Below are 115343 nucleotides of genomic sequence, written 5' to 3'. Positions count from 1 at the left end.
ATCTTTTAAAAAGATTAAAAATGGACATTGGTTATTAAATAGCTTAGGGGTTGGTTTGCGGCGAATTTAAAGAATTAAGTAGGAAAAGTTACTTTAATCTATACTTTTTTTAAGAAAAGAATTAACAAAATTGCAAATTTGTATATTTTGAGAGAGGATTAGAGGCAGGGAAAAAATAGTTTTGGTAACAATATTAGGCGATGACAAAAACGATAGAAATCATTTTTTGTTTTCAATTAAAATAAGAGGATATGGTTATTAAACAAAAACAACATTAAAAATATAGAAAAAATCTCACTTTATTTCTTGTAAATTTGATAGAAAGTTCATTTAAAAAAATAATAATTAGATATGGAACATATAAAAACTTCAAAGCTTCAAAATTTTATTCGAATATTTTTGGGATTGTTTATGATAACAGCTGCTATCGGACATTTTACTTTTCAGAGAACAGATTTTCAGGCACAGGTTCCCAACTGGGTTCCTATGGACAAAGATTTGATAGTTATACTTTCTGGAATTGTCGAAATTGCTTTAGGTTTGGCAATGGTTTTTTTAACCCAATACAAAGTGAAAGTCGGAATAGCGCTGGCCCTATTTTACGTTTTAGTTTTTCCAGGAAATATAGCGCAATACCTAAACGGAACTTCTGCCTTTGGACTCGACACAGATCAGGCGCGATTAATACGATTGTTTTTTCAACCCGTTTTAATTTTTCTGGCTTTATGGTCAACTGGGGCACTTGCTACGTTGTTTAGAAATAATAAATAAGGAGAGCAAAATATTTAGGTTTTTTTAAAGTAAGAGATTTCTTGAAATTAAAAAACTTTGCGTTCACACAATACGCTTGCTCGACAGGTGCTATAGAAGCTATTGCTTATTTCAAAAGGAAAGATTAAAAGTAGCCTCTATGAATTAAATTTTTCTAATTCGATTGCTTCATTAAAGTAATTTGTAAAAATCTTAGAAAGATTTTCATCTTTAAATTTAATTATAGTGTAAGAGCTGTCAATTGCCGAAATTTCGATTGTAGAATTAGGAATTTGAAAATTTCCATTTTTCCATATTAGATCATTTCCTTCTGCGTAAGGTAAATTGTTTTCATCAATTACTATTTCGTTATCTTTTGGAAAACCAGATATTACGCCCCAAATAAATTGCGTTTGAGAATTTAGAATTTCATTAAATTCCTGACTTGTTAAAATAACAAATTCTTTCTCATAATTTATAGGAAGTTCCTTATCAGATATAAAATCTAAATCACTAATTACCCAATTATATTCTTGTATTTCGAATAAAATTGGTTTTAATATTTCTTTTAGGTTAGTATGGAATTCTAATTTATCTGATTTTTGAATTATCCAATTCATGTTTTTTATTTTGATGTTTATACGCAAAGATAGCGCGGATTTGCAATCCGTGTCCGCAACTATTAGACACAACTACTTGTAAACACAATTTTCCAAACTATACGGGCACGGATTGCAAATCCGCGCTATCGGGTTTTCGAGAAACGATTATAAACAAAAAAAGTCTATTTTTTGTTTCTTTAATATTTCGATTATTTTGAATTTCGAAGTTTAGAAATATTAACTTTTAATTCTTTAAGATTTTGATTGTCAGAATCAATTTTAAGTGATTTATCGGCATACATCAGCGATTCTTCATAATCACCCAGATCAAAATTTTCAATAGATAATCTACAGTAGAGACTTGCTTTTAAATTTAAATTGTCATCTCCAACAAGAGCTAATGCTTTTTTTGAAATTTCTATTGCCTCTTTATATCTTTTTGAAATTCCAAGTATATTTCCCAAAGTTAAATAAGGTTGAATATCATTACTCATGTAGCCTGTGAATATTTGTTGACTTTCTGTAAGTTCTATAATTTTGTATCTTAATATAATCTCTTCTTCAAAGTTTTTCTCCTCAAAGCTTTTTAGTTCAAGATTTCTCAACTCTTCAATATAAAGTAAAGAATCAAGAGTGTCAATATTATCTGGAAAAAGTTGGTGAGCTTTCAAAAGATATTTTCTAGCTTCTGTGTAATTTTTTTTATCTATATGTTCATGTGCTGTTAGAACATATTCTTCTGAAGTTGCATATTCTTCTTCTCTCATTTCTTTTAAATTTTTATTTTGTAAATATAAGTTTTTTACTACATACATATTTGAAAAATAAAATAAGAAATCAAAAAGTTAAACTTTCAAATTATTTCATTGACAAATTATTTAACAAAATCTGATACTTCCTTCCCACAGGAATAATATCACCATTAGACATTGTAAGATTTTTGGTTGTAACAGCAGAAATTTTGGTTGTATTTACAATATAAGATCTGTGAACTTGTACAAAATGCGCACAATCAATTTCAGCACTTATACTCGCAAGCGAACCGTAAATGACAATCGGAGATTTTAATTTACAGTTGTACAATTTCATGTAATTGCCTAGACTTTCTATGTATAAAATGTCAGAAAGAGGCGTTTCAATTACTTGTCCGTTCTGGCGGTAAGAAAGTACTTTTTCGTTGGTGCTGTTTTCTTTTTTAAGATTATTTCCAGAATGATACGTTTTGGCTTTTTCTATTGCCTTTGAGAATTTATCAAACGAAATGGGTTTCATTAAATAATCTATCGCATCGTTTTGGTAAGCCGAAAGCGCAAAGTCAGAATAAGCCGTTGTTACAATCGTAATTGGGCGCTTAGGCTGTAGTTCCATTAATTCGACACCCGAAATTACAGGCATATTAATGTCGAGAAAAATAATCTCGTATTGGTTTTCGTTGAGCAGTTTTATGGCTTCCATACCGTTAAAAGCGCTTCCAGAATGTTCCAGTTCGTCAAACTTCGAGATGTGCGAAATCAAGGCCTTATGTGCCGGCGATTCGTCATCAATTATCAGACAGCGGTAGGTAAGTGCCATATGGTCAATTTTACGGTAAATATATTTTTATCTTTTTTACAGCTTAAATTGTGTTTTAAGCCATAAACTTCCAAACGTCTTTTTAGATTTTCAATTCCGATTCCTGTGCTCGAAAGTCGCGAACCCGAATCGAGATAATTGTTTTTTAAGGTAAAAATAACGCCTCGGCATTGTACTTTCAAATCCAGATTAATAAACGGTTCTACTGTTTCGGCAGAAAACTTGACAGCGTTTTCAACCAAAGGCAGAAAAAACAAAGGCGGAATCTCAATTTGACCGTGCAGACCTTCAATGTTCTGTTTTACGGCCAGTCTTTCGTTTCTAAACGTATAATATTCGATGTATTTTTTAATAAAGGCGATTTCTTCTTCCATAGAAACAAAATCCTTTTTAGAAGCTTCAATTTGGTAGCGTAGCATGTCTGAAAGATTTAGAATTCGATCTGGAACTTTGTCGGGTTCTGCAAGGGCTTCTCCATAAAGATTATTCATTGCATTCAATAAAAAATGCGGATTGAGCTGCTGTTTTAAAAACGAAAGTTCAGACTTAAAATTCATGATATCTTTGTCGGCCTGACTCATTTTTTTGCTAATAACAATATGCAGGAAGTAAAAGAAAGAACCGTTTATAATAAGCGATAAAATCTGTAGCGTCTTGAAGTTTCCTAATCCGACAAGTGGGAAAAACCAATTCATAAAAAAGTAGAAGCAAGTCCAATAAACGGCAAGAAGCGTAAAGAAGATTTTAAACTTTTTATGAAACAGAAAAGGTTTGATAATGCAGATGTTGAAAATGGTGATCCAGACAATACACGGAAAATAGCCCACTGCAATTTTGCTGAGTATATAAGACCAGCTGTGCCCGTCGAGTTTTATTTCGTCGTAAACACAAGCGAGAATGACTAAGTAAACAAGTGTGTTTACGAGAAGATTTCGTAGAAAGAAGTTTTGATAGATTTTTGCGATTGTCATAACGGCAAAAATACTATAATCGTATAGTTTATAATCATTTGAAAGCGATAATTTATACCAACGCCATTCGTATAAATCATACGCCACTGGTATAAAATTGCTATAAAAAGAGAGACATGTCAATTACTTTTGGATCCAAGTTTTATTTATACCCCAAAATAATTTATCCTAATTGTATGAAATCTAAAATCATGTCGCTTGTGTTTGTTTTTTCCACTTTTCCAATCATGGCTCAGGAAAAAGAGCCAGGTGTCAAAACCTTTGCAAAAGCCGTGGTTGATAAATTTCCGAACACACGAACTTTTGATGTGCAATATGAAGTTTTAGGGCCATCAAATTACGATTCAAAATTATTGGGAAATAAATTTGAAAGAGGGAGAATCGAGGAGCACAATCGTTTCAAAGCCGCTTTCAATCTTCCGTTTTACGCTTCAAAATCTAAAAAGTTAGTTTTAACAACTTCGCTTCGCTATAAATATGAAAATTTTGGATTTGGAGATGTTTATAATTATCAAACCAATCAAACGTATACGAAGGAGAATCAGGAATTTCATTTTTGGGCAGGAGCACTGACAGCAACTTATATGTCGACACTTTTTAAGAAACCAGTTATTTACAATGCAACGGCGACTATTGACGGCGACGAAGAAAAACTGCAGCGTTTAAAAGGTTTTGCATCGGCAGTTTTAGTGCTTAAAAGAACACCTTCGACCACCATTACCGCTGGGGCTTTAGTATTGCTCGATCCATCATCGATTGTACCTGTTACGCCGCTTTTTTCTATAAACCATAAATTCAAACAATCAAAATGGGATATGGACTTTATTTTGCCTCAGCGTATTTTGTTTAGAAGAGAATTGTTGGAAAATGGAAGAATTTCGTTAGGAACAGAATTGAATACAGAAAGTTTTTATTTGAACTTAGATACTCCAACTTTAAAAGGGGTTTACGAATTGAACCAGCTAGAGTTAAGATCTGGAATTACTTATGAATATAGTTTTACTCCCAAACTGATTGCATTTGTAAAAGGCGGTTTTAATAATGTGGTAAGCGCGCGACTTACAGAAAGAGGAGAGCGAACGAACCGATATGTTTACGATCAGAAAGAAGATACACAAGGCTATTTAAGATTTGGAGCTTCCTACAACCTTTTTAATAGAAAGTAAAATGTACAAGTTAGAAGAATTAAAACAAGAAGAAATGATAGTGGAAATTTTTAAAACCAATGTTGAGAAAAAATCTGACGGAGATTACATACTTGCAGTGATGAAAAATCGGTTTCCAAATTATAAAATCAATTTTGATTTGGAAGATTGTGATAAAATATTGAGAGTTGAAGGCTTTGATTTGCAGTGTAATACTGTAATGAATCAAGTAAGCGGTTTAGGTTATACTTGCGTGCGATTGGAATAATTTTAGATTTTAAATCAGGGGTAAATACGCTATCGTATTTGCTTTTTTTGTAAGTATTTTGTGTAATATTTTAATTCCAAAAATAATACTGAAATGATAGGTTTTATACTTTCTCTTTTTCTTTTTCTTCTCGAACAGCTATCCTGATTTAGCTGTTTATTCCTTATAAGGGTTTTTGAGCCACTTTTTATGCTATAAAAGGTTTGTTCTTTTTTGCGTATTATTTTTTTAATTTTGCGCCATGAAAAAAACATTCCAACTCTTTGATTTTAGCCAGAAAGTCAATTATAAAAACGAAATTTTAGCGGGCTTAACTGTAGCCATGACTATGATTCCAGAATCGCTGTCGTTTGCTATTTTAGCTGGATTTCCGCCATTAGTTGGGTTGTATGCTGCTTTTATTGCGGGATTGGTTACGGCTATTTTTGGAGGAAGACCCGGAATGATTTCAGGCGGAGCTGGGGCAACGGTAATTGTTTTGATTGCCTTAATGAAATCGCACGGAATTGAATATGTTTTTGCCGCGGTAGCATTGGGCGGTGTGGTTCAAATTTGTATCGGACTTTTTAAACTTGGAAAATTTATTCGATTAGTGCCGCAGCCCGTTATGTTTGGTTTTGTAAACGGTTTGGCGGTTGTGATTTTCATGTCGCAGCTAGAACAGTTTAAAACCATGGTGAACGGTCAGGTTTCTTGGCTTCAGGGAACTCCGCTTTACATTATGTTAGGTTTGGTCGCTTTGACCATTGCAATTGTTTTGATTTTTCCGAAGATTACAAAAGCGGTTCCGGCATCTTTAGTAGCTATTATGGTCGTTTTTGCTTTGGTCATTGTTTTTAATATTGAAACCAAAACGGTAGAAGATATTGCTTCGGTTCAGGGCGGATTTCCTCCGTTTCATATTCCGAATATTCCATTTTCTTTTGAGACTTTTAAAGTGATATTTCCGTATTCGGTAATAGTTGCGGCTGTAGGTTTAACAGAAGGTTTGCTTACGCTGAATTTAGTTGACGAAATTACAGGAACAAGAGGAAACAGCAATAGAGAATGTATTGCGCAAGGAAGCTCGAACATCTTAAACGGCTTTTTTTACGGAATGGGGGGATGCCCAATGATTGCACAAACATTGGTAAATCTTGGAGCTGGTTCTAGAGCTCGACTTTCGGGAATTATTGCTTCTCTGACCATTTTGATTATCATACTTTTTGGAGCACCCGTAATTGGAAAACTGCCCATGGCGGCCTTAGTTGGAGTCATGATGATGGTTGCGATTACGACTTTTGAATGGGCAAGTTTTAAGATTATCAATAAAATGCCTAGACATGATATTTTTGTTGGAATTCTAGTAGCTTTAATCACGATTGTATTGCATAATCTGGCTTTGGCGGTTTTAATTGGCGTAATTATTTCGGCTTTGGTTTTTGCTTGGGAAAGTGCCAAAAGAATTCGTGCAAGAAATTATATAGATGAAAAGGGAGTAAAACATTACGAAATTTACGGCCCATTATTCTTTGGCTCAACTGCTGCTTTTTTAGAAAAATTTGATATTCAGAACGATCCTGATCATATTATAATAGATTTTAAAGAAAGTCGTGTTTCTGATATGTCGGCAATAGAAGCTTTAAATAATCTGACAAAAAAATACAATCAGCTCAATAAAACAGTAGAGTTGCAGCATTTAAGCCCAGACTGCAGACAATTACTCAAAAATGCAGATGCTGTTATAAATGTTAATGTTATTGAAGATCCGACATATAAGGTATTGTCGAGATAATTAAAAATTTGAGATATATAAGTTATGGAGAAAAAATTAGTACTCAAAGCAGTAGAATATATTAAAGCAGATTATAATGATTTTGAAATAAGAAATTCTTTATTGGAAGAAGGTGCTGTTGAAGATGAAGTGGATGATATTCTTCAGGAGGCAAACGCTATTCTAGAAGAAGAACAAGTACAAACAAATAGTAAGAAATACAAAATTTTCTTTATATTATTTATTCTACTTTTTGTATCTAGCTTTTATTATTTTTTGTTTTTTTTACCTGTTAAAATTGAGTCACCTTCAATATTTTATTCTTTATTAGGTTCAATTCTTATATGTCTTTTCGGCATTCTTTCTTTTGCTTATTTTGGTAGTTGGAGCAAAGATAAACTTCGAAAAAGTGGTGGTATTAATTTAAAATTTGATATTCTCCTTTTTTTGATGGCATTTCCAGTTCTTATTATGTATTTTATTGTTAATTCGGTATTTGAGAATGTTGCCGAAGATATGTTAAAAAAGAATAAGGTAGAAGTTGTAGGGACTGTAATGGCATATGCCGTAACAAAAAAAACAATAAGTGGACGCATTACAGATATTAGAATTGGAGTTGAGTTTAATACCCTTGAAGGCGAAAGAATAATTGCAGACAAAAAAATTTTGTCTTATGAGCTTAATCAAATTTATGAGGGACAGGAAGTTAATGTAATATACTCTAAGACTAACCCACATAATAATGATGTTTTATTTTGATGATGGAAAGCAAAGAGTCTCTGTTGGAACAAATTTTTAATTAGATAATGTGTCAATTTGATAATTAGATAATGATTTTGGAAACGTGTATCTGTAGAGACGCACTGCAGTGCGTCTACACAATATATATAAACAGCAAACCCGACAGGTTTTAAAACCTGTCGGGTTTGCTGTTTTTGTCAGGCTGAGCGAAGTCGAAGCCCGCGCGCTAGTTGGAACGCCCTTCGACTTCGCTCAGGGTGACAATCAGTTGATCATGAAATTTTCTAATTATCAAATTGACACATTCTCAAATTATCTAATTAGAACAATTTGATTTTCGTAACTTTGCCAAATGAAACTGACAGAAACACTAGAAGACTTTTATACAGTAAAAATAAAAGGAATGCCCGAGAATCTTAAAAAGGAAATCGGTCATTTTAATGTTTTTAAATTGGATGATTATGTTGGAAGTACTTGTAATCCATTGCCTTATACCAGAAAAGACTTTTATAAGATAAGTTTAATCATTGGTAAAAACAAAGTGCATTATGCAGATAAGGTTGTAGCGATTGAAGATCAGGCATTATTCTTTGCAAATCCGCAAATTCCGTATAGTTGGGAGCATATTGATGAAAATCAAACGGGCTTTTTCTGTATTTTTACAGATGCATTTTTTAGTCAGTTTGGAAATTTAAAAGAATATCCATTATTTCAGCCAGGCGGGAATCCTGTTGTTCCTGTTTCTGCAGCATTAGCAGAATCTCTAAAAACAGTTTATTTAAAAATGTTCGAAGAAATCAATTCTGATTATGCTTTTAAATATGATGTGCTTCGAAATCTGGTTTTTGAAATTATTCATTTAGCATTAAAAACACAAACCGTAACTGCTTCATTATATAGTAAATCGAATGCTACAATTCGCGTTTCTTCTTTGTTTTTAGAATTATTAGAAAGGCAATTTCCTGTCGAATCCATTTCACAGCAAATTAATTTTCGTTCGCCTTCGGAATATGCCAATCAGTTAAATGTACATGTGAATCATTTAAATAAAGCGTTAAAAGAAACAACAGGAAAAACAACTTCTCAAATCATTTCGGAAAGAATTGTTCAGGAAGCCATGATTCTTTTAAAACAAACCAATTGGAATATTAATGAAATTGCTTGGTGTTTAGGTTTTGAAGAATTGTCTCATTTTATTAATTTCTTCAAAAAAAATGTCCAGGTTTCTCCTAAAAATTATCGATTAGCAGAAATTGATTGATTTTTGCAACTTCTCACTTGATTGCTTTAATTTTTAAGAAGCACTTTGCCAATACTTTTGTCCTGTAATTATAAACGTAAAAATTTTAAAGTCATGGGAAATAACAAAGTTTGGTTTATTACAGGTGCTTCAAAAGGACTTGGATTAGAGTTAGCTAAAAAATTATTAGCAGAGGGTTTTAAAGTGGCTGCAACGTCAAGAAATGAAGCTTCTTTAAGTGCAGCATTAGGAAAAGCATCAGAGAATTTTCTTCCTCTTGAGATGGATTTAGTGGACGAAAAAAGTGTAAAAACAGCAATTGATAGAGCCGTAAACCATTTTAAAACAATCGATGTTTTAGTCAACAATGCTGGTTACGGATTGTTAGGAGCTTTAGAAGAATTAACAGATGCAGAAGCTAGAAAAAACTACGAAGTAAATGTTTTCGGATTATTAAATGTAATTAGAAATGCAATGCCTATTCTTCGTGCCAATCAATCGGGGCATATTTTTAATATTTCTTCTGTTGGAGGATATTATGGAGAATTTCCGGGTTGGGGAATTTACTGCTCGACTAAGTTTGCGGTTGCAGGTCTAACTGAATCTTTAGCGGCAGAAATTAAGCCTTTTGGAGTTCATGCTACAATTGTCTATCCAGGTTATTTTAGAACCGATTTCTTAAAAGACAGCTCGCTTTTAGTGCCAGAAAATCCAATTGCCGAGTATAAAGAAGTGAGAAAATCTGAAAGTGCTCATAAAGATGATATCAATGAAAATCAGCCGGGTGATCCAGTTAAATTGGCGGAAGCTTTAATTAAAGTAAGTCAGGACCAAAATCCGCCTTTGCATTTATTTTTAGGTGAAGATGCTTTTAATATGGCAAATCAAAAAATAGCAAGTGTTCAGAAAGAATTAGAAGGATGGAAATCGGTTTCGGTTTCGACTGGTTTTTAATGGGCCAATTTGATAATGTGTCAATTTGATAATTTGTCAATTAGAAAATGATTTAGCATCATGTATGTCTGTAGAGACGCACTGCAGTGCGTCTCACGCAACGTAACCACAATGATGGATATACGAAACCTAGACGCACTGCGGTGCATCTCTACAGATATATACTGTGCGAATTTGTTTTTTTGAATTGCCTCCAGCTTTTGCTGGAGGCAAGTATTTAGAATAGAAGAAAGGCTTTAGGCAAACTTTGTCGTTTGGCTAAAGCCTTTCTCTTATAAAGTTTAATTTTTTTACAGCGATTGTGTTTTTGTCAGGCTGAGCGAAGTCGAAGCCCACGTGCTAATTGGAGCGCCCTTCGACTTCGCTCAGGGTGACAATCAGTTCATTATCAAATTTTCTAATTGCCTCATTCTCTTATTAGCGAAGCATCGATTTTACATCACTTAACTTCCCGTCAATTTCGCCAATTTGCAGACCTAAAATATGAGCAATTAAAGGATAAACCGAAACATTCTGAAATGTTTTTACTGTTTTGTCAACTTTAAAAGCAGGGCCTTTTGCATAAAAAATAGCATGCATGTCTTTTTCTTCATTGTCATAACCATGCGTTCCGCCATTTATATGTGTGCTTTCTTTGCTTACTAAACTCCAACCTTTATCGGCTTCTATAACGAAATCATGCACACGTGGATTTGTTCCGTAATGTAGTCTCTTCGGAACTTCTGTCGATTTCCAAAATTTAATATGTGGCACTTTTTTCAAAGCATTGGCAATAGAATCCTGATAGCCTGGTTTTGCCTGCAAACTCATAATTGGATTGACAACATCCTTATATCCTAGCCATTCTGGTTTTAAATAATCTAAAACCGCTACTTTTTTATCGTTACTGATAGTGGCCATTCCGTGGTCTGAAACGATAATTAAATTGATTTGTTTCCCAATAGGCAATTGATCTAATCTTCTCGATATTTCGCCCATAATCGAATCCATTTTGATTACTGTTTTTTCGGTTTTTGGCGAAAGCGGACCAAAATTATGGCCCGTATGATCGGGTTCGTCAAAATATAAAGTAACCAAATGCGGACGTTGCTTTTCTGGAAGCTGTAACCATTTCATAACCGTATCGATTCTAGCGCCGTATGGAACTTTACCATCGTAGTTCTTGAAATAACTCGGATTTCTTTTGTCAATATCAGAACCTGGCCAAAAGAAAGAAGCGGTTTTTACACCTTGCTGTTCGGCTAAATTCCAAATCGGATTTCCGCCATAAAATCTCGAATCGTTTTTAGCATTACTAGATAATGAGAAAGATTGATTCAAAGAAACATCATAAAAAACATTATTGATGATTCCGTGATGATCTGGGTAAAGTCCCGTTACAATCGAATAATGATTTGGAAAAGTTTTACTTGGGTAAGAAGGTTTCATTGATTTGGCATGAACGCCTTCTTTTTCAATTTGTTTCAGATTCGGAAGATTATACATTTTGCCATAATCCCAACGAAAGCCATCCATCGAAATTAAAACAACATAATTGTCTTTGCTATTTTGGGCTTGTAAAAAAGTAGTAAGAAGTAAAAATGTAAAAGATAAAAAGTGAGTTGTGGATTTTCTCATTGTGCAATTTTATATAGAACCGCAAAGGTAGAGATAACAGATTTTTTAAAGAAAAAGAGAATGTTAAATAAAAAAGATAGCCACGACTCGACCGAAGAATAGCCACGAATTCACGAATTATTTTTTTATAATTGTATCTATTTTGTTAGCCACAGATTACACAGATTAAAAGGATTAAAATAAAATCTGCGAAATCTGTAGGAGTAAATTTTCACGCAGATTTAAAAAAGATTTAAGCAGATTTTTTAAATTTTAATCTGCATAGATCTGGCAAAATCAGTAAAATCTGCGTGAAAAAAATTATAGACAAAGCTTGGAAAATCCATTAAATCAATGAAATCTGTGGCAAAAAATAAACACACAGATTTGAAAATATAATTCGTGAATTCGTGGCGAACAAAAAAAGCGCTAGAAGTAAATCTAGCGCTTTTAATTTTTAAGAAGAGAATGAAATTACATCATTCCTGGCATTCCGCCTCCCATTGGCATTCCGCCTCCAGCATTTTCTTCTTTAATATCAATTAATGCACATTCTGTAGTTAAGATCATTCCAGAAACAGATGCAGCGTTTTCAAGAGCTACACGAGTTACTTTTTTAGGATCGATAATTCCAGCAGTAAGCATGTCTACATATTCGTCAGTTTTTGCGTTGTATCCAAAATCACCTGAACCTTCAGAAACTTTAGCCACAACAACAGAACCTTCAAGACCAGCGTTTTCAACGATAGTTCTTAATGGAGCTTCAACAGCGCGAGAAACGATTTGGATTCCAGTAGCTTCGTCAGCGTTGTCAGCTTTTAAGTCTGCTAAAGCAAGTTTAGCTCTTAATAGCGCCACACCACCTCCGGCAACGATTCCTTCTTCTACAGCAGCACGAGTTGCATGTAAAGCGTCATCAACTCTGTCTTTTTTCTCTTTCATTTCAACTTCAGAAGCAGCACCAACATAAAGAACTGCAACACCTCCAGCTAATTTAGCCAGACGCTCTTGTAATTTTTCTTTATCATAATCAGATGTAGTAGTTTCCATCTGACCTTTAATTTGGTTTACTCTGTTTTTGATGATATCAGCTTCGCCAGCACCGCTTACGATAGTTGTATTATCTTTATCGATAGAAACTCTTTTTGCGTTTCCTAACATTTCGATAGTTGTGTTTTCTAAAGTATAACCTCTTTCTTCAGAAATTACAGTTCCGCCAGTTAAGATTGCGATATCTTCTAACATTGCTTTTCTTCTGTCTCCGAAACCTGGAGCTTTTACAGCAGCAATTTTAAGAGCACCTCTTAATTTGTTTACTACTAAAGTAGAAAGAGCTTCTCCGTCAACATCTTCAGCAATAATCAATAATGGTTTTCCTGATTGAGCAACTGGCTCTAAAACTGGAAGTAATTCTTTTAAAGAAGATACTTTTTTGTCGTATAATAAAATGTAAGGAGAATCTAATTCAACTTCCATTTTCTCTGGATTTGTTACGAAATAAGGAGAAAGGTATCCTCTGTCAAACTGCATTCCTTCAACAACGTCAACGAAAGTATCAGTTCCTTTAGCTTCTTCTACAGTGATAACACCTTCTTTTCCAACTTTAGCGAAAGCTGTAGCGATTAATTCACCAATAACTTCGTCATTGTTAGCAGAAATAGAAGCAATTTGTTTGATTTTATCTGAGTCACTTCCAACAACTTTAGCTTGTTTTGCTAAGTCAGCCACGATAGTTTCAACAGCTTTGTCGATACCACGTTTTAAATCCATTGGATTTGCACCTGCAGCAACGTTTTTAAGACCTTCTTTTACGATAGCTTGAGCTAAAACTGTAGCAGTTGTAGTTCCGTCTCCAGCTAAATCATTAGTTTTAGAAGCAACTTCTTTTACCATTTGCGCACCCATATTTTCTAGTGCGTCTTTTAATTCGATTTCTTTTGCAACAGAAACACCATCTTTAGTAACAGTTGGTCCACCAAATGATTTTCCGATAATTACGTTACGACCTTTTGGTCCAAGAGTTACTTTTACAGCATTTGCTAATGCATCAACACCACGTTTTAATCCGTCACGTGCTTCAATATCAAATTTTATATCTTTTGCCATTTTAATTTTTGTTTAAAGTTTGATTTGTTTCAAGTTAAATGAAGTTATTAATTCTTAATACTTCGTACTTAATACAATATTTTTTAGATAATCGCTAAAATATCATCCTCGCGCATGATTAGATAATCAGTGCCTTCCAGTTTTAACTCGGTTCCTGCATATTTACCATAAAGAACAGTATCTCCAACTTTTACAGTCATAGTGTGATCTTTAGTTCCGTTTCCTACTGCAACTACAGTTCCTTTTTGTGGTTTCTCTTTGGCAGTATCTGGAATAAAAATACCTGAGGCAGTTTTAGTTTCAGCTGCAACAGGCTCAATAAGTACGCGGTCTGAAAGCGGTTTAATGTTTAAAGCCATGATTTTATATTATTATAAGTTATACGTTTTTTTCTGTTCTATAAACTTTCAGAAACTGTGCCATGCTGGAAAAACTGACATTATTTCTTAAAAAAAATGCCAGCTTTGACAGGCTGGCATTAGATTGTATATCGAGCTACTTTTTATTTTGCTGGTGCAGGTGTTGCAGGAGCAGGAGTAGTTCCTTGTGCTGGAGCTGCAGGTGCATTTACAGGAGCTTCAGTTTTATCAATGATTTTAGAATCTGTGTCGCTTAAAGATCCAGAGAAGCTTAAGCTAGAAAGTAAAATTAGCACAATTAAAACAGTAGCTAAAGTCCAAGTACTTTTATCTAAAAAGTCAGTTGTTTTTTGTACTCCACCTAACATCTGCGTTCCGCTGATAGTAGAAGACAATCCGCCTCCTTTAGGGTTTTGTACCATGATAACGATGATCAATAGAAAACAAACTATTGTAATTAAAACTAAAAAAATTGAAAATGTGCTCATTACTTAATTATTGTTATTGTTATTTTGTTGTAAAATCTTTATATCCGATATGCGGTCTGCAAAGAAAGTAATTTTTTCTGGATATTTCAAAATTAATATTTCATAAGCTTGAATTGCTTTTGTATATTTCTTTTGTTCCAGATATACTCTGGCCAGAGTCTCGGTCATTAAATATGAATTGTCTTCTATAACAGGCTCAATTTGAACTACTGGAGCACTTGTTCCAGGTTTAATTGGAGAGATTTTCGGATTGGTTTCGATAAATTTATCGATAATTTCAGCCTTCTTTTGTCTCTCTTCTTCTTTAGCCGCTTCAATTTTTGCTTGTTCTTCTGGAGAAATTTCATTTGAGCGGTCAATTGGTTCTGTTCGAGATAATTGAAGCCATTCTTGAAATGAATGTTTTTCGCTAAGAGAAAAATCCAAAGGTTTTCCAATTTCTAAATGTTCTGCAGCTGTTCTTGCAGGCTCATTAGGCTCTTCCTCTTCGATTATTTCTTCAATCGGCTCTTCATTTTCTTCTATAATTTGCTCTTCTTCTTTATCCTCAGATTGAAGAACTTCTAGGATTTCTGCTTTTGGTTCCTCAGGTGTTTTTGTTTCAGCTTCTTTAATCGAAGAAAGAATAGATCGTTCAACAGAATTCATTTTAAATTCTGGAATAATCATTTCTTCAATTACGCTGTCGTCTTCATCTTCTTCAACAACATTTAGAGCAGGTTCTTCTATAATAGGATCTGCTTTTGCTTCTTCAGCTTTTACAGGTTGTTCAATAGTTTTAGCTTCTGCTTCTTTAATCGAACTTAAAATAGAGTTTTCGACACGCTCATTTTTAGGTTCTTCAGCTTTTACAGGTTCTGGTAGAGAAGGTGTTTCAGAGCCCTTTATCGAACTTAAAATGGAACTCTCTATACGATCAATTTTAGGTTCTTCAGCTTGTCTAGATTCTGAAAACGGATCTGTTTCAACTTCTTCTTCAATATTATCTGAAATGGTAAGTTCAACAGAATCAATTTTCTGTTCTTCTTCTATTGTAGGTTTTTCAAAAGCTACAGTTTGCGCTTCTTTTATTGCAGCAAAAGTAGATAAATCTATTTCCGGAAGTGGTTTTGGTTTTTCCTCTTCTATAGGTTTTTCAAAAGTTATATTTTGTGCTTCTTTTATCGCAAAAATAGAAAAATCTATTTCTGGAATTGGTTTTGGCTCTTCTTCCTTAATTGATGGCTTTTCAAAAGTTATGGTTTGAGCCTCTTTTATGGCAAGAAAAATAGAAGGATCTATTTCTGGAAATTTTTTAGGTTCTTCAACAATTATTGGTTCTTGAGCTTTTATTTCCTCAACTTGTACAGGTTCTTCTTTTAAAGGTTCCTCAATTTTTGCAGATTCTTCAATTTTTGCAGGCTGTACAACCGAAGGTGTTTCAATAACCGAAGTTTGAGTTTCTTTAATTGTATCTGAAACAGGTAGTTCTTCAATATCGGTTTTTACTTCAATTGCTTTTTGAATCTGCTCTGGGGAAATTATTTCACTGTCAAAAACAGTAATTTCGAGAAGATCTCTCAATTTCTGTTCGTAAAAATCATTTTGAATAGAAGTGAAAGCTTCAGATGTAATAAAATCAAATAAAACAGAACGATCAGCCGTGTATGCTGCTGTAACTTTCAAAGCATAATTATACTTAAAACTATTTTGATTGTAAAGTCCTTTTAATCGTAATGCGCGTGCACTTTGAAAATACGGAAATTCGTTCAAAACACTTCCTAATGCGTCCGCCTGCTTTTCTGTAATAGCATCGGGTTTATTCATTAAGTAGGTATAATCGCTAACGTTCATTATTTGTTTTTTTGTTTGATCGGTTAATTGTTTATTTGTTTTTGCTTGTTTTATCGATTAAACGGTTTTATAGTTTAACGATTAAACAAACAGGTGAAACTACCATTTTGCCAATGATTGATTAAAGATATCTTGCGTGATTCTTTCAAAAATTACTCTGATTGCCTCGTTTAAAACAGATCCTGTTGGAAGATCACGTCCAGGGAAATCATAATAGAATTCAAAAGATTTTTCAAAATCGTCTGTTTCTTTCTTTTTGTTTGTAAAACGTACATTTACACGAATAGATAAACGGTTTTGTGCTGCCTGCTGATCTGCCGTTGCAGTCATTGGTGTAATTCGGTAATCTGTAATTTCACCTTCGTAAACCAAATCGCCACTATTGCTAACCAAGTTTAAGTTGGTCTGATTCATAATCAAATCCTGCAAAGCCAAAGTAAAAGTTCTATCGATTCCTGGTTCAATCAAATCGGCATTATTCTGAAAGAAGTTAACCTGAAATGTTTTGGCATCGATTTTTCCAGTTCCTGTAAAGTTGTAGACAGAACAGCCACTCAACATAAAAAGGCTTAATAGTGCGAAAAGAGAATATATTTTTTTCATAATGTGTATTAGTCGAATTCCAAATTTCAAATTTCGCCAAATATAGTAATTTGGGATTTGGGATTTAAAAATTGAGATTTATTATAGATCGAATTGCTTGATTTTACGGTACAAAGTTCTTTCAGAGATACCTAATTCATCAGCAGCGGCTTTACGTTTTCCTTTATTTTTTTCTAATGATTTTTTGATCATTTCGATTTCTTTCTGCTCCAAACGTAAAATTTCTTCCTCCTCGATAGTTTCAGCAAATAAATAATTATCGTCTTGCATCTGATAATTATCTTCACGAACAACAGGAGAGGTCACAACAGCGGTTCTTGGTTCTTCTTCAAAATCAATCTCGCTATCATTTTGCTGATTTCCGTAAATTTTCTGGATTAAATTCGGGTTAATGTCTTGAACTTTAGAAGTCCCATTTTTCATCAACTCTAGAGTCAGTTTTTTCAAGTCGTTCAAATCGCTTCTCATATCAAAAAGCACTTTGTACAAAATATCTCTTTCGGTACTGAAATCACTTTCTTTTTTGCTGTCGTTAATAACTGAAGGTAAATTGCTTCCTTCGGCAGGCAAATAAGATTGTAAAGTAGCTAAGGTAATATCGCGATTAGTTTCTAAAACTGAAATTTGTTCTGCCACATTTCGAAGCTGACGAATGTTTCCGCTCCATCTGAATTTCTGTAAAAGCTGAACAGCATCATCATCCAGTCTTAAAGGAGGCATTTTATATTTATGAGCAAAATCGGCTACAAACTTTCTAAACAACAAATGAATATCGTCGTTTCTTTCGCGTAAAGGCGGTAATGTAATTTCGACTGTGCTTAAACGATAGTACAAATCCTCACGGAATTTACCTTTTTCAATTGCATTGAATAAATTGACGTTTGTTGCAGCAACAATACGGACGTTTGTTTTTTGAACCTGAGAAGATCCTACTTTTATAAATTCACCATTTTCCAAAACACGAAGTAATCTTACTTGAGTTGTTAATGGTAATTCTCCAACTTCATCAAGAAATATTGTTCCGCCATCAGCCACTTCAAAATAACCTTCACGCGTGCTTGTTGCACCTGTAAAAGCTCCTTTTTCGTGACCAAAAAGTTCACTGTCAATTGTTCCTTCCGGAATTGCACCGCAGTTTACGGCAATATATTTACCATGCTTTCTGTGCGAAAGCGAATGTATAATTCTAGGAATATTTTCTTTTCCAACACCACTTTCCCCAGTTACCATAACCGAAATATCAGTTGGAGCAACCTGAATGGCTTTTTCGATAGCGCGATTTAATTTCGGATCATTTCCAATAATCTCAAATCGCTGTTTTATTGCTTGAACTGTTTCCATATTGATTTTGTTTCAAGTTTTTTTGTTTCAGGTTTCAAGTTTTAAGCTTTGACCTTAAACGCTAGGCTTATATTTTTTTTCTTTTTGCCACAGATTAAAGTGATTAACACAGATTACCTAAATTATAAAATATATCTTTTGTATTGTAGAGATTTTGTTTGAAAATTTACAAGCAATCCTACTTCTGAATTAGATAACTTAATATAATTTAAAATCTGAGCAATATGTTCACTTGAAAATTCTTTTATAGCTTTTACCTCTAAAACTATATCTTCATTAATAATGAAATCAGCATAAAATTTATGAGGTAAAATAGTTCCTTTATATTCAATTGAATATTCCTTTTCTCTTTCAAAAGAAATATTATTTTCTTTAAATTCTAATTCTAAAGCGTCTTTATAAACTACTTCGAATAAGCCTGGGCCAAGATTTCTGTGCACTTCCATGCAAATACCAATAATCTTGTAAGTTTCTTTTTCTCTATAACGTTGCATAAATTTTTAATTTTCATCAAAATTTAAAAGTAAGAAAAATATTAAAAAATCTTTCTAATCCTTTTAATCTGTGGCAAAAAAAAAATTAATTCATGTTACTCAAACCGACTGCTTCACCTTTTAAAGTTCCGCTAGTACAGCTTGTGATTTTTACGTTTACGAAATCCCCGATTTTGTAATTTTCTTTTGGGAAAACTACCGTAATACTTTGAGAGTTTCTTCCAGAAAATTCGTCTTTTGATTTTTTAGAAACTTTTTCGACTAAAACTTCAACTGTTTTTCCAACAAATTCTTCGCTTCTAAACCAAGCATGTTTTTGTTGTAAATCAACGATTTCTTGTAATCTTCTTGCTTTGGTTTCTTCTTCCACATCATCTTTCATTTTTCTTCCAGCCAAAGTTCCAGGGCGTTCAGAATACGAATACATATAACCGAAATTATATTTTACATATTCCATCAAGCTCATTGTATCTTGGTGATCTTGTTCGGTTTCTGTTGGGAAACCAGCAATCATATCTTGCGAAATCGAAGCATCGGGAACAATTGCCTTAATTTTATCAATCAAAGCCATATATTCTTCACGAGAATGCAGACGATTCATTTCTTTTAAAATTCTGTTACTTCCAGACTGAACCGGTAAGTGAATATGTTTACAGATGTTTGGATATTTCGCAATAACATGCAAAATGCTTTCATGCATATCCTGCGGATTAGAAGTCGAAAATCGAATACGCATTTTTGGAAAACCAACTGCAACCATTTCTAACAATTGATCAAAATCAACCGCAGTTGCTTTCTGCATTTCAGAAGCGTTTACAAAATCCTTTTTCAAACCGCCGCCATACCAAAGGTAGCTGTCAACGTTTTGACCTAAAAGAGTAACTTCTTTATAGCCTTTGTTCCATAAATCTTGAATTTCAGCCATAATACTCTGTGGTTCACGACTGCGCTCGCGTCCTCTTGTAAAAGGCACAACGCAGAACGTACACATATTATCGCATCCGCGAGTAATCGAAACCAAAGCTGTAATTCCGTTGCTCATTAAACGAACAGGCGAAATATCTCCATACGTTTCTTCTTTTGATAGAATTACATTAATAGCATCACGTCCTTCTTCAACTTCGGCCAATAAATTCGGAAGATCTTTATAAGCATCTGGACCAACAACTAAGTCAACGATTTTTTCTTCTTCTAGAAATTGGCTTTTCAAACGCTCTGCCATACAGCCCAAAACGCCCACTTTCATTTTCGGATTCGTGCGTTTTACTGCATTGTATTTCTCTAAACGCTTGCGAATAGTCTGTTCTGCTTTATCTCTAATAGAACAAGTGTTTACCAAAACCAAATCGGCTTCTTCTAGAACAGAAGTAGTGTTATAACCTCCGTCAGACAAAATGGAAGCTACGACCTCACTGTCCGAAAAATTCATCGCACAGCCGTAACTTTCTATAAATAGTTTTTTAGTATTCTCAGGTTTATTTTCCAAAACAAGACTTTCACCCTGTTTGCTTTCTTCAATAATCTTTTCCATTGTAAAAATTCAAAGTGCAAAGATAGGGTAATTGAATCTAATATGACAAGATGTCAGATAAAGAATTAACAATGTTTTGAGAAATGTTGATACCTAATATTTTGAACTCAATTTAAGAGTAATTAGGAGCTATTTCCAGCTTTCCACTTCAAGTCCTCATAAAAAAAGCAAAGTTTCTAATGTTTCAAAAAGAGCTTCCGTTGGTCGCTTTTTTTAAACAAGAAACTTTTGCTCTTTTTACTCCGGGCTTTTCGCTGCAATCTGGGCTAGGAGCCAATATGTTTAAAAGTAAATATTGCAGTAAAAGGGTAAATTGAATTTTAAATTATAGGACATTTTTTTTGCAATCTAAAATCTAAACTCTGAAATCTAAAATTAAAAGGGATTTCTTGGTTAAAAATCACTAAAAGTTATACCTATATATATTATCGAGATTATTACAGATAAATCTGCAATTTTAAGTTTCATAATATCAAAATACCTCAAAAATGCATTCGTAAGGTTAATATTTAAAAAAAATAAATACTTTTGTTGCAGAAAAATAGAGCAATGGCAAAGAATTTAGTAATAGTGGAGTCACCTGCAAAGGCGAAAACGATCGAGAAATTTCTTGGGAGTGATTTTCAGGTGGAGTCAAGTTATGGACACATAGCAGACTTACCATCAAAGGAAATAGGAGTAGATGTAGAAAATGGTTTTAAACCTAAATATGAAGTTTCTCCGGATAAAAAAGCCTTGGTAACGAAGCTGAAGTCACTTTCTAAAAATGCCGAAACGGTTTGGTTAGCATCCGATGAGGACCGCGAGGGAGAGGCTATTTCATGGCACTTGGCGGAAGAATTAAAGCTAGATAGAAAAAAAACCAAACGAATTGTTTTTCATGAGATCACAAAATCTGCGATTCTTAAGGCAATCGACAATCCAAGAGAAATTGATTATAATTTAGTAAACGCACAACAAGCACGTCGTGTTTTAGATCGTTTAGTAGGTTATGAATTATCTCCGGTTTTATGGAGAAAAATTAAAGGCGGACTTTCAGCTGGTCGTGTACAGTCAGTTTCTGTACGTTTAATTGTAGAAAGAGAACGCGAAATACAAAGCTTCAATGCAGTTGCAACATATTCTATTGTTGCAGAATTTGTAAACGAAGCAGGAAAAGCTTTCAAAGCGAAACTTCCAAAAAACTTCAACACTAAAAAAGAAGCCGAAGATTTCTTAAATCAAAACATCGGTTCTAAATATAAGGTAGCTGATTTAGAAACTAAACCTACCAAAAAATCTCCAACAGCACCTTTTACAACTTCTACATTGCAGCAAGAAGCAGCAAGAAAATTGTACTTGCCAGTTGGAATTACCATGCAATTAGCACAGCGTCTATACGAAGCCGGACTTATTACTTATATGAGAACCGACTCGGTAAACCTTTCTAAAGAAGCAATGGATGCTGCACAAGCAGAAATTATCAAATCTTACGGAAAAGAATTCTCTAAGCCGAGAGTTTTTGCTAATAAAAGTAAAGGGGCACAAGAAGCGCACGAAGCAATTCGTCCGACTGATATGTCTCGTCACACCGTAAATATCGACCGTGACCAAGCTCGCTTATACGATTTGATCTGGAAAAGAACTTTGGCTTCGCAAATGAGCGACGCACAATTGGAAAGAACAAACGTAAAAATCGAAGCAGATAATCACAGCGAAATTTTTACAGCTTCTGGAGAAGTATTGCTTTTTGAAGGTTTCTTAAAGGTGTACTTAGAAGGTCATGATGACGATGAAGAAGAGCAAGAAGGAATGCTTCCTGCTTTAAAAGTAAACGAAAAACTGGCAAATAACTATATTACAGCCACAGAACGATATTCAAGACCGCCTGCACGTTATACTGAGGCATCTTTGGTTAAAAAATTAGAGGAACTTGGAATTGGTCGTCCATCTACATACGCACCAACTATTTCGACAATTATCAATAGAAATTATGTTGAAAAAGGGACTCTTGAAGGTGTAGAACGTAATTATACACAGCTTACTTTGCAAAACAGTAAAGTAGGAGAGAAGCTTCTAAAAGAAAATACAGGTTCTGATAAAGGAAAATTGGTTCCAACAGATATCGGAACTATTGTTACAGATTTCTTGGTAAAGAATTTCGGAAACATTCTAGATTATAATTTCACTGCAAAAGTTGAGCAAGATTTTGACGAAATTGCTGAAGGTAATATTGACTGGGCAAAAATGATGCAGGACTTCTACAATCAATTTCATCCAAATGTAAAAGAAGTTGAAGCAAATGCTGAACGTGAAAGTGGTGAAAGAATTTTAGGAAAAGATGCAGACGGAAGACAAGTTTCTGTTCGTTTAGGAAAATTTGGGCCAATGGCGCAGATTGGAGAAGCAGATGATGAAGATAAAAAGTTTGCTAGCTTAATGGCAGACCAAAATATAGGGAACATTACACTTGAAGAAGCTTTAAATTTATTCTTGCTTCCAAAAAGTTTAGGTGAATATAAAGGAGAAGAAGTGGAAGTGAGCAATGGCCGTTACGGTCCTTACGTTCGTCACGGAAGCGTTTTTATTTCACTGCCTAGAGGAGAAGATCCTTTAAGTGTTTCTAAAGAAAGAGCTCAGGAATTAATTGACGAAAAAGCACTTGCTGATGCGCCAATTGCAGTTTATAAAGGAGAAGCTGTTCAAAAAGGGGTGGGACGTTTTGGGCCATTCATTAAATGGAACGGACTTTTTGTAAACGTAAGCAAGAAATACAATTTTGATAATCTTTCTCAAGCTGATGTTGAAGAATTGATCGAAGATAAACTTCAGAAAAACATTGATAAGGTTATCCATAATTGGGAAGAAGAAGGAATTGTAGTAGAAAAAGCCCGTTGGGGACGATCTGTGATTCTGAAAGGAAAAATCAAAATTGAATTAAGTAAAGATGTTGATGCAACAAAATTAACATTGGCTCAAGTTCAAGAAATGATCGCGGCAAAGACACCAGCAAAGAAAACTGCTGCTAAAAAAACAACAACGGCTAAAAAAGCTCCAGCTAAAAAAACGGCTGCTAAAAAGAAATAAGTATAAATGGAATTTGATTTTCTAGAACCAGTTAATGACGCAATTGTAAAATTCGTCGGCGCACTGTCTTCACAAGAGCTTGGAAGCAAAGTTGTCTTCCATACCCAAGATCAGTTTCCTGATATTGCACAGATTAATATTGCTATAATTGGGGTTTTAGAAGACCGTACAAATATCAATATGATTAATGAAGTTAATCTAACTGCTTTGCGCAAAAAGCTTTACGGAATGTTTCCTGGTAACTGGGATGCTTCAATTGCAGACCTTGGAGATATACTTGCAGGCGATTCTGTAGAGGATACTTATTATGCATTAAATAAGGTTACGGCTACATTAATTAAGAATAAAGTCATTCCTATAGTTCTAGGAGGTTCTCAGGATTTGACTTATGCTTTGTATCGTGCTTACGATGATTTAGAGCAAATGGTAAATTTGGTTGCAGTTGATAATAGATTTGATTTTGGTAAGGAAAATGAATCAGTTTCGGCTAATTCGTACTTGACAAAAATCATTATTGATGAACCAAATAACCTTTTCAATTACTGTAATATAGGGTATCAAACCTATTATAATTCGCAAGAAGAAATTGATCTAATCGAAAAGTTATTCTTTGATGCATATCGATTGGGCGAAATTTCAAACAAAATCACTTTGGCTGAGCCAGTTTTTAGAGATGCAGACTTGGTTAGTATTGATTTGAATTCTGTAAAATCTTCTGCTTCAGCAAATATGGTTACTTTTGAGCCAAACGGATTTAATGGAAAAGAAATTTGTGCTTTAGCAAGATATGCTGGTATTAGTGATAAAGTATCTTCATTTGGAATATTTAATCATAACAGTACAACGGCAGAGTCGGCTATTATTGCTCAGATTGTTTGGTATTTTATTGAAGGTTATCACTATCGTTCAAAAGAATATCCATTTGGAAGCCGAGCAAACTATTTAAAGTATATAGTTCCATTAGATGATGAAGAATTGATATTCTATAAAAGTGACAAAACAGATCGTTGGTGGATCGAAATTCCATTCGAATCAAACGGCAACAATAAATTGAAAAGAAATACGTTATTACCCTGTTCTTACGACGAATATTTGTCAGCTTGCAATCAAGAATTGCCAGAAAGATGGTGGAAAGCGCAACGAAAAAACGCTTTGTAGTTCGAAAATTTAAGCGAAATCTTAAATTTTTAAAACTTGTTTAAAATAGTTAAAATTAATTAGTAAGAAAATACGTGTAATATATAAAAATTAACGTTTTACATCGATTTTTTAGAACAGTTTATCGATAAAATATTTTTTTTTTATTTTATTTAACATTATTTTTGAACGGTAAAATAAATTCGCAAGTAGTATTGTTTTTTAGATAAATAATAAATACGTTTACGGACTTTTAATAATGAATAGATAATCCCAAATTTATATGAAGAAGTTTATTGCATTTGCAGCAATGTTAACACTAGTAATCGGCTGTGGTAAGTCAGGTGACAAAGGTGAATTAGTTGGTGTTACAGGAGGGAAATGGCATCCCGAGAAGCCTTATGGAATGACATTAGTTCCGGGCGGATCTTTTATAATGGGTAAATCAGATGCTGATTTAGCTAACGTAGAAGATGCTCCAACTAAAACTGTAACCGTGCGTTCATTCTATATGGATGAAACAGAAATTACAAATAGTGAATATCGTCAATTCGTAGAATGGGTGAAAGATTCTACAATGAGAGTTCGTTTAGCAATCCTTGCAGATGAAACTGGACAAAAAGCTACTGATGGAAAAGGTAAAAAAGGCGGAAGCATTGCTGATTACGCTTTTAATGATTCTGATCCAGAAAAAATGACAGCTTATGATAAATACATGTATGACAACTACTATAGTGTTGGTACTAAGGATGATCCATATGCTGGAAGAAAATTAAACAGAAAAGTTAAGTTAATTAAAGATACTAAAGCATATCCAGATGAGTATTATGCTGAAGTAATGGATTCTATGTATTTACCAATTGAAGAATCATACAATGGTTTAAGAACAATTGACGTAAATAAATTGAAATTCCGTTATTCTTGGATGGATATTCAAGCTGCTGCAAAAGCTAAAGTTGGAAAAAGAAGTGACTTCGTAAAAACAGAGCAGGTAAATGTTTATCCTGACACTGCAGTTTGGATTAAAGACTTCGCTTATTCATATAATGAGCCAATGCACAACGATTATTTCTGGCATAAAGCTTATGGAGATTATCCTGTAGTTGGTGTTACTTGGAAACAAGCTAAAGCATTCTGTGCTTGGAGAACTTTAAACAAAAACAGTTATATTAAATCTAAGAAAAAAGGACGTGATCTTGTAAACTCTTTCAGATTACCAACTGAGGCAGAGTGGGAGTACGCTGCTAGAGGAGGTCTGGAGTCTGCTACTTACCCATGGGGAGGTCCTTATACTAAAAGTGATAGAGGTTGTTTCTTAGCAAACTTTAAACCAAGTAGAGGAGATTATGCTGCTGATGAAGCTTTATATACAGTAGAAGCAAAATCATATGACGTAAATGGTTACGGATTATACAATATGGCAGGAAACGTTTCAGAGTGGACAGATTCAGCTTACAATCCAAACGCATACGAATATGTTTCTACAATGAATCCAAACGTAATTGATGGTAAAAATCAAAGAAAAGTTGTTCGTGGAGGTTCTTGGAAAGACGTTGCTTATTTCCTACAGGTAAGTACTCGTGACCACGAATATGCTGATTCTGCTAGAAGTTATATCGGATTCAGAACTGTACAAGATTACATGGGTACTCAAGTTACAGGAAACAGAAAAAAGTAATTTTATAATTTTATCAATATCCAACAAATCTATTTTAAACCTAAAAAAAAAGTATTATGGCATTATTAAGTAAAAAAGCAATGAATTTCGCTTATGGTATGGGAGCGGCAGTGGTAATCGTTGGAGCGTTATTCAAAATTACTCACTTTGAGATTGGACCATTAACAGGTACAGTTATGCTTTCGGTAGGATTAGTTACTGAGGCGTTAATTTTTGCGCTTTCTGCTTTCGAACCAGTTGAAGAAGAACTAGATTGGACTCTAGTTTACCCAGAATTAGCTAATGGACAAGCAAGAGAGAAAAAAGCTAAACCTGAATCTACAACTGATGCTCAAGGATTATTATCTCAAAAATTAGACACATTATTAAAAGAAGCTAAAATTGACGGTGAATTAATGTCAAGTTTAGGAAACAGCATCAAAAATTTCGAATCTGCTGCTAAAGGAATTGCTCCAACTGTAGATTCAATCGCTGGGCAAAAGAAATATTCTGATGAATTAACTTTGGCTGCTACTCAAATGGAATCATTAAACAGTTTGTACAAAGTACAATTGGAAAGTGCTTCTAGAAATGCTGAGGCTAACAAAGAAATCGCTGATAACGCTACTAAATTAAAAGAGCAAATGGCTTCTATGACAGCGAACATTGCTTCTTTAAACAGCGTTTACGGTGGTATGCTTTCTGCAATGAGTAACAAAGGATAATTAGTTTTTAACTAAATATTAAATTTATTAATAAGAACTAATTAAAGAAAAATGGCAGGAGGAAAATTAACCCCTAGACAGAAGATGATTAACCTGATGTACCTGGTTTTCATCGCAATGTTAGCAATGAACGTATCAAAAGAAGTAATTTCTGCTTTTGGTTTGATGAATGAAAAATTCGAAGGTGCAAACACTAGTTCTATAGAGTCAAACGCTGGTTTATTAAGCTCTTTAGATCAAAAAGCTGCTGAAGCAAAAGGAGAATTTGCTATTGCTGCAGTAACAGCTCACAAAGTTGAAACAATTACAAAAGATTTTTATGATTATATAGCTACTCTAAAAGCTCAGGCAGTTAAAGGTTTCGAAGTTGATAAAGCAACAGGAAAAATGCCTTATGAGGCTATGGATAGAGGAGATAATATCGACGACTGGTTTACAGGAGACGGTTACACTAAAAAAGGTAACGAAATTATATCTAAAATCGAAAAATATAAAGCTGATATTAAAGCAGCTTTAGGAACAGACAAAAAGTACGCATCAATTATTGCTGAGGTTGAAAAGAAATTTGATGTTTCTGATGTTAAAAACAAAGAGGGAATTAAAGAAAAATACTTAGCGTACCACTTTAAAGGATTTCCTGCAATCGCTACAGCTGCAAAACTTTCAGCTTGGCAGAATGACGTTAAAAAAGTTGAAACAGACGTTTACAACAGTGCTTTAGGTAAAGCTGCAGTTGCTGCTGCTTCTTATAGCAACTACCAAGCAATCGTTGTTTTAGATAAAAATGCTTATTTCCAAGGAGAAAAAGTTACTGGTAAAGTTGTTTTAGGTCGTTACGATGAAAACACAACACCAACTTCTTTCCAAGGTCCAGGACAAATCGTAAACGGACAAGCTGTTATCTCTTTAACTGCTGGTGGAGTTGGAGAACAAGACATCAACGGACAATTTACGTTCTTAGAGGATGGAAAAAATATTCCTTTAAAATTCTCTGGAAAATATGTTGTAGTTCCAAGACCAAACGCTGCTACAATTTCTGCAGACAAAATGAACGTAGTATATAGAGGAGTTGTTAACCCAATCTCTGTATCTTTTGCTGGTGTTGATGCAAACAAAATTGTTGCAAGTGCTCCAGGTTTAGCTTCTGCTGGAAAACCAGGAAAATATAACATGAGCCCAGGGCAAGGTACTGAAACTACAATTTCTGTAACAGGTACTTTACCAAACGGTGATAAAGTAACTGATAAGAAAACATTCAGAATTAAAGGTATTCCTGGTCCAACAGGAACAATTAGAGGTGAGATGGGAGTTGTTAAAGGTCCTAAATCTAACTTAGAGATTGCTACTATTGGTGCAAAACTTCTTGATTTTGATTTTGAAGTTGGTTTAGATGTTGTTGGATTCAATATGAAAATTGCTGGACAACCTACAGTTGTTGTTACAGGAAACAAAATGAATGCACAATGTAAACAAGTACTTTCAAGAGCAGGTAAAGGAGACCAAGTTACTATTTCTGAAATTAAAACTAAACTTGTTGGAGCTGGTAGTTATTTATTGCCAAGAACTGCTCCTGTAATTTACGAAATACAATAATAAAGTAGTGTAAGCTACATTCAATATCTTATAACGATACCACGATGAAAGTAAGAAATTTTTTAATAGCTATTGTTTCTATCGCTGGAGGTTTTGCTTCTAATGCGCAATCTAATTTGCTAAACGCTAAAACTCCTGCTCAGATTGGACTTAAAACTCCTGCTCAATTAATATCTGATAATGATAAGCCATTGGCTTATGGTTACGTAGATGATAGAGATATCTTGATGGGAAAAACAACATGGGAGATCATTGATTTAAATGAAAAAATCAACTTTCCTTTATATTTTCCAGTAGATACAGCTAATATTGGTCCTAACAGACGTTCTCTTTATGACGTTTTAACTAAAGCTATTAAAGGTGGAAAAGTTACTGAAGTTTATACTGACAGTTATTTCAATACTAAAAAATCTATGAAAGACATCGAGGGCTCATTATCTCGTATTGATACAACAGATGCAGGTAGAGAGTTAATTAACCAATATCCAGATGACTACAAATCACGTGTTGTGAAGAAAAAAGTTGTTTCAGGTAAAGGTAAAAACAAATCAGTTTCTTATGTTGAAGAGACAGTTGGACCAACAAGAACGGTTCCTGCTGAATATATCTTAAAACAAGATCTTACTGCTGCAGATGTTACTCAGTATAAAATTAAAGGATACTGGTATTTTGATAAACGTCAAAGTGAATTAAAATATCGTTTACTAGGAATTTGTCCTGTAACTCCGGACGTTTATACAATGAATAGTGATGAAAAGGATTATATTGAATTGTTTTGGGTATTCTTCCCAAATGCCAGAGAAGCATTGCATGAAGCAAAAGCGTTCAATGATAACAACTCAGCTCTTCCGATTTCATTTGATCAGATTTTAAATTCAAGACGTTTTAATGCGGTTGTTTACAAAGAGGAAAACCTTTATGGAGACAGAGCAATTAGCGATTATATGAAAGACAACGCACAAAATCAGTTGTTGGAATCTGAGAGAGTGAAAGAAAAAATTCGCAATTTTGAACAAGATATGTGGAACTACTAAGTTGATACATAGCATGATAATTAAAAAACTCTTACTACCTTTGTAGTAAGAGTTTTTTTTATGTCAATATATTATTATAAGCTGTCTGCTATAGGTTGAATATATTATTTTATATTTATGTAAGAAAAATAACAATATTTGTAATAAAATTTCGTTTAATGTCTTGTAAAAATTATCATGATGAAAGTAAGAAATTTATTAATTGCTATTGTTACTGTTCTAGGAGGCATATCTTCTAATGCTCAGTCTAATTTACTTAATGCCAAAACTGCCGATCAGATAGGGTATAAGACACCCGCTCAAATGATATCTGATAATGATAAGCCTCTAGCGTATGGTTATGTTGATGATCGAGATGTTTTGATGGGAAAGATGGTTTGGGAAATTATTGATTTAAATGAAAAAATTAATTTTCCATTATATTTTCCTGTGGATACGGCCAATATTGGCCCAGATAGACGTTCGCTTTATGATATATTAACCAAAGCAATGAGAAACGGTAAAATAACAGAAGTTTATACAGATAGTTATTTTAATACAAAAAAGACTTTAAAAGACATTCAAGGATCTTTATCTCGTGTTGATACAACAGATGCGGGTAGAGAGCTTATTAATCAATATCCTGATGACTATAGAACGCGTGTGGTTAAGAAGAAAGTAGTTACAGGCACAGGAAAAAATAAGAAAGTAACTTATGTTGACCAGACAGTAGGACCAACTAGAACAGTTCCTGCTGAATATATTTTGAAGCAAGATCTTACGGCTGCTGATGTAAGTCAATATAAAATTAAAGGGTTTTGGTATTTTGATAAAAGACAGAGCGATTTGAAATATCGTCTGCTTGGCATTTGCCCTGTAACGCCCGATGTTTATACCATGAATAGTGATGAAAAAGATTATATTGAACTATTCTGGGTTTTCTTTCCCAACGCTAGAGAAGTACTACATGAAGGAAAAGCTTTTAATGATCAGAATTCTGCCTTACCAATTTCCTTTGATCAGATTTTAAACTCAAGACGTTTCAATGCTGTTATATATAAGGAAGAAAATGTCTATGGTGATCGTGAGATTAAAGATTATATTAGAGATAATGCACAAAGCCAATTGCTAGAGTCTGAAAGGGTAAAAGAGAAGATTCGTAATTTTGAACAAGATATGTGGAATTACTAAGTTCATAAACTCATAATAAGAAAAACTCTTGCTACCTTTGTAGTTAGAGTTTTTTTTATTTTATCTATACACTTCACAATGCTTGATTATTTAATCGTCGGATCTGGTTTGGCTGGAATTTCTTTTGCCGAAATCGCCTTAAAAAACAATAAATCTATTTTAGTTGTTGATGACAAATCTCAGAATTCTTCGAGAATTGCTGGAGGTTTGTACAATCCCGTTATTCTGAAGCGATTTAGTGAAGTCTGGAATGCTAAAGAACATTTGGTTTTAATGAATGAATTTTACGAACAGGTTGAAGGTAAACTGAACGAGAAATTCAATTTTAAAATGCCAATTCTTAGAAAGTTTTTTTCAATTGAAGAACAGAATAATTGGTTTGCAGCTTCAGATAAAATAAACTTGGCTCCTTTTTTATCAACGAAACTAATTACTAAGAAGTATCAAGGTATTGATTCTCCTTATGATTATGGAGAAGTTCTACATACGGGTTATGTCAAAACTGGACAGCTATTGGAAAGTTATAAAACCTATTTAAAGGAAAACGATTTACTTCTTGAAGAATCTTTCCATAGTTCCTTCCTGGAGATTCTTGATTTAGGAATTCAGTATAAAAATATTAAAGCGCGCCATATCATTTTTGCAGAGGGTTTTGGGTTGCATAAAAACCCTTATTTTAATTATCTTCCTTTAGATGGAACAAAAGGGGAACTGTTTTTAATAAAAGCGCCAGATTTGAAATTAGATTTAATTGTTAATACCAGTGTTTTTATTTTACCAGTAGGAGGCAATTTGTTTAAAGTTGGAGCCACTTACAATTGGCATGATAAAACAGATCTTCCTACCGAAGAGGGAAAACAAGAGCTTCTAGATCGCATTAAAGAAATTATTACCTGCGATTTTGAAATTGTAAAGCATTTTGCTGGAGTTAGACCAACAGTTGCCGACAGAAGACCTTTGGTAGGTACTCATGAAGCATACGAATCGATTCATCTTCTTAACGGATTAGGGACACGTGGTGTAATGCTCGGACCGGCTTTAGCGAAAATGTTGTATGATAATATTGAAAGCGGAACTCCAATAGATAAAGAAGCAGATATAAAACGCTTCCATAAAAGATATTTAAAATCTCTTACTCCTGACCGGCATTAGGATCGTACGAAACAAACATATTAATGTATAAGTTTCTTGAAAGACGAAGTACGAAAGGAAACAATGCAACTAATGTCAAGATAATTGCAATAAAGGCTTGTTCGATTGTGGCTCCAAAAAAGACAAACGAAACAATAAAAGCAGCAATTCCTACCGCAACATTTAATCCGTAACTAACATACATTGCGCCATAAAAGAAAGAAGGTTCAATTTGGTATTTGAATCCGCAATGGCTGCAATGTTCGTTCATTTTGAGAACTTTACTCAAATGAAGCGGATTTTTGTCTTCATACATGCTTTCTTTTTGGCATTTTGGACAACTTCCTGTTATAATGCTATTTAATTTGGAACCTCTTTTAAACATTTTAATGCTGATGTAATTTTAGAAATATTGTAAACTAAGAATTGATCTTTAATAAAAGCACTTATAATTTCAATTTTGAGTTTTTAGAATAAAATGTAAATATAGCAATAATGTTTGTTTTTTGCTCGGTCTTGTATTCTCATTAGTTTAAGATAAATCTTTGCCGTAATTTTTTGTTGGTAAATAATTTATTATGTAAAAATTAAATCAACGCAATTTTAATAGAATTGTACTTTAATTTGTTGATAATTTTTTTGCTTTTACGGTTTTCCTCATTATTAATGGTCTTCTTTTTCGTATTATTGTGCAAGTTAATTTTTTTAATATAAAATAGAATAATGGCAATAAATTTACAAAAAGGACAAAAAATTGATATAGGCCTGTCTAATATTACTGTTGGTTTAGGATGGGATCCAAATGAAGGAACTGGCCATGATTTTGATTTGGATGCTTCAGCCATTATGATTAATGCTGATAGAAAACTTTTAGGTGAAAGCTATTTTGTTTTTTATAATAATTTATCATCTCCAGATGGAGCTTTATTGCATACAGGTGACGATCCAACAGGAGGAAATAGTGATGGAGACGATGATGAAGCGATAAAGGTTGATTTAGCTAAAATTAACGATGCAATAGAAGAAATTCTTTTTGTAGTTACAATTGAAGATTTTGAGCGCAGAAAGCAAAACTTTGGTCAGGTCCGAAATTCTTATATTAGAATTGTTGACGATGCAAATGGTCAGGAGATTGCTAAATATGAATTAGGAGAAGATTTTTCTATTGAAACAGGTGTCGAATTCGGAAGATTATATAAGAGAAACGGTAACTGGAGATTTGAGGCTTCAGGAATTGGCTACAGAGCCGATTTAGGTTTCTTCTTGGAGAAATATTATTCGGGAGAAATAATTAAATAAACGAGATTCTTGAAAATAAATCATGAAAATTACAGCCATCTTTCTTTTGATTTGTGGCTGACATTAATAAAATCAAATCCAGAATTTAAACAAAAAAGAAATCTATTATTTAAGGATTTTTTTGAAATAGAGCATGGAATTGAAAGAGTAAATGAAGTCGTAAGATACTACGATGTTTTATGCAATAACATTAACGAAAAAACAGGATTAAATATTGATACGTACGAAATTTATTATTTAATTTTAGGAGCTTTAAATGTTGATTTTGATAAAAATGGTACAGATCGCTTAAAGGAGTTTTACAGCCATACAGAAGAACTATTTTTAAAATATAAGCCAGTTTTAATTTATTCTGATATCGAAAAGATGTTTAAAGAAGTGACCAATCAAGGTAAATCGATAAATATTTTGAGCAATACAGCATTTATTAAGGGGAAGGTTTTAAGAAAAATATTAGAACATTATGATCTGGCCGAATATTTAAAATTTCAGATATATTCTGATGAAGTCGGATTTTCAAAACCAAACACTGAAATTTTTAAATTGGTATTTGATGAAGTTAATAAATATAAAAAAATAGAAAAAAAGGATGTTTTGCATATTGGCGATAATAGTATTGCTGATTATAATGGAGCATTAAAATTTGGTTTTGATGCACATCTAATAAAGATATAAAAGTGAATATAAGCTATAGTTTACACAAAATTGCTGAAGAAGAAATCTGTCCTTTTAAAGAGGCAGAATACAGCCGATTTAAATTTGGAGATAAGTATTTTGCAGAGAAATTTGCAGAAGATCTTTTCGACGGATTTGTTGCTCAACATAAAGATTTAATTTTATCAAATAAAGACATTGTTATTTTACCAAGTCCTTATTTGTCTATTCCAACTGCATCCAACTTTTTGTGCTATTATTTTAAAAAAGAGCTAAACAGCTATTTGTTTAAAAATGGGAAAAAAGCTTGTATTGAATCTAAAATTTATAGAAATCAAACTTACGTAACAGATTACGGAAATTTAGATTTTGAACAAAGAGTAAAATTAATATCGAATGATACGTATTACATCGATCGTAATTTTATTGAGGGCAAACTATGCATTTTTGTAGACGATATTAAAATAACAGGCAGCCACGAGCATACAGTAAATAAAATTTTGAATCAGTATAATGTAAAAGGAGATTTTCTATTTGTTTACTACGCAGAATTGACTAATAAAGAGATTCATCCGAAAATAGAAAATCATTACAATTATTTTGCGGTTAAAAACGTACAAGACATTGTCTCTATTGTAAATAGTGAAGATTTTCAATACAATACGAGAATCGTAAAATATATATTAAGCCTTGATGACAAACAATTTGCTTATTTAATTTCTAATATTTCTAGAAAGAAAAGTAACGAATTATTTCATCTTGCAATTAGTAATAATTATCATCAGATTTTAGAATATCAAAACAATATTAACGTAATAAAAATAGATTAGATTATGGCTATTAATTTACAGAAAGGACAAAGAGAAAATATTAATGCACCAAAATTTACAATTGGTCTAGGATGGGATACAAACAACAGTAGTACAGGTTCTAGTTTCGATCTTGATGCTTCGGCTTTTATTGTTGGTGCTAACGGAAAAATATTATCCGATTCTCATTTTATCTTTTACAATAATCTAAAAGCTCCAGACGAATCTGTTATTCACACAGGAGATAATTTAACAGGGGATGGAGACGGTGATGATGAGCAAATTAAAATAGATTTAACTAAAATAAATCCCGCTGTAAAAGAAGTTTGTATCGTGGTTACAATTCATGATGCTCAAGAAAGAAGACAGAATTTTGGACAAGTGCGTAATTCATTCATTCGTATTGTAGATGATTCTAATAATACAGAAATGGTTAAATACGAATTGGAAGAAGATTTCTCTATCGAAACTGCAGTTGAATTTGGAAGAATTTACAATAAAGATGGACAGTGGAAATTTGAGGCAATGGGTGTTGGAATGAAAGGCGGATTGGAAGATTATTTAAATAAATATAACTAAGATATGGCAATTAATTTAGAAAAAGGACAACGTATTAATCTTGAAAAAAGCAATGGCTCAAAACTAGTAAACATTTGTGTAGGTGTGAATTGGGGAGCAATCGAGAAAAAAGGATTTTTTGGCACAAAAAAAGAAGCAGTAGATCTAGATGCTAGTTGTGCTGTTTATGACGACAAGAAAAATCATATTGATTCGGTAAACTTTAGAAAATTAATTTCTAATGATCGTGCAATTAAACACAGTGGAGATGATTTAACAGGAGATTTAAATGGTGACGACGGATTGGATAATGAAGTTATCACTTTAGATTTTTCTCAGTTAACGCCTTCTGCAAGTCATGTTGCGTTTTTTATAAACAGTTTTAGAGGTCAGGATTTTAAAGATATTCCTTTCGCATCTATCAGAATATACGAAGGTACTCCAACTAGAGTAACTCAAGAATTTGCGCGTTACGATGTTGCAAATGATGCTTCCTTTGCTGGAAACGTATCCATGATTTTAGGTGTTTTTTATAAAAGAAATGACGAATGGAAATTTAATGCAGTTGGAGTACCAACAAGCGATAAAAAATTAGAACAAACTATTGTTACAATTCAACAGAATCACTTATAAAAATCATGGAAAATCAATTAGTTACTCAGGAGAATACTGCTTTGATTGATAAAGATGGAAATGTGAACTTAGCTTCAATTACAGAAGCAGAAGTAAATAGTTATAAAAGCATTTCGAATCAATTGAATGAAAATGATGCCAATTCTATTCTGAATTATGGCGCTGAAATTCAAAATTCTATTGCTAAACAAAGTGATAATTTCTTAACGAATGTAAGAACTTATAATTCTGGCGAAGTAGGAGGTTTGATTAATGATTTATTAACCGAACTGAATTATATAGACGTTGAACAGTTAAATCAAAGTCCGTTTAAAAGATTCATTTCAAAAATTCCATTGCTTAATAAGTTTATTATTGACGTAAAAAAATTATTCCAGGAATACGACAGAATTACTGTAAATATTGATAAAATCAGTAATAAGGTAAAAGCAGGAATGATTAATTCTGTGAAAGATAACAGCGCACTTCAAACTATGTTTGATGGCAATGTGAATCTTATCAAAGAAATGGAAAAACACATTATTGCAGGACAAATTCGTTTTAAAGAATTAAATGAAGAGCTTGCTGTAATGGAAGCAAATAGCGCGCAATATCAGGATTATCAAATATCAGATAAAAGAACTTTCATCAATCGTTTAGACAAACGTCTTGCTGATATGAAGATTGTGCGTTTTATCATGCTTCAGTCCTTGGCACAAATTAGAGTGGTGCAAAACAATAACACTTCTATTGCAGAAAAAGCACAGTCTATATTGACTACAACAATGCCAGTTTGGAAAAACCAGCTTACACTTGCGGTAGCACTTCAAAGACAAAAACAAAATATAGAAGTACAAAGAAAAGTATCAGAAACAACAAATACTATTTTACAGAAAAATGCTGAAATGCTGAAACAAAATAGTATTGAAGTGGCTAAAGAAAACGAAAATACAGTCGTTTCTCTTGAAACACTTAAGATGACAACGAAATCTTTGATTGATACTTTGACAGAAGTGAAGCAAATTCATGAGCAAGGTGCAGAAACCAGAAGACAACTTGATGCCGGTTTACAAAGTCTAGAACAAGAATTGAAAAAAGGTGTTGTAAGCTAAGATTAATAAAAATTGAATGTTTGGAAATTAAATAAATGCAGGAGGAAGAGGAAAGATATCTTGAAATAATAAAAGAGAGTAATAGAAAATTAGTGGTTTTAGAATTGTTAGCCAATTTCTTTAATCACAAGGATCTTGTTGGAGTTTTGGTACGAACAAAAATCATTCACAAACTCTTCGAAAAAAATAGAATTTTAGATATTAATAAACTGGAACTTTTTCATATTCAATATACTAACAGTTTAATTGATTTGTTTCAAAAACTAAAAAAATCAAAAGAACAGCAGTATGTTTTAATTTCAGATGAGATTTATATTAACGAAGATATTTTAGCAAAATTAAAATCGGAAATCGGGGAGACAAAGCTTGCAAAACAGCTACAGCTTCATGCTCAAAATATGTCAAGAAAGATAGAAGAGCTCTATCAATTGTTTGTCACCGAAAAAGATGTTTTTTTCAATTGGAATGATTTGTTGACTTTCTCACAAAGCATTCAAGCAGAATATTATAGAGAAATTACTATTGATCAATACGAGAAGCTTTCGCAGTTTAATAAAAGTGTATATGAAAATGCACACGCAAGATTTGAAAGAAAGCTTTTAGGACGACTAAATATTTTAGGTTTTAAGATCAAATTTTGTTGCGGATTAGTTTGTAATAATGAGATTATAGAGGTTTATGAATTCAGGGATTCTAATGACAAATTTGTTTTTGTTGCTAACGAAAAATCATTCTATTTCTTAAATGAAGAAGCGGTAAAAGGAATTGATCTTTCTAAAAATGATTCTTCTAAACAAGTTATTATAAAAGGGCTGAAAAATAAAAATGCGGATCTAAAAAAGGAACTTAGTACAATAAAAACAACACTGCCTGAAAGTGTTTTAGAAGTGCTAAATGAATATCTAGAAAAAATTTCGTCTGTCGATTTTCTGGATGAATTACAAAATGTTGATGAACAGACTAATATTTTAAAAACAATGTTGAATATTAATATTAATTAAAAATAAAATGGCAATTAACTTAGAAAAGGGACAAAGACAAAGTATCGATGCTCCAAAATTTACTGTTGGATTAGGATGGGATAGTAATTCAAGCAACACAGGATCAAGTTTTGATTTGGATGCTTCAGTTTTTTTAGTTGGTGCAAATGGAAAAATTCCGAATGACAATCATTTTATTTATTACAATAACTTAAAATCACCTGACCAAGCAGTTACTCACGCAGGTGATAACTTAACAGGAGATGGTGACGGCGATGATGAAAAAGTATACATCGACTTATCTAAAATTTCTCCAGAAGTTCACGAAATCTGTTTTGTGGTTACCATTCACCATGCTGATACAAAAAGACAAAATTTTGGACAAATTAGAAATTCATTTATTAGAATTTTAGATCAAGCTAATGTTGAGTTAGTTAAGTATGAACTTGACGAAGATTTTTCTATAGAAACGGCTGTCGAATTTGGTAGAATTTACAAAAGAAACGAAGAGTGGAAATTTGAAGCTGTTGGTATTGGAATGAAAGGCGGTTTACAAGATTACTTAAATAAATATAATTAATTTTAAAACATTAACTCAAATGGCAATTAACTTAACCAAAGGTCAAAAAATTGATTTAAGAAAAACTAGTGGTGAAACATTAACCAACTTCTGTGTTGGAGTAAACTGGGGAGCTATTGAAACAAAAGGCTTTTTAGGATTATCAAAAAATGTAGTCGATATTGATTTAGATTTAAGCTGTGTATTAATCGATGATCAAAACAAACTATGCGATCATTTGTATTCCCCACTTTACAGAGTAGAGGTTTTACAACAATTTGGTTTGCCAAAAGGTAAATTGATAAGTGTAGATGGTGCATTGAAACATACTGGTGATGACCTTGCAGGTGATACGGGTGGTGACGATGGTTTAGATAATGAGATTATTACAGTTGACCTTTCTAAAGTTGATGCCAAAGTAAATCAGATATTTTTCTTTTTAAATAATGCAGGAAAAGAAGACTTTTCTCAAATTCCTTATGCAAAAATTAGAATGTATGAAGGAACTCCAACAAAAGTAGTTTCTGAATTTGCTTCGTATAATGTAGCCGCAGACCGTCAATACGTAAACAAGCGTTCTATCATTATGGGTAAATTGTACAAACGTAATGGAGAATGGAAATTCAGCGCAATTGGAGATCCAACAGACGATACTTTTTTAGGACAGACTATTCATAAAATAGTTCAATCTTACCTATAAATTGAAAACATTAATGGATTAGAGTTTCTCAGGTGATAGATCTGTTTATCAAGCTGAGAAACTTGTAATATTTTCATGCATTATTTCATTTTTAGTAGCGACTTTAAAAAGAAGCTCTAATATTTATAGCGCTTTTGAAACTCTAACCTATAATATTCCTGTATAAATCGTTATATCATGAGAAGACTGCCTGTATATTTACTTTTAGACACATCTGGTTCAATGACTGGCGAACCTATTGAAGCCGTTAAAAACGGTGTGCAAATGATGATCAGTTCGTTGCGACAAAATCCGCAAGCCATAGAAACTGCTTTTTTGAGTGTCATTACTTTTGACAGTACGGCACAGCAGATTATTCCATTAACCGATTTAGCATCTTTTCAAATGGTTGATTTAAAAGCGACTGGAGTTACAGCTTTAGGCGATGCTTTAAGATTGACCGCGCAGAAAATAGAAACTGAAGTTGCCAAAACAACAACAGAACAAAAAGGCGATTGGAAACCATTGGTTTTTATTATGACTGACGGAATTCCGACAGATAATTGGGAAAACGGTCTGGCAGAATTTAAAAAAGTAAAAACAGCTTTTACGGTTGCTTGTGCAGCGGGAGGCGGTGCAGATACCAGCGTTCTAAAACAAATTACCGATACTGTAGTAAGTTTAGAAAACGCAGATAGCGCCAGTATTGGCAAGTTTTTTCAATGGGTAACAGCTTCAATTGGTGTAACTTCTACAAAAATTGAAGATTTAGGCAGAGAATTTACCAATGTAAAAGAATTACCTCCGCCACCATCTGAATTAAACATTGTGGTTTAAATTCAGTAAAAAGACGGAGTTACAATACCGTTTTAATTGATAGTTCAGAATTCATTGTTTTACTAGTTTTTAAAAATTATTATGAGAAGACTACCAGTATATTTTTTGCTAGACACTTCGGGTTCAATGTACGGAGAGCCAATTCAAGCTTTGAATAATGCTTTGAGTGGTATGATTAATACATTGCGTTCAGATGCACAAGCATTAGATTCTCTTTGGATTAGTATTATAACCTACGACAGAGAAGTAAAAGAAATTGTACCCTTAACCGAATTGGTTCATTTTCAGCTTCCTGAAATAACTTGTCCGCAAAGTGGCCCGACCAATACGGGAGCAGGTTTAGATTTTGTAATTCAGAAAGTAAAAACAGAAGTTATAAAAGGATCTGCAACTTTAAAAGGCGACTGGAAACCATTATTATTTGTTTTTACAGACGGAAAACCATCAGATATTCAATTCTACAGAGAAAAAATTCAAGAAATTAAGGCCTTAAATTTTGGTGCAGTTGTAGGTTGTGCGGCCGGACATATGGCCAACGACAGTATTTTAAAGGAACTTACAGACAATGTTGTCCATTTAGATTCTGCTGATAGTTCTACTTTAAAACAATTTTTTAAATGGGTTTCTGAAACTATCGAACAAGGAAATAAAAGCCAGGGAACAGGAGAAAGTGTAACGCTTCCGCCACCGCCAAGCGAAATAACAGTTGTGATTTAATTAAAAAAAATGCTTGATATGCTATTTACATTTTCAAAAGTGCTTATACATGTTGCCACAGCAGTGGATGAAGCTTATTATGAAGGAAAAGAAAATGAGCTTGAAAATTTAGAGCAAACTTCAGATGAGATATTAGATACCATGAATATAGATAATATCAATATGTGTTACGGGACAACAGGTATTGAAGATTTCAATATTAAAAATGTAGAGCAGATCTTAAAGCAGAATTATATTAAAAAGGATTTTATTATCCACGATGTTATTGTTAGAAAAAGTTGTGCTTATTTAAAAGTGAAACATGATATACCTTTAAATGGAGGGAATAAATGTTATGGCGCTTGTTTCTCTATAAATTATATGCAACCAAATAACGGAATAGCAGTTTACGGCTATCCAACCAAAAATACCGCAGAAAGAGAGGCTTTTAAGGAAATAGCGAGCGAGATAATCAAGGCACTTTCATAATGTATACAATTAAAATTCTTATTGAAATTCTGATTATTGCATTATTTTTTTATTCCAAATTATTGCCATATAAAGATAAGCTTCATCCTCAGTTTAAATCGTATTTTGATTTTTTCAATAGTATATTTTCCCCCATATTAAATTTCCTGAAAACATTTGTAAAACCTGCCCAAGTCGGCGTTGGATTGGCAGTTGATATGACACAAATTATCCTTTTATTTATTTTTTTAATGCTATTAAAATTCCTTTAAAATGAGAAGATTACCAATATATTTTTTAATTGATATTTCAGAATCAATGGTTGGAGAACCTATTCAGCAAGTTGAAGAAGGTTTATCAACTATTATTCAGGCATTAAAAACAGATCCGCATGCTTTAGAAACGGTTTACGTTTCTATTATCGTTTTTGCAGGACAGCCAAAAACTTTAGTGCCGTTGCAGGAAATAGTGAGTTTTTATCCGCCTAAATTTCCAATCGGAAGTGGGACATCGCTTAGTAAAGGTTTAGGGCATTTAATGTATGAATTAAGAAATAATATTGTTAAAACGACTTATGAAGTAAAAGGAGATTGGAAACCAATTGTTTTCTTATTTACAGACGGAGTTCCGACAGACGATACGCAGGCAGCAATAAACGAATGGAAAAATAATTGGCAGCGAACTGCAAATTTAATTGCGGTTTCATTTGGAAACGAAACGGATACAAAATTATTAGGGCAGTTGACAGAAAACGTACTTCACTTTAAAAACACAAATGTACAATCGTACAAAGAATTTTTTAAATGGGTTACAGATTCTATTAAAACCAGCAGTATTAGCGTAGAAAATAATTCATCTGGTTTTGAATTGGCAAAATTAGATGGAGAAACGCTTTCTAAAATTGATTTGACAAAAGAAGAACCAAAAAAGCAATATGTAGATGATAATTATGTGGTTTTAAGCGGAAAATGTCAAAATACTAAGAGACCATATTTGATGAAATACCGCAAAAATATTGCGCCATCTATTTATGCTGGAATCGAATTGGCGTCAAAAAATTACAAATTAGTTGGCGCTTATCAAGTTGACAATAATTATTTTGAATTGGCTGATACTAGTAATTTCAATACAAAAGTAAATACAGAAGAATTGTTTGGTGCACCAACTTGTCCATGTTGCGGCAATCAAATTGCATTTGCAGTTTGTGTTTGCGAAAAAATACATTGTATTGGCGACGAGCAAATTAGTACATGCCCGTGGTGTAACAATCAAGGATCTTACGGTTATGGCGAAGGTGGTTTTGATGTAAACAGAACGCAAGGATAATACGTATGGAAGAGACCAAAAGATATCTTCAGTCTTTTTTATTCCAGAATAAAATCGATATTCCAAAAGGCAAACAATCGCTTTTTGAAGATTTTATCTCTAGTGAAAACAATATTGCAGCAGTAAAAATAATAAAAGAAAAACAGCAGATCATTATGCAAAATTGGAACTTAATAAATCGAATAGATGATATTACGAATCAATCTGTTTTTCTGCCAAACGGTACCGTAAATAAAGCATACCAAGCAAAAATTGATTTTATGCAATTGGCTTGGGATGATATTATTGCGTACGAAATGGAAAATTTAGAAGAAACTGGACTTTCATTTAATCGTGAAAATGAAGTGCTTTCGGGAAATCCGAAAATAAGCGGAGATTTAAAAATAAAAATGCTTTTTAAAATTGATGGCGAATCGGAAGAAACGCCTTTAAACGAAAAAGTTTTTACCATAATTATAAATCCTGACCCGAAATCACTTTGGAAAAATATCGAAAGTGATAAAAATGCTCCTTTTGCTAAAGAAGATAATGTAGCAGTCGTGAGTACTTTTTTAGATAAAAAAATTGTTGTTGCTTCCAAAAGAGGAAGAAGTCATGCTAATGTCGGTTCTTTTAGAGAAGACGATTTTGCATTCAAAAATTTTGGAACAAATGGCTGGAGTGTTTTGGCGGTTTCAGATGGAGCAGGCTCGGCAGCTTTGTCGAGAAAAGGTTCAAAATTAGCTTGCGATACTTTAATTGAGTATTTTGAAGAAAATCTAGATAAAGAAAATTTAAAAGAATTTGACGAGATTTTACTTCATCATTACCATAAAACAGATTTAGATTCATCCAAAAAAATAAGTCATTTTGGTTACAATACATTATCAAAAGCGGCTCATTTTGTTAATCAAAAGATTGAAGAATTTGCGGTGGCGAATAACGAAGAACTGAAAAAATTTCATGCAACTTTAATTTTTGCTTTAGTTAAAAAATATGATTTCGGATATGCCGTCTTAACTTTTGGAGTTGGCGATTGTCCGATTGGTTTGCTAAATAAAGATTTAACCGAAATTACATTGATGAATGTTATCGATGTCGGCGAATTTGGAGGTGGAACTCGATTTATTACCATGCCAGAAATTTTTCAAAGCGATAAACTTTCTTCACGTTTCGGCTTTAAATTAGTAGATGATTTCTCTTATTTAATGCTGATGACAGACGGAATTTACGATCCTAAATTTGTGGTCGAAGCCAATTTAGAAAAAATAGAAAAATGGAATGAATTTCTGTCTGATTTAAAAGGCAATAATGAAGACGGATCTAAAGTTGATTTTGAATATGAAAATGCAGATATTGCGACACAGCTTTCCACTTGGATGGACTTTTGGAGTCCAGGAAATCATGATGACAGAACGCTTGCTATAATTTACTAAATATGAGTACAGTTACAGTAAAATCAATAAACGACTCTACCAAAACATATCAATTTGTTGATAACGGAGAGCCGATGCGCGGTGGTGTAAAAGACGTTTATTTTAGTCCCGACAGAAAATATGTAGTCGCCATTTTTAGAGATAAATTAGACTTCAATCAGAAAGAAAGACTTCAAAAAATTACCAATAAATACTATTCTCAAATTCAAAATGGAGAAGCTGGAGATTATTATTTAAATGAAGTTTTCAGATGGCCAACGGACGTTATTGAATACAATGGTTTAACGGGAATTATTGTCCCTGTTTATAAGCCAAAATTCTTCTTTAAAAAAGGATATCAAACCAGTGAATTAATTCAAGGAAAAGAAAAGAACGGAAAATGGTTTGCAGGGCCAAAATTTAGAAATCCGCATTTTCCGTTACGTGTGGCAAGTTCTGAATTGGGCGATTGGTTAAGCTATTTTCAGGTTTGTGTAAATCTTTCTAGAGGCGTTAAAAAAATGCATGCCATGGGATTGGCTCATTCTGATTTATCATACAATAATGTGTTGATAGATCCGATAGAAAGATCGGCTTGTATGATAGATTTGGACGGATTGGTTGTGCCAGGATTATTTCCTGCAGAAGTAATTGGTACAGCCGAATTTATTGCGCCAGAAGTACTTTCGAGCAAACATTTAGATAAAAATGATCCGAACAGGAAATTGCCAAACAGATTAACTGATTTGCATGCGCTTCCAGTTTTGATTTATATGTTTCTATTGCATAGGCATCCGTTAAAAGGAGGGAAAGTCCACGACTTAGATACAGAAAAAGACGATTTATTGTCAATGGGCGAGAAAGCGATGTTTATCGAACATCCAACCGATGCTACAAATAGGCCAAAATTAAACCAAGTTTCTAAATGGGATTTGCCTTGGGCAGATATAACAAAATTGCCATACACCATAACGGGACCTTATTTGAAGACTCTGTTTGATAAAGTTTTTATAGACGGATTGCATAATCCGATGCAGCGACCAAACGCAGAAGAATGGGAAATAGCATTGTTAAAAACAACCGATTTAATGCAGAAATGTCATAATCCGACCTGCGACCAAAAATGGTATGTTTTTGATAATACAAATACTCCAAAATGCCCTTTTTGCGGTACTCCGCATCAAGGAACACTGCCTGTTTTAGATCTGTATTATCAGTTTCAAGAAACGACCTGGAAGCCCGAGAATCATCGATTAATGGTTTATAATGATCAATATTTGTTTCAATGGCATGTTAATCGTAATATTGCCAGAAATGAGAAATTAACACCGCAGCAAAAAGTGCCTGTTGGTTACTTTACTTTTTTTAATGGGAAGTGGGTTTTGGTCAATCAAAAACTGACTTCGCTAAAAGATTTAACCGAAGACAAAGAAGTTCCAATTGGTACAATGGTAGAACTTACACACGAAAAAAAAATACTGCTTTCTAACGAAGAGGGCGGAAGAGTCATTGTGGTAACAATGGCCAATACATAATTTAAAAATTAACCTAATTAATATCTAAAAATGAATCAACACCCAATCTTTTCGGAACATCCCGGTTTAATTATTGTTTTTGCGGTTGCAGTAGTGATTATGCTGTTGCTAGATTTAGGAATCTTCAACAAAAAAAGTCACGTCGTAACAAATAAAGAAGCTATAACTTGGTCATTAGTTTGGATCAGTTTAGCCATGATCTTTAGTGGTCTAGTGTATTATTTTGCAGGTGCAGCTAAATTCTATGAATTTCAATCGGCATATTGGATCGAGAAAGCGCTTTCTGTTGATAACCTTTTTGTATTCATATTAGTATTTAAATTTTTTGATGTTGCCAATAACAACAAACATAAAGTGTTGTTTTGGGGAATCATCGGAGCATTAGTTTTAAGAGCAATATTTATTTTCTCTGGTGCTTTCTTAATCGAATTGACGTATCTAAACAAACTTTTAGGACTTGCAGGATTAGAAGGATTCAAATATGACATTAACTTAATCATGACAGCTTTCGGATTGTTCTTGGTATATGCTGGGGTTAAATCTTGGTCTTCTGGAGACGATGACGATGATGAAGATTACAACAATACTAGAGGAGCTAGATTGATTAGAAAGTTCTTTAAAGTTAGCGATAAGTATGACGGAGATAAATTCTTTACATACGAAAATGGTAAAAAATTAGCAACTCCGCTTTTAGTAGTTGTAGCCGTAATTGAATTTACAGATTTACTGTTTGCAGTAGACTCTATTCCTGCGATTTTCGCCATTTCAAACGACCCGTTTATTCTTTATACCTCTAACATTTTTGCAATTTTAGGGCTTAGAGCATTGTTTTTCTTGTTAGACAACTTTATTCACTTGTTTAGTAAATTGCAATATGGTCTAGCTATTATCTTGTCATTTATCGGAATAAAAATGATTATTTCTCCATTCTACCATATTGAATCTATTTATTCTTTATTAGTAATTGGAGGTGTACTTTTAATTTCTGTTTTAGCTTCGATCTTAATGCCAGAGCCTAAAGAAGCTTAAAAAAGCATTCAATAATTTAAATTTTAAAAAACGGATTGAAAATCACATTAAATTTTCAATCCGTTTTTTGTTTTAGAATATGGTAAAAGCGATTGTTTTTCAGTATAAAAACTTCAATTAAAAGTTATACTTTTGCACTTTCAAAATTGTAAATGCCAAAGGTTTATTTACAGTTTGTTTTTTTATTAATAAAATAAAGGTTTTTCACAGCCTTTAGTTTTTACTCAAATTATGCTTAATATACACAATCTTTCCGTTTCTTTTGGAGGAACCTATTTATTTGAAGAAGTTACTTTTCGTTTAGGCGCCGGCGACCGCGTAGGTCTTGTTGGTAAAAACGGAGCGGGTAAATCTACAATGCTAAAAATGCTGGCAGGAGATTTTAAACCAGACTCAGGAGTTATTTCGCAAGAGAAAGATATCAGAATGGGTTTTCTACGTCAGGATATTGATTTTGAACAAGGAAGAACCGTTTTGGAAGAAGCGTATGAAGCTTTTACAGAGATTAAAGTTGTAGAGAAAAAACTGGAAGAAATCAATCATCAATTGGTTACTAGAACCGATTATGAAAGTGAAGAATACGGACAAATCATTGAAGATTTATCTGATTATACACATCGTTTTGAACTTCTTGGAGGTTACAATTATGTGGGAGACACAGAGAAAATTCTTTTAGGTCTTGGTTTTAAAAGAGAAGTTTTTAATAACCAAACAGAAACGTTCTCTGGAGGATGGAGAATGCGTATCGAATTGGCTAAATTATTATTACAATCCAACGATGTATTGCTTCTCGATGAGCCAACTAACCACTTAGATATCGAAAGTATCATTTGGTTAGAGAATTTCCTTCGTAATTATCCTGGAGTTGTCGTAATTGTATCGCACGATAAAATGTTCTTGGATAATGTAACGAATAGAACAATCGAAATTTCGTTAGGAAAAGCATACGATTTTAATAAGCCATATTCTCAATATTTAGAGTTACGTCATGAAATTCGCGAAAAGCAATTGGCTACTCAAAAGAATCAGCAGAAAAAGATTGAGGAAACAGAAAAATTAATCGAGAAATTCCGTGCAAAGGCTTCAAAAGCTTCGATGGCGCAATCGCTGATTAAAAAATTAGATAAAGTTGAAAGAATCGAAGTTGATGAAGATGATAATTCGGTAATGAACATCTCGTTTCCAGTTTCTAAAGAGCCGGGAAAAGTTGTTATTGAAGCTGAACACGTAACAAAATCTTACGGCGACAAAACGATTCTTAAAGATATAAGTTTACTGGTTGAAAGAGGAAGTAAGATTGCTTTTGTTGGACAAAACGGGCAAGGAAAATCGACTTTCATCAAGGCTCTTGTAAACGAATTTGAATATGAAGGAAATATCAAATTAGGACACAATGTTCAGTTAGGGTATTTTGCTCAAAATCAGGCGGAATATTTAGACGGAGAAATTACTTTGCTTCAAACAATGGAAGATGCTGCAACTGACACAAATCGTATGAAAGTACGTGATATGTTAGGTTCGTTTTTATTTCGTGGAGATGATGTTGAGAAAAAAGTGAAAGTACTTTCTGGAGGTGAACGTAACCGTTTGGCACTTTGTAAATTGTTGTTACAGCCAATTAACGTCTTGCTGATGGATGAGCCTACGAATCACTTAGATATTAAATCTAAAAACGTTTTAAAAGCAGCACTTCAAAAATTTGGCGGAACTTTATTATTGGTTTCTCACGACAGGGATTTTCTTCAAGGAATGTCAAATATCGTTTACGAATTTAAAGACCAAAAAATCAAAGAATATTTAGGTGATATCAACTTTTTCTTAGAACAGCGTAATTTGGAAAACATGCGTGAGGTTGAGAAAAAAGATGTGGTGAAAAATGCTCCAGCCGCAAAAGAAAAAGAAGCGAGTAAATTATCTTACGAAGATCAGAAGAAAGGAAAAACCCTTCAGAACAAATTAAGCAAAATCGAAAGCCAGATTCAGCAATTGGAAAAACAAATTCAGCACGACGATAAAATGTTGGAAACCAATTATGACAAGCATATCGAAGATGCCTCATTCTTTACTGCTTACAATAAAAAGAAAGAAGATTTGGAGCAATTATTAATTGACTGGGAAGTTGTTTCAGAAGAGATTGATGGGTTGAATGCTTAATTTTTTTGTTTCAGGTTTCAAGTTTCATCTTGACGAGTAAATTTAACCGCAAGGCACGCTAAGTTTTTTGTAGTTTGCATTTACAATTTACAAAGTTCGCAAAGCTTTATCAATAGATAGCTTTGCGAACTTTGCGTTTTACAAAACTTGAAACTTGAAACTTGAAACTTGAAACTTGAAACTTGAAACAAACTACTTAATAATCCCTATCGATCTAGAATGTTCAATCGCTTTACTGCTATCTTTAAAATAACAAACCGAGACATTCAGGCTTTCTAAATTCTTCAAAATTTTATTTACTTCTTTTTTTGGAGCTTTACCAGTTTGTCTAATGTAAACTGCAATTACAGTAACAGGGAAAATTTTGCATATTCTTTCATATAGAATAGGATCGTGCTGCGAGTCATCGCCCATTAAAACATATTTTAAAGTTGGGTAGAACTCCACAACATGCTTTATTTTTTCGTATTTATGATCGTGATTTCCTCTTCCGCTCATGAAGAAATCTGTGACTCCTCTTTTGATGTCTTTTAAGAGAAAAACGGCTTTAGGGAGTTTGTGAATTCGGGTGAATTTAGCAATAAATCGGTATAAATTCCATTCGCTGCTAGAGATGTAGAAAAAAGCATTTCCTTCTTCAGGGTTTTCTCTTCCGGACTGGCTCAATGCTTGATAATGTGAAACTACATCTTTAAAAACTTTTCGGTCGTTTACATTTTTAAAAAGTAAGATGTAAATTTTAAGGAATAAATTTTTAGTATGAGAGATTAGAAAAGTGTCATCAATATCAGAGATGATTCCGAGTTTTCCTTTATGAGGTCTAATAAAACTGCCTTTGCAAGTTGTGGTTTCGTCTTTATATTTTAAGCTCACTTCGTAAGGCATCCATCCAAAATGGGTTTCTTTTTCTAATGGAATGCAAAAATTGAAAAAGCCATCATCTAATGTTTTAGTGTGGATGACTTCGCCATTGTAGTGAAGATAAACATCAAAATTTTTAATGGTTTTTATTCTGAACAGTCGGAGTATCGAGGTGGCATTTTTTAATTTTCTTTTCTCAAAATCGTATTTGTTTTCTCTTTTTAAAACATGCCCCATTACAATTAACTCTTGCTCATTTGCATAACCGCGATATAATTGTAGAATTGGTTTCATTAATTACGTATATTTATGTAACTGTAAATTACTTAATTTAATTGGTTTTAAAAATAAAATTTTGAAAAAGAATATTCTATTTGTTGTAAATCCTATCTCGGGAGATTTGGATAAATCAGATCTGATTGATGCTGTTGAAGAGTTTGCAGCAACCAATCATTTCGATTTGGAAGTCTACGAAACTACGGGAAAAAATGATCTAAGAGCGATACAATCTTTATATAATGAATCTAAGCCAGAGCGCATTATTGTTGCAGGAGGCGACGGAACGATAAAAATGGTGGCCGAAGCGGTAGAAAAGCAAGATGTTGTAATCGGGATTTTGCCTGCAGGTTCTGCAAACGGACTTTCGGTAGACTTGAATCTTCCTGATGGAATAGAGGAGAACCTTAAAATAGCGTTTCTACACCATTATATTGAAATGGATATGATTTGTATTAACGGAAAAAAAAGCATCCATTTAAGCGATATCGGATTAAATGCCAATTTGGTTAAAAATTATGAAGAAAGTGATGTGCGTGGTTTTTGGGGGTATGCATTGCAAGCTTTCACAACGCTCAAAGAATCTGAAGAACCTTTTGTTGCTACCATTTCGGCAAATAACAAAACGGTAGAGCATGTAGCAAGAATGATTGTCATTGCCAATTCGCAGAAATATGGAACTGGAGTTGTAATTAATCCAAATGGTGCTATGAATGACGGTAAGTTTGAGCTCGTAATTTTAAAGAGTCTCGACCTGCTTTTGATCGGAAAAATAATTACCGGAAATATGCCAATTGATTCTGATGATATTGTGATTATTTCAACCGATAAGGCTGAAATAAAAACGGATTATCCTGTTAATTTTCAAATTGATGGAGAATATTGTGGTGCCCAGACTTCTTTAGAAATTCATATCCTGCATAAGCAAATGAAAATTGCGGTACCGTAGGTTTTGATTGATTTTTATTAGGGAAATACTGGTGTCGCTCCGCTGGAGCTTTTAGCACTTTAGGGCAAACATTTCTATAAATATTTCGCTCTTCCAGAGCTCAAAAAAAAAGCTTCTTGAGGAGCAAAGTATATATAGAAAAATTAGTCTATAATATTTTGCTCTTCCAAAGCAAGCTCTGGAGGAGCGAAATATTTATAGTTTAAATTGAACATGCAAATGAAAAGCTCCAGCGGAGCGACACATTTTTTATTTAAACGGATTACGTTCCTGCCATTCTGTTTTTGGTTCTAAATAATTGAAAAACCTTGAAATGTTATGGTTAATCAATGCATTGCTATGTGTGATTAAACCATACATTTTAACTGGTTTTGCCCCGACAGAACTTTTAATTTCAAGAGCTGTTCTGGCAAAAACAATTTCTTTGAAACCTTTCTTAATAGAATAAGCGATCATGTCGTAGAGCATATTTAAGTACAGCATTTTTTCGCGTTGAACACTTTCGTCATAGCCTAAAAAATACGTATCCATTACATCGCCATTTTTGATTAAAGTGTTGAAACCGATTAGTTTTTCGTCTAAAAAATAGCCATAGAGAAGAAAGTTGTCTCCCATGATTTCTTTGAAAAAGCTGAAATGATTTCTCGCCAGAAAAAAGGTATTGAAAGGTGCATTTTTTGCAACATGAAAATACAAATCGTAAATCACATCTTCATATTGTTTAATGTCGGAAAGAGTCATTTGCTGTTTTACAATTCCTTCCGATTTTTTCCGCGCACGTTTATATTGGTCGCGATATTTTTTTAATAAAGCATCAATGTAATCTTGTTCGGTTTTCCAATTTTCATTGATTTCAAAAATCATATTCGGTTGTGTCGAAAATGTGTAGTTGTTTTTGAATTCTGCCTGAAGCGGTTCGATTTCTTTTGCTGTAAAATCTTTTATGCTCGTTATATGAACTTTTCTTCCGCTTTCTTTCAAATCTTTTTTAAGCTGATTGATAGCCTTATGAAGTGTTTTAATCGCTTTGGATTCTTTGATGGTCTTGTCAAAAACAAAAGCATTTTGTCCTGTAAGCATGTTGTTGCCAACAAATAAAACGTGCGAAGCAAAATTCTTTAATGCAAAATTACGCACCGAAGTTTTTAAGCATTTATCACGCTCTCCAAAAGATTCGAGTTTTTCTGCAAATAAGAATTGCGTTAGCACAATTCCGATTAGTTTTTTTTCTTCAAAAAGCCCGATAAAATGGCAAGTCATATTTACTGGACAAGAATTTTCCAGTACTTCGAGATATTCTCGTGTCAAAAAAATGTTATTTGCTGCAAGCGAGTTCCATTCTAAAGGCAGTAATGATGCGCTTTTGTAAATCTGGAAAGAATATGTTGTATTCAAAAGAGTGAGCTAATTTCTTCAAAATTAGATAATATTTATAATAACTAATGGGGTTTAAGTTATTATTAAGAAAAACCCATTTGAAATAAATTTTTCAAACGGGTTTTTTATAAATGATATTAAGCAAATCCGCAGATGATTCCGCCCATAAGAGTCAGAGTAAGAATCCAGTATCCGCTATGGATGAAAATATATTTCCAAGATTTTCTCTCAAACAAACCGTTGATTCCAATTAATGGAAAAGCAAAAAATAGTCCCGACATAAATCCGTGAAGTGCCCCATGTTTAAAAGTCCTGTAAGCCATTCCGTAATCTGCCATAAAAGCAGCAAATGAAGGTTTTGCACTGTCAATTAATGGTGGTCCGCCAACCATTCCGATTGCGCCAGACTGATGAATGGTCAGAGACATTAAAGTCATTGTAATCATGAGAGAAAAAATATACGTTAGTCCGAAGATTTTAAGCATATTTCCCTTTTTTAACTCTTCTTGAGTAAGATTATTTTCTTTCATCCAGATTGTTCCGAATACTTTTGGGCTATACCAGATAAAACCAGTTACGAGTGTGACAATTGCTGCAAGGAATAAAGCAACGAAGTTAATTTGCATAATGTGAGGTTTTTAGAATTAGTTGATCAAATGTAATCAAAAAAAATGCAGATTCTGAAAAATAATAAAAGCAGCTTAAATCTTACGGTTAAAATTTTTTTCAACAGTTTGCCGATATTTGGTGTATTATAACTGTGAATTGCATAATTTTACGCGAGTAACAAATCCCAAATCTGTTATGAAAATTTTAATTACTCTTTCTTTATTATTTGCTTTTTCGCTAAACGTTTTGGCAGATACCATTTCGGATAAAGAAAAAGAAGCGCTTATAAAATTGTATCATGCAACAAATGGTTTGCAATGGAAAAACAAATGGGACTTAAGTCTGTCTGTTTCTACTTGGTACGGTGTTAAAGCCGAAAACGGAAAAGTGGTCGCGCTCAATTTGGCAGATAATAATCTGCAGGGAGAATTGCCTGAAGCTTTTTACGATCTTGTGAATTTAGAATCGCTGAATCTGGAAAAAAATAAAATTGAAGGAAGTTTGTCTTCTGCCATTTTTAATCTGAAAGAATTGGAAGTGCTTAATATTGCCGATAATAAATTGTCAGGTACAATTCCATCTTCGATTTGCCAGTTGACTAAATTGAAAGATTTGGAGCTTTTTATGAATAAGATCTCTGGAGAGCTTCCGTTGGAGATTGGAAAACTAAATCAGTTAGAAATTTTAGCGGTTTGCAATAATGAATTAAACGGAAAACTGCCTGTTTCGATTTATAAAATTTCTGGTCTAAAAGTATTGCTGCTGAATAATAATAAGCTGTCGGGAAATTTGACAAATGAAATTATTAATTGGAATGTATTAGAAAATTTTAGTTTATTTGACAATGAATTTTCAGGCGCAATTCCGCAAGAAATTGAAAAGCTTAACAAGCTAGAAGAATTGAATCTTTCGTATAATAAATTTACAGGCGAAGTTTCAAAAAAGACAGCACTATTAGATGCTTTGAATATGACCATGATGGACGAAAATGGAAATCCGTTTTTATTAGAAATAAACCAAGAAAATAAATTACAATAATTACCCAAAATTAATCGATGCTTATGAATGAATTTTACACTCGTTAAACAAGTTGATTAAATATATTTAGTTAATTGCCAAAACCGTAATTCGTTACGGTTTTGTGGTTTCTAGAGGTTTCGTCTTTTTGAAAAAATAACATTTAATTTAGAATTGAATTCTTTATGTTTGCCTAAATTTTTATAACTTTAATATAAGTATCCGGAGAACCAAAAACCGATTAACCAACGGCATTACTAATCACTTAATAAGAAGAAATTATGACGCTACAATATCAAGGAGAACAGTACGGAAAACCAACCACTTTTACAATTAGAATTATTGGTAATAACTTATCAAAAAGCAGTTCAAACTATCAGATTGATCTTTTGGTAGGAGATAAAAAACTGCCGACTTTTACAAGTGAAATTCACCAAAGTCTTTCTAATTGTTTAAAAGAAATTTACTTGTTTAGAAAATATAACGGAATCACATTCAATGAATCATCAGAGAAAATAGTTTCGCTTTATGTTGCTTATGATAAAGTTTTGTACAACTATAATAAATATGCTTTGTTTAGAGCATAGATTTTTCTCAAGAGAATAAAAAAAGACCATTTGAAAAAATGGTCTTTTTTTTATTTTAAAAGCAGTAAGCTATTATCGAATTATCTTTAAATAAGCGCTGTAAGGATCGTCTTTAAGAGAAGTACGCATATAGTATACGTTTTCGTCTTTTTCTTTTAAATCAAACTGAATTAAGCCTGCGTCGCAATAATAATAAAGTAGGTTATCATCAGCAGGAAATTCTATATTGGAAATTGGCAGTGTAGTTAATTTTTCTTCAAAAGCGATTTCTCCGTTTGATAAGTCTAGTTCAAAAAGTTTCTTTTTACGGGTATATCCCCAAAGATTGTCCACTTCTTTAACAATGTATTCTACATTGTCTCCTTTAAAATCTGTTTTCCAAAGCTGAGTTCCTGTTTTAGAATCAACAGCGTATATCGAAGAAGTTTCAGAGCCTTGCGCTGCAAAATATAGTTTTTTGTCATGGCATACTATGCGCTCCTTTACGTTGTTTTGGTTTTCGTCTATTTTAAACTGCCACAAAACATCAAGACTGTTTGGTTTTAGAGCATACAGCCAATTTTTATCGCCTGCTATAAAAACACTTTCGCCATCTGTAACTGGTTTTCCGGTCATGGTTTCATCAAAGCTTTTTTGGTAAAGCAATTTTCCTGTATTAGCTTCAAAACAGTACACATTGTTTGCGCTTTGGGTAAAGATCTTATTGTCGAAAAAAAGTGGCTCAATATCGTTGTTTGGAGTGTCTAATTTGTAGTTCCAAGCCAAGCTTCCATCTTTTAAATCTAAAGCGTATAAATTACTGCTCTGATTTTGATTTTGAGCCGTAATAAATAATTTTCCGTTAGCTATTATCGGAGTTTGGTCTTTTAGAACAATCTGGTCTGTAATGTTTCCTATTCTAGATTTCCAGAAAATGGTTCCCGTTCCATTATCTACAGCATAAATTTCCCCATTAATAAACGGAATATACACAACTCCGTCATGAATGGTTATTTTGTTGGCGCACATCTCTGTGTGGGCGTCTGAAGCTTTTACTGTCCAAACAATGCTTTCGACTTCTAAATCCCATGAAAAAAGCGAACCATCGTAATCGTAAATTAAAATTGAGGTATCGTCGAGAGAAATCTTTTTAATCGGTTTTAGAGATTTATTAGTAACAGCTTCTTCGGCAGGTAATTTGCTGTTGGTGTAGTTGGTTTTGCTGGCTGGCGCTTGTCCAGACATATTTGCAAAGGCGAATACAAATAAAAGGGCTATTAATTTGTGTTTCATTTTAAGATTTGGGTTGATTTTTTGATTGTGTTTGTAATCTGAAATTACTTCATTCATAACTTCTTGTTTGCTTTGTTATTGTGTTTGCTGTATTTGTGTCTTTATTAATTGCCAATTTGTAGGTTTTGTCCGCTTTTAATACTGTTCTCAAATCCTCAAACATTTAAAGAAGTAAATATAAACAAAAAAAGCTCCAGATTTCTCTGAAGCTTTTGTCTTAGTAAGTAGTCCGTGGGGGAATCGAACCCCCCTTACCAGGATGAAAACCTGGCGTCCTAACCGATAGACGAACGGACCTGCTTTGCTATTGCGGGTGCAAAAGTGCAACTATTTTTGAGATGTACAAAGCTTTTTGAGAAAAAATTTTAATTTTTTTTTGATGGAAAACCATTTTGGACGATCAGTATTGGCATGTTAATCGAGTTAGTGGTTTTGTATTTATTTGATTAATAAATTGTTGTTATGAGTTTATGTGGGCGAAATGTTTGTTTCTTAAGTAAAAAATAATTTTTAGAAATATTGAATGATTTTATTTTTGAAGGAATATTTTTACGTGTTTTTTAATAGAAGAGTTAAGTGAAAAAACTCCAGATTTCTCTGAAGCTTCGTCTTAATAATAGTTTTTTGAAGAACTTTTAGTTTGCAAAAGCTTAAAACTTTATAAAACGGAACTCATTTTTTTACTATTTCTATATTCCTTGGGTGTCTGGCCGGTAACTTTTTTAAAAGCGTTGTAAAAAGTCGTTTTTGAAGTAAATCCAGATTCCAATCCCATGGTTAGCAAATTGTAATTTTCAAATTCAGCATTTAAAATCATCTCTTTTACGGCTTCGACACGATATTGATTAATGTAATTGGCAAAGTTGTCTTCTGTGATCGCATTTACAATTTGTGAAAGATACCCCGTGCTTATACCTAATTTTTCGGCAACTTTCTCTCTGTTTAATGTACTGTCAGTATAGATATGATGTTCTTTGCAAAGAAGTTCCAGTTTTTGAAAATGAAGATTGTCACCGTTTATTGATTCTTTGTTTTCTTCTTTAGGATTATTTTCTGCAATTGAAAACGAGGTGTCATCTGCAATTGCTAAATCTTTATTTAGAAAATTGTAAATGCTGTCTTTGTCTTTGGCAAGTTTGTATTTGTAAATGCCGTAATAAGAGGTCCAGTGGATTAAAAATGTTCCAAATAAAGCTAGAATTCTCATCGTTGCCGAAATGTCAAATTCGAAAAACAAAGCTATAAGGATGGTAATAACCCACGAAAATAATAAGGTAGAAACTAGGCTTAATAATATAAGTACCCATTTTTTTTCCTGTTTATCTTTTAAGTGCTTTATCATAAAATAAGAATAAAGCAACACGAAGGGGATAAATGTAAGAGCCAAAATAAGTGCAATCTGATTTAATACATCTATTATATCGAGGCCTAATTGAGGAATTTTATATAAACCTGCTACAGCATCGAGATCGTATGTAATATTAAGAACAGCCGAAAACGCAAATGGAATGAAAAATAAAATTATCTTTTGTCTGCTTTTCACAGCATCATCAACTCGATTTATAATAAATAAAAAGATGAAAACAGGCAAAAGAAAAGCAGTTTCAACATCGTCAAAAAAGCGCAAAAATGGAAAACTTGTATAAGTGTTTGCAATTTCGAAAACCAGATTCAGTAAAAGCAACGAAAGTGTGAATATCGAATAGGCCAGATATTTATTTGATTGACTATTGAATAAGGAAGACTTTAAAATGATTAAGCCTAATACTATTCCTTGAAAAATTGCAATATTTAGAAGTGTTGTATAAATCAAGTTTTTAGTATAAAATTGTTTTTTGGATTCGGCTTTTTGGTTATTCTTGGCAATCGCAATAATTAGTTATTTGTAAAAATATAGCTTATTTCATACGAATTGACAAGGCGAATTTATAGTAATGAAAATGATTTTCTAAATGGATTAAGAAATGATTAACTAAAATGATTTCTGTACAAATCAAACCGAAAAAATTTTCTATAATTAGCTGATTTAGAAAGAATTTTTGAGAGATATTTTGAATTTCCGTCTTCTAAAACTGAAGGTTCATGAGTTCGGATTTCTCCAGTGTTAAGGTTTTGAAACCTCGTCATTTTGCAATTCGTATAGTTTTGGACAATGATAATCAACTTAATCATCTCAAATTATATGAAATTAAATCGTCTCTTGTTTAGTGCCGCGATTTTGTCTGCGGTATCTGTTCAATCTCAAACCACGCAAAAAAGGAATCAGCTCGAGTTTTCTGTTGGAAATAATTGGGGGTATTTGAAAAATCTCGAATTTGCTCCTGTAGCAACGTATGATTATGAGGGTTTGGTGTATAAATTAAACTATACGCGTACCAGTAAAAATGATAATTTGTTTGAAGTAAATCTAGACTATCTATCATCAAACCTAAAAACAGATAGGCTGTCCAATCTCAACACAGATTATTACAAAGGCGGAATCAACTTTTCGTATCTAAAAAAAGTGTACGACAAAAATAGATTTACAATACATGCAGGATTGCAATCGCGAACTTTTTTGGCTGCTTATCATGATGGAGATTACATTACGTTTCATCAGGAATTTGGAATTGCAGGCAGATTCAGTTATCAGATAAATGAAAAACACTATTTATCTTCAAAATTAACCCTTCCTGTTGTGCTTTTTCGTGTTACCAATGCCGAAGGTAAATTTTACACTTTAGATAATTATCAGAGTGTATTTTGGGATTTAGAATATGGTTACAAACTTTCCAATCATTTTGACGTAAAGGCAACTTATAACTTTAATTATTCTCGACTTCAAATTCCAAGTGCTTATAGAGAATTACAGCATCAATTAAATCTTGGCATTAACTATAAATTCTAAATCATGAAATATATTAAAACTGCAGTTTACGTTTTTATGTTCACATCTTCTTTTTCACTGCTATCTTGTGCAGATATGCTAATGGGAGACGAAGGAAAAAACGATGAAGAAATCTATTTAAATTACAAAACCAAAACCGTATTAGAACTGCCTTTTGAAGACGACTGGTATATTGCTGCAGGCGGAAAATCGCTAGAAGAAAATCATCATTTTACGCCTAATCGCCACCAGAGATATGCTCTTGATATAGTTCAAGTAATAAACAATAGCGGTAGAACAGGAGACGGAACCAAAAATGAAGATTATTATTGTTTTGGCAAACGCTTGAATGCTCCTGGTGACGGAAAAATTATTGCGATGGAGAATGCCATAGAAGACAATGTTCCTGGAGTTAAAAACACAAAACAAACATTGGGCAATTACATTGTAATTGATCATTTGAATGGAGAATATTCCTTTATGCTTCATTTTAAAAAGAACTCCATAATAGTTGCAGTAGGAGATACTGTAGTGAGAGGACAGCAAGTAGGCTTGGCGGGAAACAGCGGTTATTCTACTGGGCCACATTTGCATTATCATTTGCAGACAACTCCATCGCTGGCAACAGGTGTTGGTATTCCGATGCAATTTGTGAACTACTATACTAACGATGTTTTTACAGAAAGAGGCGAACCTCGTACAGGTCAGACAGTAAGGAAAAATTGAGAACTACCATTCAATAAATTAAAGTATTCTTGGAATTTAAAGTTAATAATTAAATAAAAGTTGAAAAAATGAGGTAAACCGTAAAAAATCAATCTTAAAATAAAGTATATTCGTACATTGTTTTTCGATTTTACATTTATTTATTATTAAATATAGAAAACATTCTGCGCGAGGATAGACAAAAATCTCAAGTGTCTTTAAATGATTGGGGTATTAACTGAATCTTAAAAACTTTATCATTATGTTTAAGAAAATTTTAAAATTGGAAGGAGCTCAAGAATTAACTAAAAATGAGCTAAAAGCAGTAAAAGGGGGAGTGACAGAAGTTTGCGCTAAAGCACTTATAAGTGGAGAAGCAATCTTGAAAAATGGAGCGGCGTGCCCTCCAGAATATCCTCTAGCAGGTGGAGGTTGTTGCTTCTCATTGTAGTAGTTCATTTTATAAAAAAAATAACTAATGCTCTTACTCTGTTGATTGTGTAAATGATATGCAATCTTAGATAATAGATTTATATTCTTAAGAAGAGAGAAACTTGTGTTCTCTCTTTTTTTTATAATCGAAAGAATAAAGTATTAACTAACTTCTTGCTAAAATTAAATCTATGTTAAAAGAGCAACTTCATGTCAATATTAATTTGAAATTTGTGAAATGTCTAATTAACAACGAGATAATATGGAAGGTCAAATTATAGAATTGGAAAAAAAATACTGGGAAGGTGTTCAAAATCATGATTATGAGACGGTAAACAATCTGACGATGTTTCCTTGCATAGTGGCAGGAAAAAATGGTGTTCAGAGTATTAGCGAGACCGAGTTTAAAAAAATGTTCGATTCTGGGCAAACCAATAAAATAAAAGTGCTGAACATCTATGATGTAAAAGAAAAACTAATTGCCGAAAATACTGCGGTAATAGGATATCGTCTCGATTTTGAGATAGTAGATCAAAGTCAAAAAGAACCTATAAAGTGTGTTTGCACTTCTACCTGGATTAAAGAAAACAGCAAGTGGTTATGCCTGATGCATACTGAAACAGAATTGGAAAAGAATTAGTTGTCTGAAGCATCACAATTGTTGATGTAAAAAATATAGAAACCAAAAAAAGCTTCAGAGAAATCTGGGGCTTTTTTTTATTTAGTAACTCTTTCAGGACAATCTAGAATTATTATATTTGATAATAATGCGTAAGATAAACTTAAAAAAAATGCAGACAATAAGACAACGCAGATTGTTTAAAAAAATAGAATACAATATCCTTGAAAATAAATTACATTATAAAACATCTTACCTAGGAGGTGAAAGTGAAGGTTTGGTTGCTTTTGAGAATTTGTCAAAAGAAAAAACTACTCATAAAGCAACAAATAATATCATTTTACTAATGTCTTTGTTTTTTTTCATGCTTGGAGGAATGTCTTTTTCTTTTCGAAATGATAAAGGTGTAGATCCTGAAATGTGGATTGCATTTGTATTACTTGGAATAGTTTTATTTGCTATTTATGTTTTTATGAATGAGAATTCGTGGAGAATAAGAACTTATAGCAATGGTTTTCTCTTTTTATTAAAGAAAAGTCCTAATGAGAATACTGTAAACGAATTTATATCAAAATTATTTACTGAACGAGATAAGTATTTAAGAGAACAATATCTAAGTTTAGATTCTAATTTGAGTTACGAAACTCAATTGAATGATTTGAAGTGGTTAAGAAATATTGAAGCAATTTCAAATCAAGAATTTAATAAATATCATTCCGATCTTAAATTGCTTTATGCGCCTAAAATTGGAAAGATTGGTTTTGATAGATAAAATTTTTAAAATAGATTTTATAAAAGTGGCAATACAACAAATTAAAGTCTCGTTGACAGGTGGTGAATCCAATTTTTATAAACTATGAAAATAAAAGTTTATTCCCCTTTAAATCCTTTACTTAAAAAATACATAGAGTGTATTTATATACTCACGCATACATCTGAAGAAAAACCTGCCCAATACATAACCTTTCCATCTATTTTTACCATTGTGTCAATAAGTGAAAAATCAAAAACTATTAATAAAGGAAATAAGTTAATAATTGGGCAATGCGATGACAATAAGATTGAAACAAATTTGGTGTCTAATTTCAATAAGCCGGTTTATGTCCAATACGAAGGAGAAATAAAAGAAATTACTATCTATTTTAAGCCGTTAGCTATTAATTCATTTTTGGAGCATGAATTGAGCCACTATAATAGCTCAAATTTTTCTGAATTTTCACCTTTTGAAGATTATAGAAAAGCTATGATGGAAGTTCTTTCCTTGCAAAATGATACCGAAAAAATTCAAGCTGTTGAAAGTTATTGGTTATCCAAATTAATAGGGTTTCAGCATGATTTTCTTGAAACTATTTTGTCTGAAATTATGTGTGAAGAAAACGATGCTTTAACAATTACAGAACTATGCAAAAAAAATGCTATTTCACGTACCACGCTAAACAAACACTTTGGCAGGCATATCTGCAAAACTCCATCTCAATTCAAAAAGATACTAAGATTTCGAAATGCGGTTAATAAATACTCATCAAACAATACAAGAAACAGCTTAACGGATATTGCATATAGTGTTGATTATTTTGACCAATCCCATATGATAAGAGAATTCAAATCATTGACAGGGTTCTCTCCTAAAGTTTTTTTTGAAAAAACGACTGCGCTAGAAAGAAAACAATTACACTGGCTGTTTTTATAGGTTTACATTTATACAATTTTTCGTTTTATGGTTAAAGTAGTTTTGTTCCTTTAATTATAAAAATGATACCATATGACAACCCGTCAAATATATTTTATTACATCGATCTTCTTTATAGCGCTTTTGCAACCTATTGCGGTCAAATCACAAAATTTGGAAAGTGTAGTTTATCCGATAAGATCTCACTTAAAAAATCTTGAAAAAGAAAATAACTTAAGTGGGGTTGTTCTTATTGCAAAAAATGGCAAACCAATATATAGGGAAGCATTTGGTTTTGCCAATTTGCCAGACAGTATAAAAAATAAGCCAGACACAAAGTTTAACTTAGCTTCTATAAACAAGATTTTTACAGCAATAGCAATCATGCAATTGGTAGAATCTGGCAAAATTTCGCTTCAAGACAAAGTAGGTAAATATCTTGCAGATTATCCCAATAAAACTGTTGCCGACTCTGTAACAATCCACCAATTGTTAACGCACACTTCAGGAATGAACAGTTTTTGGGAGGAATACGACAGGCTTGCAAAAGAAAAATTCAAAACGGTTTCTGATTACCTTCCGTTGTTTGTTAATAAAAAACTAGCCTTTGCTCCAGGTACCAGCTTCTCATATAGCAATTCTGGATACATGGTTTTAGGATTAATCATAGAAAAAGTGTCGGGTCAAAATTATTTTGATTACGTAAAAGAATATATATACAAACCTTCAAAAATGATTAATACTGATGCTTATGAATTGGATAATGTTATTCCAAATTTAGCTACTGGCTATACAATGTCATTGGAAGAACCAGGGCAATGGAAAAATAATATTTTCGTAAATTTAGCAAAAGGAACTCCTGCTGGTGGCGGCTATTCAACAGTTGACGATTTGCTGAGTTTTGCCAATGCTTTACAAAACGGTCGTTTGCTTAGTAAAGAAAATATTGCTCTTTGTACATCGGGTAAAGTGAAGTATAGAGAAGGAATGTACGGGTATGGGTTTGAAGAAAACAAAATAAACGGGCACCGAATTTTTGGACATACCGGTGGGCATGATGGTATTGCTTGTGAACTAATGATTTATCCGGATTTGGGCTATACTGTTGTTATTCTAACAAATGGAGAAGTCGAAAATTATTGGGAAGTAAGTAATCTAATTAAAAAACAATTAATGGGTTCAGCACCATCAATTGATAATTTTTTTTATACTAAAGATATAATTAAGATAGTATGCAATAAAGGTTATGAAGCTGGAATTAGAGAAGTAGAACGCAATTCGAAGAAGTATTCATTAAGAGAAAATCTTATTGAAAGATATGGTTGTAAGCTATTGTTCGAAAAAAAGACGAATCAGGCAATAGATTTATTTAAGCTAAATAATCACCTTTTTCCAGACTCCACCTATGGCTATTATTATATAAGTGAGGCATATAGGTTTTCAGGTCAAAAAAAGCAAGCGATTGAATATCTAAAGTTATACATTGAAAAAGAGCCAGAAGATAATGATGCTAAATTAAAATATAAATTGCTAATGAAATAGCTAGTCCAATCTCCGAAGAGTTCCTCATAAAAAGCTGCGCAAATGTCTCTGACTTTGCGCATTTTTTTCCTCATATTGAATACAAAAACGTCTCAAAAGTCTGCTGACTTTTTTTGTTTGTCTCTTGTTAGGAGTTTTGTTCTAAAGTCGGAGACTTTGAGACGCTTATGTTTTTTAGATATATTTGTTTTGAGTAGCGCAAAGTCAGAGACATTTGCGCAGCACTAATGAAGAAGACTTTGCGGAGCAGGGGCAAAGTCAGAGACATTTGTGCAGTACTAATGAAGAAGATTATGCGGAGCAGGGGATATTCTGTTGTAATGGCTCAATTAGAAAAGGATTATTCGAAAATTAGTGATTAAAAAAAATGAGAAAGTTAACTTTGGGTGATAGGTTTTTACCACATCAATATATTAGAATTGAAAATGAAGTTGGTATCAAAATACCTGATAACATTAAAGATTTTATTTCAGAATATGCTGATTTGTCGGTAAAGGAAAATAAGTTTATAAGTAATGATGGAAAGTTGTTTGAGATTTCACAATTCATAACTTATAGGATGATGTACGATTTTATTAAAGAATTCAAAGAAGAAGGTTTGGGAAAAAAGTTGCCCTTTGCTATTGATAATGGAGGCTGGGTATTTTGTGTGTCATTTGATGAAGAATCGATGGATAAAATTTTACTATATCAAATGGAAATGGAGTGGAAAACAAAAAATGATGTTTTTGAATTAGTAGCCAATAGCTTTGAAGAGTTTATAAATGACTTGCAAGAAGAAATTCCTGTTCGTCCCTAAAACATTACTCCAATTCCTGCTAGCGCGAGCGTTCCGCTCGTGAAGACAACGAAGATAAAGTTTCAATTAAAGTTTAGAATAAAAAGCTCCAGATTTCTCTGAAGCTTTATCTTAGTAGCGGGAACAGGACTCGAACCTGTGTCCGCCGCGGCGGATATGAGTCCGACGAGCTGTTAAAATTTTGAATAAAAAAAACACCAACTTTTTCAAGTGGTGTTTTGCTTAGTAGCGGGAACAGGACTCGAACCTGTGACCTTCGGGTTATGAGCCCGACGAGCTGCCTACTGCTCTATCCCGCGATGTTTCGGGTGCAAAGATACACACTAAATGCGGTTATGCAAACAATTTTAGTACTTTATTTTTTATAATTTTTAGAAAAGACGGTTTTTCTTATAATTTAAAATCCAGTAATTCTTGGTAAACGTTTCCGTTTAAGCCTAATAGCAAGCCAAATGCTGGTTCGGTTTTTATGCCACTTTCTTTCAGTTTTATGATCTCCAATCTAAAGTTTTCGTCTTTTGAGCTCAGAATTTGGTGCTCAATGAGCATATGTTTGTAACCATTTTGAAGTTCGGTCGGGATATTTTGTCCAAAGATTTCTATTTCAAAAGTCTCAATAAAAAAATTTGCCACAACAGATTCCTGGTTATCAATCACGATTTCTTGAATGGTAAAATTGCTTTCTTTTTCAAATAAAGATTTAATTCTTTCAGCGAAATCAGCTTTTCTTTTCCAGTAACAGGCAATATCCAAATCGCTATTTTCAATATCAATATTTATCGGAATCGTTCCAACCAAAATAGGATCAAACTCAGCAAGGTTTTCCAAAACTTGATGTTTAGTCAAAACATGAAATGCGGCTTGCTGTTTAAGATTTCCAGTTTCTAAATATGATAGGTTTTTGAAATTAATCATTTATGATATCGTTTTTTTCTTCGTTGATTTCTTGTTCTAATCTTTTATTGATATCGATTTTAGCATTCGTGAAAACAAAAATCGTAGCTCCGTATTCTCTCGCATATTGATTGGTTATTTGACCGCCAATTGTCGCCGTTTCAAAATACGGACTGGTTTCTTTAAGTTCTTCATTGTTTTCGTCATACTCTTTAACGCGAATAAGGTTTTTGTATGGAATGCTAAGATCAAACCAGTTCAGATAATCGGCATTGAAAGAAACGGCTTTGATTCCTTTTTTAGAATAATAATTAATAGCTCCGGCTTGTCCGTAATTATCGCAGAGTACAATAGTTTCTTTCTGATTAGGCAGTAAAGCGTAAAGCGAATCTGTTTTTCTGGCCAATTCTTTCCAGCCTAACATATCGGCAAAATCTTGAGGCAGATGATGATCTTTTCCGTCTTCCCAGCGCAGCATTCCCATTTTTTTGTATTTCTCCGAATGCGCCACCATATATTCTGGACTTTTATTTGGAAAAGCCATTTCGTACATCGGAATAAAAAATAATAAGGGCAGCGCTATAAATAAAGATTTTAAATATCGTTTCCATCCTTGATTTAAAATTTGAGATAGAAAAACAGAGCCAAAAGCAATATAAATAGGATATAAGCCAATTACATAATACGATTTTGCTTTAAAGTAAATAAAGATGAGCATCGTAAAAACGAAAGAGGTAAAAAAGAGCCTGTATTTTTGAAAAGGTTTATAGAATAAAACGGCAAAAAGTCCAGTCAAAATAACCAATAATCCGCCAATAAAAAATAGAATTTGATCTTTTACAAAATCACCTAAATCAACATTAACCAATTGCGTTTCTGCCAATTCCTTCATGTGATGCACAATTGGAAAATGATTGCTGTATTGCCAATAAAGGTTAGGAAGAATTAGAATTAATCCTAAAATCAGAGCAAAGTAGAATTCTTTTTTTGCGAGTATTTTTCGCTGTTTAGAAATTAAAATAGCAGGAATTAATCCGAGTAATAAAAACACGATATTGTATTTGTTCAAGAAACCTAAAGCGAAAATTACGCCTGCCCAATAAAACCATTTTTTATTTTCTGAAGTAAGATATTGTATGAGAAAATAATAAAATGCAGTCCAGCATAAAACATCAAATGAGTTTGGCTGATAAAGCATATTTAAACGCAATAAACATGAAAACAAAACACATAAAGCACCGAGAATTAACGCGTAAAGATTGCCTTTTAAAAGTTCGATAGCTTTCCAGACAATCAAAAGGGTCAAAGCGCCAAATAGAGCAGGAAAGAACTTAATCCAGAAAACCGAATTTCCAAGCAGCAGAATAAGATACGAAAACCAAGAGGTAAGCGGCGGAACAGACAAATATCCCCAAGCCAAATGATTTGCTTGATCCAAATGCAGATATTCGTCGCGCTGCAAATCGTATTCGGAACTGACTAAAACATATTGCAGGATAAATTTTAAAACTATAAATCCGAATAAAATTAGGTTTCTTTTGGTCATATAGATTCTGGTTTCTTAGGTTTTTTTGACTTTGGTGCTGTAAGTGGTTTTAAATCAACGCGCAATTCTGTAGCTAAGATAGGACTTATTTTGATTTATGAAGATTTGCAATGTTTCTTGCTGAAATAGTATAAAGCACAGACTTTTAGATGTTTATGGTTTTAAAATATCAAATGAATTCACATTTTTATTACCTTTAGTATCAAGCAAATAACTTTAAAAGAAAATACCATGAAAAAGAAATTATTGATTTTAGCTGTCTTTTTAGGGACAATTTCATTTGCAAATGCACAAAGCATAGGAGACGTGACAAAAGCAGCCAGTAAGGCATCGACAACAGCAGTACCTGCTTTTGATGTTGCTAGTGTCGCAAATCAGGTTATGGGCGTACTGTCTCCAAAATTGAAATTAACCGATGCTCAAAAACCGATTGTAAATTCGTTGGTAAATGAAACGCTAAATAAAAAGAAAAACATTTTGCCTACAATGGCTACTGACAAAGCAGGTTATACTTCTAAAATGACTAACACTAGAGAGTCTTTTATAGCCAAAATGAAAAAGAATATAAGTCCAACACAATTTGATGCGCTTACGTCTTTACTGCCAAAATCGGCTTCGGCAGTAACGCCATTGGCAAAAATGCTTTATTGAAATAGTCTAAAATAAAAAAAGCTTCAGACCATTCTGAAGCTTTTCGTTTTTTTTATGCATTTTAGGATATTACTCCTCAACAGCCGTTTCAAATTCCATGTGATCGATCATTTCGGTCTCAGGTTTTTCTGGCTTAGACGCTTTCAAAGCATTGAATCTTTCCAACATTTCTGATTCGCCTTCTTCACCGCTGAAATAAGGAAAAACATCCATAATTGCCGTTTCTGAAATGGCCGGAATAGAATACTCGCCCATTGTATTTTTCATGATGTGAAGGGTATTGTCAAAGGCTTCGCGAACATCATTTGCCTGAACTAGCATATACATGCTTGTTTTTCTTTCCTTACCACTTTCTTCATCATAGGCAATTAAAGTGATTTTAGATTTAAACCATCTGTCTGCATTCTCAAAAGGATGAATTTCGGCATAATTTGCCACTTTGATAGCCGTGATTTTAAATTCTTCACTCGTATACGCGGCCATTTCTTCAGTCATTCTCTTTTCAGCTTCTGTATAAGACAAAGCATCAACCAAATAAGGCTCTGTTAAAACTTTTTGTCCTCCAGTTTCATCTGTCTTTCTATATTTTACTTTGCATTCGTACCAAGTTGCGCTCATCTCTTTTTTAATTTTAAGGATGCCAAAGATAAATCTTACTGCAAAATAAATAGTTAAATCTTCAAATAGATATTCACAATTTTAGATGTTTTTTACTAATGTTTTGAGATTCTGAAAGTTGTGTTTTTTAATGGTAAAAATGATTTGTAATCACATTCATTCTTTTCTGTTTTGATTAAAATTAAAAATAATTCATTCATATTTTTAATTTAAATATTTGTAATTCAATTGTTTATTTTCTTGATTTAAAAATTAGTAAAAAAATAAGAAAATTTCTAAATCCAAAAAATCAATTTGTTCGTAAGTACCAATAACAATGGCTGGGAACGGAGTTGAATTCAAATGGTATTGGTTTTTGGAGCATATTGAATTTTGTCGCATTTCCAGCTATTGTTTTTATAATTATTAAAAGAATAGGTTGGTGAAATTAAACGTTCAGAAGTTAAAAGAGACTTTAAAATACTTGGAAAGCAAACAGCGCGAATTAAAAAAACAAAATCAAAGCGATACGCGAAGTCTAGAATCAATGATTAAATATTTAAAAAAAGATATGATGGAACAGCACGATTTATCTGATCATCATCAATTGATAAAACAAGAAATCAAAGACACGGAAACTTTTATCGAAAATGTCAAAAATATCATCAAAATCAATTCTTTAAACCATTTTTTATTGTAGATTTTTACTTTTTATTTCAATTTAAATTTTTCGTTTCTGCAATCCAGAATCAATTTGTGGTTCAGGAATAGTTTGTTGCCAATCATTCCTTGCATTCCCGAACGCTTCATTAAGAATTTTTGAAGGTCTGAAGTGCCTTCTATATGCGTAACTTCAGAGAGGTCTAAAATCACTTTGTCAAATTGTATTTTCTTTTTCGCAGAAGCAGAGTAAATGCTCAAAGTATTTCCCCACGAATTTCCTTTTTCGGTTTTTACAGCACTGTTTTTATTACGGTATTGCTGCCAAATTTCTTTTGTCGTTATCAGTTCGTAACCACTAGTTCCTGAATCGTACAGCAGTTTTAGTTTTTCATTTTCGATATTTGATGGAATTAAAATTTTACGCTTTTTAAATTCGAAATTGGAAAAATCATCTTCTTTAATTTTTTCGATGAAGGAAAATTGATTGTTTTTGAAATCTAAAATCGTAATTCGTTTTTCTAATAAATCGGTTCCAATTGTTCCAATTATATTTTCAGCCTTTGAATCATCAAAATTGATTTTTTCGCCATAATTTAAAACTTCAAAAGTATTGGATGCAACTTTCATATTTCCGATTGTAAAAGCAGTCGAAATGAAATTGTTTGCAGCATCAATTGTAATCTGATTGTGAAATTTTTGAGCAATAGATTCCAATGATTTTTTATAGAACACAGTAACAGCAGAACCTGAATCAAATTGCATGTAAAAAGTGTGGTTTATTCCGTTTACTTTTATGGGCAAAAGCAAAGCAGAATGAGAATTTCCGTCGCTCGAAATCCATTTTGTCGGAATATTTTCTACAATTCCCGAAACCTTCAAATAGTTCTCTGGCGGAGTGAATTTCTTTTGAAAATAAAAATATCCTCCCAACAAGAATAAAACAATAACAATTAAAAATACGGTTGCAATTTTCTTAAATACTTTCATGGTTTATTTTTTCTGCAAGATTCGGGTTTCGATTCCGATTTTCTTGCAAAAACAATACGACAGTTTTACGCCATTTTTATGACTTGTATTATAAGAATTTGTTTTTCAGTTTTATAGCTAATTCTTGTTTTTGGTTTAAACTGATTCCGTTCAAAATAACGATCAGAAATTTTATGCTAAGAAAGGCAATTAAAGGAATGATGAAAAGCGGAAATTTGAAAGTAAATAAACGTTGAATAAACGGACTCACAATCATTAAAACCGAAAGAATAAGACTTAAAACAATTTGAAGGCTTACAATTTGTTTTCCTATTTCTTTATTTGTTGCATCTTGTGTTTTATAGGTTAAAACTAAAGGAAAAATAACGCTTCCAAACGGAATAATAAGTCCAGATAAAACAGAAAGGTTAATGAGTTTGGCTCTTTCGATTTGGATATTTTCCTTTTTGATGATGAGATTTTCTGGATTGGTTTCTAGAGCTTCGGCAATTGTTTTTAAGGTAAAGCCTTTCAGAATATTTCCAGCTTCAATTCGCTGAATGGTTCGCAATGAAAGACCCGATTTTTCGGCAAGTTCATTTTGAGTCATGTTTTTCTCTTCTCTCAAAAATTTAACTTTATTCTTCATTGTTTTAAGTTGGATGTCCAGAGACGAATTTATGAAAAAACTTTTGATGAAATCGGTATAAAAGAACCTAGTATTATAGGCTAATTCTAAGTTTTAATAAAAAATTAAGTTTTTTACTTTAACAAAAATCACTAACTTGTTGGAAATAAATAATTCTTTATCATAAAATTTCCAATTATGCGAGTATCCGTAGTCCGAAAAAATATAAAACTATTACCAGATTCCAAAAGAGTTGTTGCCCGATATTTTATGAATGGGCAGGAAAGAACCCAACAAATGGTACTTCGGATTATGATGCTAGACGAAAAGGAGGTGTTGCAGACTTTGGAACAGACGCTTAGGGAATTTGCCCGAAGACATCGAAATATTTCGGCAGTATTCTTTAGACACTGCGAAAGAATCAGACCTATAATAGAAGGAATGCAAATCGATTATGAAGCGATGTCGCTAGATCGAAAAATGCTCATTGGTTCGTATTGCACAATGGAATATGCCATAGAATCGGCGGCGATTTTTAATCCTTCAATTGTAGAAGATTTTGATCAAACGGGATTAGAGGCAGGAGAGAAACGCGTTATTATTTCTTTTCGTGCAACTGGAGAAGGACATATTTCGTCGATTGTTTTTAGAAGAGCAATTTTAGATCGCGATAATAATCTGCATATCATGAAAATAGGAAATCATATTGATAAGGCAGAAATTGAGCATAAAACGCTGTTTAATAAAGAGCGATTTTTGAGCAAATTGTATGAAATGCATACTACTGATAAATATATCGCTCAGATTATGCAAGATCTTCCAGAAGAATTTGAATTTGCTATTCTTAAAAATATGCTGGTTGAAGCTTTAAAAGATCCTTTAATTCGCGAAGAAAGAAAAGTGGCACTGGAAGAAATTTTGTGGCTGGCCAATTCTTTTTACGATTTGCAGTTTAAGCATGACTCTGATATTACAGAACGTGTCATATTCCCAATTTCTGATTCTGAGAGCCGCGGAATAGAAGATGCCCGTTTTGTACGTTTTGTTGACGACAATGGTTCGGCTAGAGTTATGGCAACCTATACGGCTTATAACGGACACACCATTCTTCCTAAATTAATTTCTACCGAAGATTTTTATAGTTTTAGAGTTATGCCATTGCATGGAGAAGGCGCACAGAACAAAAATCTGGCATTATTTCCTCGAAAAATAAAAGGAAAGTATGCTATGCTGGCAAGAATTGATGGCGTTAATAATTACATTATGTATTCTGAGCGTGTCACACAATGGAATACACCAATCTTATTGCAAAAACCTAAATTTACTTGGGAATTGACTCAAATAGGAAATTGCGGTTCTCCATTATGGACAGAAGAAGGCTGGCTTGTTATCACGCATGGAGTGGGTACAATGCGACGCTATTGTATTGGCGCTTCGTTGTTTGATCTGGATGATCCGTCTAAAGAAATAGGAAGATTGACAGAACCGTTGCTTTCTCCTTTGGAAGACGAGAGGGAAGGTTATGTTCCTAATGTAGTATATTCTTGTGGAGCGATTATTCATAACAACAGCTTAATTTTGCCTTATGCCGTATCAGATTATTGCTCAACTTATGCTGTGGTAGATATGGTAGAGTTGTTGGACGCGCTTAAGAAAAGCAAATAATAACACTCTATTTGAAGTATTTAATACATAGAAACATAGTTTTTGGAGACTTAAAAAAAAGGCGCTTCACTAATTTAAATGCACAGTTTATCTATGTTTCTATGTGTTAAAGAGTAATTTTTTGATTTTGACTAATAGCTTAGGCGACATTATCTTTTGTTGAGGTTTGGTATTTTCTCCGTCAGGTTTTTCCAATATCGTTTTGGCATGTGTTTGATATGAAGTTTGGTGTTTTTTCTAGATTCGATATTGACACTTTTGAAATAATTACGCCATAAATTCTCGAAAAATTCTTCGTTTTCATCGTTGATTTCCGCTAGAAAACTAGAGGACGGATTTGACTCAAATTGCATTTCGACCGTAGAAACATTTTCAAGGTCGTAATAAATTCCGTATTTGCGTTTAGAATCGTAAATCAGCCAGCGCTGGTCGGCGTAACGGTTTTTAAAATGCTGTTCGATAAGTGGTAAAACGTCGCAATCTGGTTCTATTATGGCATAATATAATCCGTCTTTTGTTAGTTTAAAACGAACAAAGGCTTTCATTCTATGACTTTCTTTTCCTGTTAAGTGTGCTGCTTTTTTTACATTCAAAACTTCACTTCGGCTTAAATCTCCTTCAATATTAATTTTACTTGCAAAAACATAGGCTGCAAATCGGAACAAAATTTCTTCAATTTGATCCAATTCAGATAAAAAAGCAAAATAAAGATTGTTGAAGCCATGATGAGAAAGACGTTCCTGCAAACCATTCAAAACCCGATTAGCTTTTACCTCATCAGTTGTTACAGAATGTGTATTGGAGAAAAGCAAAGTGTTTGAAATCTCTTCTTTGGCAAAAACAACATCTTTAAGTTTGTACTCGTAGATTTCAAAAATAGCTGTAAGCCAGCCTTCATAACTTCCATCATAAAGAATTTGTGTCATTTGAATTAAAATAAAGCAAGCTGGTTCGAAAAATTATTCTTGTATTTACTGTTTTGCAAATTCAAAATCTGATTTTTTATTTGAATCGGGGTCAAGTCTTTTTGTAAATAAAAAGGCGAAGAGAAAGCTAAAAAATACTTGGATCTGCTGTACGAAATGCCAAGTTTCTTTAAATCATCAGGTTGTAATTTTTTGAAAGTTCTAGCTGCAACAATCTTTTTCGCGCCCAAAAAACCTATTCCCGGAATACGTTGAATCATTTCTAAATCGGCCGTATTAATATCAACAGGAAACTGATGAAGATTTCGCAAAGCCCATCCTAATTTTGGATCAATATCCAAGTCAAGATTCGGTTGGTCAAAACCAACAATTTCATTTACATTAAATCCATAATAGCGAATGAGCCAATCGGCTTGGTATAAACGATTTTCGCGAATCATAGGTACAGGAGTTCCAATTGCAGGAAGCCTGTTGTCGTAGCTTATTGGTACATAGCCAGAATAATAGACCCGACGCATTTTCATTTGTTCGTAAAAGTAATTGGCCATTCCAAGAATTTCCAGATCATTTTCTTTTGTTGCGCCAATTACCATTTGAGTGCTTTGTCCAGCAGGAGCAAAAAGCGGTGTTTTATAATTCGTTTTTTTCTCTTCCTGATAACCAATAATCTCATTTTTTAGATATTGCATTGGTTTAATCACATCTTTATGATTTTTGTCTGGAGCAAGTAATTTGAGGCTTTGTTCTGTAGGCATTTCGACATTGACACTCAAACGGTCGGCGTATAATCCAGCTTCTTTTAGTAATTCTTCGCTGGCACCTGGAATTGCTTTTAGATGAATATAGCCATTAAAATTTTCTTCCAATCTAAGTTTTTTGACAATTCTAACCAGACGTTCCATCGTATAATCTGCATTGTCAAAAATTCCAGAACTAAGAAATAGGCCTTCAATATAATTTCTTCTGTAAAAACCAATTGTTAAGTCTACAACTTCTTGTAAGGTAAAAGCAGCCCGTTTGATGTCGTTGCTTTTTCGGCTTACACAATATGCACAATCAAAAATGCAATGATTGGTAAGAAGAATTTTTAGAAGAGAAACACAGCGCCCGTCTTCTGTAAAAGCATGACAGATTCCGCCTCCAGTATCTCCTAATCCCTTATTTTTATTTTTTCGCGTGCTTTGTCCCGATGAGCAAGAAACATCATATTTTGCGGCATCTGCTAAAATTGCCAACTTCTCCATCACTCTTTCCTGTACCATTTTGCCCTTTTTTTAGTTGTTTTTGAAACAAAAATTCATTCTTTCAAAACTAGGAATTCATGCTAAAAAAGAAGTAAAAGAAGCTGTTCTAAATTGTATCAATTTTTTTTTAGAAGATAATTTTTACATTAAAAAATTAATTATATTTAATATTCAAAAAACAGGTATAAATACGGGGTTGTAAATTGTCAAAACTTTATACATTCGCCGAAATAGAAAAACTGATTTCCCCCCTTAACATTGGTTTTTCAAATTTAGAAGTGTTAGCAAATATTAGGAACAAAAGGCTAAAACAATGAAATTTGTAAAAGGACAAGATGTTTCCTACACAGCATTGAGTGGGAGATCTTACAAGGGAACCATTATCGAAAGAAAAATGGATTTTAAAAAGGGGCTTATAATAAAATCAACTTCAAAAGAAAGAGATTTTCATTATCTTATCGAAATACAAAAGAACGGCACGACCGAGAAAATTTTGTGCGCCGAAAATCATCTTAAATTATTAGAGAAGAAAAAACGCGTAGTAAAGAAAGTGGCTTAGTGAGCGCGCGCAATATATGCGACGGTTTTTCTATTACAATTTATAGGACTTTATTACTATAAAGTGGCTTTGTTTTATAAAAAAATCAAACCTCATCTTTTAAACCAATTCTTTTCAAGCTGTTTACAATCCTGAATACGATTTCATCAGAGAACATAAAGTTGGAAAGGATTTCCTTTATTTCAGTCGCAATTAGAGGTTGTAGTTCTACAAGGTTGTTTAAATGTATTTTTGCGGCAGCTTCTTCATTGAGCAGCGATAGAGAAACTGCTTTTAGCAAAGGATCCCAAATGGTTTCGTTAAAATCCATTTTCTCTGCCCAGTACAGCATTTTTTGATACTCTTTTTTATGCATGTAGTAATACCAATAGCCAATATTAATCCACCATGGATGTGAAAGATTTAGCCGACTGGCATTCTCTAATAAATTAAAGCCTTTCTCAAAGTAACCGGCAAAAATTAGCATACAGCCTATTCCTGAAGCAATACCCGATGAATTTGGATTCATCTTGATACATTGCTCTGCTGCATAAAGACAATTGTCCTGATCTTTTCTAAAACAATGTATTAGTGCCTGCGCATACCAAGCCTGCTGACAGTGCGGATCTATATTTAAAGCCTTCGAGACACAATGGCTGCTTTTTTCAATATTTTTTTTCGAATTGTCTATTCCTAGACCTAAAGAAGCCAGATGAATTTCGCCCAGCATGGCCCAGGTAAGAGCATGGTTTGGAGCTAATTCTACTGCATCAGTTAAACTGGATAATGCATTAGCATAATTTTCTATAGAAAAAGAACATTGATACTCATGATAGCTGCAAATCGCTTTTAAAATAGCAGCGTTGTTTGATATTTTGGAAGGTGCAGTCTTCGCAATTTCTTTAAAAATACTGCCATAATAACCACCTATAGCAGATACAATATCTTTTACAATTTCATTTTGAATTTTAATGCCATCATCGACAGTGGCTGGTGTAAACAATTGAGTTAATAAGTATTTTCCAGAAGATGAATCTACTAGATTTACACGTAGTTGCAGTTTGCTGCCAATAACCTGAACGTGACCGGTAATAATAAAATCGGCTCCAAGTACACTGGCCGCTTCAAGAACATTTTCATTAATTTTCGAAATGACATCGGAAGAAAAATGACCAATTACTGATATATCCTGAAATCTTGAGAGTTCTGCGCTTATTTCGTCAGATAGAATTTTGGCAAAAGTTTGTAAATCGGGTCTCTCAACAGATGATTTAAAAGGGAAAACCGTAATAACTGGATTTGTTTTATTAATGCTGATAGGAACCTCAACGTGTTTCTTTTTGTCGTTATGAATAAATTCAGGAATATAGCCGCCTTTTGGAACGTGTATAATAACCGAATTATCTTTTCCTTCAGAAGAATAATATTCATTAAGTAGTTTTCGTAATCGGCCTGCATGAATGCGAACCATTGCATCATCATGAGGATTAAAATGGGAAGGTCTGCTTAATGCATTTACAGCTATAGAATATTCTTTAATATGCTTCTGCCTTTCATCTACAGTTTCTGTGACAATATAGCGTAGAAAATTGCTTAAAAGTGTAGAGTTCTTAAAAGAATAAAATTTTAAAACATTTTCCAGCTCATTATAGATTTTATCCGTGGGGATTTTTTTTATAGACTCCATAATAAATTATTAAAAATTATTAATGTCAAAAAAAAGTCACTGAGGCGTATAAAAATGTTAAAGACCTAATAGTTATGAAGTTATAAATTTATGAAAATATTTAACATGTTAGTATTATTTATCTGATAATTTAACCGTTAAATGTAACCGTTAATAACTCTAATGGTGCATTTGTATTAATTACATTTGTTTGACAATCAGGTAGTAAATGCGTTTGTTCTCTTTTTTTAACAAAAAAAGACTGTATTATTAAGGTTGGAGTTTTTGCATTCTACGTTAAAACTTTTAGGATCAGATAAAAGATTTTGAGGCGAAAAAAAATTGTACTGACAATATCGATTTTTTAAAATAATGTGATTTTTATTTTAAGCCAGGACTGCAAAAATCAGATTAAGGTTGTATCCATACTAAACAAACTATAATCATTATGAAAAAAAAGTTTTTGCAAATGGCGAAGATGAAGCATCTGGCCATTATAATTTGTTTTCTCATAACAACTTTTGCCCAAGCTCAAGATGAGGGGAATAAAAGCATGGAAATTTACGGTTTTATTATGACCGATATTGGTTATAATTTCAATCAGATACAGCCAGATTGGTACGATGTGGTGAGGCCTACCAAACTGCCAGCCTTCGAAAATCAATACGGACCAGATGGCAGTTACTACGCCTCTGTACGCCAGACCAGATTAGGTTTTAAAAATTACTTTGATACAGGAATTGGCGAATTAAAAACACAGTTTGAGTTTGAATTGTTCGGTACGGGTGTCGATGCTGGACAAACTACTTTTCGTTTGCGTCATGCCTATGCGGAGTTAGGAAAATTTGGAGCAGGACAAACCTGGAGCCCTTTTATGGATATTGGCGTATTCCCAAATTCGCTAGAATATTGGGGACCAACTGGAATGGTGTTTTTTAGAAATATACAAATACGCTATATGCCAATTCAAGGCGATACCCGTTTAACCATTGCATTAGAAAGACCCGGAGCAAGTGCCGATCAGGGAGATTATGCCAATCGTGTGGAACTGCAAGATGTAAAAGCGAGATTTCCATTGCCAGATCTTTCAGCAGAATATCATGTTGGAACAAAATGGGGTTATGTGGAATTAGCAGGTATCGTAAGAAAAATTGAATGGAAAGATCTGAATAATGATCAGTATGATTTGTCTGGAGATGCTGTAGGCTGGGGGCTTAATTTAAGCACAAACATCAATTTTAGTAAAAATGATGTTTTTAGAGGACAGGTTGTGTACGGAGAAGGAATACAAAACTACATGAACGACGCTCCAGTCGATATTGGTATTCAAAACAATTTTGGTAATCCGGTAACGCCTGTAAAAGGTGTTACGCTCCCTTTAATTGGTGTTGTAGCTTTTTTAGATCATACTTGGAGCGAAAAATTTAGTACCGCAATAGGATATTCTATGATTGATATCGATAATTCAGACGGACAGACAGACGATGCTTTTAAAAAGGGACAATATATATTAGGAAATCTTTTATATACGCCCGTTAAAAACTGTATGGTAGGAGTGGAGTTTCAGTGGGGTAATCGTGAAAATTTTAACGATGGATGGAGCACTTCTATAAACAAGTTGCAGTTTTCTTTCAAATATAACTTCTCACAATCATTTTATAAAAAGAATTAATAAAAGCCTCCTGCTTTTAAACCATTAAAAAAAGAAATTATGTATAAAACTGTACAATACCTGATACTGTTCGGATTGTCTGTAAGTACTTTGAATGCTCAGACTCGAACTGAAAAAGATCTTCTAGGAGAAAAACAAATCCCAGCAAATGCTTATTACGGTGTGCAAACTGCCCGCGCTTTAGAAAATTTTCAGATAAGTAGCTTGACTACGCAATCTTATCCTGACTATGTAAAAGCTTTTGCAATGGTTAAATTGGCTGCGGCACGTGCTAATGCTGATGTGGGCCGACTTAAAAAAGACAGGTTGGCTGCTATCGAAAAAGCTTGTCAAGCGGTAATCGACGGCAAATATCATGATCAGTTTTTAGTTGATTTGTATCAAGGTGGAGCCGGTACTTCTGCCAATATGAATGTGAACGAAGTTTTGGCCAATATCGCGCTTGAACTAAGCGGTCATAAAAAAGGAGAATATCAATACATTGAACCTCATGATGATCTTAATATGGGGCAATCTACAAACGATGTGTACCCAACAGCTATAAAAGTAGCCTTACTGCTTCATAATGATAAACTGCTTAAAGAGGCCGATCTTTTGGCGAAAGCTTTCCATAAAAAAGGAGATGAATTTAAAGACATCCTAAAAATGGGAAGAACCGAAGGGCAAGATGCTGTACCAATGACGGTAGGTCAGGAATTTCATGCTTTCGGAAATCAGCTTGATGCAGAAATTAGCGCTTTAAAAAAATCGGAAGTTTATCTGTGCGAACAAAATATGGGGGCTACTGCTATTGGGACAGGAATTACTGCTTCTCCAGGTTATGCTGAGAAAGTTGCTGCGCATCTGGCAAAAATTACAGGAAAACCAATCGTAATGAGCAAAGATCTTATTGCCGCAACAACTAGCCAACAAGGTTTTGTAATGTATTCTTCTACACTTAAGAGCATGGCAGTTGCTTTGGCAAAAATAAGCAGCGATTTGATCATTTTGGCTTCTGGTCCTCGTACTGGTTTTTTCGAAATCAATTTACCTGCACTTCAGCCAGGATCTTCAATTATGCCAGGAAAAGTAAATCCGGTTATGCCAGAGTTGATGAACCAATTGTGTTTTAAAGTAATGGGAAATGACCTGACCGTAACAGTTGCTGCGCAATCTGGTTTATTGCAGTTAAATGCTTTTGAGCCTGTTCAGGCTATTGCCATGATGGAATCGCAAGGATTGTTTTTTAAAGCAATGCCTCTGTTTAGAAAAAACTGTATCGATGGTATTACTGTAAATAAAGATGTTTTAGCGCATTATATGGATAGAAGTGTAGGTGTTGTAACGGCTCTGAATCCTGTGTTGGGTTATGAAAAAACAACCGAACTGGCCAAAGAAGCACTGGCAACCAATAAGGGAATCTTGGAGCTGATACGCGAAAAGAAATTGCTGACAGAAGATCAGATTAAGAAACTTCTTGATCCAGCAACCTTAACAGGTCAAAAATAACTATCAAACTTAAACTAAAATACCCATGAAATTAAATATAAACTTTTGCAGTAAAATATTTTTAGTGATAATGTTGTCACTTAGTATTAGCATGTTCGGGCAGACTAAACCTAAAGTTCTAATCTTGGCAACAGGAGGAACAATTGCGGGTTCTGCTAAAACTGGAGTACAGTCAGGATATACTTCGGGTCAAGTTACCATTGATGCAATGGTAAATGCAATTCCAGATGCTTTAAAAGTGGCAGATATAAAAGGTGAACAAATTGCAAATGTCGGATCTCAAGACATGTCGTTTGAAATTATGATGAAAGTAGCCAATAGAATTAACGAATTGGCCAATAGCAATGATGTAAACGGTTTTGTAATTACACACGGAACCGATACAATGGAAGAAACGGCCTATTTTTTAAATCTAACTACAAAAACAGATAAACCAATAGTACTTGTAGGGTCGATGCGCCCATCAACAGCCATTAGTGCAGACGGACCTTTGAATCTTTACAATGCTATCGCGGTGGCTGGCGATCCTAAAGCAAAAGGACGCGGAGTGCTTTTGGTAATGAACGATTGGATTCATTCAGCACAATCTTTAACAAAGGTGAGCACAACAGCCGTTCAGACTTTCATGTCACCGCTTCGCGGACTTATCGGTATTACTTCTTACGGAACCAATGATTTCTTTAATTATCCTAGTCAAAAATTTGGGAAATCTTCAGAGTTTGATGTGAAAGGCGTTAGCACTTTTCCACGCGTCGATATTATTTATGCCGATGCAGATATGAAACCAGATTTAATTGATGCTTCGATAGAACGAGGGGCTAAAGGAATTGTTATAGCGGGTGTAGGAAATGGAAATATGAACAAAGCTTCTCTAGATGCTTGCGCAAGAGCCAGCAAAAAAGGAATTATTGTAGTTCGAAGCACGCGCGTTGCGACTGGACTTGTAAGTCGTAATGTGGAATGCAATGATGATGAACTTGGATTAATTGCTTCATACGCTTTGAATCCGCAGAAATCTAGAATCTTATTGTCAATAGCATTGCTGAAACAGAGAAGTCTTGCTGAACTTCAAAAGATATTTGAAGAATATTAAGCATTGTTTTTAATTCTGAAAGGATTAAAAAAACAAACCAATTAAAAAAAACAAAATGAAAACAAATCTAAAATTAGTAATCCTAATACTCTTGATGCTGATAAACCCATCGTTTAAAGCAACTGCTCAGAAAGAATTATCCTATCAGGCCGTTATTGATCGCGCTTATGATAAATTCAAAGATCTGAAAGAAGGTAAAAATGCAGATTATATAAAAGAACTGGCCAATGTAGATCCGAACATTTTTGGAATTGCTATTGTTACAGCTGAAGGTAAAGTGTATAGTAAAGGCGATCTAAACCAGCGTGTTTCTATCCAATCTATTTCAAAAGTATTTACGCTCGCGCGTCTTATAGAAGAACAAGGGGCAAGAGTTGTGGCAGACAAAATTGGAGTTGATGCAACTGGTCTTCGTTTTAATTCGATTGTAGCCGTTGAACTTCAGAAAGGAAAAGAAATTAATCCTTTGGTAAATCCGGGAGCAATTGCAGCGGTGAGTCTTATAAAAGGAAATGATTCTCTTGCCAAATGGAAAAATATCTTAGATACACATAATGCCTTTGCAGGAACCAAACTGAAATTGAATATGCCTGTTTATATTAGTGAAGCAGGAGACAATTTGCGAAATCAAGCTATTGCGCACTTATTATTGGCGTATGGTCGAATGTATTTTGATCCCGTTCAATCTACCGATATCTACACCAAACAATGCGCTATTAATGTTAATGCAAAAGAACTTGCAGTTATGGCAGCAACTTTGGCCAACGGAGGTGTAAACCCAATTACGAAAGAGAAAGTGGTTTCGCCAGAAACTTGTGCATTTACAATGGGAATTATGTCTACAGCCGGACTTTATGACGATTCTGGACAATGGCTCTACGCTGTAGGTCTGCCCGCAAAAAGTGGTGTTGGTGGTGGCCTTATTGCCGTCTGTCCGGGTAAATTCGGAATTGCAGTTATTTCGCCTCCGCTTAATGCAGCAGGAAATAGTGTAAAAGCTCAAAAAGCCATTTTTGATATAGCAAAAGATCTGGGTGTAAACCCGTATATCGTTACTCCCAAAAAATAAGCCTTTTGAGATTTGAAATCACAACTTAAGTTAAATCAAAACCCGAATAAGTATGCAGACGAAAATAAAACTGATTTTGACGCTGTTTCTTTTATGCATACAGTCTATTGTTTTGTTTGGACAAAAAAAAGAGGACTATTTATTTAATGACAGTCATTTTCATTTGACCAATTATATACAAGAAGGAATTTTTATTGATAAGTTCTTGGAAATTATGGGAAATAAAGTTGGGCGTTCTACTTTATTCGGTATTCCGCTGCAGCAGCAATGGTCTTACCAAAATTCGGGTAATTATAGTCCGACATATTATTTGCAGACCGATGCTCCTTTATACTATTATTCTTTTACTGATGCCTTTATTGCCATGCAGTATAAATCGTTAAGCAAAGAGAAACAGGCTCGATTTGATCCGATGATTACAGGATTTAATCCGTCAGATATGTATGCTTACAAACATATAGAACGAGTGCTGAAAACTTTTCCAGGGGTCTTTACAGGAATTGGAGAATTTTCGATACATAAAGAATTTGTATCTGCAAAAGTATCGGGCGAAGTAGCCAGCTTAACAAATCCTGCTTTAGACAGCATTATGGATTTTGCTGGAAAAGTTGGTCTAGTAGTTATTCTGCATAACGATATGGATATGCCAATGGCCAAACAAAAAACAGAACCGGTTTATTTGAATGATATGAGAGATTTGCTCAAACGTCATTCTAAAACCACCATAATCTGGGCGCACATCGGGCTCGGAAGAATTGTTTATCCTGCAGGTTACGGATCTGATTCCTCAACCGACAGACCGCCAAATCATACGGATATTGTGAAAAGCATACTGGACGATCCAGCGTATTCAAACGTTTATTTTGATATTTCTTGGGATGAGGTTGCCAAATACATCGTATCATCGCCAGAAATCATTAAAAAATGCGCCGAGTTAATGGATCAATATCCCGACCGATTTTTATTTGGAACAGATGTCGTTGCGCCTTCAGATCAAAAATTTTACATGGCGGTTTACGAGAAGTACCAGCCACTTTGGAAAGCTCTCAAACCTGAAACAAGCGAAAAAATTAGAAAACAGAATTATATAAAACTTTTTGATGCCGCGCGTAAAAAAGTACGTGCCTGGGAAGCGGCCAATGTTAAGCAGTAATTTTTATTTGTAAAGTTAAGTGTTCTTAAAAATAATTAAAAGCCATTAATATGAAATCAAGATATATTCTAATAGTATTATTTGTATACCATTTTTCGTGGGGACAAATTATGAATACCACCATGCCAGATAGTACTATTGTAAAAGAATCCGATGAAGGACATCGCGGAGGCACTGGTTTTAAGATCGCAGACGGCAAATATGGTTCAATGACCCTTTCTTTTTATGTTTTAGGCCGATATCTAAATCAGATGGGTATAGATGACAGTTATACCAATCATAACGGAGACGTTATTGCTATTGATAGACGTCAAGACATGCAGTTTCAAAAGGCCAACCTTTATTTTCGAGGCTGGGTTGCCGATCCAAAAATAAGATATACGGTTTTCGTCTGGACCTCAAACGCAACTTTAGGACAAGGTGCACAGGTTGTTGTAGCAGGAAATTTACAATATAAGTTTAATAAATATTTTGAATTAGGAATTGGCATTAATGGTCTGCCGTCTGTTCGTTCTATTTTAGGTCAATGGCCAGAATGGCTTCGATCTGACGCCAGACCAATTGCTGATGAATATTTCAGAGGTTCTTTTACAACTGGTATTTATGCGCAGGGAGAAATTGCAAAAAGTGTTTACTATAAAGTAATGTTAGGCAACAACCTTAGCCAGTTAGGTGTAGATGCTGGTCAGTTAGACAATAAATTAGATACTTGGAGTGGAGCCATCTGGTGGACAACCCATAATTTCGGGAAAATACCAACCTATGGAGATTATGAAAAACACGATAAAGTGGCCACTATTCTTGGAGGAGCTTTTACGCGAAGCACCGAAAATCGCCAGTCTCAGCCTGATACAGACGCACCCGAAAACTCCCAAATAAGATTATCTGATGGTACAGGTATTTTTTCTTTAAATGCTTTCGCTCCAAATACGCAGGTAATCAATGCAAAGTATCAGATGGCATCTTTTAATACTGGAGTTAAATACAACGGTTTTTCTTTTGATATAGAATTGTTTATGCGCTGGCTGTCAGATTTTGAAACATCTGGACAAATTCCGGTAACCAAACTCTATGATTCTGGTTTTTCGCTTCAAGGTTCTGCAATGCTTGTGGATAAAAAACTGCAATTGTACAGCACTTATTCTTATATAAATGGAGATTACGGTAAACCGTGGGAAGTAACCTGCGGACTGAACTGGTTTCCTTTTAAAACCAAATTTTTCCGCATAAACCCAGAAGTAATGTACGAAAGTCATTCGCCAGTAGGGTATTTAAGTTATCCTACTCAAGTGGGATCAAAAGGAGTAATTGGGATGCTGAATGTCGAATTGAATTATTAAAAAGACTGTATTTACAAACCTATTTTTTGAGTGGCTTGTAGTGGAAAATAAAATTTATATCAACTTGAAAATTTACATGCATATGAAAAATAAAATAATAACAAGAGCGGTTTTCGCAGGGTTCTGTTTTTTATTGGTTTCCTGCAATACAAAAAAAGAAGAGAATGTTGTGATCGACTTAAAACAGGTCAAGAAAGAAATTCAGGCAAAAGAAAATGAATATGCGGCAACATACAATGCTGGCCAGCTAAAAGAGATTGGTTACTATGCAGATGATGCTATTACATTTTATCAAAACAGACCTCCACTAATTGGTAAAGAAGCGAGATACGAATTTTTAAAATCAGATTTGGCCAATAATACCAATATAATATCATTTGAAACCAAAGAAGTTTTTGTCTCTCGCGATGGTAATATGGTTTTAGAAGTAGGCTATTATAAAGTGACAGATTCTACCAAAACACCAATTAATACGGGAAATTATATGAGTTATTTTGAAAAAAGAGATGGCAAATATGTGTGCGTAAGAGACATGAGTGCTTCTGATGGATTAGTAGAATAATTAAGGATTTCCTTTAAAACAACATTCGGCATAATAAATTATAAAATAAAAATTATGAAAAAGATACTATTTATACTCTTGTTGGCTTTTGGATTAAATGCCAATGCGCAAGGTTCTGTTGATGAGATTAAATTAATACAAGACCTTTACGGAAAATCTAAGGCAGAAGTGGTTAAAGAATATTTGGGTTTGACCGATGTACAGGCAGCTGCATTTCAGCCTATTTACGACAAATACGAAACAGAACGCAAAGCTTTAAGTCAGAAGAAGATTCAAATTCTAGAAGATTATGCGAAAAATTATGCCACTTTGAGCGATGCTAAAGCCACAGAATTAACCTCATCCAATTTAAAGTACAATCAAGATTCTGAAAAACTGCTTGCTAAAACACATTCTAAATTGGTTAAAGCTATTGGCGGAATCAATGCTGCAAAATTTGTACAGCTCGAACAGTATCTACAAGTAACCATACGATCCGAAATTCAGAATGCCATTCCTTTTATTGGCGAATTGGATAAAACCAAAGTACATTAGAAAATTTCTGGGTACAGAATAGAAAGTTTAAAAGAATGATTTTCTACTCTTCTTATTAATATTTTATACTCTTACTATGATAAAGATATTTACAAAATATTTGACAGTTGCATTAATCATGTCTGCCCAGTTGATTTTTTGTCAAGCCGATAATGATGGACCAGAACTTGGGCTTCCTGGAGACAATCTTGATCTTTATGCTGTGATGAGCTTGTTTCAGAAATCAAAAACCATTGAAGAATTTGAAAAAAATCTGAATCTGGAGAAAACAGGAATCAATAATCTGGATTTGAATCTGGATAAAAAAGTGGACTTTATAAAAGTAGTCACAAAGAAAAATGGTAATTCGTTTACTTTCGTTCTTCAAGTTGCTGTAAACAAAAAAGAAAATCAAGATGTTGCCGTTATTTTGGTTGATAAAGACAAAAATGGAAAGGTAAAAATGCAGATTGTAGGCGATGAGCTGCTGTACGGAAAAGATTATGTCATTGAGCCAGTTGCTAAATCTTCACCAGCAAAAACAGCAAATCCTGCCTATACAGGAGATGAACCCGTACAAAGCGCGCCAGCCGTAACAGCGGTTGTAGTAGAAACGGTACCCATTGTACAATATGTATATTCACCAGCTTATGTGCCGTACTATCCACCATATTATTACGGATTTTATCCGCCTTACTTCGCCGCTTTTACCGTAATGGCGGTTGGTATTTATCGTCACAACCATTATTACCATCATCATGGTTATCATGGCGGTCATTATCATGGCGGTAATAATGTGATTATTAATAACAGAAACAACTTCAATAATTACAACAATAATAAAATGAGATCTAATACAGTGCGAGACAATTCTGTTAATAACCGATATAATACCAATCGTGGAGGTTCGCGTAATTCTGCAAGCACACGACCATCGACAGGAAACACCAATCGGGCAGGAAATACTAGTGCATCTGGAAGAACGAGACAAAGTGCATCGCCAAGTGCCGGGACTTCAAATCTTAATAGAGGAAGTTCTTCAGGATCCAATTTTAATAGAGGCGGAGGTGCTTCGTCACGACCAAGCGCTGGCCAAATGGGAGGCGGTTCTCGTAGTATGGGAGGCGGTGGCTTCGGAGGCGGAGGCGGCGGAAGAAGAAGATAAACGGCGTTTTTTATAATGTTTCATCAGAAAAAATGCGTAAGTCCTTTTGGGTTTGCGCATTTTTGGTTTTTATATATAATGAAGTCATGTTTAAAAATACACACAAGATTTTCGAAGCAACTCATTCCGTAGGAATGTTTCATCGGTAGAAACGAGATTTGAATCAAAAATATACGTTCCGTAGGAACGTCTCATCGGTAGAAACGAAATTTAAATCACGAGTACACGTTCCGTAGGAACGTTTGATTGGTAAAATTTTCGCAAATCAGGTGTCCCTACAGGACACAATGTAAAACGATATTATTTTTTTTTCTACCGACGAGATATTCCTAACGGAATATTAAGCATTGTTATCATATAAGATAACCGATTAGTGAAAATATATTATGACATTTGAATTATTGAAAATAATATAAAATTCAAAGAATGGAAGCGGTAGAAATAGAGTATCTAAAAAAACAATCAGCTCAATATTTAAATATTTTAAAATCGACTGATAAAGGTTACAACGCAGAAATCAAGGTTTTAAATTACTCCGAATTAGGTTGTGTAATAACAAATATGCTAAAACTGTGTATTTTGGGATTAGAACAAGATAATGGAAAAAAGTTATCTATAGATGTTGGATTGGTTTTAGAACAAGCGCTTCAATTATTTCCAACCGATGAAATGGAATTGTTGGATATAATTAATGAAATGCAGATTAAAGAATCTTATGCTGAGGTTAAATAAAAAAGCTCCAAAGAAACCTGGAGCTATTCATTCCGTAGGAATGTTTCGTCGGTAGAAACGAAATTTAAATCACGATTACACGTTCCGTAGGAACGTCTCGTTGGTAAAATTTTCGCAAATCAGGTGTCCCTACAGGACACAATGTAAAACGATATTATTTTTTTTTACCGACGAGATATTCCTAATGGAATATTCAATAATGCTAATTTACATGTTCTGTAGCAAAATTTCTGCAATACTCTTTTATCTGTTCTCTCACGGCTCTAAAATGTTCCATGATTTCAGAATCTGTTCCTGTTGCTTTTGCAGGATCAGGAAAGTTGTAATGATATTTAACAGCGTTGGTTGGAAAAAACGGGCATCGCTCTTTTGCATTATCACAAACCGTAATGACAAAATCAAAATCGATATCAGTATATTCATCAATGTTATTCGATGTATGATTCGAAATGTCTATTCCATCCTCTTTCATTATCGAAATCGCTTTTGGATTAACGCCATGAGTTTCTACACCCGCGCTGTAAACCTCAGCTTTATTTCCTGCAAAGAATTTCATGTAGCCTTCGGCAATTTGGCTTCTGCAGCTATTTCCTGTACAAAGTATTAATATTTTCTTTTTCATAATTAAACAAATAACCAAATGATATTTATGATGCAGAATTTGGGTTCAAAACCGAAAATGAGCTGCAGTAAAATAACAGATGAGGTTATTATAATTGGTTTCTTGTATTTAAAGATTTGTTCTTTCATTTTTTAGCAACATCCTGAATTTGGAGTACAGCATGAAGCATTGTCATTGGTTAGTTGAGTAAGATTGATCTTTTGTTTCTCAGCTGGAATACCACACGCATCTTGGGCTAAACAAGCTGTGGTTTTGTTTTTTAGGACAAAAGTTTTTCCATTAAATTCTAAATCATATTTGCCAATTGTATTGCTTTGGTATTCCACTTCAATTTCTAAGTCTTCAATGTTTAGTTTATCTTCAGACAATTGAATGATGTTCAATAGTTTATTAGGTTTTAAACGATGTTCAAAATCGTTAGCATCCCAAAGCTGAAAGTTTACTGCTTTTTCATTTCTGATTACGCCGCCGCAATCAATAAAATTCTTGGTAATTACCCCAACTTCTGTCACATGAAAATGTTCTGGTACAAAATTTCCGTTTTCTAATTGAAATTCCACATTATCTAATGTTGGCAAAATCTGTTTTATTTCTGATAATTTCATCTTGTTTTTATTTATTTGTTAATTGCAATATTGCGATATAGTTGGTCAAAAAAATGTTTTAGCAACATTTTGATTTTGAAATGGTTTGTGTGATGTTTAAAAAATAGGAGTTTAAAATATCAATTGTTTTTTCGTCAATACAATAGCAAATTGCATTTCCAGAAATATTTCCTTTAATGATACCAGCATTTTTCAACTCTTTTAGATGCTGAGAAACGGTAGGCTGGGCAAGAGGCAGTTCGTTTACAATATCACCGCAAATACATTCATTTACTTTCAATAAATATTCGATTATGGCAATTCTTGCAGGATGCCCCAAGGCTTTAGCAATTGTAGCAATTTGATTTTGTGCGTCTGTAAAATGTTCAGTCTTAGTTGCTCCCATATTAGATTATATTAATATTGCAATATTACGATATAGTTTCGACGTGATGAAATTTTTAACAGATTAATTTAAATAAAAAAGCTCCAGATTTCTCTGAAGCCTTAATTTTATTGATGCTGGTATTTATTTAACTTCAACCGCTTCAGGAAATTTCCATGAGCCATTAAGTATCTCTTTGTGCGGACGATATAGTCTAACCCAGTAATTCCAGCCTGCAGCAACAGGAATACAATTTGGGGTTTTTCCGTCACAACCTCCAAACTGGATAGTGATCGATCCGTCAGCATCTTTTTTGGCTGTAATGTTATTTAAGGTATACATATTAAGATCGTTTTTCTCAAAGTAACCTTCTTTATTGTATACACTTACAGACCAAAATCCGTCAACGGGAACATTTTTTATTTTAAGTTTATACACCGTTTTTCCGTCATTTTTTTTAGGATAAACAGAAAGATAAAGTGCATCTTTTTCTGGATTTCCGCCCCATCCTGTCGCACTTCCTAATAAATGACGTGTTTCATCGACTTTACCTTTTAAACCAAACATTCCTTTTGTGTCAGATAATTTTTTAGAAACTTCAATTAAAGAATCTCTAACTTTTTTTTGACTCACTAGATCCCAATTTGGAACCGAAAAAGCTCCTTTATCTTTTTGGCTAATCTTAATTGCGTCTTGCAATGCTGTAACTTTTGGCAAATCATTAGGATCGTTAGGATCAATAAAAGTTCTGATTGCTAGCATAAGATATCTCGTTCCGATTTTTTCTTTGCTAAAAGTAAAAGTTCCTGGTGCATAATAGGTTTCAGCATAGTGATCCTCGTCAATAATCTGCATAGACATAAAACGTTTGCCAGAATTTGGTAATGTCACAGTTACGGGTCCAGCATCGAGATCATAAACTCCAGAAGAATACAATACATCTCGGTTAGCACGAATTACAGCTTGTTTGTCAATTGGCATTAAAGTTCTATAATGATGTATATTACCAATACCACCAGCATCTTTAACCGAAGTCGTAAAGTACAGATCTGTTTCTGCGCGGTTAAAATTTGCAGCAGTAACTGGAACACTATTTTTTTGTGCGACTGAATCAGAAGTCACAACAGTTGAATCTTTTAATGCTGAAGAATCCGTTTCTGATTTGCCGTTATTCTGTTTGCAGGAAGAAGTCAGTAACGAAATAGCAACTAAAAATAGGCCTGATAATAATTTGTAATTTTTCATATTATTTGAAATTAAAATTAGAAAAATGGTTATTATTTTATTTCTGAAATTATGATTTTCATTTTACAATTTCTGGAAGAGGCATTTTCCAGATATTATTAATAACGTTTGGCTGCGGACCGTAAATTCTCATTACAAACATGAATTTTTCATCTTTCGGAGTCGGAAGCCAGTTGCTTTCTTTGTCTTTTCCAGGCGAAGTACTTTGGAGATAAATAACTAAATCTCCGTTTGACTCATATTTTAAACCTTTGGTTTTATTGCCAATAGAATATCTGTTAATTGGGTTTGAAATCAGAAAACGTTTTGGAAGATTGTACATCGTGATGCTCCAAAAGTATTTGGCTTCAGGCAACTGATCTTTAGTAAATTTCAATACATATTTATTGTTTCCTAAAAGCTGCTGATTGTTTTTATCAACGTTGCTTCCGGTATAAACAGCTTCCTCTTTAGTGTTTCCGTAAATTCCAGCAGCTGCAGCAATTGCACGATTTAGAAAGTTATTTTTAAGTTCTGCACGTGTGCCAAAAAGACTTCCCGCATCTTTGACATTATCTATTTTAGAATTCAATTCTTGTTTGGCTTCGGCAATTCCTTTTTCAATTGCTTTTATCGTTTCTGGCGAGTATTTTGAACTGTCAAAAGGTTGTCCTGGCACAATTCCAATTTGGGCAAAACGCTTTCTCAGTTCTTTTTCGCTGCTGTCTTCGTTTGCATATTGTAATAAAGCATTTAGCGCACTAATAAATTGAAGCGAATCGTAATCGCTTTCTTTCCAGACTGGTAAAGGTAGATTGTATTTTTTTACAGGAGGAGCAGGCTGTTTTGTATATTCATGCAGCGGAATTAATTGATACTGCGCCTGTATTTTTTTAAGAGTTGATACATCGGCTGGATCGTGTAACTGAGTACGGCCTACAAGATATATTAAATTGGTTTCAGAATGTAAAACTTTATCAATGCCTTTAGGAGTTTCTCCTTTCCAATCTGGTCCTGCAATGAGGTATTTACCTGCATTATTGCCAGTTGCTCGCGATCCTACATATTCAAAATTGAAGGTGTAGAGATCTACCAACTGCATTACATAATATCGGTCGTTTTCTATTTTTGGCACTTCAAGAATAACAGGCTCGTCTGAAACATTAATCGGTGCCATTGAATACGGAGTATCGTTATTGATGGTTATGATTAAAGTGTCTGCGGGAGTTGCGCTTGTAGCGACGCTTTTGAATTTGTTAAATCCTGAAAATTCTTTAGCTTCTTTGTTTATTCCACTTGAGTAAATGGCTTTATAATTATAAAATATTGGATAGCCATATATCCAGGCCTCTTTTGCAATAGCAGTTATGGAGTCAGATGACAATGCATTTGCTGTTTCTTGATTATCTTTTGATGGCTCTTTCTTGCAGGCAGTTACTGCTAAAAGTGTGACGATAAAAAAAGCGGTTAAATTTTTCATAATCGGGAGATTTTTATGTTGTATAAGATTTTTTCCTGATTTTTAAAATTAGAGTTTAAAAGAAAAATTATGCTTTTTTGAATGGTAAATGTGGTTGCAAATTATAAGTTGCAACCATTTTGAAATAGTAGAAGTTAAAAATACTGGTATGTTTTAAATTGAAATGTGAAGCAATAAAAAAAGCCCCAGATTTCTCTGAGGCTTTATAATATTGAAAAAAATACTTTTTAGAAATTAGTATTTATTTTTTTAGAACGATCTGCAATATAAGAGATTAACCAGATTACCTGTCCTTCTTTTACAAAGAAAATTTTCTTTGTTGCATAGTCTGGAATACTTTCAAGACAAGTTACAAGGATGTTGTTTGCCGAAATCAAGTATTTTTGGTCGTAAGTGCTTAAAACTCTCGCAGCTTCTTTATTTGTTTTGGCAAGATTAGTAAACTTGTTAAAGTTGTTTTTAAGGATAGCATCATAATCGATAACATCTTGAAGAGTTAAGGCAACATAATGCTCTTTATTCACATTTTCGTCATAGAAAAGAGTTGAAAACGCCCAAACAGCGCCACCAGATAAGTATAATTTATCCTTTTTAGCCAAAGGAGGGTTCGCATCAAATAATTCTTTTGTCTTTTTACGTAGAATTACATTATAGTCAAAAGATTTCTCTTGGTAAGTAGACATGTCGTTTACCTGACTTTTGTTTACCACTGTTTTTTCTACAGCATCAGTAAGTGTCATTGTACCAAAACTAAGCTCTAAAGGAACAAATTCTAATTTACCGTCTTTAAGTTCGTCAATATAACCTCCTTTTGTAGTTTGAGCACCAATATCTAGAAGGAAAGCATTAGCAAAGTCAACAGGCGGTATAGCACCTTTTACAAGTGTTTTTGCTTCTTCGTTAACATCTAATACTTCTAATTGTTTTCCAGTTAAAATCGCAATTTTATTTTTTAAAACATCTAAGTTACGTGCAGAAGCAAAAACAGGAGCCGCTACAACAAAAATGTTTTCCTCAAGAATTTTGTTTTCAGCTTTAATTCTTTGCAATTGGTTGGTAACGATAACACTAGTTCTAGTGATATCTTCTTGTGTAAGTTCACCGTTAGCGGTAATATGGTCAGCAAACGGAATTCTTTCTGTCCAGAAAGAAAGAATTTTGTAATCAGCTTTTCTGATGTTATTTACATCAATTACAGAAACTTTTATGGCTCTACGTCCAATTTCGATTCCAGCGTAAACACTTTTTTGAGAAAATAAATTGACAGAAAAAAATAAGGCTAAAACGGCAAAAAATAAGAATTTGGGGTTGTGTTTGTTTTGCATTGTGTTGAATTGTAATTATAATATAATTTGTTTTTAAGAAATTTTAAAGTTGTTTTTGTGGTATTGATATGAAAATCACAATTTTGGAATAAAAACTAATCGTTTCATTACGGAATTGCAAATTTAAGAAAACATTTAATAATATAAAATCAGTTATTAAGAAAACATGATATTAAATTATTGTAAAGAAATAACGGGTTTTATATAGATAAAGTATATTTATAAAAAAGCTCCAGATTTCTCCGAAGCTTTTAGTAGGTTTATATTTTATTAAAACCTATATCCAGCACTCAAGCCAAATTTTGCAACAATAGTATGATCTGTTTTATCAGCATTGATTAATATACCGCCATAGCCAAGATTGGCTTCCAAAAGAAATCCGCTTTTACTGACCCATTTCCAGCCTCCGCCAGCACCGAGAGCAAAATTAATAACGTCGGGATTCTCGGTATATATCGAGTGATCTTCTGAAGCGTATATTTTTTTGCCATCTGTTGAAGCCAGCATTCCAAATCCTTCAACAAACCAGCCCGACGCGTATTTTTTACCAAAATATCTTCTGTAGTATGGAGATATTGCATAATTTAAATCCTTTTCATTTTTTGTATTATCAAACACATAATAAAAAGAAAGTCCTAATGATGAATTATGATTTAAATGTCTTTCGTAAGTGGCCTGAAAAGATTGCCATAGAGGAGCAATTGCATTTAATTTGATTTCATTATTTTTCTGATAAGGATCGATTTCATTTTGGGCATTGACCGAATAAAAAGCAAACAAAATGATAAGGAGTAAATAGTTTTTTTTCATAAAAAGAGATTTGAATTATTTGATTCCAAAAATCATATAAGAAAAATTAGGAAGGGTTTCAAAAACTCGAAATTGGATAAATCGGCACTTATTTACGAGATTATATTTGATAGTAAAGAACAAATCCAGAGATATTTACGAAGTATTATTAGAATGCATTTTTTGCTTTTCTGACTTTAATAAACAAAAAAGACACCACTCGAAAGCGGTGTCTTTTTTAAGATTATGGTGTTTTAAAAAAAGAAGTAACCAACAGATACTTGAAATACTCCGTTTTTATTTTTATCAGACGAGTTCTCCAAATTATTAATATTAGTTAGACCCAAATTATATCTTACGCCAAAATTTAGTCCATTTTCTAGTTTGTAGCCTAAGCCAAAATTAACGCCAAAATCAAAAGTATTAAACGAATCTTTTACATCTATCTTTTCATTTTTAGCAGAAAGCAAAAAACCTATCTGCGGTCCAGCTTCAATACTTAACCCTTTTGTTACATAATATTTTCCCATTAAAGGAATGTTTAAATAATTTAAGGCAACTATGTCATTATTGAAACTATATCCCTGGCGAGAATACATTATTTCGGGTTGAAAAGAAAATTTTTCAGAAATTGGAATTTCTGACATAACACCAATGTTATACGATGTTACTAAATCAGCATTTTCGGTATTATCTTCACTGATAGTTGCAAAGTTTAAACCCGCTTTAGCTCCAAATTTAATTTCTTGGGCATTTACATTTGCAAATCCTAAAACTGTAAAAACAGCTAGCAATAAAATTTTTTTCATAAAAAGTGTTTTGAATTATTTGATGCCAAAATTCAAAAAAGCAAAATTAGCAGAGGTTTCAAAAGCTTAAAAGTGGATAAATTGGTACTTATTTGAGGTTGTTTTTATATTCATTTGGTGTTTGGCCAGTAACTTTTTTAAAAGCTTTGTAAAAAGTGGTTTTGGAAGTAAAGCCAGATTCTAGACCCATTGCAAGCAAATTATAGTTTTCATATTCAGAATTTGAAATCATTTCCTTAACCGCTTCAACCCGATATTTGTTGATGTAGTTGGCAAAGTTATCTTCTGTTATTGTGTTTACAATTAGAGAAACATATCCTGGGCTTATACCTAATTTTTCGGCAACTTTTTCTCTGTTTAATGTACTGTCAGTATAAATGTGCTGTTCCTTGCAAAGAAGTTCTAGTTCTTGAAAGTAAAGATTATCTGCCGTGATAGATTCGCTATACTCTTCTCGAGTGTCATTTTCTATAATTTGAAGATTGGCGGGCGAAATGGCTAAATCTCTGTTTAAAAAATTGTAAACTGCTTCATGGTCTTTGGCCAGTTTGTATTTATAAATACCGATATAAGCAGTCCAATGAATTATGAATGTGGCAAAAAAAGCCAAAATGCTCATTGTTGCAGAAAGGTCAAATGGAATAAATTTGTTAGCTAAAGCAATAATAAGAAAAGCGAATAGCGATGAAGAAACAATTGTTAATAGGATAAAGATCCAATTTTTCTCTTGTGGATCTTTTAAATGTCTTAGCATAAAATAAGAGTAACACAGCAAAAAAGGCATGAATGTAATGGCTAACATAAGATGAATCAGACCCAGTATTTTGAGTAAACCAGAACCCGATTCAGGAATAGTATAAAGTCCTGCAATACGATCCAGATCGCAAGCAATATTAAGTATCACGGTGTACGCAAAGGGAATAAAATACAAATAAGATTTTTGCTTGCTTTTTACAGAATCATCAATTCGGTTTATAATAAACAGGAATATAAAAGCGGGTATTAGAAATGTCCATTCGATATGATCAATAAAGCGAAGGAAAGGATATGAAGTAAATGCATCTTCAACCTCAAAAACATGATTCAGTAAAATAATGGAAAGTGTAAAAAGCAAACCTGCCAGATATTTATTTGAATTACTATTGAAAATGGAAGACTTTAAAATAATAAAGCCTAAAACGATTCCCTGAAAAACCGCAATATTTAAAAGTGTGGTATAGATCACGTTTTGGTATTTAGTTGTTTTTAAGTTTTGTTTTTGGATGTAATTCGAATGACGCTATTTTTTAAAATATAGCTAATTTCATACTAAATGACAGGGCGAATTTATAGTAATGCAAATTGTTTTTTTAGCAGATTAAGAAATGATTAACTAAAATTATGAAAGAATTATAAGATATTATGGCCTAGGCCTACAGGAAGGTTTATTGGAAAAGTTTTATTTGGAAAAGGCAAAAAAGTTTAGGATTTTTTTAAGAGATTTTGTCTTTGTCGCAAGGAATTTTGTTTCTTTAAAGTTCGTAGTATTATGCAAATTTGGATAGATTTGCGTAGTTGTCAGATATAGTGACGGTAATTTAAGCAAACCATATGAAAACACAATTACTTATAATCTTTCTTGGACTTTTGGTGTTTACTTCCTGTAAAGAGGATAATGCTGACTGGATTTTCGTAGAGGGTGGCACTTTTGAACAAGGCAAAAACCAAATGGTCATTAGCCCCAAAGGAGACACCATAAATGGTTTTACGAGTCCGCACCGAATGGTTGAACTAGATAATTTTTATATAAGTAAATATGAAATAACGGTTAAGCAGTTTAGGGAGTTTTGTGAAAAAACGGGAAGAAAAATGCCAGACGCACCTATAGAAAATGCACATGGAGTAAAAGTATATTATAAATGGATAGACGAAAATCCGATGCTTGCCACTTGGGATGAAGCAAATGATTATGCAAAATGGGCAGGAGGAAGATTACCAACAGAAGCAGAGTGGGAGTACGCTGCTAAAGGTGGAAAGAAAACTAAAAACTACAAATATAGCGGCAGTAATAATCCAATTGAGATTGGTTGGGTAAAAGAAAACTCAGATAGTATTTTTCATAAAGTGGGACTTCTTAAACCTAATGAACTAGGAATTTACGATATGACTGGGAATGTTGGGGAATGGGTTTCTGATTGGTATAATCCTGAAAAGGATAGCTTAGTAAGCAAACACAATCCTCAAGGACCACCAGAAGGAGAAGGATCATATAAAATCTCGAAAGGTGTAAGTTGGTTTTACGAAACCCAAAGTGCAGATGGGAAACCATTAGAATATGGAATTCATATGCCGGAAGTGAGATACCAATCTCCAAAAGATACACGAAATGATGGATTTGGATTTAGAATCGCAAAAGACAAATAAAATTACGGGCAACAGTTATTAAATAGTTTTAGGTAATATCCTTAATGGAAAATAGGTTTATAATTGGATGATTATAAAATTAGCGCATCTGCATCTTAATTCTTTTTGTGAAATCAGGCAATTTGTTTATATGAAAACACTTAAGAATATGAAGACGAAATAGGTTTCGTTTTGCTATGAGAAATACAGGGACAAATAGCTAACTTTTACTATGCCTTATACTCTCAAAATAAAGCTCTGGTAAAACTATTTTGATTTCCTGCGAAGTTTCTTCTTTAACCCAATATAATATGAAATTCACGTTTGCGCTTTTTAGTTCATAGTTTTTTGATTTCATTATCTCAATTTTCTCAATGAACTGCTTTGAGAATTTCAGTACAGATTGACCACTTGAGTTTAAACATTCATTACCTTCAACATGTAGCGTTTCTCCACAGGCTAGTTGTGAAATTAAGGCCTGTCTGTTAATAAAGTAATCTAACCAGATATCTTTGAAAGTGGCATGTATAGCAATTTTATCAGGTGAAGTATAGATTTCAAAATCGTTTATTTGTTCAAGGTTTTCTGCAGAAAGATGATTGAGATAGTTTGCATTTAGGTGAATATTTAAATTGCATTTAGTCCTAGTCATTGCTACGTATAATTGTCGCTTGGCTTCATCTGCAGTTATGTTAAAATTCTCTAGTAAAAGGAATACATTATCAAATTCTTTTCCTTTAGCTTTATGAATGGTCGATACAAAAATTGTTTCGCCATTTTCATTATAAAAATCCTCCAACTTAGATTCACGAATGAAAACCTCTAAGTCAGATTTATATTTTTTATTAAGATTAGTAGTTTCAAAATCTTTGATGATATTCTCGCAAATCTCTAATTTATTGCTATTATTGAAAGTATTTTTTAGCTCTATTTTGGCATTATCCCAAATTTCATCACTAATTGTGTAAATATTAGGGCCAGAATCTATTTTATTCAATAAAAATCTGACCTCAACAAGATTATATAAATTAAAACCATCATTAGACTGTATTAGTTTTGCCACAACACCATTTTTTAAAAGAAGTCCAGCAACTTTTATAGCTTCCTCGTTAGTTTTTGTTATTATACACGTAGTTCCAGAAAGGTCTGCGTTAACAACATCCGTTACGAGAGGCGTAATTAGATTGTTGCTTTGGTAATTAATAATTTTGATTTTTCCATTATCAATTTGATTCGCTATAATTGGTGTTTCTTTTAGGCGGTGTTGAATCTGTTGCACAAATTGATTCGAAAATGAAATCAAATTACTTTTACTACGATAATTTTCAATTAATTCATGTTTTATTGCATTGTTGTCATAGATAAACTGTTCCAGATATTTAGAACTCGCACCTCTAAATTCATAAATATTTTGGTCATCGTCTCCCACTGCTATGACCCTCATTCCCTCATTCTGTTCCAATAATACATTTATAAGGGCAAATTCATCTGCATTCATATCTTGGGCTTCGTCGATTACTAAAACAGTTTTAGTGATTTTATTAGCCTCAACATCCCCATTCTTAATTCTTTCAACTGTACATTTTAAAATATCCGTAGATTTTTCTAACGTGCCAACCTTGCCTAAAAGATCAAAACAGTACGAATGAAATGTCTTAATTTCAATAAAGTTGGCAGCGTTACCAATTAACTTTAGAAGACGCTTTTTAAATTCAGTAGCAGCTGCTCTTGAAAATGTTAACATCAATAACTGCTCATGTTTCACATCTTCCATTAACAATAGCGAAGCCAGTTTATGAACTAAAACTTTTGTTTTTCCGCTGCCAGGACCAGCAGCAACAACTATATGTTGTGTTTCATTGTCTTTTATAATTTTTAATTGTGTTGGCGAAAGTTCTCCAAATAACTGTCTGAATTTTGCAGGAGTAACATTTCGCTTAATCTCGTTTTGTCTCTCACTACCTTTAAAATATTTGTTTAAGAAAGAACTGTAATTAAGCTGGAAATAGTCTTCTACAAACTGAAGGGCATTTTTGTAATCTTCAATCATTCTTTGGGCATATTCGCCCACTATATGAATTTGCTGAACTTTGTTTTCGTAAAATTGGCTGAGCTTTTGGTAATCGTCTTTCGTATATCGTTTTTTATTATCTTGTTCAGTTCGCTCAATGGCTAAACCATTATAAATGACAAGAAAACCGCCTTCTATTTTTATTGCTTCAATTCGAGAGAGATAGAATAATGTATCTTCAATATCATCAATGCTTATTTCTATTTTGAAAAGGTTGGCACTATTTTCATAAGCAAACTTTAATTCGTGTACCGAAAACTCCACCAAAATTTCATCTTTATCTAACTGCCCTTTTATCGTTTCTGTGATGGTTTTATTATAAAAGAATTCAATGATAAATGTTGCAAGTTCATGACGCCTTTCGAGCTTATTTTTTAATAGCTCTTTACTTTGAAGGCAGAATATGGCAATATGATTTTTAGAGTGGTCTAAGTTCTTTCTTTTAATCCAACTTTTAATAGACCAAAAATTAATTATCGTTTTTAGTTTACTGGTGTTTACATCTTGACATCCATAATTTTCAGCATCTTCGTTTAATTCTTTTAAGTGAAAAACACTTTCTTCTTCTTTGAAAACTTGCAGTAAAAAGTTTTCAATTTTACCATATAGCTCTACAATAGAAAGAGAACGGTTTTTATTATCAGTGTTTTTTATAAATGCAGTCAGATCCTTAGAATCGGCAAGGATGTTTTCCTCACGAAACAAGTTTATTATAGTAATTACTTCTTCTTTTATGATACCCAAATGATCACTAATGTAATCTACTCTTGATTCAGGATTTTCATCATTAGCTTGTTTTCTGCTTTTACTTGAAAAGAGTTTTTTTATAATACGAATGCCTTGCTTTTTTTGTTCTTCATCAAACTTTTTGGAACTATTTATTTTGCTAATAGCTTCTTCAGCATTTTTAGATAAAATACCGTTAGCGAAGACCCTTGGCATATTCTGCCCACGTTTTAAATATCCTGCATCTTCTAAGGCTGCTATAGCTGTGGTTACACGTGTTTCTATTTCTGCAACATTATCATCCCAACCTGCTTTACGGGCAATTTCCAATGCAGAATTAGATATTTTAGATGGGAACCTTGTAATGTCTTTTATTGCTTTCCATACCTGCTGAATTTCTTTTATAGAAAGTTTAGTCTGATTAAGAAGAATGAAGTGCTTACTAAGGTCTTCTTCATTAAACAACACAAAACAATCGCCCGAAATATTTTCATCTCGACCTGCTCGTCCAGCTTCTTGAACATAGTTCTCAAGTGAATCTGAAATTTCATAATGAATAACTAAGCCAACATCCTTTTTATCTACTCCCATGCCAAATGCAGAAGTAGCCACCATGATTTGTGTTTCGCCATTTAAAAAAGTATTTTGGTTCTCGGTCTTCTCGTTTTTATTCATTTTCCCATGGTATGGTTTTGCATTAAAACCATCTTTTATTAGTTGCTCGGAAAGTTTATAGGCTTTGAGTGTTCGGGATACATAGATAATTGTTGGGCAGTTTTTCTTCTCAATTAAATCTCTAACAGACAAATATTTTTCTTCTTCATTTTGCTTTTTAAAAACCCTATACTGAAGATTAGTCCTTGACGCTTTGGAAGTGAATACTTCAAGATCCAATGAAAGTTTTTCGATAAAATAATTCCGGATATCTTCAATTACCTTCTGTTTGGCCGTTGCAGTAAAGCAGGATACTGGTATGCTTTCTTCAAGATTTTTATATTCCTGTATTAATTTTATAAAATCGCCAATGTAAAGGTAGTCGACTCTGAAATCTTGTCCCCATGACGAAAAACAGTGGGCTTCATCAATTACAAAACGCGCTACTTTCCTGCCTAAAATTAGTTTTTCGATAGTTTTTGATCGCAACGATTCAGGTGATATATATAAGATTGAAGCAGATCCATTTTCAATTCTTTCAAATGATTTCGCTCTTTCTATCGGATCCAATAATCCGTTAATAGTAACCGCCTCAGTTATTCCATTTTTTTCAAGATTGTCTACCTGATCTTTCATTAACGATTGGAGAGGAGAAATTACAACGGTTAAACCTTTAGTGTTTTCGGCACTCATAAGCGCAGGAACTTGAAATGTAATAGATTTTCCTCCGCCCGTTGGAAAAACAGCCAATACCGATTTGTTATTAATAGCTGCTTTAACAGCTTTCTCCTGAAGTGGTTCTCCGCCATAGGTGCGGTACGAATCAAAGCCAAAGAATTTTTTTAGTCCTTTGTGAATGTCTAGAGCATTATTGCAATAGCTGCATCCTGTTATACAAGGTCTGCCACGTAGTAATAACATAATGCGTTCCACCTCTGGGTAGTTTTTAAGAACCCATGGAGGAGTAATGGAGTGAACATTTTTATGGATTATAAATGAATGAATAAGTGAAAGGCAATACGCCAATTCAATCGGATATTCAGATATTATTTTGGTTAAATCTGAATGTTCACAAATTTCGTTACGAAACTTTAATCTAATCTGTGCTTCTGTGTCAGCGTTAAATTTCATGTAATTTATAAACTGAAAGAAAGCTCCAAACTCTTTTGTGCTGTTTAAGAGAGAATAAAATATTTCTTTGAGTGTTTCGTCAATTTGCCAAAAAGCTGCAACTTCACTATTGAACAAATTTTGCGCTTTAATAGAATCGTTTAAAGGATTGTTTAGTTCTTCTGTCTGAAGTTTATCGTCCTTTACTAATGAATGGTAAGGTTTTGTTGGAAATAATAAAGGGGACAGATGTAGAGTGTCAATGATGTTTAAAGGCTTAATGCCAGCATCACTAATTGTTTTCCCTATGTATTTAATATCGTGATTTAAAATGTTATGCCCACAAATATATTCGCTTCCTTTTAGGAACAGAATAAATTCTCCTAAAGAAGCACTATGAAAGCGATTGCCGTCTTCTTTAATTGCACCTATATCAAGAATTTTACCTTTAACCGATTCGATTTCGGTGTCTATAAATGTAATTAACCCGGCATTGTTTTGTTTTTCTATAAGCATTAAACGCAACAAGATTATGTTTTGGTTTCTTATTAAGAAGAAATAGGCAAGTGTTTAAAGGCGAGTATGATATATAGCTAATTTAGTGTTTAATTTCTAAAATAAAAACAATTTTATTACAAGGTTTTTTTGTGTTAAATAAAGAGGGAGAAAAAATAGCTTTTTTCATTAGTAGCAGGAAGCATTCAAATATCTATCCAGATTATCTTGTATTATTACAATATTTTAGCAGGTGATTTTTTTTCTATATTTTTTGTTTGCATAGCCACTCCTATAAGTGTTAAAAAGCATCAATCAAATTTACTGTCGTTTTAACAATTTGCAGTTAAAAAAAAAATATATTTGAAAGATAAATAATGTATGAAATTTATCATACATAACTACCCAAATTTGGATGACTTTGTGTGTTGTCACACATATAAATAAGTTTAGTGACAATTTTGCGAGCCATCTCACCTACATTAATTAACCAGAAATAAAAAATGAAATTAACAATTACAATCGGACTTCTTTTAATTGCACATCTTACATTTGGACAAGACCGAATTCAAAAAATTGACAGTTTACTCAATTCTCTTTATTCAAAAGAGAAAATCAATGGAAATGTTCTAATTGCAGAAAAAGGGAAAGTTATTTATAGCCGTAGTTTTGGACTTGCAAACGAAACAACAAAAGAAAAATTGAACGAAAATTCGATTTTTGAATTGGCATCTTGTTCAAAGCAGTTTACAGCTATGGGGATCATGATCCTTAAAGAAAAAGGGAAGTTGAATTTGGACGATGACATCACAAAATACTTACCCGAACTTTCTTTTTATAAAGGGGTAACGGTAAAAAACTTATTGAATCATACCGGAGGTCTGCCAGACTACATGCAGCTTATGGATAGTTTATTTGACAAATCTAAAATTGCCACTAACAAAGACTTGATTAATATATTTAGTAAACATCAACCCAAAATACTATTTGAGCCAAATACTAAATGGGAATATAGCAACACAGGCTATGCACTATTGGCTTCAATAATTGAGAAAGCATCGGGTATGACATACGCTGACTATCTAAACAAGGCTATTTTCCAACCGTTGAAAATGAAAAATACCTTTGCGTACAATCGTAGATTATCGCCAAAGAAAATTGACAATTATGCTTTTGGTTATGTTTACTCAGATAGTTTGAAAAAATATGTTTTACCAGACGAATTGGAAGAAACTAAAATTGTTATTTGGCTTGATGGTGTTGTTGGAGATGGAGGAGTTAATTCAACTGTAAACGATTTATTGATTTGGGATGGAGCATTATATACCAATAAATTACTCACAAAAGAGGATATGAAAACAGTTTTTGAATTAGCAACTTTGAAAGACGGAGCTAAAAGGAATTATGGTTTTGGTTGGGGAATTGAAGAAAATGCTGATTTTGGAAAAATTGCAAACCATGATGGGGGATGGCCAGGTTATGTAACTTTTATCGATAGGCATCTTACAAATGATAAAACAATTATAATTCTTCAAAATCACAGCAACGTTACAATTCCTTCTAAAGCAATTAGAAGTATTCTATATAATAAACCATTGCCTGTGCAAAAAATCAGAAAAGAAATTAGTATTACTCCTGAAGAACTTCAAAAGTTTGTTGGGACTTATGCCGTTGAAAATGAGTATGAAATCAAAATTTCATTAGATAAAGACCAGTTATTTTCACAATTGACTGGACAAGATGCGTTCCGAATATTTGTAGAAAGTGAAATGTTATTTTTCTACAAAGTAGTAGATGCACAAATTCAGTTTGAAAAGAACGAAAAAGGAGAAATTTCAAATTTGTTTTTATTACAGAATGGAAAAAAGATAGAAGCAAAACGTATGAAATAAAAACTGTTCGCTTCTTGGTGCGAGAGTCCTTCTCATGAACGTAAATTCTTTTTCTGCTTTTTTTGTTTACATATCCATATATTTGAAAACTAGTCAATGTGTAATATTTATTAACAGACAAAATCTAGAAGAACTATTTCATGGAAATAAAAACTAAAAATAATAGAATATTAATTTTTAGACAAACTACAGATGAAAGAATATGGGAAACTAAGGCCGAATTGTCTGCAGGTGATGACTTCCCTAAATTCAATTATCAATTTTCTTTTAAGGAAAAAATAATTTCTAAAAAATACATTATTGAAGGTTATGATTTCAATTCATATTTAATAAATTTTATCGATAGGTTTATTGAAAACGAAGAAAAGATATTAAAGATTTCTAGAAAAATCTTAGATGATATTAAGAATGTAAACGACAATTTTGCATTGAAACATAATTCAGAGAATTCACCATTATTTTATGTGCGAATTTTGGATATTGTAAATTATTCTTTTAAAGTATATTTTTCAACAGATTACGGTTATGAAGAATATATTATAAAGTATTTAGTATATGATAATGGAGATTTTGTCATAACCAAAGTAAAAAGGAAACTTTGTTATTGATATCTAATTCAATAACCTGAATCATACATAATAAAAAAAGCTCCAGATTTCTCAGAAGTTTTTTTTAGTAGCCCTAACGGGACAATTCACGAACTGCTTTTATAAGGATTTGAAAAGGATAAATCTATTTCAATCATCAAGTTATGAATTTAATGTATAGGTTATATTAAATCTCATTTTTCTATTTTAGATCTTGACTTTTAATTGTTTTTTAAAGGTTTTAATTCATTCTGATTACTTTATGATGTCAAATTCCTAGCATAAGAATATTCAATAGTATAATTTCTGTTCTATTGACATGATGTAGAAAAATCAACACCAGAATCTTTAAACCATCGGGAAGAAGGGAAATTTACTTTATCAACCTGAATGCATTTGAGTTTATCATTTTTAAGAGCAGAAACATAAGATATTGTGCTATTATTTCCGTTTTTGAGATTAAGAGAAATCAATTCATTCGAAGAACAAATTAAATCAATCAATGCTGTGTTTTTGGATAAATCCAAAGTTTTGATCTTGTTTTCTTCACATGAAACTCTCATTAATTGCAGATTGTGAGACAGATCTAAATTTTCAAGTTTATTTTGCTGGCAACGAAATTCTTTTAAAGCTGTGTTTTTAGTGATATCTAAAGTTTTCAATAGATTAGAGTTACATTCAAAATGCATTAAAAGAGTATTTTTACTCAGATCCAAATTAGTTAATTTATTTGAACTACAATTTAAATACCATAAAACTGTATTTTTAGAGACATCCAAAGTCGTTAGTTGATTCGATACACAGCTAAAATTATTCAGTACTTTGTTTAGACTTATATCCAATGCTTTTAATTTATTCTCATTACAATACAATATTTTTAAGTCTTTATTTTTAGAAGTATCAAGGTTTGTCAATCGATTATTTGCACAAGCAATTTTTTCTAATTTTGGGTTCAGATTTGTGTTTAAAACAGATAAGAGATTATTACTGCAAAACAACTCATCTAAAATTACATTTTTAGATAAATTCAAAGTTGTTAATTTATTATTGTCACACCGTAAAATTGTCAAAGCAATATTGTTAGAAACATCTAAATCTGCTATTTCGTTAGATTGACAATCAATATAGTCTAAATGTAAATTTTTAGATAAATCGAGTTTTGTTATTTGATTCGCATGACAGCCCAATTCGATTAATGAAGTGTTTTTAATGATACTTAAGTCAGTTAATAAGTTATTGTTGCAATATAAGGTAGTCAGTAATTTATTTTCTGAAAGTTCTAAAGTTGTTAATTTATTGCCATCACAATTTAAATTGGTTAGCAATTTATTTTTAGACAATTTCAAAGATTTTAAGTTGTTGTAATCACAATTCAAAGTAATCAACGTTTTATTTTGGCTAACATCTAAGGAGGTCATGTGATTGCGCTGACAATTTAATAAAGTCAGTGCTTTATTATTCGAAACATCTAAATCGATACTATTAGATTCACAATCTAGTTCTTTTAACACCTTATTTCCCGAAATATCTAAAGTATTAAGATAATTTTCCTGACAGTAAAGCGCAGTTAAATTTTTATTTTTGTTTACAATTAAGGAAGTTATTAGGTTTTTTGTACAAATTAGTTTTGTTAAAGCTTTATATTCGGTAATGTCCAGATTTTCAATGTTATTTCTAGAGCAATCTAATGTTTTTAAAGCGACAAAATCTTCCAAACCTTTCAAGTCTTGGATTTGTCTATTGGAAACATCCAAATCTGTAATCGAGGCAATATTTGCTGTAAAGACTCTTCCGTCTGGTTCACCAGAATCATATTTTAGTGCAATAAGAGCTTTCTCAAAATTAAGATCTGGAATCACCGTGTATCCAGGTTCGATTTCTGCGCATATTATTTTGCATTTTGAAAAGTCTGAAACATCATTGACATGATAAGGTGTTCCATCAAAATCTGCACTAATACATTTTAGATCAGGATTTTCCTCAGTAAACATATAACTTATAAGAGGACAATTTTTAATAGTCAAATCAGTTAATTGATTTTTAGAACAATCAAAACCTTTTAAAGAAAGACTGTTTGATAAATCCAATGTTTTTAGCTGATTCTCGCGACATCCCAAACTAGTCAAAGTTTTGTTAGCATTAAGATCCAATTCAGTCAATTGATTATTGGAACAGTTAATTTCAGTAAGGCTATTATTTTTTGAAAAACTTATAGCTGTCAATTGATTTTCCTGACATTGTATAGAACCTAGATTAATATTTTGAGTTAAATTCAAGTGGGTTAATTTATTATTATTGCATTCCAAAGTAATTAAATTTGAATTTTGGCTTAGATTCAGAAAAGCCAATTCATTATTAGAGCATTGTAAATACTCTAAAGTGCTATTTTTATTCAAGTTTAAAGAGGTTAACTGATTTTTGGAACACATTAAATACTGCAAGACAGTGTTTTTGCTCAGGTCTAAAGTTGCTAATTTGTTCTTGGAACAATCTAACTGATTTAATTTTGCATTTTGCGTTACATCTAAAGCTTTCAATTGATTATCATAACACAACAAGTGAGTTAGAATAACGTTTTTTGTTACATTCAATGATTTTAGTTTGTTATTGCTACAGGATAAAAAGGTTAAGACAGTATTTTTGCTGAGGTCCAGTTTTGTTAATTTATTTCCGAAACAGGTTAAATCATCTAATGCTTCAAAATCTTGTATTCCAGTTAAATCTGAAATGCTTTTTTCTGAAATATTTAGTGATTTTACTTTAGAAATTACAGTCGTTAATACTTTTCCGTCAGGTTTACCAGAATCATATCCCATATCTATCAGGCACTTTTCAAAATTAGCATCAGGAATTAAGGTATATCCTGTTATTGTTTGTGAAAACAAATTAAGTGGCGCGCAACAAAACAAAATAATGAATAGTATTCTTTTCATAAATATTTCTTTTATAAAAAATGGAAAAACAGAATATGATTTTTCAAGCATAAAAAGGGATAATAATCTCTGATTATAATTTATTTATGAATAAGGAAAACAGTAGAATAAAGACATCGAACTGTTTTTCCTTTTATCTGTCCTGGAATCCATTTTGGCATTTTATTCAAAACTCTCAAAGCTTCTGGACCGGAACCATAACCATAATCTCTTAATACTTTTTGATTCGTAATTGTGCCGTCTTTTTCTATTATAAAAGACAAATAAACTTTTCCCTGAAGTATTTCTCCGTCATCTTTTGGTGCTTTAAAGTTTTTATCTATAAATTTCACTTTTGCAGCCGTTCCACCATTATAATCGGGCAATACATCGAGTTCTGGTGTATTATAAATTTTGTTTTCGTCTATAGTTCCGGGCGTGATTATTGCCGGAGCAGTATATAGAGTGCCAATATTTCCTGTCCCTTCAATGGGTTCATTGCCTAAATATTTAATCTTAACAACATTTGAAATTAGAGCTAGCCAATATCCTTCATCATTTTTAAGAAGATAATAATCAGATGCCGGAGTTGTATCTGAACCACAACCAAGTCTGTAGCCAGTCATAATGGCTAATATTTCGACATTCTTATTTTTAATTATTTTATTAATGCCCCGATAGATATAATCTTTGTCGGCTAGAAAATTGTAGAATGTCTTAACGCTTTGTGCATCAATACCTTTTATGGGAATAAGTTTTTGACTGCCATAATAAACGTAAATGTTGTTTTTGTCTTTGTAATAATTCAGAATTCTTTCAAACGTTTCAGCATCTGCAGTGGTTTCTTTACCATTAATGTATATTTTGTTATTCGCTTTATATAATTGATATTCATAATGATTAGTTTGTGTTGAATTGAGGATATCTGTTTTAGCGTTTTTTGCAGCATTGATTTGCGCCGGAGAAAGATTTTTATACATTTTCTTATTATAAACATCGTAAGCCTGATTTTCATAGATTAAATAATAATAACCATGAAAAGTATTTTTGGATGTTACTTTTCGTGTGTATACAAAAGGAAATTTTTTAAGTTCAGACTTTCCTTCTTTTTCGTTCCATTCTTGTCCATAAATTCCATTTTTGTCAAAGTACCAATCTGAAGATGGAATCATTCCAAAAGTTTTAGCGTCAACTGAAGTAAATGGAAAATTTGCGCCCGCATACACCATTTTGCCATCAGAAATATAACGGCTGTTTACCTGATCCCAAACTTTAATATTTCCTGGATTTTTTGCTGTTAGTGCCGTTTTTTTGCCATCATAATACACAAAATTCTTATCTATAGAATAATGTTTAGACAATGGTCGAATAGTTTTTGCATCAATATTTGGAACAACTGACCTGCCTCCTAATATTAATACGTCGGTTGAAGTTTTCATTAAATAATGATTTACAGGCCGAAGAGTATCTCCGTTATGCAACCCAATCTCACCATCAATATAAATATAATTTTTATCATACATGACGGTGTTAAAAGTTTCTGAAATTGAATTTACATCAGCGTTTTTTATTTTTTTAAAATTATAATAAAGATGATTTTTGTCTTTAAAATAAAGTGTTGAAAAATCGGTCGATATGAAACTTTCGACATCAATATCTTCCTTGATTTCGATATTGTTTTTAAAAAGTTTATACTTTGTTTTCCATACTAAATCCGGGCGAACAAGGTAATCTGTATTCCTGATTTCGGCAATAATTTTAAAACCTGTTGTATCAATTGCTATAAAATCTCCATTATAATAAACGCCATTTTTGTCTAAAGCAAAAAGACCATATTTATTGAATCTTGGAAATCTAAAAGATTCAACATCTGCATCTTTTAGAATTTTTCTTTCACTGGTATTCTTTTGAAAAACAATATAGTTTTTATTTTTGATATAAAGCGGAGCCTCAAAACCAGCATTAGGATTTATTACTAAAGTAGTATCTACAACAGGATCTATTATAGAAAAAGAATCTGGAGTTTGTGCACAGCTTAAATTTGAAATCAATATAATTGATAATACTAAGAAGTAATATTTATTCATGTTGTGGTATGTATTGTGGTTTTTTAGGCTCTCTTTATTATATGGATGCGTTAAAATCTAAAAAGGTTGGAGAGAGAAGAATTTTTTTGCTGTTTTTGCATGTTCCAGATAAATTTTTATGCCATGTTTATTTTTTGTTGAGCGCAAAAACTTAATAATTGGAATAAAAAAAAGGCAAACAACTGTCTCATAGTTTGGAATTATTGAATTGATATTTAATGTTAATTATTTTAAAATCAGATCTTTGTGTTTTTATCTCTTATTTTAATTTTTCAGAATTTCTTTATTCTCTCTAAAATAAAGAAATTGATTTCATCAAATTAACAATAAAAAAAGTGTTTTTGACGAATAAATTGCTCTTCATAAGTATAGATGCTTGAAATTCGGAAAAGGTTGTGACGAAGTTGATTATTTATGACTTTTGCTTTACGAAAAAATCAATTGTAATTGGAAGTTTAACTTAACGGGACTCGAACCAAATTTGCTTGAGGAGTTTAAAAATTTAAGCAATTTAAGCAAGATTTTTCGAACTATAAAAAAAGCCTGAGAAATATAGATTTCTCAGGCTTTGCAATTTTTCTTGTAGCGGGAACAGGACTCGAACCTGTGACCTTCGGGTTATGAGCCCGACGAGCTGCCTACTGCTCTATCCCGCGATGTTTCGGGTGCAAAGATACGTCGATTTTTGAGAAATCCAACGAAAACTTAAAAAAATGTTTTATTTTCTGTATTGAGTTGATATGACTACCTTTGCAAAATAAATAAAGCAAAAAATGTCACATAAAGCAGGTTTCGTAAATATTATCGGAAATCCAAATGTTGGAAAATCAACATTGATGAACGCTTTCGTTGGAGAACGATTGTCGATCATTACATCAAAAGCACAAACTACACGTCATAGAATTCTAGGAATCGTAAACGGAGAAGACTTTCAATTAGTTTTGTCTGATACTCCTGGAATCATCAAACCAGCATACGAAATGCAGGAATCGATGATGAACTTCGTAAAATCGGCTTTTGAAGATGCAGACATTTTAATCTATATGGTCGAAATAGGCGAGCAAGATCTAAAAGACGAAGCTTTCTTTAATAAAATCATTCATGCCAAAATTCCCGTTTTATTACTTTTAAATAAAATCGATAATTCAAATCAGGAACAATTAGAAGAGCAGGTTTCTTTCTGGAAAGAAAAAGTGCCAAATGCAGAAATTTTCCCAATTTCGGCTTTGCAAAACTTCAACGTACCGGAAGTTTTCGGAAGAATTATCGAATTATTGCCAGAATCTCCGGCTTATTATCCAAAAGATCAGTTAACAGACAAACCAGAACGTTTCTTTGTTAACGAAACCATTCGTGAGAAAATCTTATTGAACTACAGTAAAGAAATTCCATACGCGGTTGAAATCGTAACAGAAGAATTTTTTGAAGATGAAAAAATCATCAGAATCCGTTCGATTATTATGGTAGAACGTGAAACTCAAAAAGGAATTATTATCGGACATAAAGGTGCCGCTTTAAAAAAAGTAGGAACCGATGCTCGCGCCGATTTAGAGAAATTCTTCGGAAAACAAATTCACATTGAACTAGTCGTAAAAGTGAATAAAAACTGGAGAAGCAACGCCAATATGCTGAAACGTTTCGGATATAATCAATAGTTTATAATTGTTTCAAGTTTCAGGTTTCAAGTTAAACGTCAGGTATAAAACTTGGCACTTGAAACCTGAAACTTGAAACAAAAAATAATAAAATCTTAGGTACTTAGAATCTTAGCGTCTCAGCAACTTTTTTTAACTACCTTTGCAAAAAATTTAAATAAGGCATTTTGGATTACAAGTGATTAGGTTTTTAGGAAGCTAAGAATCTGAAATCTAAAGTCTAAAATCTAAAAATCAATAAAATGAGTAATAACATTGTTGCGATAGTAGGAAGACCTAATGTAGGGAAATCGACCCTTTTTAATAGGCTGATACAAAGAAGAGAAGCTATTGTAGATTCAGTATCTGGGGTTACCCGTGATAGAAACTATGGTAAAAGCGAGTGGAACGGAAAAGAGTTTTCTGTGATTGATACAGGTGGATACGTTCGCGGAAGCGATGACGTATTTGAAGGTGAAATCCGTAAGCAGGTAGAACTTGCTATCGACGAAGCCGATGTTATTATTTTTGTGGTTGATGTTGAAGAAGGAATTACGCCAATGGATGAAACTGTTGCAAAATTACTTCGTAAAGTAACAAAACCAGTTTTATTGGCTGTAAATAAGGTTGATAATGCTATGCGCGAAAAAGACGCGGTAGAGTTTTACAATCTTGGTTTAGGTGAATATTATACATTCGCAAGTATTTCTGGAAGTGGAACAGGAGATTTATTGGATGCTTTAATTGATGCTTTCCCAGAAAAACCTGAACCAGAAACACCAGAAGTTGAATTGCCACGTTTTGCAGTTGTAGGACGTCCGAATGCTGGAAAATCTAGTTTTATCAACGCTTTGATTGGTAAAGATCGTTATATTGTTACCGATATTGCAGGAACAACTCGTGATGCAATTGATACAAAATTTGACCGTTTTGGTTTCGAATTTAACTTGGTTGATACTGCGGGTATTCGCCGTAAAGCAAAAGTAAAAGAAGATTTAGAATTTTATTCTGTAATGCGTTCTGTACGTGCAATTGAGCATGCAGATATTTGTATTTTGGTTATCGATGCAACTCGCGGATTTGAAGGTCAAGATCAGAGTATTTTCTGGTTGGCCGAGAAAAACCGTAAAGGGGTTGTAATCTTGGTAAACAAATGGGACTTGGTAGAAAAAGATACGATGTCTACTCGCGATTACGAAGAGAAAATCAAAAAAGAATTGATGCCTTTTACAGATGTGCCAATTTTATTCGTTTCTGCTTTAACGAAACAGCGTTTATTGAAAGCATTGGAAGCAACAGTTCAAGTTTTCGAAAACAGAAAACAAAGAATTGCAACTTCAAAATTCAACGAGTACATGTTGAAGGTGATTGAAGCTTATCCGCCGCCAGCAACAAAAGGAAAATATGTAAAGATTAAATATTGTATGCAGTTGCCAACACAAACACCTCAGTTTGTATTTTTTGCCAATATGCCGCAATATGTTAAAGAACCATATAAAAGATATCTCGAAAATAAAATTAGAGAAAAATGGGATTTTGCAGGAGTTCCGATCGATATTTATATTAGAGAAAAATAAAAAAATGAGTCCCCTGAATAGGGGATTTTTTTATGTTTGGTGTCTAGATACTTAAAAGATCAATTTTTTTATTGGCATTATATTTGGATAAATGTAAAAAACACAATTAAACCTTTTGCTTTTTTTTAAGTCTTACCGATCTAACTAACCTAATTTTATGACCAGAATTTATTCATTACTATTGTTTTTAGCCTTTGTATATTCGGCAAATGCCCAAAACAATATTGTTATTAAAGGAACTGTAGTCGATATTAACTCGCAACTTCCGCTAGAACTCGCCACCGTTTATTTTACAGCGGTAAAAGATTCCACTATTATTGAATATGCTACGACCGATAAAAACGGAAATTTCATTATCAATACTAAAAAGTATGATAAGCCCGTTTTTCTGAAAGTAAATTATACAGGATATCAAACTTATTTTGAAGAGCAAAAAACGCTTACAGAAAGTAAAGACTTTGGTAAATTGTACCTACTTGAAAATGCTAATGTATTAAATGAAGTAATAATTAAAAGCGAAGCACCGCCCATTACCATCAAAAAAGATACATTAGAATTTAACGCCGGTTCGTACAAAGTGCGTCCAGATGCAAATGTGGAAACTTTATTGAAACAGTTGCCAGGATTTGATGTTGACAATACAGGAAAAATTACCGTAAATGGGCGAGAAGTCAATCAAGTTTTAGTCAACGGAAAAGCATTTTTTGATAAAGATGGAGCTATTGCCATTAAAAATCTTCCGGCAGATATTATTAAAAAAGTTCAGGTTTCTGATTTTAAAACCAAAAAAGAAGAACTTTCTAAACAAGAATCTACTTCAGATTATTCGAGTATAAATATTACAATCGACGAAAAGAAAAACAAAGGGTATTTTGGTAAAGTACTTGGAGGATATGGTTCAGACGAACGCTATGAAAGTAGTTTGATGATGAATTTCTTCAAGAACAAACAAAAAATTAGTGTTTTAGCATCTTCAAATAATATCAACTCAACCGGATTCTCTATGGATGAGGTGTTTGATAATATGGGAGGAGGAAGAAATGCAAAAGGAGGCAGTCAAGGTGCGAGCAGTGGAGGAAAAGGGATTACACAGTCGACTTTGGCTGGGATTAATTATTCTGACGATTGGACAAAGGATTTGGAGTTTATGAGCAGTTATAACTTTACAAATGCGGTGACTAAAAACGACAGCAAATCCAACCAACTTAGTTTTTTGCCAACGGGAAATATCTTAACAGAAGCCGATTCTAAAACTAGAAATGAAAATACAGGAAATAAGGCCAATTTTGAATTAGAATATAAAATCAATCCTACGATGCAGATTGTTATTGCTCCTAAATTGAATTTATCCGAATCAAAAAGTAATGCTGAATCTTCGACTTTCTCTGAAAATGAAAATGGCGATGCGTTGAACGAAAGTACAGCAACATCTCACACAGAAAGTTCTAATACAAGTTTTGCCAACAGTATTAATTTCAATAAAACGTTTGAAAAAAAGTCGCGAAATTTAAGTGTGGTTTTTAATAATAATAACACTAAAAATGATTCGAACGGAATCAACATTTCGGAGACTATTTTCTATCAGGATAATAAACCAAATGACGAAAGAAATCAGAACGCAAAAAATACTTCAAAAAGCGATGCTTATTCACTAGATTTAGAATATACAGAGCCGATTACAGATTCCCTTCGCGTTCGTTTTGGTACCGATTTTGACTGGCAAAGTTCGATGAATGATCAAAAGACATTTAATTTTGATGATGCTTCACAAGACTATTCAGATTTAAACTTGTCTCTAACAAATTATACCACATCCAAACAAAATTCGATTACACCAAAAGTGGGTATTAGTTGGCAGAAAAGTAAATATACGCTTAATATCAATTCTAGAACATCCATTGTAGAGTTTGATAATCATTCTTTTTATTTAAATCAAGCAACCGATTTGAATAAAAGATACATGCTTCCTTACGGAACGGCACAACTTCGATATAAATTTAATCGTTCTAAAAATTTAACTTTTAAATACGATTATTCTAATGCGCTTCCGTCGGCAACACAATTAATGCCAGTTGCAGATTTAAATAATCCGTTGAATAGTGTAATTGGTAATCCAAACTTAAATCCGATTGAGAAAAATACGGCAGGAATCGATTTTAAAAACTTTGATTTTAGAACGCGTTCTGGCTATAGCCTGTTCCTTAAAGGAGATTATTACAATAATGATATAGTTTCAACTTCTATTTATGATGATAGCGGAAAAAGAAATACAACTTATGTAAATATTTCGGGAACGTATTCGGCTTCGGTTGGAGGAAATTGGAATCAGCAAGTTAAAAAAGATGCTCATACTTTAAGATACGGCTTGCGTTTAAGCGGTAATTATAATTTTGATAAAGGATTTACAAATGCGGTTATGTACAATGCAAAATCGGTTGTAATTACGCCAAGTGTTTATGCTTCTTATGATTATGGAGAAGTGCTTTCGATTGCGCCATCTTATAGTTTATCGTACAACGAAACACGATATGAAAACTATTCTAGAGATGCGACTTCAAACGTAATTCACAGAATTAATTTGCAGACCACATCCTATTGGCCCGCTAATTTAATCTTCGGAAATGATTTTGGATATACGTACAATTCAAATATTTCAGACGATTTCAAAAAGGATTTTTTCCTTTGGAATACGAGTCTTTCTTACGGATTTATGGATAAAAAATTATATGCTAAAGTAAAGGTGTATGATGTTTTAAATCAAAACCAAAGTGCCACAAGAACCATTTCGCCAACCTCAATTCGAGATGAAGAAAATACAGTTTTAAAACGTTACGTAATGTTTTCTCTAGCCTATAAGATTGGAAATTTTGCGGAAAGCAAAAAAGGAAGAAAACAGAGAGGATCGTGATTTTTTTTAGGTTCTGAGGTACTGAGATGCTAAGGTTCTAAGGGATAAAGTGACTAATAAAAAAAGAGCAAATCAATTTTGATTTGCTCTTTTTTTATTAGAAAATCTAAAATCTAAAATCTAAAATCTAAAATCTAAAATCTAAAATCTAAAATCTAAAATCTAAAATCTAAAATCT

General features: G+C 33.0%; 103 protein-coding genes and 3 tRNA genes (1 of these 106 running past the window's edge). 63 read left to right on the top strand and 43 right to left on the bottom strand.

The window, feature by feature from the left end; translation table 11 throughout:
* A protein-coding gene (locus AC3Y25_RS13810) for a hypothetical protein (RefSeq protein WP_489903137.1) crosses the window boundary here: on the bottom strand, nucleotides 1-28 show its 5' portion. It extends 437 nt beyond the left edge of the window; 28 of the gene's 465 nt are visible here — the first part of the coding sequence; its start codon is at nucleotides 26-28; its stop codon lies off the left edge, out of view.
* A 323-nt stretch (nucleotides 29-351) separates the two neighbouring features.
* Here AC3Y25_RS13810 and AC3Y25_RS13805 point away from each other — a divergent pair, with 323 nt between their 5' ends.
* Nucleotides 352-771: a DoxX family protein gene (locus AC3Y25_RS13805; RefSeq protein ID WP_489903136.1), complete on the top strand. Its 420-nt coding sequence runs from the start codon at nucleotides 352-354 to the stop codon at nucleotides 769-771.
* Nucleotides 772-908: 137 nt separating this feature from the next.
* Here the strand turns inward: AC3Y25_RS13805 and AC3Y25_RS13800 are convergent, their stop codons facing one another.
* The 4 genes from AC3Y25_RS13800 to AC3Y25_RS13785 form a co-directional block, all read right to left on the bottom strand.
* Nucleotides 909-1370 carry a hypothetical protein gene (locus tag AC3Y25_RS13800; RefSeq protein ID WP_095928611.1) on the bottom strand — a complete coding sequence of 154 codons (462 nt, stop codon included), beginning with the start codon at nucleotides 1368-1370 and terminating at the stop codon, nucleotides 909-911.
* 191 nt (nucleotides 1371-1561) lie between these two features.
* Nucleotides 1562-2119 carry a tetratricopeptide repeat protein gene (locus AC3Y25_RS13795; RefSeq protein ID WP_489903135.1) on the bottom strand — a complete coding sequence of 186 codons (558 nt, stop codon included), beginning with the start codon at nucleotides 2117-2119 and terminating at the stop codon, nucleotides 1562-1564.
* A 91-nt stretch (nucleotides 2120-2210) separates the two neighbouring features.
* Entirely contained in the window at nucleotides 2211-2924 is a 714-nt protein-coding gene (locus tag AC3Y25_RS13790; RefSeq protein WP_489903134.1) for a LytR/AlgR family response regulator transcription factor, read from the bottom strand.
* Nucleotides 2900-3982, bottom strand: coding sequence for a sensor histidine kinase (locus AC3Y25_RS13785; protein WP_489903133.1), 1083 nt, complete (start codon nucleotides 3980-3982; stop codon nucleotides 2900-2902). The genes AC3Y25_RS13790 and AC3Y25_RS13785 overlap by 25 nt, the downstream gene beginning before the upstream one ends.
* Nucleotides 3983-4071: 89 nt before the next feature.
* Here AC3Y25_RS13785 and AC3Y25_RS13780 point away from each other — a divergent pair, with 89 nt between their 5' ends.
* The 6 genes from AC3Y25_RS13780 to AC3Y25_RS13755 all read left to right on the top strand — a co-directional run bounded on the left by AC3Y25_RS13780 (nucleotide 4072) and on the right by AC3Y25_RS13755 (nucleotide 9996).
* Nucleotides 4072-5061 carry a DUF6268 family outer membrane beta-barrel protein gene (locus tag AC3Y25_RS13780; protein ID WP_489903132.1) on the top strand — a complete coding sequence of 330 codons (990 nt, stop codon included), beginning with the start codon at nucleotides 4072-4074 and terminating at the stop codon, nucleotides 5059-5061.
* 1 nt (nucleotide 5062) lies between these two features.
* On the top strand, nucleotides 5063-5308 hold the full coding sequence (locus AC3Y25_RS13775; protein ID WP_489903131.1) for a hypothetical protein: 246 nt from the start codon (nucleotides 5063-5065) through the stop codon (nucleotides 5306-5308).
* Between the two features lie 241 nt (nucleotides 5309-5549).
* On the top strand, nucleotides 5550-7082 hold the full coding sequence (locus AC3Y25_RS13770; protein WP_489903130.1) for a SulP family inorganic anion transporter: 1533 nt from the start codon (nucleotides 5550-5552) through the stop codon (nucleotides 7080-7082).
* 24 nt (nucleotides 7083-7106) lie between these two features.
* A complete protein-coding gene (locus AC3Y25_RS13765) occupies nucleotides 7107-7820 on the top strand; it encodes a hypothetical protein (protein ID WP_489903129.1) in 714 nt (237 codons plus the stop codon).
* Between the two features lie 334 nt (nucleotides 7821-8154).
* Nucleotides 8155-9063 carry a helix-turn-helix domain-containing protein gene (locus AC3Y25_RS13760; protein ID WP_320492846.1) on the top strand — a complete coding sequence of 303 codons (909 nt, stop codon included), beginning with the start codon at nucleotides 8155-8157 and terminating at the stop codon, nucleotides 9061-9063.
* Nucleotides 9064-9156: 93 nt separating this feature from the next.
* Nucleotides 9157-9996 carry an oxidoreductase gene (locus AC3Y25_RS13755; protein ID WP_489903128.1) on the top strand — a complete coding sequence of 280 codons (840 nt, stop codon included), beginning with the start codon at nucleotides 9157-9159 and terminating at the stop codon, nucleotides 9994-9996.
* A 417-nt stretch (nucleotides 9997-10413) separates the two neighbouring features.
* On the opposite strand, the gene AC3Y25_RS13750 is transcribed toward AC3Y25_RS13755, so the two are convergent.
* The 9 genes from AC3Y25_RS13750 to miaB all read right to left on the bottom strand — a co-directional run bounded on the left by AC3Y25_RS13750 (nucleotide 10414) and on the right by miaB (nucleotide 20347).
* Nucleotides 10414-11613, bottom strand: coding sequence for an alkaline phosphatase family protein (locus AC3Y25_RS13750; protein ID WP_489903127.1), 1200 nt, complete (start codon nucleotides 11611-11613; stop codon nucleotides 10414-10416).
* 453 nt (nucleotides 11614-12066) lie between these two features.
* Nucleotides 12067-13698 (bottom strand): chaperonin GroEL, encoded by a 1632-nt coding sequence (gene groL / locus AC3Y25_RS13745; RefSeq protein WP_095928620.1) that lies wholly within the window; start codon nucleotides 13696-13698, stop codon nucleotides 12067-12069.
* A gap of 83 nt (nucleotides 13699-13781) precedes the next feature.
* A complete protein-coding gene (locus tag AC3Y25_RS13740; protein WP_008467105.1) occupies nucleotides 13782-14057 on the bottom strand; it encodes a co-chaperone GroES in 276 nt (91 codons plus the stop codon).
* A 143-nt stretch (nucleotides 14058-14200) separates the two neighbouring features.
* Nucleotides 14201-14545: a preprotein translocase subunit SecG gene (gene secG, locus AC3Y25_RS13735; protein ID WP_095928621.1), complete on the bottom strand. Its 345-nt coding sequence runs from the start codon at nucleotides 14543-14545 to the stop codon at nucleotides 14201-14203.
* Between the two features lie 3 nt (nucleotides 14546-14548).
* Nucleotides 14549-16378 carry a tetratricopeptide repeat protein gene (locus AC3Y25_RS13730; RefSeq protein WP_489903126.1) on the bottom strand — a complete coding sequence of 610 codons (1830 nt, stop codon included), beginning with the start codon at nucleotides 16376-16378 and terminating at the stop codon, nucleotides 14549-14551.
* 99 nt (nucleotides 16379-16477) lie between these two features.
* On the bottom strand, nucleotides 16478-16981 hold the full coding sequence (locus tag AC3Y25_RS13725) for an LptE family protein (RefSeq protein ID WP_095928622.1): 504 nt from the start codon (nucleotides 16979-16981) through the stop codon (nucleotides 16478-16480).
* An 81-nt stretch (nucleotides 16982-17062) separates the two neighbouring features.
* The gene (locus tag AC3Y25_RS13720; protein ID WP_095928623.1) at nucleotides 17063-18322 is read right to left on the bottom strand and encodes a sigma-54 interaction domain-containing protein; all 1260 of its coding nucleotides are present in this window, start codon (nucleotides 18320-18322) and stop codon (nucleotides 17063-17065) included.
* 122 nt (nucleotides 18323-18444) lie between these two features.
* Entirely contained in the window at nucleotides 18445-18816 is a 372-nt protein-coding gene (locus tag AC3Y25_RS13715) for a GxxExxY protein (RefSeq protein ID WP_489903125.1), read from the bottom strand.
* A gap of 85 nt (nucleotides 18817-18901) precedes the next feature.
* Nucleotides 18902-20347 (bottom strand): tRNA (N6-isopentenyl adenosine(37)-C2)-methylthiotransferase MiaB, encoded by a 1446-nt coding sequence (miaB, locus tag AC3Y25_RS13710; protein WP_489903124.1) that lies wholly within the window; start codon nucleotides 20345-20347, stop codon nucleotides 18902-18904.
* A gap of 549 nt (nucleotides 20348-20896) precedes the next feature.
* Between miaB and topA the strand changes: the two genes are divergently transcribed.
* The 8 genes from topA to AC3Y25_RS13670 all read left to right on the top strand — a co-directional run bounded on the left by topA (nucleotide 20897) and on the right by AC3Y25_RS13670 (nucleotide 31881).
* Entirely contained in the window at nucleotides 20897-23413 is a 2517-nt protein-coding gene (topA, locus tag AC3Y25_RS13705; RefSeq protein WP_489903123.1) for a type I DNA topoisomerase, read from the top strand.
* A gap of 6 nt (nucleotides 23414-23419) precedes the next feature.
* Entirely contained in the window at nucleotides 23420-24571 is a 1152-nt protein-coding gene (locus AC3Y25_RS13700; protein ID WP_489903122.1) for a formimidoylglutamase, read from the top strand.
* 262 nt (nucleotides 24572-24833) lie between these two features.
* Nucleotides 24834-26228, top strand: a complete 1395-nt coding sequence (gene porK, locus AC3Y25_RS13695; RefSeq protein ID WP_095928630.1) for a T9SS ring complex lipoprotein PorK/GldK — start codon at nucleotides 24834-24836, stop codon at nucleotides 26226-26228.
* Nucleotides 26229-26284: 56 nt separating this feature from the next.
* A complete protein-coding gene (gene porL, locus AC3Y25_RS13690) occupies nucleotides 26285-26932 on the top strand; it encodes a type IX secretion system motor protein PorL/GldL (protein ID WP_250833975.1) in 648 nt (215 codons plus the stop codon).
* Between the two features lie 51 nt (nucleotides 26933-26983).
* Entirely contained in the window at nucleotides 26984-28525 is a 1542-nt protein-coding gene (gene porM / locus AC3Y25_RS13685) for a type IX secretion system motor protein PorM/GldM (RefSeq protein ID WP_250833974.1), read from the top strand.
* 44 nt (nucleotides 28526-28569) lie between these two features.
* Nucleotides 28570-29559 (top strand): type IX secretion system ring subunit PorN/GldN, encoded by a 990-nt coding sequence (gene porN / locus AC3Y25_RS13680; protein ID WP_095928633.1) that lies wholly within the window; start codon nucleotides 28570-28572, stop codon nucleotides 29557-29559.
* Between the two features lie 180 nt (nucleotides 29560-29739).
* On the top strand, nucleotides 29740-30729 hold the full coding sequence (gene porN, locus AC3Y25_RS13675; RefSeq protein ID WP_489903192.1) for a type IX secretion system ring subunit PorN/GldN: 990 nt from the start codon (nucleotides 29740-29742) through the stop codon (nucleotides 30727-30729).
* A gap of 78 nt (nucleotides 30730-30807) precedes the next feature.
* Nucleotides 30808-31881: an NAD(P)/FAD-dependent oxidoreductase gene (locus AC3Y25_RS13670; protein WP_489903121.1), complete on the top strand. Its 1074-nt coding sequence runs from the start codon at nucleotides 30808-30810 to the stop codon at nucleotides 31879-31881.
* Here AC3Y25_RS13670 and AC3Y25_RS13665 read toward each other — a convergent pair.
* Nucleotides 31862-32245, bottom strand: coding sequence for a DUF983 domain-containing protein (locus tag AC3Y25_RS13665; protein WP_250833972.1), 384 nt, complete (start codon nucleotides 32243-32245; stop codon nucleotides 31862-31864). The two genes, AC3Y25_RS13670 and AC3Y25_RS13665, sit on opposite strands and share 20 nt — an antisense overlap.
* Nucleotides 32246-32583: 338 nt before the next feature.
* Between AC3Y25_RS13665 and AC3Y25_RS13660 the strand changes: the two genes are divergently transcribed.
* The 17 genes from AC3Y25_RS13660 (at nucleotide 32584) to AC3Y25_RS13580 (ending at nucleotide 48561) form a co-directional block, all read left to right on the top strand.
* Nucleotides 32584-33159, top strand: a complete 576-nt coding sequence (locus AC3Y25_RS13660) for a TerD family protein (RefSeq protein WP_250833971.1) — start codon at nucleotides 32584-32586, stop codon at nucleotides 33157-33159.
* A gap of 9 nt (nucleotides 33160-33168) precedes the next feature.
* Nucleotides 33169-33834 carry an HAD family hydrolase gene (locus AC3Y25_RS13655; protein WP_489903120.1) on the top strand — a complete coding sequence of 222 codons (666 nt, stop codon included), beginning with the start codon at nucleotides 33169-33171 and terminating at the stop codon, nucleotides 33832-33834.
* Nucleotides 33835-33836: 2 nt separating this feature from the next.
* Nucleotides 33837-34643 carry a phosphoribosyltransferase family protein gene (locus AC3Y25_RS13650; protein WP_489903119.1) on the top strand — a complete coding sequence of 269 codons (807 nt, stop codon included), beginning with the start codon at nucleotides 33837-33839 and terminating at the stop codon, nucleotides 34641-34643.
* Between the two features lie 3 nt (nucleotides 34644-34646).
* Nucleotides 34647-35201 (top strand): TerD family protein, encoded by a 555-nt coding sequence (locus AC3Y25_RS13645; RefSeq protein WP_095928640.1) that lies wholly within the window; start codon nucleotides 34647-34649, stop codon nucleotides 35199-35201.
* 3 nt (nucleotides 35202-35204) lie between these two features.
* Nucleotides 35205-35813: a TerD family protein gene (locus tag AC3Y25_RS13640; protein ID WP_095928641.1), complete on the top strand. Its 609-nt coding sequence runs from the start codon at nucleotides 35205-35207 to the stop codon at nucleotides 35811-35813.
* Nucleotides 35814-35818: 5 nt separating this feature from the next.
* Nucleotides 35819-36904, top strand: a complete 1086-nt coding sequence (locus AC3Y25_RS13635; RefSeq protein WP_250833968.1) for a toxic anion resistance protein — start codon at nucleotides 35819-35821, stop codon at nucleotides 36902-36904.
* Nucleotides 36905-36939: 35 nt separating this feature from the next.
* The gene (locus AC3Y25_RS13630) at nucleotides 36940-37905 is read left to right on the top strand and encodes a hypothetical protein (RefSeq protein ID WP_489903118.1); all 966 of its coding nucleotides are present in this window, start codon (nucleotides 36940-36942) and stop codon (nucleotides 37903-37905) included.
* Nucleotides 37906-37912: 7 nt separating this feature from the next.
* On the top strand, nucleotides 37913-38464 hold the full coding sequence (locus AC3Y25_RS13625) for a TerD family protein (RefSeq protein ID WP_379796429.1): 552 nt from the start codon (nucleotides 37913-37915) through the stop codon (nucleotides 38462-38464).
* Between the two features lie 19 nt (nucleotides 38465-38483).
* Nucleotides 38484-39143 carry a TerD family protein gene (locus AC3Y25_RS13620; RefSeq protein ID WP_095928645.1) on the top strand — a complete coding sequence of 220 codons (660 nt, stop codon included), beginning with the start codon at nucleotides 38484-38486 and terminating at the stop codon, nucleotides 39141-39143.
* Between the two features lie 177 nt (nucleotides 39144-39320).
* Nucleotides 39321-39959, top strand: a complete 639-nt coding sequence (locus AC3Y25_RS13615; protein ID WP_489903117.1) for a vWA domain-containing protein — start codon at nucleotides 39321-39323, stop codon at nucleotides 39957-39959.
* An 81-nt stretch (nucleotides 39960-40040) separates the two neighbouring features.
* The gene (locus AC3Y25_RS13610) at nucleotides 40041-40676 is read left to right on the top strand and encodes a vWA domain-containing protein (RefSeq protein ID WP_095928647.1); all 636 of its coding nucleotides are present in this window, start codon (nucleotides 40041-40043) and stop codon (nucleotides 40674-40676) included.
* A gap of 9 nt (nucleotides 40677-40685) precedes the next feature.
* On the top strand, nucleotides 40686-41144 hold the full coding sequence (locus AC3Y25_RS13605) for a hypothetical protein (RefSeq protein WP_095928648.1): 459 nt from the start codon (nucleotides 40686-40688) through the stop codon (nucleotides 41142-41144).
* A 252-nt stretch (nucleotides 41145-41396) separates the two neighbouring features.
* Complete coding sequence (locus AC3Y25_RS13600) at nucleotides 41397-42449, top strand: TerY-C metal binding domain-containing protein (protein ID WP_489903116.1); 1053 nt, start codon at nucleotides 41397-41399, stop codon at nucleotides 42447-42449.
* Nucleotides 42450-42454: 5 nt separating this feature from the next.
* Nucleotides 42455-43864: a PP2C family serine/threonine-protein phosphatase gene (locus tag AC3Y25_RS13595; RefSeq protein WP_489903115.1), complete on the top strand. Its 1410-nt coding sequence runs from the start codon at nucleotides 42455-42457 to the stop codon at nucleotides 43862-43864.
* 2 nt (nucleotides 43865-43866) lie between these two features.
* Nucleotides 43867-45378 carry a helix-hairpin-helix domain-containing protein gene (locus AC3Y25_RS13590; protein ID WP_489903114.1) on the top strand — a complete coding sequence of 504 codons (1512 nt, stop codon included), beginning with the start codon at nucleotides 43867-43869 and terminating at the stop codon, nucleotides 45376-45378.
* Nucleotides 45379-45408: 30 nt separating this feature from the next.
* Nucleotides 45409-46407: a TerC/Alx family metal homeostasis membrane protein gene (locus AC3Y25_RS13585; protein WP_095928653.1), complete on the top strand. Its 999-nt coding sequence runs from the start codon at nucleotides 45409-45411 to the stop codon at nucleotides 46405-46407.
* A 231-nt stretch (nucleotides 46408-46638) separates the two neighbouring features.
* Entirely contained in the window at nucleotides 46639-48561 is a 1923-nt protein-coding gene (locus tag AC3Y25_RS13580) for an ABC-F family ATP-binding cassette domain-containing protein (protein WP_489903113.1), read from the top strand.
* Between the two features lie 192 nt (nucleotides 48562-48753).
* Here the strand turns inward: AC3Y25_RS13580 and AC3Y25_RS13575 are convergent, their stop codons facing one another.
* The gene (locus tag AC3Y25_RS13575; RefSeq protein ID WP_489903112.1) at nucleotides 48754-49716 is read right to left on the bottom strand and encodes an App1 family protein phosphatidate phosphatase; all 963 of its coding nucleotides are present in this window, start codon (nucleotides 49714-49716) and stop codon (nucleotides 48754-48756) included.
* A gap of 61 nt (nucleotides 49717-49777) precedes the next feature.
* On the opposite strand from AC3Y25_RS13575, the gene AC3Y25_RS13570 reads away from it, so the two are divergent.
* On the top strand, nucleotides 49778-50647 hold the full coding sequence (locus tag AC3Y25_RS13570) for a diacylglycerol/lipid kinase family protein (protein ID WP_489903111.1): 870 nt from the start codon (nucleotides 49778-49780) through the stop codon (nucleotides 50645-50647).
* 249 nt (nucleotides 50648-50896) lie between these two features.
* Here AC3Y25_RS13570 and AC3Y25_RS13565 read toward each other — a convergent pair whose 3' ends face one another.
* Together AC3Y25_RS13565 and AC3Y25_RS13560 are read right to left on the bottom strand one after the other, a co-directional pair.
* Nucleotides 50897-52042, bottom strand: a complete 1146-nt coding sequence (locus tag AC3Y25_RS13565) for a GNAT family N-acetyltransferase (RefSeq protein WP_489903110.1) — start codon at nucleotides 52040-52042, stop codon at nucleotides 50897-50899.
* A 119-nt stretch (nucleotides 52043-52161) separates the two neighbouring features.
* Nucleotides 52162-52650, bottom strand: coding sequence for a DUF1761 domain-containing protein (locus AC3Y25_RS13560; protein WP_095928658.1), 489 nt, complete (start codon nucleotides 52648-52650; stop codon nucleotides 52162-52164).
* 178 nt (nucleotides 52651-52828) lie between these two features.
* Here AC3Y25_RS13560 and AC3Y25_RS13555 point away from each other — a divergent pair, with 178 nt between their 5' ends.
* Both AC3Y25_RS13555 and AC3Y25_RS13550 read left to right on the top strand, forming a co-directional pair.
* Entirely contained in the window at nucleotides 52829-53671 is an 843-nt protein-coding gene (locus AC3Y25_RS13555) for a leucine-rich repeat domain-containing protein (protein ID WP_489903109.1), read from the top strand.
* A 260-nt stretch (nucleotides 53672-53931) separates the two neighbouring features.
* Nucleotides 53932-54237: a hypothetical protein gene (locus AC3Y25_RS13550; protein ID WP_489903108.1), complete on the top strand. Its 306-nt coding sequence runs from the start codon at nucleotides 53932-53934 to the stop codon at nucleotides 54235-54237.
* Between the two features lie 72 nt (nucleotides 54238-54309).
* On the opposite strand, the gene AC3Y25_RS13545 is transcribed toward AC3Y25_RS13550, so the two are convergent.
* The 3 genes from AC3Y25_RS13545 to AC3Y25_RS13535 all read right to left on the bottom strand — a co-directional run bounded on the left by AC3Y25_RS13545 (nucleotide 54310) and on the right by AC3Y25_RS13535 (nucleotide 57322).
* Nucleotides 54310-55566, bottom strand: coding sequence for an outer membrane protein assembly factor BamB family protein (locus AC3Y25_RS13545; RefSeq protein ID WP_489903107.1), 1257 nt, complete (start codon nucleotides 55564-55566; stop codon nucleotides 54310-54312).
* A 168-nt stretch (nucleotides 55567-55734) separates the two neighbouring features.
* Nucleotides 55735-55806 (bottom strand) — tRNA-Glu (locus tag AC3Y25_RS13540).
* A 361-nt stretch (nucleotides 55807-56167) separates the two neighbouring features.
* Nucleotides 56168-57322, bottom strand: a complete 1155-nt coding sequence (locus AC3Y25_RS13535; RefSeq protein WP_489903106.1) for a helix-turn-helix domain-containing protein — start codon at nucleotides 57320-57322, stop codon at nucleotides 56168-56170.
* 369 nt (nucleotides 57323-57691) lie between these two features.
* Here AC3Y25_RS13535 and AC3Y25_RS13530 point away from each other — a divergent pair, with 369 nt between their 5' ends.
* The 8 genes from AC3Y25_RS13530 to AC3Y25_RS13495 all read left to right on the top strand — a co-directional run bounded on the left by AC3Y25_RS13530 (nucleotide 57692) and on the right by AC3Y25_RS13495 (nucleotide 64141).
* Nucleotides 57692-58396: a hypothetical protein gene (locus AC3Y25_RS13530; protein ID WP_489903105.1), complete on the top strand. Its 705-nt coding sequence runs from the start codon at nucleotides 57692-57694 to the stop codon at nucleotides 58394-58396.
* A gap of 3 nt (nucleotides 58397-58399) precedes the next feature.
* On the top strand, nucleotides 58400-59101 hold the full coding sequence (locus AC3Y25_RS13525) for a M23 family metallopeptidase (protein WP_427872327.1): 702 nt from the start codon (nucleotides 58400-58402) through the stop codon (nucleotides 59099-59101).
* Nucleotides 59102-59342: 241 nt separating this feature from the next.
* Nucleotides 59343-59531, top strand: coding sequence for a bacteriocin (locus AC3Y25_RS13520; RefSeq protein WP_427872328.1), 189 nt, complete (start codon nucleotides 59343-59345; stop codon nucleotides 59529-59531).
* A 243-nt stretch (nucleotides 59532-59774) separates the two neighbouring features.
* On the top strand, nucleotides 59775-60152 hold the full coding sequence (locus tag AC3Y25_RS13515; RefSeq protein WP_489903104.1) for a nuclear transport factor 2 family protein: 378 nt from the start codon (nucleotides 59775-59777) through the stop codon (nucleotides 60150-60152).
* 151 nt (nucleotides 60153-60303) lie between these two features.
* The gene (locus tag AC3Y25_RS13510; protein WP_489903103.1) at nucleotides 60304-60903 is read left to right on the top strand and encodes a hypothetical protein; all 600 of its coding nucleotides are present in this window, start codon (nucleotides 60304-60306) and stop codon (nucleotides 60901-60903) included.
* A gap of 84 nt (nucleotides 60904-60987) precedes the next feature.
* Nucleotides 60988-61821, top strand: a complete 834-nt coding sequence (locus AC3Y25_RS13505) for a helix-turn-helix domain-containing protein (protein WP_489903102.1) — start codon at nucleotides 60988-60990, stop codon at nucleotides 61819-61821.
* 72 nt (nucleotides 61822-61893) lie between these two features.
* Nucleotides 61894-63342, top strand: coding sequence for a serine hydrolase domain-containing protein (locus AC3Y25_RS13500; RefSeq protein WP_489903101.1), 1449 nt, complete (start codon nucleotides 61894-61896; stop codon nucleotides 63340-63342).
* A gap of 367 nt (nucleotides 63343-63709) precedes the next feature.
* The gene (locus AC3Y25_RS13495) at nucleotides 63710-64141 is read left to right on the top strand and encodes an SMI1/KNR4 family protein (protein WP_489903100.1); all 432 of its coding nucleotides are present in this window, start codon (nucleotides 63710-63712) and stop codon (nucleotides 64139-64141) included.
* A gap of 226 nt (nucleotides 64142-64367) precedes the next feature.
* Here AC3Y25_RS13495 and AC3Y25_RS13490 read toward each other — a convergent pair.
* The 3 genes from AC3Y25_RS13490 to AC3Y25_RS13480 form a co-directional block, all read right to left on the bottom strand.
* A tRNA-Met gene (locus AC3Y25_RS13490) sits at nucleotides 64368-64440 on the bottom strand.
* Nucleotides 64441-64531: 91 nt separating this feature from the next.
* Nucleotides 64532-65056 carry a DUF4269 domain-containing protein gene (locus AC3Y25_RS13485; RefSeq protein ID WP_489903099.1) on the bottom strand — a complete coding sequence of 175 codons (525 nt, stop codon included), beginning with the start codon at nucleotides 65054-65056 and terminating at the stop codon, nucleotides 64532-64534.
* Nucleotides 65049-66581, bottom strand: a complete 1533-nt coding sequence (locus AC3Y25_RS13480; RefSeq protein ID WP_489903098.1) for a glycosyltransferase family 39 protein — start codon at nucleotides 66579-66581, stop codon at nucleotides 65049-65051. The genes AC3Y25_RS13485 and AC3Y25_RS13480 overlap by 8 nt, the downstream gene beginning before the upstream one ends.
* 231 nt (nucleotides 66582-66812) lie before the next feature.
* On the opposite strand from AC3Y25_RS13480, the gene AC3Y25_RS13475 reads away from it, so the two are divergent.
* Nucleotides 66813-67232, top strand: a complete 420-nt coding sequence (locus AC3Y25_RS13475; RefSeq protein WP_489903097.1) for a hypothetical protein — start codon at nucleotides 66813-66815, stop codon at nucleotides 67230-67232.
* Between the two features lie 69 nt (nucleotides 67233-67301).
* Here AC3Y25_RS13475 and AC3Y25_RS13470 read toward each other — a convergent pair whose 3' ends face one another.
* Entirely contained in the window at nucleotides 67302-67850 is a 549-nt protein-coding gene (locus AC3Y25_RS13470; protein ID WP_489903096.1) for a DUF4494 domain-containing protein, read from the bottom strand.
* Nucleotides 67851-68271: 421 nt separating this feature from the next.
* Between AC3Y25_RS13470 and AC3Y25_RS13465 the strand changes: the two genes are divergently transcribed.
* Nucleotides 68272-68529, top strand: coding sequence for a hypothetical protein (locus tag AC3Y25_RS13465; RefSeq protein ID WP_379798974.1), 258 nt, complete (start codon nucleotides 68272-68274; stop codon nucleotides 68527-68529).
* Between the two features lie 11 nt (nucleotides 68530-68540).
* Here the strand turns inward: AC3Y25_RS13465 and AC3Y25_RS13460 are convergent, their stop codons facing one another.
* Nucleotides 68541-69479 carry a hypothetical protein gene (locus tag AC3Y25_RS13460; protein ID WP_489903095.1) on the bottom strand — a complete coding sequence of 313 codons (939 nt, stop codon included), beginning with the start codon at nucleotides 69477-69479 and terminating at the stop codon, nucleotides 68541-68543.
* Between the two features lie 88 nt (nucleotides 69480-69567).
* Entirely contained in the window at nucleotides 69568-70107 is a 540-nt protein-coding gene (locus tag AC3Y25_RS13455; RefSeq protein WP_427872358.1) for a helix-turn-helix domain-containing protein, read from the bottom strand.
* A gap of 177 nt (nucleotides 70108-70284) precedes the next feature.
* Here AC3Y25_RS13455 and AC3Y25_RS13450 point away from each other — a divergent pair, with 177 nt between their 5' ends.
* Nucleotides 70285-71751 (top strand): glycoside hydrolase family 130 protein, encoded by a 1467-nt coding sequence (locus AC3Y25_RS13450; RefSeq protein WP_427872359.1) that lies wholly within the window; start codon nucleotides 70285-70287, stop codon nucleotides 71749-71751.
* 149 nt (nucleotides 71752-71900) lie between these two features.
* Here the strand turns inward: AC3Y25_RS13450 and AC3Y25_RS13445 are convergent, their stop codons facing one another.
* Together AC3Y25_RS13445 and AC3Y25_RS13440 are read right to left on the bottom strand one after the other, a co-directional pair.
* On the bottom strand, nucleotides 71901-72677 hold the full coding sequence (locus tag AC3Y25_RS13445) for a TIGR03915 family putative DNA repair protein (RefSeq protein WP_489903094.1): 777 nt from the start codon (nucleotides 72675-72677) through the stop codon (nucleotides 71901-71903).
* Nucleotides 72678-72682: 5 nt separating this feature from the next.
* The gene (locus AC3Y25_RS13440; RefSeq protein ID WP_489903093.1) at nucleotides 72683-73939 is read right to left on the bottom strand and encodes a putative DNA modification/repair radical SAM protein; all 1257 of its coding nucleotides are present in this window, start codon (nucleotides 73937-73939) and stop codon (nucleotides 72683-72685) included.
* 295 nt (nucleotides 73940-74234) lie between these two features.
* On the opposite strand from AC3Y25_RS13440, the gene AC3Y25_RS13435 reads away from it, so the two are divergent.
* On the top strand, nucleotides 74235-74480 hold the full coding sequence (locus AC3Y25_RS13435; protein ID WP_489903092.1) for a hypothetical protein: 246 nt from the start codon (nucleotides 74235-74237) through the stop codon (nucleotides 74478-74480).
* An 85-nt stretch (nucleotides 74481-74565) separates the two neighbouring features.
* On the opposite strand, the gene AC3Y25_RS13430 is transcribed toward AC3Y25_RS13435, so the two are convergent.
* Nucleotides 74566-76146 (bottom strand): tetratricopeptide repeat protein, encoded by a 1581-nt coding sequence (locus AC3Y25_RS13430; RefSeq protein WP_489903091.1) that lies wholly within the window; start codon nucleotides 76144-76146, stop codon nucleotides 74566-74568.
* Nucleotides 76147-76573: 427 nt separating this feature from the next.
* Here AC3Y25_RS13430 and AC3Y25_RS13425 point away from each other — a divergent pair, with 427 nt between their 5' ends.
* From AC3Y25_RS13425 to AC3Y25_RS13380, 10 genes are all read left to right on the top strand, one after another.
* Nucleotides 76574-77797 carry a DcaP family trimeric outer membrane transporter gene (locus AC3Y25_RS13425; RefSeq protein ID WP_489903090.1) on the top strand — a complete coding sequence of 408 codons (1224 nt, stop codon included), beginning with the start codon at nucleotides 76574-76576 and terminating at the stop codon, nucleotides 77795-77797.
* Nucleotides 77798-77836: 39 nt separating this feature from the next.
* On the top strand, nucleotides 77837-79285 hold the full coding sequence (locus tag AC3Y25_RS13420) for an aspartate ammonia-lyase (protein WP_489903089.1): 1449 nt from the start codon (nucleotides 77837-77839) through the stop codon (nucleotides 79283-79285).
* Nucleotides 79286-79310: 25 nt separating this feature from the next.
* Nucleotides 79311-80378: a type II asparaginase gene (locus AC3Y25_RS13415; RefSeq protein ID WP_489903088.1), complete on the top strand. Its 1068-nt coding sequence runs from the start codon at nucleotides 79311-79313 to the stop codon at nucleotides 80376-80378.
* 55 nt (nucleotides 80379-80433) lie between these two features.
* On the top strand, nucleotides 80434-81447 hold the full coding sequence (gene glsA / locus AC3Y25_RS13410) for a glutaminase A (protein ID WP_489903087.1): 1014 nt from the start codon (nucleotides 80434-80436) through the stop codon (nucleotides 81445-81447).
* 52 nt (nucleotides 81448-81499) lie between these two features.
* The gene (locus tag AC3Y25_RS13405; RefSeq protein WP_489903086.1) at nucleotides 81500-82600 is read left to right on the top strand and encodes an amidohydrolase family protein; all 1101 of its coding nucleotides are present in this window, start codon (nucleotides 81500-81502) and stop codon (nucleotides 82598-82600) included.
* Between the two features lie 50 nt (nucleotides 82601-82650).
* Nucleotides 82651-83940, top strand: coding sequence for a hypothetical protein (locus tag AC3Y25_RS13400; protein WP_489903085.1), 1290 nt, complete (start codon nucleotides 82651-82653; stop codon nucleotides 83938-83940).
* 82 nt (nucleotides 83941-84022) lie between these two features.
* Nucleotides 84023-84502 carry a YybH family protein gene (locus AC3Y25_RS13395; protein ID WP_379799000.1) on the top strand — a complete coding sequence of 160 codons (480 nt, stop codon included), beginning with the start codon at nucleotides 84023-84025 and terminating at the stop codon, nucleotides 84500-84502.
* 54 nt (nucleotides 84503-84556) lie between these two features.
* Nucleotides 84557-85036 carry a hypothetical protein gene (locus AC3Y25_RS13390; protein ID WP_489903084.1) on the top strand — a complete coding sequence of 160 codons (480 nt, stop codon included), beginning with the start codon at nucleotides 84557-84559 and terminating at the stop codon, nucleotides 85034-85036.
* A 76-nt stretch (nucleotides 85037-85112) separates the two neighbouring features.
* Nucleotides 85113-86180 carry a hypothetical protein gene (locus AC3Y25_RS13385; RefSeq protein WP_489903083.1) on the top strand — a complete coding sequence of 356 codons (1068 nt, stop codon included), beginning with the start codon at nucleotides 85113-85115 and terminating at the stop codon, nucleotides 86178-86180.
* A 426-nt stretch (nucleotides 86181-86606) separates the two neighbouring features.
* Nucleotides 86607-86912: a hypothetical protein gene (locus AC3Y25_RS13380; RefSeq protein ID WP_427872374.1), complete on the top strand. Its 306-nt coding sequence runs from the start codon at nucleotides 86607-86609 to the stop codon at nucleotides 86910-86912.
* A gap of 202 nt (nucleotides 86913-87114) precedes the next feature.
* Here AC3Y25_RS13380 and AC3Y25_RS13375 read toward each other — a convergent pair whose 3' ends face one another.
* From AC3Y25_RS13375 to AC3Y25_RS13335, 9 genes are all read right to left on the bottom strand, one after another.
* A complete protein-coding gene (locus AC3Y25_RS13375; RefSeq protein ID WP_489903082.1) occupies nucleotides 87115-87534 on the bottom strand; it encodes an arsenate reductase ArsC in 420 nt (139 codons plus the stop codon).
* A gap of 131 nt (nucleotides 87535-87665) precedes the next feature.
* Nucleotides 87666-88139, bottom strand: coding sequence for a DUF6428 family protein (locus tag AC3Y25_RS13370; RefSeq protein ID WP_489903081.1), 474 nt, complete (start codon nucleotides 88137-88139; stop codon nucleotides 87666-87668).
* 58 nt (nucleotides 88140-88197) lie between these two features.
* Complete coding sequence (locus tag AC3Y25_RS13365) at nucleotides 88198-88524, bottom strand: ArsR/SmtB family transcription factor (protein ID WP_111362835.1); 327 nt, start codon at nucleotides 88522-88524, stop codon at nucleotides 88198-88200.
* Between the two features lie 123 nt (nucleotides 88525-88647).
* On the bottom strand, nucleotides 88648-89748 hold the full coding sequence (locus AC3Y25_RS13360) for a DUF1254 domain-containing protein (protein WP_489903080.1): 1101 nt from the start codon (nucleotides 89746-89748) through the stop codon (nucleotides 88648-88650).
* Nucleotides 89749-89806: 58 nt separating this feature from the next.
* Nucleotides 89807-91207: a DUF1254 domain-containing protein gene (locus tag AC3Y25_RS13355; protein WP_489903079.1), complete on the bottom strand. Its 1401-nt coding sequence runs from the start codon at nucleotides 91205-91207 to the stop codon at nucleotides 89807-89809.
* Between the two features lie 227 nt (nucleotides 91208-91434).
* Complete coding sequence (locus AC3Y25_RS13350) at nucleotides 91435-92532, bottom strand: exopolyphosphatase (RefSeq protein ID WP_489903078.1); 1098 nt, start codon at nucleotides 92530-92532, stop codon at nucleotides 91435-91437.
* A gap of 270 nt (nucleotides 92533-92802) precedes the next feature.
* The gene (locus tag AC3Y25_RS13345) at nucleotides 92803-93342 is read right to left on the bottom strand and encodes a DUF3575 domain-containing protein (RefSeq protein ID WP_489903077.1); all 540 of its coding nucleotides are present in this window, start codon (nucleotides 93340-93342) and stop codon (nucleotides 92803-92805) included.
* Between the two features lie 233 nt (nucleotides 93343-93575).
* On the bottom strand, nucleotides 93576-94130 hold the full coding sequence (locus AC3Y25_RS13340) for a porin family protein (RefSeq protein WP_489903076.1): 555 nt from the start codon (nucleotides 94128-94130) through the stop codon (nucleotides 93576-93578).
* An 88-nt stretch (nucleotides 94131-94218) separates the two neighbouring features.
* Entirely contained in the window at nucleotides 94219-95355 is a 1137-nt protein-coding gene (locus AC3Y25_RS13335) for a helix-turn-helix domain-containing protein (RefSeq protein ID WP_489903075.1), read from the bottom strand.
* 365 nt (nucleotides 95356-95720) lie between these two features.
* Here AC3Y25_RS13335 and AC3Y25_RS13330 point away from each other — a divergent pair, with 365 nt between their 5' ends.
* Entirely contained in the window at nucleotides 95721-96533 is an 813-nt protein-coding gene (locus AC3Y25_RS13330) for a formylglycine-generating enzyme family protein (RefSeq protein ID WP_379799027.1), read from the top strand.
* A gap of 199 nt (nucleotides 96534-96732) precedes the next feature.
* On the opposite strand, the gene AC3Y25_RS13325 is transcribed toward AC3Y25_RS13330, so the two are convergent.
* Nucleotides 96733-101589, bottom strand: coding sequence for a RecQ family ATP-dependent DNA helicase (locus AC3Y25_RS13325; protein WP_489903074.1), 4857 nt, complete (start codon nucleotides 101587-101589; stop codon nucleotides 96733-96735).
* Nucleotides 101590-102071: 482 nt separating this feature from the next.
* Between AC3Y25_RS13325 and AC3Y25_RS13320 the strand changes: the two genes are divergently transcribed.
* Together AC3Y25_RS13320 and AC3Y25_RS13315 are read left to right on the top strand one after the other, a co-directional pair.
* Nucleotides 102072-103460, top strand: a complete 1389-nt coding sequence (locus tag AC3Y25_RS13320) for a serine hydrolase (RefSeq protein ID WP_489903073.1) — start codon at nucleotides 102072-102074, stop codon at nucleotides 103458-103460.
* Nucleotides 103461-103600: 140 nt separating this feature from the next.
* The gene (locus AC3Y25_RS13315) at nucleotides 103601-104068 is read left to right on the top strand and encodes a hypothetical protein (RefSeq protein ID WP_427872385.1); all 468 of its coding nucleotides are present in this window, start codon (nucleotides 103601-103603) and stop codon (nucleotides 104066-104068) included.
* Between the two features lie 290 nt (nucleotides 104069-104358).
* Here the strand turns inward: AC3Y25_RS13315 and AC3Y25_RS13310 are convergent, their stop codons facing one another.
* The 3 genes from AC3Y25_RS13310 to AC3Y25_RS13300 form a co-directional block, all read right to left on the bottom strand.
* Nucleotides 104359-106980 (bottom strand): leucine-rich repeat domain-containing protein, encoded by a 2622-nt coding sequence (locus AC3Y25_RS13310; RefSeq protein WP_489903072.1) that lies wholly within the window; start codon nucleotides 106978-106980, stop codon nucleotides 104359-104361.
* A gap of 80 nt (nucleotides 106981-107060) precedes the next feature.
* Nucleotides 107061-109046, bottom strand: a complete 1986-nt coding sequence (locus AC3Y25_RS13305) for a DKNYY domain-containing protein (protein WP_489903071.1) — start codon at nucleotides 109044-109046, stop codon at nucleotides 107061-107063.
* A gap of 583 nt (nucleotides 109047-109629) precedes the next feature.
* Nucleotides 109630-109702: transfer RNA gene (locus AC3Y25_RS13300), tRNA-Met, on the bottom strand.
* A 117-nt stretch (nucleotides 109703-109819) separates the two neighbouring features.
* Between AC3Y25_RS13300 and era the strand changes: the two genes are divergently transcribed.
* From era to AC3Y25_RS13285, 3 genes are all read left to right on the top strand, one after another.
* Entirely contained in the window at nucleotides 109820-110701 is an 882-nt protein-coding gene (gene era, locus AC3Y25_RS13295) for a GTPase Era (protein WP_250833917.1), read from the top strand.
* Nucleotides 110702-110943: 242 nt separating this feature from the next.
* Nucleotides 110944-112257: a ribosome biogenesis GTPase Der gene (der, locus tag AC3Y25_RS13290; RefSeq protein WP_250833916.1), complete on the top strand. Its 1314-nt coding sequence runs from the start codon at nucleotides 110944-110946 to the stop codon at nucleotides 112255-112257.
* Nucleotides 112258-112414: 157 nt separating this feature from the next.
* Complete coding sequence (locus AC3Y25_RS13285; RefSeq protein WP_489903070.1) at nucleotides 112415-115165, top strand: outer membrane beta-barrel protein; 2751 nt, start codon at nucleotides 112415-112417, stop codon at nucleotides 115163-115165.
* The last annotated feature ends 178 nt before the right edge of the window (nucleotides 115166-115343 follow it).

It is taken from the genome of Flavobacterium sp. LK-23 (genome assembly GCF_058135255.1).
Note: the sequence above shows the minus strand (reverse complement) of the source record. Positions and strands in the feature narration are given on the sequence as shown.

Bases quoted from the DNA above. Each gene is read 5' to 3' on its own strand.
- AC3Y25_RS13805 (WP_489903136.1), top strand. From the start codon at position 352: ATGGAACATATAAAAACTTCAAAGCTTCAAAATTTTATTCGAATATTT.
- AC3Y25_RS13800 (WP_095928611.1), bottom strand. From the start codon at position 1,370: ATGAATTGGATAATTCAAAAATCAGATAAATTAGAATTCCATACTAAC.
- AC3Y25_RS13795 (WP_489903135.1), bottom strand. From the start codon at position 2,119: ATGAGAGAAGAAGAATATGCAACTTCAGAAGAATATGTTCTAACAGCA.
- AC3Y25_RS13790 (WP_489903134.1), bottom strand. From the start codon at position 2,924: ATGGCACTTACCTACCGCTGTCTGATAATTGATGACGAATCGCCGGCA.
- AC3Y25_RS13780 (WP_489903132.1), top strand. From the start codon at position 4,072: ATGAAATCTAAAATCATGTCGCTTGTGTTTGTTTTTTCCACTTTTCCA.
- AC3Y25_RS13775 (WP_489903131.1), top strand. From the start codon at position 5,063: ATGTACAAGTTAGAAGAATTAAAACAAGAAGAAATGATAGTGGAAATT.
- AC3Y25_RS13770 (WP_489903130.1), top strand. From the start codon at position 5,550: ATGAAAAAAACATTCCAACTCTTTGATTTTAGCCAGAAAGTCAATTAT.
- AC3Y25_RS13765 (WP_489903129.1), top strand. From the start codon at position 7,107: ATGGAGAAAAAATTAGTACTCAAAGCAGTAGAATATATTAAAGCAGAT.
- AC3Y25_RS13760 (WP_320492846.1), top strand. From the start codon at position 8,155: ATGAAACTGACAGAAACACTAGAAGACTTTTATACAGTAAAAATAAAA.
- AC3Y25_RS13755 (WP_489903128.1), top strand. From the start codon at position 9,157: ATGGGAAATAACAAAGTTTGGTTTATTACAGGTGCTTCAAAAGGACTT.
- AC3Y25_RS13750 (WP_489903127.1), bottom strand. From the start codon at position 11,613: ATGAGAAAATCCACAACTCACTTTTTATCTTTTACATTTTTACTTCTT.
- groL (WP_095928620.1), bottom strand. From the start codon at position 13,698: ATGGCAAAAGATATAAAATTTGATATTGAAGCACGTGACGGATTAAAA.
- AC3Y25_RS13740 (WP_008467105.1), bottom strand. From the start codon at position 14,057: ATGGCTTTAAACATTAAACCGCTTTCAGACCGCGTACTTATTGAGCCT.
- secG (WP_095928621.1), bottom strand. From the start codon at position 14,545: ATGAGCACATTTTCAATTTTTTTAGTTTTAATTACAATAGTTTGTTTT.
- AC3Y25_RS13730 (WP_489903126.1), bottom strand. From the start codon at position 16,378: ATGAACGTTAGCGATTATACCTACTTAATGAATAAACCCGATGCTATT.
- AC3Y25_RS13725 (WP_095928622.1), bottom strand. From the start codon at position 16,981: ATGAAAAAAATATATTCTCTTTTCGCACTATTAAGCCTTTTTATGTTG.
- AC3Y25_RS13720 (WP_095928623.1), bottom strand. From the start codon at position 18,322: ATGGAAACAGTTCAAGCAATAAAACAGCGATTTGAGATTATTGGAAAT.
- AC3Y25_RS13715 (WP_489903125.1), bottom strand. From the start codon at position 18,816: ATGCAACGTTATAGAGAAAAAGAAACTTACAAGATTATTGGTATTTGC.
- miaB (WP_489903124.1), bottom strand. From the start codon at position 20,347: ATGGAAAAGATTATTGAAGAAAGCAAACAGGGTGAAAGTCTTGTTTTG.
- topA (WP_489903123.1), top strand. From the start codon at position 20,897: ATGGCAAAGAATTTAGTAATAGTGGAGTCACCTGCAAAGGCGAAAACG.
- AC3Y25_RS13700 (WP_489903122.1), top strand. From the start codon at position 23,420: ATGGAATTTGATTTTCTAGAACCAGTTAATGACGCAATTGTAAAATTC.
- porK (WP_095928630.1), top strand. From the start codon at position 24,834: ATGAAGAAGTTTATTGCATTTGCAGCAATGTTAACACTAGTAATCGGC.
- porL (WP_250833975.1), top strand. From the start codon at position 26,285: ATGGCATTATTAAGTAAAAAAGCAATGAATTTCGCTTATGGTATGGGA.
- porM (WP_250833974.1), top strand. From the start codon at position 26,984: ATGGCAGGAGGAAAATTAACCCCTAGACAGAAGATGATTAACCTGATG.
- porN (WP_095928633.1), top strand. From the start codon at position 28,570: ATGAAAGTAAGAAATTTTTTAATAGCTATTGTTTCTATCGCTGGAGGT.
- porN (WP_489903192.1), top strand. From the start codon at position 29,740: ATGAAAGTAAGAAATTTATTAATTGCTATTGTTACTGTTCTAGGAGGC.
- AC3Y25_RS13670 (WP_489903121.1), top strand. From the start codon at position 30,808: ATGCTTGATTATTTAATCGTCGGATCTGGTTTGGCTGGAATTTCTTTT.
- AC3Y25_RS13665 (WP_250833972.1), bottom strand. From the start codon at position 32,245: ATGTTTAAAAGAGGTTCCAAATTAAATAGCATTATAACAGGAAGTTGT.
- AC3Y25_RS13660 (WP_250833971.1), top strand. From the start codon at position 32,584: ATGGCAATAAATTTACAAAAAGGACAAAAAATTGATATAGGCCTGTCT.
- AC3Y25_RS13645 (WP_095928640.1), top strand. From the start codon at position 34,647: ATGGCTATTAATTTACAGAAAGGACAAAGAGAAAATATTAATGCACCA.
- AC3Y25_RS13640 (WP_095928641.1), top strand. From the start codon at position 35,205: ATGGCAATTAATTTAGAAAAAGGACAACGTATTAATCTTGAAAAAAGC.
- AC3Y25_RS13635 (WP_250833968.1), top strand. From the start codon at position 35,819: ATGGAAAATCAATTAGTTACTCAGGAGAATACTGCTTTGATTGATAAA.
- AC3Y25_RS13630 (WP_489903118.1), top strand. From the start codon at position 36,940: ATGCAGGAGGAAGAGGAAAGATATCTTGAAATAATAAAAGAGAGTAAT.
- AC3Y25_RS13625 (WP_379796429.1), top strand. From the start codon at position 37,913: ATGGCAATTAACTTAGAAAAGGGACAAAGACAAAGTATCGATGCTCCA.
- AC3Y25_RS13620 (WP_095928645.1), top strand. From the start codon at position 38,484: ATGGCAATTAACTTAACCAAAGGTCAAAAAATTGATTTAAGAAAAACT.
- AC3Y25_RS13615 (WP_489903117.1), top strand. From the start codon at position 39,321: ATGAGAAGACTGCCTGTATATTTACTTTTAGACACATCTGGTTCAATG.
- AC3Y25_RS13610 (WP_095928647.1), top strand. From the start codon at position 40,041: ATGAGAAGACTACCAGTATATTTTTTGCTAGACACTTCGGGTTCAATG.
- AC3Y25_RS13605 (WP_095928648.1), top strand. From the start codon at position 40,686: ATGCTTGATATGCTATTTACATTTTCAAAAGTGCTTATACATGTTGCC.
- AC3Y25_RS13600 (WP_489903116.1), top strand. From the start codon at position 41,397: ATGAGAAGATTACCAATATATTTTTTAATTGATATTTCAGAATCAATG.
- AC3Y25_RS13595 (WP_489903115.1), top strand. From the start codon at position 42,455: ATGGAAGAGACCAAAAGATATCTTCAGTCTTTTTTATTCCAGAATAAA.
- AC3Y25_RS13590 (WP_489903114.1), top strand. From the start codon at position 43,867: ATGAGTACAGTTACAGTAAAATCAATAAACGACTCTACCAAAACATAT.
- AC3Y25_RS13585 (WP_095928653.1), top strand. From the start codon at position 45,409: ATGAATCAACACCCAATCTTTTCGGAACATCCCGGTTTAATTATTGTT.
- AC3Y25_RS13580 (WP_489903113.1), top strand. From the start codon at position 46,639: ATGCTTAATATACACAATCTTTCCGTTTCTTTTGGAGGAACCTATTTA.
- AC3Y25_RS13575 (WP_489903112.1), bottom strand. From the start codon at position 49,716: ATGAAACCAATTCTACAATTATATCGCGGTTATGCAAATGAGCAAGAG.
- AC3Y25_RS13560 (WP_095928658.1), bottom strand. From the start codon at position 52,650: ATGCAAATTAACTTCGTTGCTTTATTCCTTGCAGCAATTGTCACACTC.
- AC3Y25_RS13555 (WP_489903109.1), top strand. From the start codon at position 52,829: ATGAAAATTTTAATTACTCTTTCTTTATTATTTGCTTTTTCGCTAAAC.
- AC3Y25_RS13550 (WP_489903108.1), top strand. From the start codon at position 53,932: ATGACGCTACAATATCAAGGAGAACAGTACGGAAAACCAACCACTTTT.
- AC3Y25_RS13545 (WP_489903107.1), bottom strand. From the start codon at position 55,566: ATGAATGAAGTAATTTCAGATTACAAACACAATCAAAAAATCAACCCA.
- AC3Y25_RS13530 (WP_489903105.1), top strand. From the start codon at position 57,692: ATGAAATTAAATCGTCTCTTGTTTAGTGCCGCGATTTTGTCTGCGGTA.
- AC3Y25_RS13525 (WP_427872327.1), top strand. From the start codon at position 58,400: ATGAAATATATTAAAACTGCAGTTTACGTTTTTATGTTCACATCTTCT.
- AC3Y25_RS13520 (WP_427872328.1), top strand. From the start codon at position 59,343: ATGTTTAAGAAAATTTTAAAATTGGAAGGAGCTCAAGAATTAACTAAA.
- AC3Y25_RS13515 (WP_489903104.1), top strand. From the start codon at position 59,775: ATGGAAGGTCAAATTATAGAATTGGAAAAAAAATACTGGGAAGGTGTT.
- AC3Y25_RS13510 (WP_489903103.1), top strand. From the start codon at position 60,304: ATGCAGACAATAAGACAACGCAGATTGTTTAAAAAAATAGAATACAAT.
- AC3Y25_RS13505 (WP_489903102.1), top strand. From the start codon at position 60,988: ATGAAAATAAAAGTTTATTCCCCTTTAAATCCTTTACTTAAAAAATAC.
- AC3Y25_RS13500 (WP_489903101.1), top strand. From the start codon at position 61,894: ATGACAACCCGTCAAATATATTTTATTACATCGATCTTCTTTATAGCG.
- AC3Y25_RS13495 (WP_489903100.1), top strand. From the start codon at position 63,710: ATGAGAAAGTTAACTTTGGGTGATAGGTTTTTACCACATCAATATATT.
- AC3Y25_RS13485 (WP_489903099.1), bottom strand. From the start codon at position 65,056: ATGATTAATTTCAAAAACCTATCATATTTAGAAACTGGAAATCTTAAA.
- AC3Y25_RS13480 (WP_489903098.1), bottom strand. From the start codon at position 66,581: ATGACCAAAAGAAACCTAATTTTATTCGGATTTATAGTTTTAAAATTT.
- AC3Y25_RS13475 (WP_489903097.1), top strand. From the start codon at position 66,813: ATGAAAAAGAAATTATTGATTTTAGCTGTCTTTTTAGGGACAATTTCA.
- AC3Y25_RS13470 (WP_489903096.1), bottom strand. From the start codon at position 67,850: ATGAGCGCAACTTGGTACGAATGCAAAGTAAAATATAGAAAGACAGAT.
- AC3Y25_RS13460 (WP_489903095.1), bottom strand. From the start codon at position 69,479: ATGAAAGTATTTAAGAAAATTGCAACCGTATTTTTAATTGTTATTGTT.
- AC3Y25_RS13455 (WP_427872358.1), bottom strand. From the start codon at position 70,107: ATGAAGAATAAAGTTAAATTTTTGAGAGAAGAGAAAAACATGACTCAA.
- AC3Y25_RS13450 (WP_427872359.1), top strand. From the start codon at position 70,285: ATGCGAGTATCCGTAGTCCGAAAAAATATAAAACTATTACCAGATTCC.
- AC3Y25_RS13445 (WP_489903094.1), bottom strand. From the start codon at position 72,677: ATGACACAAATTCTTTATGATGGAAGTTATGAAGGCTGGCTTACAGCT.
- AC3Y25_RS13440 (WP_489903093.1), bottom strand. From the start codon at position 73,939: ATGGTACAGGAAAGAGTGATGGAGAAGTTGGCAATTTTAGCAGATGCC.
- AC3Y25_RS13435 (WP_489903092.1), top strand. From the start codon at position 74,235: ATGAAATTTGTAAAAGGACAAGATGTTTCCTACACAGCATTGAGTGGG.
- AC3Y25_RS13430 (WP_489903091.1), bottom strand. From the start codon at position 76,146: ATGGAGTCTATAAAAAAAATCCCCACGGATAAAATCTATAATGAGCTG.
- AC3Y25_RS13425 (WP_489903090.1), top strand. From the start codon at position 76,574: ATGAAAAAAAAGTTTTTGCAAATGGCGAAGATGAAGCATCTGGCCATT.
- AC3Y25_RS13420 (WP_489903089.1), top strand. From the start codon at position 77,837: ATGTATAAAACTGTACAATACCTGATACTGTTCGGATTGTCTGTAAGT.
- AC3Y25_RS13415 (WP_489903088.1), top strand. From the start codon at position 79,311: ATGAAATTAAATATAAACTTTTGCAGTAAAATATTTTTAGTGATAATG.
- glsA (WP_489903087.1), top strand. From the start codon at position 80,434: ATGAAAACAAATCTAAAATTAGTAATCCTAATACTCTTGATGCTGATA.
- AC3Y25_RS13405 (WP_489903086.1), top strand. From the start codon at position 81,500: ATGCAGACGAAAATAAAACTGATTTTGACGCTGTTTCTTTTATGCATA.
- AC3Y25_RS13400 (WP_489903085.1), top strand. From the start codon at position 82,651: ATGAAATCAAGATATATTCTAATAGTATTATTTGTATACCATTTTTCG.
- AC3Y25_RS13395 (WP_379799000.1), top strand. From the start codon at position 84,023: ATGAAAAATAAAATAATAACAAGAGCGGTTTTCGCAGGGTTCTGTTTT.
- AC3Y25_RS13390 (WP_489903084.1), top strand. From the start codon at position 84,557: ATGAAAAAGATACTATTTATACTCTTGTTGGCTTTTGGATTAAATGCC.
- AC3Y25_RS13385 (WP_489903083.1), top strand. From the start codon at position 85,113: ATGATAAAGATATTTACAAAATATTTGACAGTTGCATTAATCATGTCT.
- AC3Y25_RS13380 (WP_427872374.1), top strand. From the start codon at position 86,607: ATGGAAGCGGTAGAAATAGAGTATCTAAAAAAACAATCAGCTCAATAT.
- AC3Y25_RS13375 (WP_489903082.1), bottom strand. From the start codon at position 87,534: ATGAAAAAGAAAATATTAATACTTTGTACAGGAAATAGCTGCAGAAGC.
- AC3Y25_RS13370 (WP_489903081.1), bottom strand. From the start codon at position 88,139: ATGAAATTATCAGAAATAAAACAGATTTTGCCAACATTAGATAATGTG.
- AC3Y25_RS13365 (WP_111362835.1), bottom strand. From the start codon at position 88,524: ATGGGAGCAACTAAGACTGAACATTTTACAGACGCACAAAATCAAATT.
- AC3Y25_RS13360 (WP_489903080.1), bottom strand. From the start codon at position 89,748: ATGAAAAATTACAAATTATTATCAGGCCTATTTTTAGTTGCTATTTCG.
- AC3Y25_RS13355 (WP_489903079.1), bottom strand. From the start codon at position 91,207: ATGAAAAATTTAACCGCTTTTTTTATCGTCACACTTTTAGCAGTAACT.
- AC3Y25_RS13350 (WP_489903078.1), bottom strand. From the start codon at position 92,532: ATGCAAAACAAACACAACCCCAAATTCTTATTTTTTGCCGTTTTAGCC.
- AC3Y25_RS13345 (WP_489903077.1), bottom strand. From the start codon at position 93,342: ATGAAAAAAAACTATTTACTCCTTATCATTTTGTTTGCTTTTTATTCG.
- AC3Y25_RS13340 (WP_489903076.1), bottom strand. From the start codon at position 94,130: ATGAAAAAAATTTTATTGCTAGCTGTTTTTACAGTTTTAGGATTTGCA.
- AC3Y25_RS13330 (WP_379799027.1), top strand. From the start codon at position 95,721: ATGAAAACACAATTACTTATAATCTTTCTTGGACTTTTGGTGTTTACT.
- AC3Y25_RS13325 (WP_489903074.1), bottom strand. From the start codon at position 101,589: ATGCTTATAGAAAAACAAAACAATGCCGGGTTAATTACATTTATAGAC.
- AC3Y25_RS13320 (WP_489903073.1), top strand. From the start codon at position 102,072: ATGAAATTAACAATTACAATCGGACTTCTTTTAATTGCACATCTTACA.
- AC3Y25_RS13315 (WP_427872385.1), top strand. From the start codon at position 103,601: ATGGAAATAAAAACTAAAAATAATAGAATATTAATTTTTAGACAAACT.
- AC3Y25_RS13310 (WP_489903072.1), bottom strand. From the start codon at position 106,980: ATGAAAAGAATACTATTCATTATTTTGTTTTGTTGCGCGCCACTTAAT.
- AC3Y25_RS13305 (WP_489903071.1), bottom strand. From the start codon at position 109,046: ATGAATAAATATTACTTCTTAGTATTATCAATTATATTGATTTCAAAT.
- era (WP_250833917.1), top strand. From the start codon at position 109,820: ATGTCACATAAAGCAGGTTTCGTAAATATTATCGGAAATCCAAATGTT.
- der (WP_250833916.1), top strand. From the start codon at position 110,944: ATGAGTAATAACATTGTTGCGATAGTAGGAAGACCTAATGTAGGGAAA.
- AC3Y25_RS13285 (WP_489903070.1), top strand. From the start codon at position 112,415: ATGACCAGAATTTATTCATTACTATTGTTTTTAGCCTTTGTATATTCG.